Source organism: Dictyobacter alpinus (assembly GCF_003967575.1).
GTDB classification, from domain to species: Bacteria; Chloroflexota; Ktedonobacteria; order Ktedonobacterales; family Ktedonobacteraceae; genus Dictyobacter; species Dictyobacter alpinus.
The window spans coordinates 980,414-1,095,756 of the sequence record NZ_BIFT01000001.1 but is presented as its reverse complement, the minus strand read 5'-3'; the positions used below and the strand labels follow the sequence as shown (position 1 = coordinate 1,095,756).

At 48.0% G+C, this 115,343-nt stretch carries 85 protein-coding genes and 2 tRNA genes (1 of these 87 cut by a window edge); 52 read left to right on the top strand and 35 right to left on the bottom strand.

Translation table 11 applies throughout. The features are described from left to right. The first annotated feature begins 157 nt into the window (after positions 1–157). The 4 genes from EL633_RS04330 (at position 158) to EL633_RS04315 (ending at position 9,553) form a co-directional block, all read left to right on the top strand. Positions 158–1,963, top strand: a complete 1,806-nt coding sequence (locus tag EL633_RS04330; RefSeq protein WP_161981932.1) for an ArnT family glycosyltransferase — start codon at positions 158–160, stop codon at positions 1,961–1,963. Positions 1,964–2,140: 177 nt separating this feature from the next. Continuing rightward, complete coding sequence (locus EL633_RS04325; protein WP_126626015.1) at positions 2,141–4,693, top strand: DUF2298 domain-containing protein; 2,553 nt, start codon at positions 2,141–2,143, stop codon at positions 4,691–4,693. Positions 4,694–4,750: 57 nt separating this feature from the next. Then, entirely contained in the window at positions 4,751–7,045 is a 2,295-nt protein-coding gene (locus EL633_RS04320) for a flippase activity-associated protein Agl23 (protein WP_161981931.1), read from the top strand. Between the two features lie 12 nt (positions 7,046–7,057). Then, on the top strand, positions 7,058–9,553 hold the full coding sequence (locus tag EL633_RS04315; RefSeq protein ID WP_126626013.1) for a flippase activity-associated protein Agl23: 2,496 nt from the start codon (positions 7,058–7,060) through the stop codon (positions 9,551–9,553). 136 nt (positions 9,554–9,689) lie between these two features. Here EL633_RS04315 and EL633_RS04310 read toward each other — a convergent pair whose 3' ends face one another. From EL633_RS04310 to EL633_RS04300, 3 genes are all read right to left on the bottom strand, one after another. Next, positions 9,690–10,808 (bottom strand): aminotransferase-like domain-containing protein, encoded by a 1,119-nt coding sequence (locus EL633_RS04310; RefSeq protein ID WP_126626012.1) that lies wholly within the window; start codon positions 10,806–10,808, stop codon positions 9,690–9,692. Between the two features lie 137 nt (positions 10,809–10,945). Next, positions 10,946–11,893, bottom strand: a complete 948-nt coding sequence (locus EL633_RS04305; protein ID WP_126626011.1) for a quinone oxidoreductase family protein — start codon at positions 11,891–11,893, stop codon at positions 10,946–10,948. Positions 11,894–11,900: 7 nt separating this feature from the next. Beyond that, positions 11,901–12,581 carry an HAD family hydrolase gene (locus tag EL633_RS04300; protein ID WP_126626010.1) on the bottom strand — a complete coding sequence of 227 codons (681 nt, stop codon included), beginning with the start codon at positions 12,579–12,581 and terminating at the stop codon, positions 11,901–11,903. A gap of 449 nt (positions 12,582–13,030) precedes the next feature. On the opposite strand from EL633_RS04300, the gene EL633_RS04295 reads away from it, so the two are divergent. Continuing rightward, positions 13,031–13,486, top strand: coding sequence for a VOC family protein (locus tag EL633_RS04295; protein ID WP_126626009.1), 456 nt, complete (start codon positions 13,031–13,033; stop codon positions 13,484–13,486). A 20-nt stretch (positions 13,487–13,506) separates the two neighbouring features. Here the strand turns inward: EL633_RS04295 and EL633_RS36475 are convergent, their stop codons facing one another. Beyond that, positions 13,507–13,671, bottom strand: coding sequence for a hypothetical protein (locus EL633_RS36475; protein WP_161981930.1), 165 nt, complete (start codon positions 13,669–13,671; stop codon positions 13,507–13,509). A gap of 594 nt (positions 13,672–14,265) precedes the next feature. Here EL633_RS36475 and EL633_RS04290 point away from each other — a divergent pair. Continuing rightward, a complete protein-coding gene (locus EL633_RS04290; protein ID WP_126626008.1) occupies positions 14,266–14,892 on the top strand; it encodes a GtrA family protein in 627 nt (208 codons plus the stop codon). Between the two features lie 90 nt (positions 14,893–14,982). Here EL633_RS04290 and glgP read toward each other — a convergent pair whose 3' ends face one another. The 3 genes from glgP to EL633_RS04275 all read right to left on the bottom strand — a co-directional run bounded on the left by glgP (position 14,983) and on the right by EL633_RS04275 (position 19,736). Next, positions 14,983–17,502 (bottom strand): alpha-glucan family phosphorylase, encoded by a 2,520-nt coding sequence (glgP, locus tag EL633_RS04285; RefSeq protein WP_161982330.1) that lies wholly within the window; start codon positions 17,500–17,502, stop codon positions 14,983–14,985. 547 nt (positions 17,503–18,049) lie between these two features. Further along, the gene (locus EL633_RS04280; RefSeq protein ID WP_126626006.1) at positions 18,050–18,739 is read right to left on the bottom strand and encodes a LuxR C-terminal-related transcriptional regulator; all 690 of its coding nucleotides are present in this window, start codon (positions 18,737–18,739) and stop codon (positions 18,050–18,052) included. A 412-nt stretch (positions 18,740–19,151) separates the two neighbouring features. Beyond that, positions 19,152–19,736 carry a GTP-binding protein gene (locus EL633_RS04275; protein ID WP_126626005.1) on the bottom strand — a complete coding sequence of 195 codons (585 nt, stop codon included), beginning with the start codon at positions 19,734–19,736 and terminating at the stop codon, positions 19,152–19,154. Between the two features lie 395 nt (positions 19,737–20,131). Between EL633_RS04275 and gatB the strand changes: the two genes are divergently transcribed. Both gatB and EL633_RS04265 read left to right on the top strand, forming a co-directional pair. After that, positions 20,132–21,619 (top strand): Asp-tRNA(Asn)/Glu-tRNA(Gln) amidotransferase subunit GatB, encoded by a 1,488-nt coding sequence (gene gatB, locus EL633_RS04270; RefSeq protein ID WP_174845155.1) that lies wholly within the window; start codon positions 20,132–20,134, stop codon positions 21,617–21,619. Between the two features lie 79 nt (positions 21,620–21,698). Further along, positions 21,699–22,946 (top strand): Glu/Leu/Phe/Val family dehydrogenase, encoded by a 1,248-nt coding sequence (locus tag EL633_RS04265; protein ID WP_126626004.1) that lies wholly within the window; start codon positions 21,699–21,701, stop codon positions 22,944–22,946. Between the two features lie 221 nt (positions 22,947–23,167). Here EL633_RS04265 and EL633_RS36470 read toward each other — a convergent pair whose 3' ends face one another. Next, positions 23,168–23,686: a hypothetical protein gene (locus tag EL633_RS36470; RefSeq protein WP_161981929.1), complete on the bottom strand. Its 519-nt coding sequence runs from the start codon at positions 23,684–23,686 to the stop codon at positions 23,168–23,170. 654 nt (positions 23,687–24,340) lie between these two features. On the opposite strand from EL633_RS36470, the gene dxs reads away from it, so the two are divergent. After that, positions 24,341–26,323, top strand: a complete 1,983-nt coding sequence (dxs, locus tag EL633_RS04255; protein WP_371865553.1) for a 1-deoxy-D-xylulose-5-phosphate synthase — start codon at positions 24,341–24,343, stop codon at positions 26,321–26,323. A gap of 31 nt (positions 26,324–26,354) precedes the next feature. Here dxs and EL633_RS04250 read toward each other — a convergent pair whose 3' ends face one another. Beyond that, positions 26,355–27,026, bottom strand: coding sequence for an ABC transporter ATP-binding protein (locus tag EL633_RS04250; protein ID WP_126626001.1), 672 nt, complete (start codon positions 27,024–27,026; stop codon positions 26,355–26,357). Positions 27,027–27,299: 273 nt separating this feature from the next. Then, positions 27,300–28,031 (bottom strand): response regulator, encoded by a 732-nt coding sequence (locus EL633_RS04245; RefSeq protein ID WP_126626000.1) that lies wholly within the window; start codon positions 28,029–28,031, stop codon positions 27,300–27,302. Between the two features lie 643 nt (positions 28,032–28,674). Here EL633_RS04245 and rpsB point away from each other — a divergent pair. The 9 genes from rpsB (at position 28,675) to ispG (ending at position 37,727) form a co-directional block, all read left to right on the top strand. Beyond that, the gene (gene rpsB / locus EL633_RS04240; RefSeq protein ID WP_126629336.1) at positions 28,675–29,589 is read left to right on the top strand and encodes a 30S ribosomal protein S2; all 915 of its coding nucleotides are present in this window, start codon (positions 28,675–28,677) and stop codon (positions 29,587–29,589) included. Between the two features lie 221 nt (positions 29,590–29,810). After that, complete coding sequence (tsf, locus tag EL633_RS04235) at positions 29,811–30,407, top strand: elongation factor Ts (protein ID WP_126625999.1); 597 nt, start codon at positions 29,811–29,813, stop codon at positions 30,405–30,407. Positions 30,408–30,544: 137 nt separating this feature from the next. Further along, on the top strand, positions 30,545–31,279 hold the full coding sequence (gene pyrH / locus EL633_RS04230) for a UMP kinase (RefSeq protein ID WP_126625998.1): 735 nt from the start codon (positions 30,545–30,547) through the stop codon (positions 31,277–31,279). 82 nt (positions 31,280–31,361) lie between these two features. Continuing rightward, on the top strand, positions 31,362–31,919 hold the full coding sequence (frr, locus tag EL633_RS04225; protein WP_126625997.1) for a ribosome recycling factor: 558 nt from the start codon (positions 31,362–31,364) through the stop codon (positions 31,917–31,919). Positions 31,920–31,921: 2 nt separating this feature from the next. After that, on the top strand, positions 31,922–32,704 hold the full coding sequence (gene uppS / locus EL633_RS04220; protein ID WP_218027416.1) for a polyprenyl diphosphate synthase: 783 nt from the start codon (positions 31,922–31,924) through the stop codon (positions 32,702–32,704). A 179-nt stretch (positions 32,705–32,883) separates the two neighbouring features. Beyond that, on the top strand, positions 32,884–33,789 hold the full coding sequence (locus EL633_RS04215) for a phosphatidate cytidylyltransferase (RefSeq protein ID WP_126625996.1): 906 nt from the start codon (positions 32,884–32,886) through the stop codon (positions 33,787–33,789). A gap of 172 nt (positions 33,790–33,961) precedes the next feature. Next, the gene (locus tag EL633_RS04210; protein WP_126625995.1) at positions 33,962–35,137 is read left to right on the top strand and encodes a 1-deoxy-D-xylulose-5-phosphate reductoisomerase; all 1,176 of its coding nucleotides are present in this window, start codon (positions 33,962–33,964) and stop codon (positions 35,135–35,137) included. Positions 35,138–35,266: 129 nt separating this feature from the next. Beyond that, on the top strand, positions 35,267–36,469 hold the full coding sequence (locus EL633_RS04205; RefSeq protein WP_126625994.1) for a M50 family metallopeptidase: 1,203 nt from the start codon (positions 35,267–35,269) through the stop codon (positions 36,467–36,469). 19 nt (positions 36,470–36,488) lie between these two features. Beyond that, the gene (gene ispG, locus EL633_RS04200; protein ID WP_126625993.1) at positions 36,489–37,727 is read left to right on the top strand and encodes a flavodoxin-dependent (E)-4-hydroxy-3-methylbut-2-enyl-diphosphate synthase; all 1,239 of its coding nucleotides are present in this window, start codon (positions 36,489–36,491) and stop codon (positions 37,725–37,727) included. Between the two features lie 14 nt (positions 37,728–37,741). On the opposite strand, the gene EL633_RS04195 is transcribed toward ispG, so the two are convergent. Next, the gene (locus EL633_RS04195; RefSeq protein ID WP_126625992.1) at positions 37,742–37,960 is read right to left on the bottom strand and encodes a hypothetical protein; all 219 of its coding nucleotides are present in this window, start codon (positions 37,958–37,960) and stop codon (positions 37,742–37,744) included. Between the two features lie 420 nt (positions 37,961–38,380). Here EL633_RS04195 and EL633_RS04190 point away from each other — a divergent pair, with 420 nt between their 5' ends. Next, a complete protein-coding gene (locus EL633_RS04190) occupies positions 38,381–39,793 on the top strand; it encodes a S53 family peptidase (protein WP_126625991.1) in 1,413 nt (470 codons plus the stop codon). Between the two features lie 137 nt (positions 39,794–39,930). On the opposite strand, the gene EL633_RS04185 is transcribed toward EL633_RS04190, so the two are convergent. Both EL633_RS04185 and EL633_RS04180 read right to left on the bottom strand, forming a co-directional pair. Then, positions 39,931–40,007 (bottom strand) — tRNA-Val (locus EL633_RS04185). Positions 40,008–40,028: 21 nt separating this feature from the next. Beyond that, a tRNA-Val gene (locus EL633_RS04180) sits at positions 40,029–40,102 on the bottom strand. A gap of 395 nt (positions 40,103–40,497) precedes the next feature. Between EL633_RS04180 and EL633_RS37250 the strand changes: the two genes are divergently transcribed. The 11 genes from EL633_RS37250 (at position 40,498) to EL633_RS38075 (ending at position 51,769) form a co-directional block, all read left to right on the top strand. Next, positions 40,498–43,182 carry a CHAP domain-containing protein gene (locus tag EL633_RS37250; protein WP_126625990.1) on the top strand — a complete coding sequence of 895 codons (2,685 nt, stop codon included), beginning with the start codon at positions 40,498–40,500 and terminating at the stop codon, positions 43,180–43,182. Positions 43,183–43,209: 27 nt separating this feature from the next. Next, a complete protein-coding gene (gene aroB / locus EL633_RS04170; RefSeq protein ID WP_126625989.1) occupies positions 43,210–44,868 on the top strand; it encodes a 3-dehydroquinate synthase in 1,659 nt (552 codons plus the stop codon). Between the two features lie 6 nt (positions 44,869–44,874). After that, positions 44,875–45,312, top strand: coding sequence for a type II 3-dehydroquinate dehydratase (gene aroQ / locus EL633_RS04165; protein WP_126625988.1), 438 nt, complete (start codon positions 44,875–44,877; stop codon positions 45,310–45,312). A 16-nt stretch (positions 45,313–45,328) separates the two neighbouring features. After that, positions 45,329–46,429, top strand: a complete 1,101-nt coding sequence (locus EL633_RS04160) for a M24 family metallopeptidase (RefSeq protein ID WP_126625987.1) — start codon at positions 45,329–45,331, stop codon at positions 46,427–46,429. Between the two features lie 15 nt (positions 46,430–46,444). Beyond that, entirely contained in the window at positions 46,445–47,002 is a 558-nt protein-coding gene (gene efp / locus EL633_RS04155) for an elongation factor P (protein ID WP_126625986.1), read from the top strand. Positions 47,003–47,078: 76 nt separating this feature from the next. Next, positions 47,079–47,600 (top strand): acetyl-CoA carboxylase biotin carboxyl carrier protein, encoded by a 522-nt coding sequence (locus tag EL633_RS04150; RefSeq protein WP_126625985.1) that lies wholly within the window; start codon positions 47,079–47,081, stop codon positions 47,598–47,600. A 5-nt stretch (positions 47,601–47,605) separates the two neighbouring features. After that, positions 47,606–48,826 (top strand): exodeoxyribonuclease VII large subunit, encoded by a 1,221-nt coding sequence (gene xseA / locus EL633_RS04145; protein WP_126625984.1) that lies wholly within the window; start codon positions 47,606–47,608, stop codon positions 48,824–48,826. Between the two features lie 23 nt (positions 48,827–48,849). Next, positions 48,850–49,074 (top strand): exodeoxyribonuclease VII small subunit, encoded by a 225-nt coding sequence (gene xseB / locus EL633_RS04140; protein WP_126625983.1) that lies wholly within the window; start codon positions 48,850–48,852, stop codon positions 49,072–49,074. A gap of 23 nt (positions 49,075–49,097) precedes the next feature. Next, complete coding sequence (locus EL633_RS04135; RefSeq protein ID WP_126625982.1) at positions 49,098–49,544, top strand: divergent PAP2 family protein; 447 nt, start codon at positions 49,098–49,100, stop codon at positions 49,542–49,544. 793 nt (positions 49,545–50,337) lie between these two features. Further along, positions 50,338–51,066, top strand: a complete 729-nt coding sequence (locus tag EL633_RS04130; protein ID WP_126625981.1) for a response regulator transcription factor — start codon at positions 50,338–50,340, stop codon at positions 51,064–51,066. A gap of 262 nt (positions 51,067–51,328) precedes the next feature. Next, a complete protein-coding gene (locus EL633_RS38075) occupies positions 51,329–51,769 on the top strand; it encodes a GspE/PulE/PilB domain-containing protein (protein WP_126625980.1) in 441 nt (146 codons plus the stop codon). Between the two features lie 22 nt (positions 51,770–51,791). On the opposite strand, the gene EL633_RS04120 is transcribed toward EL633_RS38075, so the two are convergent. Beyond that, positions 51,792–52,466 (bottom strand): sugar transferase, encoded by a 675-nt coding sequence (locus EL633_RS04120; protein ID WP_126625979.1) that lies wholly within the window; start codon positions 52,464–52,466, stop codon positions 51,792–51,794. Positions 52,467–52,848: 382 nt separating this feature from the next. Between EL633_RS04120 and EL633_RS04115 the strand changes: the two genes are divergently transcribed. Next, complete coding sequence (locus EL633_RS04115; RefSeq protein WP_246039079.1) at positions 52,849–53,976, top strand: DegT/DnrJ/EryC1/StrS family aminotransferase; 1,128 nt, start codon at positions 52,849–52,851, stop codon at positions 53,974–53,976. Between the two features lie 46 nt (positions 53,977–54,022). Continuing rightward, on the top strand, positions 54,023–55,030 hold the full coding sequence (locus tag EL633_RS04110) for a Gfo/Idh/MocA family protein (RefSeq protein ID WP_126625978.1): 1,008 nt from the start codon (positions 54,023–54,025) through the stop codon (positions 55,028–55,030). A gap of 86 nt (positions 55,031–55,116) precedes the next feature. On the opposite strand, the gene EL633_RS04105 is transcribed toward EL633_RS04110, so the two are convergent. Beyond that, positions 55,117–56,070 carry an SDR family oxidoreductase gene (locus tag EL633_RS04105; protein WP_126625977.1) on the bottom strand — a complete coding sequence of 318 codons (954 nt, stop codon included), beginning with the start codon at positions 56,068–56,070 and terminating at the stop codon, positions 55,117–55,119. Positions 56,071–56,293: 223 nt separating this feature from the next. Here EL633_RS04105 and EL633_RS04100 point away from each other — a divergent pair, with 223 nt between their 5' ends. Continuing rightward, on the top strand, positions 56,294–57,634 hold the full coding sequence (locus EL633_RS04100; protein ID WP_126625976.1) for a putative glycoside hydrolase: 1,341 nt from the start codon (positions 56,294–56,296) through the stop codon (positions 57,632–57,634). 5 nt (positions 57,635–57,639) lie between these two features. Here the strand turns inward: EL633_RS04100 and EL633_RS04095 are convergent, their stop codons facing one another. The 9 genes from EL633_RS04095 to EL633_RS04055 form a co-directional block, all read right to left on the bottom strand. Beyond that, positions 57,640–58,932 (bottom strand): glycosyltransferase family 4 protein, encoded by a 1,293-nt coding sequence (locus EL633_RS04095; protein ID WP_126625975.1) that lies wholly within the window; start codon positions 58,930–58,932, stop codon positions 57,640–57,642. Continuing rightward, the gene (locus EL633_RS04090) at positions 58,919–59,986 is read right to left on the bottom strand and encodes a glycosyltransferase (protein WP_126625974.1); all 1,068 of its coding nucleotides are present in this window, start codon (positions 59,984–59,986) and stop codon (positions 58,919–58,921) included. Before EL633_RS04090 ends, EL633_RS04095 begins: the two co-directional genes overlap by 14 nt. A 68-nt stretch (positions 59,987–60,054) precedes the next feature. Beyond that, positions 60,055–61,992 carry an asparagine synthase (glutamine-hydrolyzing) gene (gene asnB, locus EL633_RS04085; RefSeq protein WP_126625973.1) on the bottom strand — a complete coding sequence of 646 codons (1,938 nt, stop codon included), beginning with the start codon at positions 61,990–61,992 and terminating at the stop codon, positions 60,055–60,057. Between the two features lie 21 nt (positions 61,993–62,013). Continuing rightward, positions 62,014–63,951, bottom strand: a complete 1,938-nt coding sequence (gene asnB / locus EL633_RS04080; protein WP_126625972.1) for an asparagine synthase (glutamine-hydrolyzing) — start codon at positions 63,949–63,951, stop codon at positions 62,014–62,016. A gap of 36 nt (positions 63,952–63,987) precedes the next feature. Continuing rightward, on the bottom strand, positions 63,988–65,301 hold the full coding sequence (locus tag EL633_RS04075) for a glycosyltransferase family 4 protein (protein WP_126625971.1): 1,314 nt from the start codon (positions 65,299–65,301) through the stop codon (positions 63,988–63,990). A gap of 1 nt (position 65,302) precedes the next feature. Continuing rightward, a complete protein-coding gene (locus EL633_RS04070) occupies positions 65,303–66,631 on the bottom strand; it encodes a glycosyltransferase family 4 protein (protein ID WP_126625970.1) in 1,329 nt (442 codons plus the stop codon). Positions 66,632–66,694: 63 nt separating this feature from the next. Next, positions 66,695–69,613, bottom strand: coding sequence for a lipid II flippase MurJ (locus EL633_RS04065; protein WP_126625969.1), 2,919 nt, complete (start codon positions 69,611–69,613; stop codon positions 66,695–66,697). A gap of 33 nt (positions 69,614–69,646) precedes the next feature. Continuing rightward, on the bottom strand, positions 69,647–70,951 hold the full coding sequence (locus EL633_RS04060) for a nucleotide sugar dehydrogenase (protein ID WP_126625968.1): 1,305 nt from the start codon (positions 70,949–70,951) through the stop codon (positions 69,647–69,649). Between the two features lie 195 nt (positions 70,952–71,146). Beyond that, positions 71,147–72,583 (bottom strand): tyrosine-protein kinase domain-containing protein, encoded by a 1,437-nt coding sequence (locus EL633_RS04055; protein ID WP_126625967.1) that lies wholly within the window; start codon positions 72,581–72,583, stop codon positions 71,147–71,149. 765 nt (positions 72,584–73,348) lie between these two features. Here EL633_RS04055 and EL633_RS04050 point away from each other — a divergent pair. The 9 genes from EL633_RS04050 (at position 73,349) to EL633_RS37780 (ending at position 84,047) form a co-directional block, all read left to right on the top strand. After that, entirely contained in the window at positions 73,349–75,013 is a 1,665-nt protein-coding gene (locus EL633_RS04050) for a N,N-dimethylformamidase beta subunit family domain-containing protein (RefSeq protein ID WP_126625966.1), read from the top strand. 102 nt (positions 75,014–75,115) lie between these two features. Further along, positions 75,116–76,162, top strand: coding sequence for a polysaccharide deacetylase family protein (locus EL633_RS04045; protein WP_126625965.1), 1,047 nt, complete (start codon positions 75,116–75,118; stop codon positions 76,160–76,162). A 25-nt stretch (positions 76,163–76,187) separates the two neighbouring features. Beyond that, a complete protein-coding gene (locus EL633_RS04040) occupies positions 76,188–77,504 on the top strand; it encodes a carboxylate--amine ligase (protein ID WP_126625964.1) in 1,317 nt (438 codons plus the stop codon). Further along, complete coding sequence (locus tag EL633_RS04035) at positions 77,501–78,733, top strand: NAD(P)-binding domain-containing protein (RefSeq protein WP_126625963.1); 1,233 nt, start codon at positions 77,501–77,503, stop codon at positions 78,731–78,733. Before EL633_RS04040 ends, EL633_RS04035 begins: the two co-directional genes overlap by 4 nt. Positions 78,734–78,788: 55 nt before the next feature. Next, on the top strand, positions 78,789–79,832 hold the full coding sequence (locus tag EL633_RS04030; RefSeq protein ID WP_126625962.1) for a polysaccharide deacetylase family protein: 1,044 nt from the start codon (positions 78,789–78,791) through the stop codon (positions 79,830–79,832). Next, the gene (locus tag EL633_RS04025) at positions 79,810–81,102 is read left to right on the top strand and encodes a carboxylate--amine ligase (RefSeq protein ID WP_126625961.1); all 1,293 of its coding nucleotides are present in this window, start codon (positions 79,810–79,812) and stop codon (positions 81,100–81,102) included. Before EL633_RS04030 ends, EL633_RS04025 begins: the two co-directional genes overlap by 23 nt. 13 nt (positions 81,103–81,115) lie before the next feature. After that, the gene (locus EL633_RS04020) at positions 81,116–82,345 is read left to right on the top strand and encodes an FAD-dependent oxidoreductase (protein WP_161981928.1); all 1,230 of its coding nucleotides are present in this window, start codon (positions 81,116–81,118) and stop codon (positions 82,343–82,345) included. A gap of 41 nt (positions 82,346–82,386) precedes the next feature. Continuing rightward, entirely contained in the window at positions 82,387–83,454 is a 1,068-nt protein-coding gene (locus EL633_RS04015; RefSeq protein ID WP_126625959.1) for a polysaccharide deacetylase family protein, read from the top strand. Further along, positions 83,454–84,047: an acyltransferase gene (locus EL633_RS37780; protein WP_126625958.1), complete on the top strand. Its 594-nt coding sequence runs from the start codon at positions 83,454–83,456 to the stop codon at positions 84,045–84,047. The genes EL633_RS04015 and EL633_RS37780 overlap by 1 nt, the downstream gene beginning before the upstream one ends. A 116-nt stretch (positions 84,048–84,163) precedes the next feature. On the opposite strand, the gene EL633_RS04005 is transcribed toward EL633_RS37780, so the two are convergent. The 3 genes from EL633_RS04005 to EL633_RS03995 all read right to left on the bottom strand — a co-directional run bounded on the left by EL633_RS04005 (position 84,164) and on the right by EL633_RS03995 (position 88,358). Then, positions 84,164–85,108, bottom strand: coding sequence for an MBL fold metallo-hydrolase (locus EL633_RS04005; RefSeq protein WP_126625957.1), 945 nt, complete (start codon positions 85,106–85,108; stop codon positions 84,164–84,166). Between the two features lie 17 nt (positions 85,109–85,125). Next, positions 85,126–86,703 carry an L-glutamate gamma-semialdehyde dehydrogenase gene (gene pruA / locus EL633_RS04000; RefSeq protein ID WP_126625956.1) on the bottom strand — a complete coding sequence of 526 codons (1,578 nt, stop codon included), beginning with the start codon at positions 86,701–86,703 and terminating at the stop codon, positions 85,126–85,128. Positions 86,704–86,867: 164 nt separating this feature from the next. Next, positions 86,868–88,358, bottom strand: a complete 1,491-nt coding sequence (locus EL633_RS03995; protein WP_126625955.1) for a thioredoxin-like domain-containing protein — start codon at positions 88,356–88,358, stop codon at positions 86,868–86,870. 314 nt (positions 88,359–88,672) lie between these two features. Here EL633_RS03995 and EL633_RS03990 point away from each other — a divergent pair, with 314 nt between their 5' ends. From EL633_RS03990 to EL633_RS03960, 7 genes are all read left to right on the top strand, one after another. Continuing rightward, entirely contained in the window at positions 88,673–90,331 is a 1,659-nt protein-coding gene (locus tag EL633_RS03990) for a sodium:solute symporter family protein (RefSeq protein ID WP_126625954.1), read from the top strand. 22 nt (positions 90,332–90,353) lie between these two features. Continuing rightward, positions 90,354–90,620 (top strand): hypothetical protein, encoded by a 267-nt coding sequence (locus EL633_RS03985; RefSeq protein WP_218027415.1) that lies wholly within the window; start codon positions 90,354–90,356, stop codon positions 90,618–90,620. A 190-nt stretch (positions 90,621–90,810) separates the two neighbouring features. Further along, entirely contained in the window at positions 90,811–91,290 is a 480-nt protein-coding gene (locus EL633_RS03980) for a GatB/YqeY domain-containing protein (RefSeq protein ID WP_126625953.1), read from the top strand. Between the two features lie 521 nt (positions 91,291–91,811). Further along, entirely contained in the window at positions 91,812–92,465 is a 654-nt protein-coding gene (locus tag EL633_RS03975) for an LON peptidase substrate-binding domain-containing protein (RefSeq protein ID WP_126625952.1), read from the top strand. 38 nt (positions 92,466–92,503) lie between these two features. Continuing rightward, complete coding sequence (locus EL633_RS03970) at positions 92,504–92,869, top strand: hypothetical protein (protein WP_126625951.1); 366 nt, start codon at positions 92,504–92,506, stop codon at positions 92,867–92,869. 282 nt (positions 92,870–93,151) lie between these two features. Next, positions 93,152–95,143 (top strand): aldo/keto reductase, encoded by a 1,992-nt coding sequence (locus EL633_RS03965; protein ID WP_126625950.1) that lies wholly within the window; start codon positions 93,152–93,154, stop codon positions 95,141–95,143. A 161-nt stretch (positions 95,144–95,304) separates the two neighbouring features. After that, positions 95,305–96,558 carry an MFS transporter gene (locus tag EL633_RS03960; RefSeq protein WP_246039078.1) on the top strand — a complete coding sequence of 418 codons (1,254 nt, stop codon included), beginning with the start codon at positions 95,305–95,307 and terminating at the stop codon, positions 96,556–96,558. A gap of 71 nt (positions 96,559–96,629) precedes the next feature. On the opposite strand, the gene fusA is transcribed toward EL633_RS03960, so the two are convergent. Continuing rightward, positions 96,630–98,690 carry an elongation factor G gene (fusA, locus tag EL633_RS03955; RefSeq protein WP_126625949.1) on the bottom strand — a complete coding sequence of 687 codons (2,061 nt, stop codon included), beginning with the start codon at positions 98,688–98,690 and terminating at the stop codon, positions 96,630–96,632. Positions 98,691–99,196: 506 nt separating this feature from the next. On the opposite strand from fusA, the gene glyA reads away from it, so the two are divergent. Next, positions 99,197–100,492, top strand: a complete 1,296-nt coding sequence (gene glyA / locus EL633_RS03950; protein ID WP_126625948.1) for a serine hydroxymethyltransferase — start codon at positions 99,197–99,199, stop codon at positions 100,490–100,492. 317 nt (positions 100,493–100,809) lie between these two features. After that, a complete protein-coding gene (locus EL633_RS03945) occupies positions 100,810–102,555 on the top strand; it encodes a serine/threonine protein kinase (protein ID WP_126625947.1) in 1,746 nt (581 codons plus the stop codon). 81 nt (positions 102,556–102,636) lie between these two features. Here the strand turns inward: EL633_RS03945 and ligA are convergent, their stop codons facing one another. The 6 genes from ligA to EL633_RS03915 all read right to left on the bottom strand — a co-directional run bounded on the left by ligA (position 102,637) and on the right by EL633_RS03915 (position 112,663). Beyond that, on the bottom strand, positions 102,637–104,724 hold the full coding sequence (ligA, locus tag EL633_RS03940; RefSeq protein ID WP_126625946.1) for an NAD-dependent DNA ligase LigA: 2,088 nt from the start codon (positions 104,722–104,724) through the stop codon (positions 102,637–102,639). 58 nt (positions 104,725–104,782) lie between these two features. Further along, positions 104,783–105,070: a putative quinol monooxygenase gene (locus EL633_RS36465; RefSeq protein ID WP_161981927.1), complete on the bottom strand. Its 288-nt coding sequence runs from the start codon at positions 105,068–105,070 to the stop codon at positions 104,783–104,785. A 192-nt stretch (positions 105,071–105,262) separates the two neighbouring features. Then, positions 105,263–106,342: a phospholipase D-like domain-containing protein gene (locus EL633_RS03930; protein WP_126625944.1), complete on the bottom strand. Its 1,080-nt coding sequence runs from the start codon at positions 106,340–106,342 to the stop codon at positions 105,263–105,265. A 219-nt stretch (positions 106,343–106,561) separates the two neighbouring features. Further along, the gene (locus EL633_RS03925; RefSeq protein ID WP_126625943.1) at positions 106,562–108,820 is read right to left on the bottom strand and encodes a sodium-translocating pyrophosphatase; all 2,259 of its coding nucleotides are present in this window, start codon (positions 108,818–108,820) and stop codon (positions 106,562–106,564) included. A gap of 258 nt (positions 108,821–109,078) precedes the next feature. Then, positions 109,079–110,731: a putative manganese-dependent inorganic diphosphatase gene (locus EL633_RS03920; protein ID WP_126625942.1), complete on the bottom strand. Its 1,653-nt coding sequence runs from the start codon at positions 110,729–110,731 to the stop codon at positions 109,079–109,081. Positions 110,732–110,830: 99 nt separating this feature from the next. After that, positions 110,831–112,663: a M28 family peptidase gene (locus EL633_RS03915; protein ID WP_126625941.1), complete on the bottom strand. Its 1,833-nt coding sequence runs from the start codon at positions 112,661–112,663 to the stop codon at positions 110,831–110,833. Positions 112,664–112,873: 210 nt separating this feature from the next. Here EL633_RS03915 and EL633_RS03910 point away from each other — a divergent pair, with 210 nt between their 5' ends. Beyond that, on the top strand, positions 112,874–114,418 hold the full coding sequence (locus EL633_RS03910) for a WD40 domain-containing protein (protein WP_161981926.1): 1,545 nt from the start codon (positions 112,874–112,876) through the stop codon (positions 114,416–114,418). A gap of 23 nt (positions 114,419–114,441) precedes the next feature. On the opposite strand, the gene EL633_RS03905 is transcribed toward EL633_RS03910, so the two are convergent. After that, positions 114,442–115,343 carry the 3' portion of a polyprenyl synthetase family protein gene (locus tag EL633_RS03905; RefSeq protein ID WP_126625939.1) on the bottom strand. Its footprint extends 223 nt past the window's final position, so 902 of the gene's 1,125 nt are visible here — the last part of the coding sequence; the start codon falls outside the window, past its right edge; its stop codon occupies positions 114,442–114,444.

Sequence of the window (115,343 nt, the reverse complement as noted above, 5' to 3'; positions counted from 1 at the left end):
TACCTGCAGCCGTCTCACGAGAGGAAAGAATTGCCAACAATTGTAATAGAACCTCTTGACCACCCGCCAGGTAAACCCTATACTGTTGATGCGTTGATGTCCGCTGTTGATCATGGGAATCGTCATCCATGAGAACGCAATGCAAGAGAGGAAGCGTGTGAAGCAACTGTTCGTTCGCTGGCAGTTCTGGGGGATAGTGAGCCTGGTTATTCTGGCCTGCGTGTTACGCCTCTATGGAGTAAATTGGGATGCCGGGAATAGTTTTCATCCCGATGAGAGACAGCTTCTTTTTCATGTCACTGCATTATCCTGGCCGAAAAGCATGGACCAGTTTCTCAATCCAGCCCAATCACCGCTTAATCCACAATTTTTCGCGTATGGATCTTTTCCTATTTATTTGCTGGCAGCGCTTGGTTACCTGCTCAAATATAATCTGCATGATCCTAACAGTTTTCAAGCCCTGACGCTCGTTGGTCGTGTCGTATCTGCCTCATTTGATACAGGCACCGTGCTCCTCACAGGCTGCCTGGCTGGCGTGTTGGCCAGACATACCAAGGAGCTACAAAATCAACGTTGGAATGTGGCCTTAATCGCCACTATCTTGATGGCGTTTATGCCACTCCATCTGCAATTAGCACACTTCTATGCTGTCGATACCTTATTGGCCTTTTTTGTTGTTTCAACACTTCTAGCCTGTGTTTTGTGGATAAATAGCCAGAGATCCTTCTTATGGGCTGCACTGGCTGGCATCTCCTATGGATTGGCCATGGCTACCAAGTTTAGCGCGGCCCCACTTGCGATCCCACTCTTGCTGGCGGCCTGGTTACGCTGGCGTCAGCGGAAAGATTTTTTCGGTATCTCACTGGATCTGCTCTGGGCAGCGATCCTGATCCTTTTTACATTTGTGATTACCCAGCCTTATGCGTTGCTAGATATGCCAAATTTTATCCAACAGGTCTCCGAGCAAGGAAATCTGGCACGAGGCTCGCTAGACCTGCCCTATGTGCGGCAATTCGCGGGCACGTTGCCTTTTCTCTATCAAGGGAAAAACCTTATTCTGTGGGGAATGGGTATCACTGCAGGTTGTAGCGCCCTGGTAGGTTGCCTCTGGCTACTCTATTATTTGTGGCGCCATCCCTTTAGTCCCTGGCTCATAGTCATGGTCTGGATCCTGGTATATGGGGGGATCGTTGGTAGCTTCTATGTAAAATTTATGCGCTATCTGCTGCCTATCTATCCTTTTCTCGCTATAGTCGCGGCTGCTTTCTTGATCATTCTGCTGATGAAGATACGCCGAGGTGAACAAAATTATCTGCTCCGCGTTGATTGGATTAAGCCATGTTTGCAGGTCCTGCTACTAGTGTGCGTGGTTGGTGGCACTCTCTTTCAAGGCCTGGCCTTGCTGAATGTCTACAGTCAGCCAAATACACGCATTCAGGCATCCAATTGGATTTATCAGCATGTGCCAAAGGGGAGTGTCCTTACCTATGAGCAATGGGATGATGCCCTGCCAGTGAAGGTTGGTTCTCACGAACCATCTGACTATGTCCAGGCTACATATACGGATGCCAGTGGCCAGTCAGCTACAGGACTGGATCTGTATGGCGAGGATACGCAAGCCAAGGCTAGTCAACTGGCTAAGCTGTTACCAACTATTAATGCAATTACCATGCCCACTGATCGACTGGACAAATCGATTCCACGTTCACCAGCGCGTTACCCGCTGACCACGCGTTACTACCAGTTATTGTATAGTGGTCAACTCGGATTCCATCTAGCCACTACGATTAAAAATCCACCTCATCTGTTTGGAATTGTGCTTGATGATAGTGATGCTGACGAAAGCTATTCGGTCTTTGATCATCCAACGGCCCATATCTTTGTACGTGATAGCCACTATCCATACACGGTTGAACAATTGCGAAGCAAGCTACTAGATGGTTTGCAACTACCTCTGAAGTAGTACTTTTCTCCTTTGGCTCTTTTCGATCTTTCGCTTGCATATTTATATCTATGTGTGCTCTTTGCTGTGCCAGGCCAAAAATTGGCTATCACCGCAAATAATGGGTTTGTTATGCGGTGTATCATATATCTGAATAAGGTATTTTTGAACTACTAGAGTGATGTTAAGAGAGAAGCTATGAGCGAACTATTGCAGATGTGGATGTTGGTGGAAGTGTTGGGTCTTCTGTGCTTGCCGCTCACTTTTACCGTTTTTCGCAACCTTCCAGATCGAGGCTGGGCTTTTAGCAAGGCCCTGGGTGTTATTATCCTGGCTTTTTGTGTCTGGTTCCCGTTGATATACCTGCCTTCCTTACCCTATAGCCAGCTTTTTGTTATTGGAATTTTCTTGATTCTGGCTGCCTGTAGTGGCTTTGCCTTTATGTTGCTATGGCGAGAAATTTTACAGCAGGCTCGACGCCATTTAGGGTATGTCGTGAGTTGCGAGGTGATTTTTCTGGGCATGATGCTACTTTTAGGAAGTTTACGCGCTTTGCGGCCCGATATTCATAATTTTGAAATGTTTATGGATGAAGGCTTTGTTGCCAGTATTATGCGCAGTCCGCATTTTCCTCCCAATGATATGTGGTTGGCAGGGCATAGTATCAATTATTATTATTATGCCCACTATACACTGGCCACGCTGGCTAAATTGCTCAATCAATCCCCATCGGTTGCTTTTAATACAGGCATCTGTTTTTTCTATGGCCTGACGGCTATTAATTTGTTTGGGGTGACGTGCAATATCGTAGCCAGTAGCTGTCAGCATCGCCAGCGTATTGAAGATCAAACTCCTGATGAGAAAAGTTATCTGGAACTGGCATTCCCCTATGGTCTGCTTAGTATCTTGATTGCTCTGGTGTTGGGGAATCTGGCCGCCACTCAACAATGGTGGACGCATCATGCGGAGCCTGGTTTCATTTTTGACTGGTTTGGGCCTTCACGTGTCATTGACGGAACCATCAATGAGTTTCCGGCCTTCAGCTTTCTCTTATCATGTTTTCACGCCCATGTCCTGACCCTGGCTTTTACTATTTTGTGTATCGGGTTGGCCTTGAACTGTTTCCTGGAGCCATCTGGCAAAGGATTCGCACTCTTTGGTACTGGCTGGCTTAGATATCTCAATCTGTTGGTCACCGCGATTGTGATTGGTGGCTTGTTTATCATGAATGGCTGGGACTATCCGACGTATATGGGATTGACGCTGGTAGCCATTGGCATCCAACAGGGGTTGGCGCATCAGCCCTGGCTGAGATTGTCCACCTTGCTCAATGGCGGCCTGGTCGCTATCAGCCTGGTGGTGCTCTCTTACGTGCTTTACCTGCCCTTCTACCTTAATTTTATCTCCCCCTCGCAGGGTATCGGCATTGCATCATCCAACTATCATTCCTCCATCAGCGGTGAAATGCTGATATATGGACTATTCATATTCATTTTTCTCTCACTCCTGGTGAGCAGTGCCTTGCATCGTCCCTTGCGTCATCCATCTCCAACCGCCTCTACTTCGGATAGCCAGATTCCCTTCATTGTTGACGTTCCTCGGACGCCTTTGTTTGCTGTCGGTCAGCATATTGAACCTGCTTCACCAGTCTATGCTGAGTATCAGGCGGAAGGAGCCTCTGTACGCGTTGCTGTAGCTGAAGTAGAGGATCATGTAGAGGCAGAAAAAATTGTGACCGCCCAGCGCTTGAAATGGAGGCGCTTACGCATTTTCTGGTCGAGTCTGGCTTTATTCCTGGTGGGCTGCCTGGTTGTTTTGTATCTTTTCCCATACTACACGACCTGTGTGGCTGCTCTGGCCCTGGCATTGCTGAGTGTAAGCCTGTTGTTTTATCAGCTAGAAAACCGGGCCTATGCGTATACATTACTGCTTGGAGCCGTTGCTTTTACCATTATTGCTGGTTGTGAAATCTTTTTCTTAAAGGATGTGTTTTCAGATGGAACGGCCCAGCGCATGAATACGGTGTTTAAATTTTACTTTCAAGCGTGGGCGCTGCTCTCGATCTGTTCCGGAGCGGGACTCTACTTTATCCTTGATAACTTGCGCTATCTGCAAGTGAGCACACAGAAGGCGCGCTGGATACGGCGTGGTGTGGTTGGGGTCTGGGGGAGTATACTTGCGCTACTGATACTGGCAAGTATGGTCTATCCATTACTGGCCTCCTTTACGCGTTATCAGCGGGTAGATAGTACCCATCCCAGGCCATTCCTGATGAATACCAGGACCCTGGATGGCATGGCTTATCTGGCTCACTGCCAGGTACCCGAGTGTATTTATGATACCTCAACTGATTATGAGGCAATTCGCTGGTTGAACGCCCACGTCTCGGGCGATCCAGTCATTGTGGAAGCTAGCGGCCAGGATTATGGATATGCTGGACGAGTGTCTGTCTTTACGGGACTGCCCACGCTGATCAATTGGCCAGGACATGAAGTGCAATGGCGCATCAACTGGGCTAATGATCCTGCCAATAGAGCGGATTTCGGTAGACGTAGTGTAGATGTTGATAAAATCTATACTCATCGAGATCCGGGTGAAGTATTGGCGACAATGCAACGCTATAACGCACAGTATATTTATGTGGGCTCTTTCGAACATAAAACGTATCCCGATGCTGATCTGCAGCGCTTTGGAAAATTTATGGCAATAGTATATCAGGCTCACGGAGTTACAATTTATAAGGTGGCATAGGGGAAATCCCCGCAACGCTCTTTGATGGGTGGAAAGATAGGAGGGAAGGGTAGACTGATGGATATGCACAAGAGTACGCAGAATGCGGTAGAGGTTGTGGAGCAGGTGAGTGGCGTAGCTACTATGGACCTGGAGAAGAGACAAAGACGATTGCTCAGTCTGAATTGGCCAACGCGTGATCAGTGGCTACAGTGGCTGCCGTTTCTGGTTATTATATTGCTGGGAGCCCTGTTACGTTTCTGGCGGTTGGATATAAAGCCGCTACACCACGATGAAAGCTTGCATGCTTATTTCTCATTGCAGTTACTGCACAATTTACAGCAGTGGCGTGGATGTTTTGATCCTAAGACGCCCTGCTATCATTACGATCCTCTTTTACACGGTCCTTTTCAATTTCATATTATCGCACTGGTTTATCAGTTGTGTCAGTGGTTTGGTGTGCCTGAGCATGGTGTGAATGCTGTTTCTCTGCGTATTGCTGCCGCCAGTCTGGGTTCGGTTATTGTTGGTTTGCCCTACTTTATCCGTGATTATCTGGGTGGCCGTCGTGTCGCCCTGCTTGCCTGTTTCTTACTAGCTATTTCGCCATGTATGGTTTACTTCTCGCGCTTTGCCCGTGAGGATATCTATATGGCCTGCTTTACCTTACTCCTTGTGGTATCGGCTGGTCGCTATGTGCGCAGCCGTCGGGGGCGCTGGCTCTTGATTGGTACTGCGGCCTTTGTACTCTCATATGCAACTAAGGAGGCAACTTTTTTAAGTATCGCCGTCTTTGGCAGCTTTTTGATTGGTCTGGTCGCCTGGGAGATCGGAGCCAGGATTCCTGTGCGCTCACGCTTTAAGCCTGATACGGCTCTGGGATTATATGCTCCGCGAACGGCAGCCTCTTTGAGTATTGTGAGTTTGCTCCTAATCAGTGCTCCATTGGCCAGATGGTTTTTTAACTGGATGAAAGAACTCTCGACCTATATTAATGCAAACACAGCCACCTCAGGTGTTGTCGTACAGGACTTGAAAGCCCATACCGTTGCCATTTTGCCCTGGATCGGGCTGGTCATAGTCTGTTTTGTGGTAGCGCATTGGGGTTCAAGCCGCTTGAAAAAAACTGACAGGCCCGTCAGGAAGCGCTGGACAAGCCACATTCATCCAGCCACACAACCAGTTTTAAATGCCATAGTGACCATGCGTGTTTCCCATTGGTTTAGTGCTCTGGTGCTTGGCGCGTTTATCTTTGTGCTGTTATTCTCCGTCATCTTTACTAATCTATCTGGAGGGGTTGGCGATGGTATCTGGCAGGGACTTTATTACTGGTTACAACAGCAGCAAGTAGCTCGTGGTAGTCAACCCTGGTATTATTACCTTATACTGATTCCATTGTATGAGCAGATCGGACTTGTCTTTGGGCTTGCGGGTCTGATGCGTTGTTTGCTCTATCCTGATCGTTTCCGTCTCTTCCTGGTCTACTGGTTTGTTGGGACGCTTGGTATTTATACCTGGGCCGGCGAAAAAATGCCCTGGTTGATGATTCATATGGCCATGCCAATGTTACTCCTGGCCGCGATTGGATTAGAACCATTAGTTGCTAGAGTTCACCTATTAATAAATAATGGGTATGAATATGCAAAAAGTGTAGAAAATAGGGTACAATCAAATAGAGGGAAGCGGCCCGTAGTTGGCACCATCCTGGGAGTACTCGTCACTCTAGGGCTACTGTTTTTGACATTACAGAACATGTTTCAGGTCACGTTCGTACATTATGCAGATGGCCCACATGAAATGATGATTTATGTGCAGAGCACAATGGATGTGCATACGGTCATGCGGAAAATCGATCAAGTCGATAAAGAAAAGTATCACGGCCAACATAAAATCAATATTGGTGTGATGTCAGAGGTATCCTGGCCATTTTATTGGTACTTGCGTGATTACCCAAATGTCTGTTATGGTTTCCCTACAAGTTGTGCTAACGCAAATCCTGAAGTAATCCTGACAGGTGGCGATAATCTGGATAAGAATCAGACGCATAATTCGCCTGGTTACAGTAGCAGTAAAACATCTAGCTATTTATTTCACCGCTACCATCTACGTAGCTGGTGGGATGAGGGATATAAACCCAGACCATGTGTCCCCAGCGCTGCGCACTCCTGCCATGGAGAACCAACCTGGGGTGGGGTTGGCCCTCTGCTCTGGTTAAGTTATGGGGATACGCCTCCTGAGAATGCACAATTTGATCCTGTTCTGGCGTCTACACGCATATGGGACTGGTGGTGGACACGCAAGCCCTTTGGTAACGATGCCGGAGCAACTGATATGGGATTTTTTATGCGCAGTGATTTAGGAGTAAGTCCATAGGGGGAGAACGCATTGAAGAGCTATGAAAACAAACCAAAGGAAGAGATTGATGCTCCTGATGGTCTGGTTTCTGAAGAAAATGTAAGCAATGGTGGTGATAATGATATCACCACCATTGACCATGTTCCGGCCGCCGCAGAGGAGCCTGCTGAGCCTACCATGGTACAGGATGAAGAGATTGATCTGGCTGCTCCACAGGAAGAGGATCTACCTGAAGAAGATGGAGAACCAGTGGCGCCCCGCCATTTCTGGCCACCAACGCGGGATCAACTCTGGACCGGTATCGCTTTTTGGGGTGTGGTGATACTGGGAGCGCTTCTGCGCTTCTGGGGTCTTGGTGATAAACCGTTGCATCATGATGAAAGCTTGCATGCTTATTTTTCCCTGGTACTGATGCATAATAACATGGAGAATTGGCTTACCTGTGCGCAAACGGCGGCAACTTCATGTTATCGTTACGATCCATTAACCCATGGACCATTTCAATTTCATATCATCGCATTTATCTATAAGATTTGTCAGCTGCTTCAAGTACCTGATCATGGTATAAATACGACTACCGTGCGTATCGCGGCGGCTACCCTGGGTACAGCCCTGGTTGGCTTACCTTACTTCTTGCGAGACTATATTGGCCGTGTAGGCGCCTGGCTGGGCTGTTTCCTCCTGGCTGTCTCACCAAGCATGGTCTATTACTCACGCTTTGCTCGTGAAGATATCTATATGGCCTTCTTTACCTTACTGATGATTGTGGCGGTTGCCCGCTATATACGAGATCGTCAGGCCTGGTGGCTATTAATTGCTGGTCTGGCCTTCACCCTATCTTATGCCACGAAAGAAGCCACATTCCTGTCTATTGCCATTTTCGGCAGCTTCCTGGGGGCATTGATCATCTGGGAACTGGGAGTACGCATACCCTTCAATCTGGGTAATGGTGTGTCAGAAGGCTGGAAAAAATATATGCCTGCGACCTGGGCACCTGTGCTGACCCTGGTCTATTTTGGCATACTGGGGATTATAGCCAAAATTTTCTTCGGCAAGTTAAAAGAATTATCTATCTTCATCACTAGCTCGACGGCCAACACGCATACAGCGGATATTTTTGTGGGCAACCTGAAAAGGGTGACGATAAGTACCTTGCCATGGCTGGGTATCGCGCTGGCAGTGGTCATTGGCATCTTGTTGTTCCTTGAGTTAAAAGGTTATACGCAGCAAGGACGCCGTGGTCTGGCGCTACGCATAAATCCTCGAAAACAGCCGGTACTCGATACCATCTTGACCATGCCCTGGACCCACTGGTTTTTTGCGCTGGTCTGTAGCTGGTTCCTTTTTGTTGTCCTGTTCACGGTGCTCTTCACGAATTTGCCGGCTGGTATCGGAGATGGTATCTGGCAGGGATTATACTACTGGTTGCAGCAGCAGCAGGTGGCCCGTGGTGGTCAGCCCTGGTACTACTACTTCATGTTGATTCCTCTGTACGAGCAGATCGGGGTCGTTTTCGGACTGGTTGGTATTGTACGTTGTTTGCTGCGTCCGACGCGTTTCCGCCTCTTCCTGGTCTACTGGTTTGTTGGTAATGTCTTTATCTACACCTGGGCCGGTGAAAAGATGCCCTGGTTGATGATCCATATGACCATGCCGCTGATGTTGCTGGCTGCTGTAGCCCTTGAGCCTGCTGTGCTGGTACTGCTGCAAGTGCTTAAAAATCGCTGGCAGGCGCGTGCGAGCCAACCAATCACAGAAGAAAAGAGTATCGAGCCGGATGGTATACCCGGCACAGGTGTAAATCCTGCTCTGGCCGGAGCTGCGCCATCATCTCCACGTCGTCGCAATCAGCTCTATGTCTCGATTGCAACCGTGGCGCTGGCCTTCGTGCTCTTGATTCCAACCCTACAGAATATGTTCCAGGTCACCTTTGTTCACTACGCGGACGCTCCACATGAAATGATGATCTATGTCCAGACCTCTACAGATATCAATACTGTGATGGACAAAGTCGATGCATTGGACAAGAAGCTCTATAAGGGCAGCCATCAGCTCCCCATCGGGTTGGTTGATGATGCCACCTGGCCATTTGCCTGGTATCTACGCGACTATAAAAATGTTTGCTTCAATTTCCCTGATGGTTGTTCATCTACAGCTCAGAATCTCCCTGTGATTATTTCCAGTGGAGATAAAATGGCCAATATGCAATATCAGTACCGTGATGGCTATCAGTTCCATCAGTACCGCTTGCGTACCCAATGGGATCAAGGCTATATGCCTCCTGCCTGTAAACCCTCTGCGGGCAATCCCTGTGAGCCTCAGGCTTATGTTGGAGTTGGTCCCTGGTTGTGGCTAAGCTATGGTGACAATCCGCCGTCAGGAGCAAAGTTTGATCTGGGACGTGCGGTGAATAACGTCTGGAACTGGTGGTGGCAGCGTAAAGCCTTCGGCAGTACCGATGGTAGCTATGATATGGGCATCTTTATCAAAAATGACGTTAGCAGTGAGACTGGTGTGAAGCCGTAAGGGCCATTGTGTTGCGTCATCTGATAATAATCGATGTGGGTCGAGTTCAACTCGACCCACATCGATTATATGCACACCACCTGTCTATTCCCTCTTTTGAGGCTGCTAGAAGCCTGTTGTCTGGCGCTCTATTCTCCTAGGACTGGACAAGTGTTGAGAGGCGTTTAACGCCCTCCTGAATCTGTTCTGGCGTTAATGCACAGAATGGGAGACGCACGAATCTTTCGCCCTGTTGAGGATCTTCATTTGCCGTATATGGATCGGCGAAAAAGTCGCGTCCATCGGTTAAGAGCAGTCCACTTTGTTTGGCACGCGCCAATAGATTGGTCGTATTGAAATCGGTGGGGAGGGTCACACTGACAAAGAAGCCGCCCTCGGGTTCTGCGAATGGCACACCGGGTAGCGAAGTCTTGAGTGCCTGGACAATTGCCTGTAGTCTAGGAGCATAGAGCCGTTTCAAATCTTCTAGATTCGATGCGTAATAGCCACGGCGGTGGAACTCGACTACGGCAGCCTGCGTCGGCAAGACGGGAGCCAGGATGGTTTCTTCGGCCAGTTTGGTCAGTTGTTTGACGAGTGCGGTTGGGCCAATCAAATAACCGACGCGCAAACCTGGACTGATCAATTTACTGTATGAACTTACTGTCACTACGCGCTCTGCATTCAGGTCGCGTAACAATGGCAGCGACTCCCCAGCATAGCGCAGTGTACGATAGGGCACATCCTCAATCAACCAGAAGTCATAGCGCTCCGCCAGATCCACCAGTGCCTGGCGTTTCTCCGCTGAAGTGGTGACTCCGGCTGGATTTTGAAAGTCAGGGATCACATACATAAAGACCGGCTTTTGCTGCGCAATCGCCTGCTCTAATGCCGTCAGGTTTATTCCATCCAGATCCAGGGGAATACCTACGACTTTGGCGCCACGGCGTCGAAATGTTTTAATCGCCCGATCATAGCTGGGCTGCTCAACAAAAACCACATCTCCTGGTTTCAGTAAGAAGCCAGCAAAAATATCTTGCAGGTGTAGCGAACCATTCCCGACCAGCACCTGATCTGGTGAGACTGCATATTGCTCACTAATCAGCGTGCGCAGAGGCAGGTAGCCGCCATTATGTCCATATTGCAGGATAACCTTACCATCAGGACCATCAAGGGCCGCTTGCATACATTCACTGAGAAGTTTGTTGGGTAATGCTTCGGCTGCAGGGACCCCGCGGGTAAAGAGAATTTGCTCACTGCTAACTTGACTTGGCATATAAAATCTCCTTGCGTATCCAATCTTCTGGGACCAGTCTACTCTTAGATGCTAGCGTATGTCTAGTCCAGTTGGCTAAGTCTGTTGATGTTTTTCAATGGGCATCAGGGATAATATATCTAGCAGGCCAGGAGCACTCAAGCGTGGGTCAATACGATCTTTCCCTGTATGTCACCGGAATCTAGCAGACGATGTGCCTCAGCCGCTTGCTCGATCGGCAATGTGCGGGCGATCAGGGGATGGATAGCATGTTCCGCGATAAGCTGCAAGAACTTTTCCTCATTCGTCACTGACGTACGTAGCTGGCCCCCGCCAAGAACATTGACACGTTTTAAGCGCCATGCCTGTGTATCTACCGTTGCCTCTTTGCCACCCAGATTACCAATCAGGATAATTCTTCCATCGGACGCTGCTGCCTGCAAACTGTCTTGTAACGTAGAGCTAACAAGTTCAATCACCAGTTGCGCTCCACCCGCCTCTTGTAATAGCTCTCCCACATTTTGCTGGCGATGGTTAATCACCAGATCAGCTCCAAGTTGTTTGAGTGCCTGTGCACGTTCCTCAGAACTGGCTGTGGTTGCGACCCAGGCCCCTGCATGTTCGGCTAACTGAACAGCGATTGAACCAACGCCGCTAGAGCCAGCCCAGATCAGTACTCGCTCACCAGCTTTCAATTTACCTAGATCAAAGAGGCCACCCCAGGCCGTTGAAGCAGCCAGGCCAGCCGCAACAGCTTGCTCGAAGCTAACGCCAGTGGGAATTCGAGCTAGATCTTTAGCAGGTACTGCCAGTTTACTGGCATAGCCACCGCCGCCACGGGCCAGACTTGCACGTGTTGTCAAGACATGTTCCCCAGTCTTGAAGCCATTGCTATCCTGAAGAATGATACCAGCCGCCTCCAGACCGGGTGTGAAGGGTAGATTGCCAACCGGACGGCTCCCAGCGCGCTGGAAAAGATCCAGGCGATTGACCGTGGTTGCTTTTACCTCTATGAGTACCTCGTCTTGAGCAGGAGTAGGATCAGCTACCTCCTGAATTTGCAATACATCGGGATCGCCATAGTGGGAAAATTGAATAGCTTTCATGCTTGTACTAGCCTTTCCTTTTGTTATTCTGGTCTGTGGTAATAGTCTCAATATTGAGTGTAATCCAGGTCATAAAATCTTCAACCGAAGTAAAGTTGGCATAGGGATGGATATCCTTGAGCAAATGGATCGTTGCCGTTTCCGCCCATTCAGCCGCCAGGGGCAGCACGCCAGCCTCGGCTGATTGCTCGACATCTGAGGCTGCATCTCCAATATACGCGGCTTCCTGTGGATCCATCTTCCAGGCGCGCAGGATCTGGCGCATCGCCGTTGCTTTAATCACAGCATCCTCTTTGCCGGCCGCCACATACTCAAAATACTCAGCGATCCCCAGACGTTTGAGCGTGAAATTGGCAGTATGTTCACCTTTACCAGTAACAACCGCCATGCGCACGCCTTTTGAGCGCAAAAGTTGTAATACTTCAATAATACCAGCAAATGGTTCCGCACATTCATCATGAGCTTGCTCATAGGCCTGATGATAGTATGCCAGTGCCTGCTGCCAATGTTCGGGTATCACACGTTGGCAGATACCGCCCTCAGTCAGTCCAAAGTGGGCGGTGACCTCATCATCAGAATACCTGCGACCAGTAAAATGTTGAAATGTTTGTTGGTAGATTTTGATACAGAGGGGGAGTGTATTAGCTAGAGTTCCATCCAGATCAAATAAAAAGCCTTTAATATGCATTGCGTTTATGTTTCTCCATCCCCATGTGAGGTCGTATCTATGTATGTTTTCAGGTTGGACAAATCTTATCCATATGACTTCTTTGTATCACAAAGAAACACAGACGACAAACACCTATTTGTTGAAATTTTTTGTCAACTGCGCGTATGTAGACTGCAACATGACCGCTTTAAAGACCTACAAAAAGAATAGCAATGGAGATGGGCAAGATTTGCTGACAGTCCTTCAAGTAAACTCACAATCCAGACAAAAAAAGTATTGGTAAGCGTGTTTTTACTTGCAATTAGAACGAATGTTTTATATAATAGAAGGACTCCAGCGCGAGCCACATATGAATTGAAATACCACCATGAACGCCACTATTTGCATAAATAGTATTCTAGTTTGAACACATCGTAGTGAGGGTTTGTAGCTGTTGCATCAATCAAGATAGTGATTACAAGGGAACTATGAGGCTCATTTCACCACACGCACTTATCTCTATCCTGGTGAATGATCAGGAAGAGGCGCTCCAATTTTATACCCGGATACTTGGGCTTGAAAAACGCAGCGATATGACCTTTGGTCCAGGTTTGCGCTTCCTCACAGTTGCGCCCGGCGGACAAAAGAAACCTGAGCTGGCGTTAGCCCAACCAGATGTTCCTCTGTACGGCGAAACATATGTCAATGCCTTAAAACAAAACCAGGGGCAGAAGCTTGCATCCATCTTTGTGACGGACAATTGCCAGGAGACCTATACTCGCCTCTCAGAACGTGGCGTGACTTTTGTAAGTACACCCACCAGATCTCTTTATGGCGTTGAGGCGGTTTTCCTGGACCCCTATGGCAATCTTTTTTCCTTACTTGAAACCACCCTCAGCATCCGTTCACTGTTCAAAAACAGGTTTGTAGGTACCGCTGCCTGATGTTGAAAAAAAACAACCTGCTATAGAAGCCGGGGAGATATAGACAGGCTGGTCAGACCCACCGGATTGTCCACATCATCCCTCCCCATCATTCTGCCGCCTGAATTTGTAAAAGAAAGCAAGGAGAAGCCGGGGAGGTGCAGGAGTTCTGGCAAGATCCACCAGCCAATTTGTGGATTGTCCATAACTTCTCCCCCATCATTCTGCTGCCTGATTTTGTCAAAAGAAAGCAAGGAGAAGTCGGGAGGTGCAGGAGGGCCGGCGAGGCCCTTCTGCCGGAGTGCGGGTGTCCCCGCAAACCTCCCCCCAACTCCCGCTGCCTGAATGTGTAAAAGAAAGCAAGGAGAAGCCGGGAGGTGCAGGAGGGCCGGCGAGGCCCTTCTGCCGGAGTGCGGGTGTCCCCGCAAACCTCCCCCCACTCCCGCTGCACGCGGGAGTGCTGATTAAAAAAGGTAATAACACCACATAGCCATCATCCATAAAAGGGATGATGGCTATGTGGTAATTAGTACTTTCGCTTAATTACTTGCCTGCTCCATCCATTTTCGCGTTTTATTAAATAGAGAGATTTCTTACATTTTCTTTTGATGCTTGAAAGTAATCTCAGCAAAAACAAGGGGCAAATAACCTGAGAAATTGCTTAATGGATTAGAATTTACAATAAATAGTCCCAATCAAAGGATTCTATGTGACAATCTTCAGTTGGCATTCGTCTGGCAAGTAAGCAGGGGTCACTTAATCAAAACTAGTAGTAAAAAAACGGAGATATAGTAAAATACATGGATCAGTCTTTAGTACAAGCAAATTTAGAAGAGGTTCTTGAGCCGTCTAATGATTTAGAGGAACTTGTAGAAGGGATTGTAGAGCAGGTTACTCCCGCGCAACGTGGCCCAAGCTATCACCCCACTCGCTGGGATACCGTGAATCGTGTATTGGATATCGTTGATGATGTATCCGGTGGACGGGCCGATTGGGTTGTACGTTTTGTCAGCTACATTTTTTTCGGTGGAGCGGCCGCACTAGTTAACCTGGCAGTATTCGCCGGTTCACTATACCTGCTTCCAACATCCCTGGGCGATTTCTGGCGTACCCTGATTGCAGGTGCCATCGCATGTGAAATCTCGCTGGTTTCCAACTTTATTCCTAACGATTACTTCACCTTCCGACACATGCCTGGCCGCGAACGTTCCTGGCTGGCACGTTGCGCACGCTTTCATGCCACCTCGCTGGTTGGTAGTCTGTTAACCATCCTGATTCAGCAATTCTTTAGCCACGCCGTACATATTATGCCTATGCTGGCGCAGGCTATTGCCTTAATTCTCGTTCTGTTCTATAACTTCTCATTTCACCACCTCTTCACCTATCGTCATAAAAAAGCAATTGTCGCTACTGAAAATACTCACTAAATATTCCATCTATAAAATACATAAAGAGCCGGGTTTCTCAATATATGAGAAACCCGGATCTTTATATCGCAATGTGCGTGAAATGTTTTTTTACGCCCAGCGGATCAAGCCTAGCTCGTATTTCTCGGTAAGCGAGGGATGCGCGGGAATGACCCGGATATTATAGGCGAGGCTACCGCTATCTTCAGGTTTCAGCTGAATATCATAGCGATACGAGCCGTCATTTTCACGTTTGACATACTCCATCGGTAGGGAATGGCGTAGGAGTGCCTGTTCGTCCTGGGTCTCTCCATACACCAGTTCAACGCGGAGGTCCTCTGGTTTGAGTTCATCGCTACGTACCCAGGCATGGACATCAATACTTTCACCCAGGCTGAGCTGACCATCACGCCGTCCATCAACATACAGTTCCAGTTTCGACCAGGCTGGATACACATGCTCCTTCCAGGCGGACAACTGGCGTTCGTGCTCATAGTGATTTTGCTCCACACGGATACTCTGTCTCATCTCTGGGACATAGTAGACATTCGTATAATCTTTCACCATGCGGCGCATGCTGAATTGTGGGGCACAGGTGCGGATAGCTTCCTTCATATAGTTGATCCAACGATGAGGCACGCCCTCGCTGTCCTGATCGAAGAAGGTCGGAATAATCTCATCTTCAAGGATATGGTAAAGAGAGTTGCTATCATCTTCAGCCTGGATTTCCTGATCGCGATACTCACGCTCCTCGCCGATGGCCCAACCATTCTTCCCATTGAAGCCTTCAGCCCACCAGCCATCGAGGATACTGCAATTCGGTTGTCCATTGAGGGCAGCCTTTTGTCCACTGGTACCGCTGGCCTCATAGGGGCGGATCGGATTATTCAGCCAGACATCGGTGCCTGAAACCAGGTAACGTGCCATATCAATATCGTAGTTCTCCAGGAAAATAATTTTTCCTTTGAACTCTTCGCTGCGCGACATCTTATAGATATACTCGATTAAGGCCTTACCAGGTTCATCGGCGGGATGGGCTTTGCCGGCAAACACAATTTGTACTGGACGCTCAGGATTATTCAAGATGCGGCGTAATTTTTCCAGATTACGGAAAATCAGTGTGGCCCGTTTATAGGTGGCAAAGCGGCGGGCAAAACCAAAGATCAAGGCATTTGGATTAAGCATGCCTTCAAATTCTGCCAGCTGACGATCGCCTTCACCCAGGCGTAAATGCTGCTGTTTCAAGCGCCTGGTAGCATAATCTGCCAGGGCCTCTTTGCGTTGATGGTGCGCTTTCCACAGCTCAATATCAGGAATATTCTGAATATTTTTATCCCAGAAATCCTGTTCATCAACATGCTGCCCCCAATCCTTATCCAGATAGCGACCATAGAGTGCATTGAGTTCAGGCGCGATCCAGGAGAACGTGTGGACGCCATTTGTGATGGAACCTATCGGTACCTCATCCTTGTCCAGGCCGGGCCAGAGGAACTGCCACATTTTGCGTGAAACATCACCATGTAGGGCGCTCACACCATTATGTTGACCAGTTAATTTTAAGGCCAGAATAGTCATGCTATAGCTTGGACCCCAGCTATGATCTTCACGGGCCACCTCTAAGAACTGCTCACGTGTCAGTCCTAGTTTGTCCCAATAGGAGTTAAAGTATTTGTCCATTAGCTCATAACTAAAGGCATCATTGCCGGCAGGCACTGGCGTATGGGTTGTGAAGAGTGAATTGGCTTTGACCACCTCACGTGCCTCGTTAAAGCTTAAGCCGGCTTCTATCAGTTCACGGCAGCGTTCAAGACTCAGGAAGGCCGCGTGTCCTTCGTTGAGATGCCAGGCTGCTGGTGAAATACCCAGGGCACGCAGGGCACGTACGCCACCAATACCCAGCACAATTTCCTGGGAGATGCGCATCTCGTGGTCGCCACCATAGAGCCGGGCGGACAATTCGCGGTCAGCAGGAGCATTGGGTGGAATATCCGTATCCATCAGATACAATGGTACGCGGCCAACCAACAATTTCCATACCTTGGCATAGATACGGCGGCCGGGTAGCTCTACGCTAATGACCACTTCATTGCCATCTGGTCCCACTGCGGGTACAGCCGGAGCTTCAGAGAAATGCAGTTTATCGTATGAAGCCTCCTGCGTTCCTTCTCGATTGACGCGCTGGCTAAAATAACCCTGAGGATACAGAAAGCCGACTCCAACAAATGGCAGACCGAGATCGCTGGCCTCTTTACAATGATCACCAGACAGGATACCCAGGCCACCAGAATAAATAGGTAATGACTCATGTAATCCAAATTCGGCTGAGAAATAGGCGATCGTTTTATCTTGTAATTCGGGATACGTGGTAGCGAACCAGGTTTCCTCGGGTTGAGGATGAATGTAATGGTCAAAATCGCGGATAACACTATCATAAAGAGTTAAATAGTCGTTATTTTCTGCTGCCTGCTCTAATTTTTGAGGCTGAATTTTACTCAGGAAATGGACAGGATTATGGCTTACCTGTTCCCATAATTCAGGGTCAAGCGAGCTATAGAGAGTGCGGGCCTCTGGATGCCAGCTCCACCACACATTGTATGCTAATTCGTACAAGCGGTTTATACGAGCGGGCATAATTGGGAAAACCGTTATGCGACCGTAAACTTTCACGCTTTATAGTTTCCTTTCGTGTCTTATATGCTGTAATCTTATTTAATGCGCTACTATGAGGAATCTGGTTACTTCACGCTATGTTTTACTAGTATCAGTATATCTTTTTTCAGAAACCCGAGCAACGTTGGCTGGTAAGTGTTCATCAAAATTTAACATATACTGAAATACTCAGGAAGCATAGAGTAGAGTGGGGATTCCATGGGGAAGAACTGGTCCGCCCGGACAGAAAAAAGCTGGCACAATATGGACATAGCATCTTTCTTGTACCAGTCTTTTTTTTGAGAGACCGCTGCCAGTATTTTTGAGCAAGCTGTCTGCGTTTTATGGTAGCTACTTTTTCGCGTTACTTTTAGTGCGCAGACAATGGCTGCCCATGATTATGGCTCTCCTGCTTTGCATATATCTCCATGGAGAGGAGAAGGGACACCTGTAACCTGACTTGTCTGGTCATACGCGACAGCCGCACTATGACATCATGAATAGATAGCGTCGAATGAAATACGCTATGTTATTCCTCGTGCATCTTAATCCAGCCATGACGTAAAGCATGAACTACAGCCGCTGTACGATCATTCACCGATAATTTTTTCAGAATAGAAGTGATATGATTTTTTACGGTCTGATCACTAATTTTTAAAGATTTGGCGATCTCTTTATTGCTATTTCCGCGTGCAATATAATCAAGGATTTCTACCTCGCGACTAGAGAGGGGAGAATAGACATCCTTTTGCTCGGTTTCCTCTTCTTCCACGGTTAATTCGCGGAAAGACTTGAGGACGCGGCTCGCGAGTTGAGGTTTAGCAAGGACATCATCGCGAATCAAATACTCGCCATGGCTAACCTTACGGACCGTATCTACTAATTCCTCACTGCTAATATTGCGTGTCGTATAAGCGGCGGCACCGACCTTGATAGACTGAAATAAACGTTCTTCATCCTCAGATGGAGTCAGAATAATGATAGCCAGACGGGGCGCCGAATGTCGCATCTGACGAGCAATTTCTAGTGGATCCGAGGAAGTCAGTCCTGCGTCGATGAGGGCTACATCGGGGTTGCACGTACGAGCAATTTCGAGTACATCAGCTGCATCCGTCGACTCTCCAACAATTTCGCAGTCCCCCATTCGTTCGAGGGTCGCGCGGATACCCTCACGGAAGAGCGGCTGCTCATCAATAATGATGACACGTATCGTTTCCATGTAATCCCTTCATAGAAGAGAAGCGGACAGCGTAGAGGCCCATAGCAACACTGCCTGCACTCTTTTTGATATTCATTGAACTCCCAAGCTAGTGGGTGCCCCGATTACGTTAAGGGGCTTGCAGACCTTATGACTTTGCCCATTATACACATTAATGCTTTAAGCGTCTAGAAGTTGGCAAGCCATTTTATGGACCCTTCTAGGAGTTTCTACCCCATAGACTCGGCCTTTTTTAGTACTTTAGGTATACCACGATTGTATGGGACCTTGTCAAGTACCTGACATAAACTGCGATAGCAACTTGAAATGTGAGTGGCTTATTTGAATTTCGCAACTATAAATGCGATAAAAAAAGCGCCCCAATTCGATGGGCGCTTTTATGTATGGTGCGAAGATAGATAGGAGAAAAAATTTAGATACGTTCGAGTTTGCGTAGCGTTGAGTTGATGCCTACGCGCAGACTTTCGATGACACCTTTTCCGGTTACCGCAACAGCTTCGTAGCTGGGTACACGATAAGGATTCAAGTATTTTTCCAATACTGAAACTGGCAGTGTATCCTGTAGATCACGTTTATTCCATTGCATAACCAGAGGAAAGCTAGAGGCATCTTTATTCATACGGCGTAACTGTTCCTGTAGTTCATTCCAGCACTCAATATTCTCTTGCAATTTGCTGGCCTGTGAGTCAGCCACGAAAATAACGCAATCGGCTCCTTTAAGAACCGAGATACGAGTTTGTTGATACAGGATCTGACCTGGGACCGTATAAAGTTGAAAGCGAATATTAAATCCGTGGACTTTTCCCAGTTCTAGAGGCAGCAGATCGAAGTATAAGGTACGCTCTGTTTCAGTATCGATTGAGACCATTTCCCCTACATCGTGAGGATTCACTGCCTGGTGTATATAGTGTAGATTTGTCGTCTTGCCGCAAAGACCAATTCCATAATAGACGATTTTACAATTAATCTCGCGTTTCGCCATATTAATTAGAGACATACGTAACGCTCTCCTGCCAGCTCTCTTATGCGCGCGTCTACCTGCACGCCTGTAAGTTATAAACTATGCTACTTCGTTCCTGGGACAGTATACATTATTCCATTGTTACCTGCAACAGCGTTTGCTTTGCGTATTCCTGGCTCAGTTTAGCTGAGGCCTTGATTCTCGCAAAAAAAAGAACCTGTACTGAAGAGCTTTTTGGGGGATATCTCTACTATTATGACTCTGTGCTAAAATAAATGGCGATACCGCTAAATTGTGCGTGCACTGCGCGCGGGGAGGGTAACTGTGCCTTCCCATTGACGGATGAAAAAGAAACGGCTAGACTTACGACAAAACAAGGCTGCTCTGCTGTAGACATAGTTAGACGCTAGAAATAAAGTGAGAATACGCACATGACGACAAATGCATATGCTCCGATCGATACCGATTTTGAGATCGTTATCGGACTTGAGGTGCATTCACAATTGCTGACGAAGAGCAAGATGTTCTGCTCTTGTAGCACCAACTATGCTAATGCTGCCCCCAATACCCATGTGTGTCCTATATGTATGGGTATGCCGGGTGTGCTACCGGTCATTAATCAGGAAGCGGTCAATTATACTATCATGACTGCGCTGGCATTGAATTGCTCTATTCCTGAATACTCAAAGTTCGACCGCAAAAGCTATCATTATCCTGATTTGATGAAGGGGTATCAGATTTCACAGTATGATATTCCTTTGAGTAATGATGGCTATTTGATGATTGATTATCAAGGCCAGCAGCGGCGCATTGGCATTACTCGTGTGCATCTAGAAGAAGATACGGCCCGTTCACTGCATCGTCAAGGCTATACTTTGATCGACATTAATCGTGCAGGCACACCTTTAATGGAAATTGTGAGTGAGCCTGATATGCGTTCACCTGAGGAAGCGCGTCTCTATATGCAGAAGCTGCGTGAGATCCTGATCTACCTCGGTGTCTCTTCAGGTCGTATGGAAGAGGGTAGTTTACGTTGTGATGCTAACGTGTCGGTGCGTCCACGTGGACAGAAGACGCTGGGTGTGAAGACCGAAATTAAGAATATGAACAGTTTCCGTTCAGTTGAGCGCGCGTTGGAATATGAAGCACGCCGCCAGATTGAGGTTATCCGTAATGGGGGCACCATTCGGCAGGAGACCCGTGGTTGGATCGAGAATAAAGGTATTACTATAACGCAGCGTGTAAAAGAGAAGGCCGATGATTATCGTTATTTTCCGGAGCCTGATCTACCACCATTGATTATTAGCCGTGCTTCTGTGGAGGCACTACGGGAACAGTTGTCAGAGCTGCCAGATGCTCGTCGCATACGCTATCAGGAAGAATATGGTATCTCTGAACAAGATGCTAATGTGTTGACCGAAGATAAGCCCTTAGGTGACTACTTTGAGCAAGTGGTGGCGGCCTCCTCTGTCAAGGATCGCAAGGCGCGTGCTAAAGCAGCCAGTAACTGGGTCCTCAGTGAGGTTGTGCGCCTGCTGAACGCCAATGCGATCGCGTTACAGGATATAGCATTGACTCCAGGTGCAGTTGCTAATCTGCTCGACCTGCTCGATAAAGAGCGCATTACTGGTAAGCAGGCGAAAGAGATACTTGATGAAGCCTTTGTAAGTGGTGAGTTGCCCGAAGCTATCGTCGAACGTAAAGGTATTGAGCCTCCTATTAGTGATTCGAGTACACTTGAGCGTATAATTGAAGAGGTGATTGCCAACAACGAAAAAGCTGTAACTGATTATCGTAATGGTAAGACCAATGCTATTAAGAGTCTTATGGGCCAGGTAATGAAGCAAAGTCGTGGTCAGGCAAAACCTGACGTTGTTCAACCGTTACTAAAGAAGAAGTTAGAAGAGACGCAGGGATAACTCCCTGCGTCCCGGGGGGAAGCATACAAGGATGTATGTGCAGGGCAAACATAGTACTGTTTGCGCTAGAGGAGCGACCATGCAAGTCTTTAATCCATACGACATGGCTGTCCAGCAATTTGAGCTAGCGGCCGATAAACTGGAGTTGTCTGAGGATATGCGTGAGATCTTACGCAAGCCCAAGCGTGAACTCACCGTCAATTTTCCGGTCCGCTTTGATAGTGGAAGAATTAAGACCATGACCGGTTATCGCGTCCAGCACAATGTGAATCGCGGTCCTGCCAAAGGCGGCATCCGCTATAGTCCTGATGTGACGTTGGATGAGGTGAAGGCCCTGGCCATGTGGATGACCTGGAAGTGTGCCGTGGTGGGTATTCCCTATGGGGGTGCCAAAGGTGGTGTGATCTGTGATCCCAAGGACATGACCGCCAGCGAATTGGAGCGCATGACACGTCGTTTTACTACTGAAATTTCTATCGTTATTGGTCCTCATAGTGATATTCCCGCCCCCGATGTTAATACCAACTCGCAGGTTATGGCCTGGATGATGGATACCTATTCTATGCATGCTGGCTTCTCCGTGCCAGCGGTTGTGACCGGAAAGCCCCTTTCCATTGGGGGAAGCGAAGGCCGCAACGAAGCTACCGCTACTGGTGTATTGTTTACCACCCGCCGAGCCGCGCAACGCATTGGCATGCCCTTAAAAGGTGCGCGTGTAAGTCTGCAGGGCTTTGGTAATGCTGGTAGTGGTGCTGCGCGTTTATTCCATGCTGAAGGCTGTAAGATCGTGGCTGTAAGCGATAGTGCAGGCGGTCTGTATAACGAATCAGGACTGGATCCTGTAGCTGTGCAGCGCCATAAATTAGTACATGGAACCGTAGCAACCTATCCACAGGGCCAACGTGTCAGTATCCCCGATGTCCTGACTGTCCCCTGTGACATTTTAATTCCGGCGGCCACTGAGGGCATGATTACCCAACACAATGCTGAGCAGGTGCAAGCCCGCATTATTGCCGAGGCGGCCAATGGTCCAACCACCCCTGAGGCTGACGTGATCCTTTTCAAGAAAGGCTCCCTGGTTATTCCTGATATTCTGGCCAATGCCGGTGGAGTGACAGTCAGCTACTTTGAGTGGGTACAAGACCTGCAAAGCCTGTTCTGGGATAACACAGAAATTACCTCTCGTCTGGAAGTGATTATGAATAAGGCCTTTGATGCTGTGGCGGATCAGGCGGACCTGTACAACTGTGATATGCGCCTGGGTGCTAATATGCTAGCCATCTCGCGTGTAGCCGAAGCCACACAGATCCGTGGCATCTATCCATAGCTAACTATATAATGCCATGTACAAGTTCTCCACATACCCACTCTTTTGAGGAGGAACATGGCGAGGCGGTCGCGACCGCCTCGCCATGTTCCTCCTCAAAACAAGCGAGAGCCGTAGGCGCGAGGTGTGAGGGATAAAACTTGTACATGGCGTTATATAGATAAAAATAAGCGACCGTAATTACTACGGTCGCTTATTGATTACTTTAGAGTTGAACGATGCTAGTAAGGGCGGCGCGTGTCACGCTTGCCGGGCTTTTTGGCGACAGGTTTGGTGGCACGTGTAGGTTTAGGCTTTTTGCGGCCGCGACCCCAATTCATGTCATCATCCTCCTCTTCCTCATCCTCCTCTACATCCTCCTCAAACACATCCTCTTCTTCCTCTTCGGGAGCGAGGTCTACATCTGGGACATCTGCATCTTCGACCAATTCATTCTGGTAGCTCAGATCTTCATGGTCATTTGCAGGTAGTTCGTAATCCTCGGTATCTGGCTCAATGAAATCCTGTGGCGTGCGTACTGGTTCAGCGACGGGATGAACAATTTTTTCACCCTGTCCATCGCTGCTATCGCTGAAACGACCGCGACGTTGTGGAGCCGCCTCTGGAATTTCGGCCTCTGCTCCCTCGCCGTCTTCCGGTCTTGGGGCACCAATCACGCGGCGACCTGCGGCAACATCCAGCCAGAACTGGGAATAGTAATGTGGTCGCTCTGAATCTTTTTCGCTATCTTTTCGTGTCATAATATACGCAGTTTTTCGTCCTCTCAAGGACGAAGACCGCTCCTACCTTCCTTTGTATTTTTAAAGACGTACTCAATTGTTTCCAACCTGTGCTAAACTAAAGTGCTTACCAGTAAGAGGCACTATAGTATATATACCTGCAGGTTGTCGATTGTCCGGATAATTTCCCCAGATATGGTACTGCTCTTCCAGGCTCGGAGTAGCAAAAAACTACCATCTGGTAATGTACGAATAGATTGATAGTTTTTGTTTAGAGCTCTATCCGCCGCCCGGTGCGAGATAGCGCTTTCTCTATCATTCTACCCGTATCTGACGAAAAAATGTTTGCCTACCTGTTAGCAGACACTATCAATTGTTGAGATATGTCTGCTTCCAAACTACGAGTGGTACCATATGTGGATCATAATAAGAAGAAAGAGGGAAGCTGTCAAGGGACCTTTTTATAGGCATCAAGTGGCTTGAGAGGCTGTTTTAAGCCTTGTCAAGACCCCAGGTGCATGAATTTTTAGGGCCGAAGCGTTTGCCAGTATCTGCGAACATATCTATAATATTGTGGAAGGTACCTTGTGATACACCCTTTATCTGACTTTTATGCATCTTCATTACAGTGGCGTGAGCCGCTTCTTTGAAATATTTACTGGTCGCTTGTTGCCGATGTACACAGAGGGAAGCCAGTGTCTAGTAATTTGGAGGAAACCATTGACAAGCATTCTTGAGACCATTAATGGCCCAGAGCAATTGCGTGCCCTGTCAGTTCCGCAGATGGAACTTTTGGCGAAGGAGATTCGGCGCGAGATCATCGAGAAAGTGTCGGTGAGAGGTGGCCATCTGGCTCCCAATCTTGGTGTTGTCGAACTGACCATGGCACTTCACTATGTTTTTGATACGCCGAAGGATATGCTCGTCTGGGATATCGGACATCAGGCTTATGTGCATAAGTTGCTGACGGGCCGCCGTGAGCGTTTCCATACCATCCGTCAATTTGGAGGTCTCTCAGGCTATCTGCGACGGGATGAAAGTGATTTTGATGTCTTTGGGGCGAGCCATGCGAGTACATCGATCTCTGCTGCTCTGGGCATGGCGGCGGCCAGAGATATTCAAGGTGAAGACCATAAGGTAGTGGCTATTATTGGTGATGGTTCATTAACAGGTGGTATGGCATTAGAAGCTATTAACAATGCTGGTAGCCTGAAGAAAAATCTGATAATTGTTCTCAATGACAATGATAAATCTATCTCTGATAATGTTGGTGCAATTTCACAATATCTAGGTAATGTGCGTCGTATGCAGACTTCTCCAAGTTACCAGCGCCTGCGCGATATGGCTAAAGGTTCGATCGAGCGGCTCCCTGTACTTGGTGATAAAGCACGCGAGGCTGCTGGCCGTGCTGAAACCAGTTTCAAACAATTTATGATGCATAGCAAGAGTGGAGCTATCTTTGAAGAGCTTGGCTTCAAGTTCTTTGGTCCTTTTGATGGTCACGACATAGAGACAATGTTGGATGTATTCGAGAACGTGAAACGTGTCGATGGTCCAATCATTGTGCAGATGGTGACGAAGAAGGGAAAAGGCTGGGAGATCGCTGAAGGTGACTCCACCAAATGGCATGGACCAGGCGCCTATGATTATACTACTGGTGTGATCAAGAAGAACGCAGGCGATCCTCCTTCGTATACTGAGGTCTTTGCCGATGCTCTGGTAGCGATTGCTGAGAATGATCCCAAGGTGGTGGGTGTCACTGCGGCGATGGAAGAGGGCACAGGACTGAAAAAGTTGCATAAGCGTTTTCCTGAGCGCTACTTTGATGTTGGTATCGCGGAGCAGCATGCAGTCACCTTCTCGGGTGGTATGGCCGTTGGTGGTTTGACACCAGTTGTCGCCATCTATTCTACATTTATGCAGCGAGCTATTGATCAGATCATCCATGATATTGCCGTCCAGGATCTGCATGTGGTGTTTGCGATGGATCGAGCTGGTCTGGTGGGTGAGGATGGTCAGACCCAGCATGGTGTCTTCGATATTGCCTTCTCGCGTATGATTCCAGGCATGAAGGTTATGGCTCCTAAGGATGAGGAAGAGTTACGTCAGATGCTCTACACAGCCATCTATCTGGACGGACCTGTGGCCCTGCGTTATCCTCGTGGTAAAGCCCTGGGTGTGCCAATGAGTGACCAGTTTCACATGTTAGAAGTTGGTAAAGCGGAACTGCTCAGTCCTGATACATTAGAGGCGGCTGAACGTCAGCAGGCGGTATTACTGGCCTATGGTGCGACGGTCTCACAGGCTGAACTGGCGGCCAAAGAACTGGCTGACGAAGGTATCCACGTTGCCGTCGTAAACGCACGTTGGGCTAAACCATTGGACGAAGAGATGATCTTGCGCCTGGCCCGAGGAACCGGTCGGCTGATCACGATTGAGGATCATGTCGTTTCGGGTGGCTTTGGTAGTGCTGTACTGGAATTGCTTGAAGAGCATGGACTCAACGATGTGGATGTGCGTGTGATTGGATTGCCTGATAAGTTTGTAGAACATGGTGCCCTGACCATCCTCAAAGAGCTCTATGGACTTTCTTCGGCGCACATTAAAGAAGTTGTACATAGTCAATTGTCAGCTGAAAATCGTAGTATGGCTAAATAATCTGCCGGGGGCAACTGTCCTCCTGTGTTTGTCAGGAGGGCAGAATTTTGCCATCACGCATCTTAATGATGCGGTGAGCTTGTTGTCCAATACTCTCAGCATGCGTCACCAGCACAAAGGTCTGTTGTTGTTCTTTATTGAGTTGTAACAGCAGTTCCATGATCTCTGCTGCTGTTTCGCTATCAAGATTGCCAGTCGGCTCATCCGCCCAGATCAGGGCAGGATTGTTGACCAGGGCACGTGCGATTGTGACGCGCTGCCGTTGGCCGCCAGATAGTTCAGCCGGCCGATGGCTGGCCCGTGTAGATAATCCGACAGTCTCCAACATCTCTAAGGCTCGTCGTCGGGCTTTGCGGCTGGGCACCTTTGTGACCAGTAGTGGTAGCTCGACGTTTTCTACGGCAGTGAGCACCGGCAACAAATTAAAATCCTGAAAAATAAAGCCCATATTCTGTCCACGATAGGCTGTACGTTCCCGCTCACTTAAATCTCGTAAATTTTGCCCACGGATATAAATATCTCCCTCATCAATTGTATCTAAGCCTGATAGACAATTGAGCAAGGTCGTTTTTCCACAGCCGCTAGGCCCCATTATCGCCACCATTTCTCCTTGCTCGATCGCAAGCGAAAGATCATGTAGTGCCTCGACACGTAGTTGACCACTTCGATAAATCTTCGTAATATGTTGTGCTTTGATAACCATCAATACTCTCGTCTATGTAGTCCGTATCAGGAATAACGTCATTTCTTCTGCCGGTAGTTGTGGTATATGCTCTGTTTCTGACTGAGGCTTTCATTGTTCTCGCACGTATAGTGTTCTGTATGGTAATAGTAGCTTAAAAAGCGCCAGTGAACACTTCTTACTTGAGGTTAACGAAGCCGCCATTGTTTGATGGGCGACTTCGTTAATACAATTGCATGCATGCTATCTTCTAAAGTTTCCTGGTATTATTGTACCATACAAGGTGTGTGAATATTAGACTTCAGCGGTTGTAAGATAGATGGCCTCGGTACGATTACGCGCATGAAGCTTTTCGAAGATATTTTGAACATGTTTATGTACGGTTGACTCAGCGATTGCCAGTTCCAGGGCAATCTCACGATTCTTACGGCCTTTGCGCATTAGGTCCAGGATCTGTTTTTCCCGTTCCGTGAGTGGCCGGGGTAAATGCGCATTGGCATCGGTTAAGACTATTTCACCCGCGCTAGCCGCATGCGCCGTGCGGCGTGGTGTACGATAGGAGACCCCAGCAGACATCACCCCCCCGTAGGGGCTATTCATCTTCCAGGAGGAGCGCAAGTGAGCAAGCAACTGAGTAGTGAAAGCTCCTGGAATACAGAGATCATTACGGGCGGCACAATGAATGGCATGAATTAGCGCATCGGGCTCAATGTCCTTTGTGATATACCCCATCGCCCCTTTTTGAATTGCCTGGAAAAGGAACTGCTCCTGGTGAGACGAAGTAAAAATAATCACGCGTGATTTTGGTGAACAAGCTAGTACGCGTTCGGTCGCTTCAAAACCAGTACAATCCGGCATATCTACATCCATCAGCACAACATCTGGCTGCATCTCTGCGGCCTGCAGTTCCGCCTCTTGTCCGTTACTGGCTTCAGCCACCACCTGCATATCTTCTTCTTTTTCAATCACCTCACGTACAGCACGGCGCATTAATGAGTGATCATCAACAATTAAGACATTTACCATCTGTTATCAATCCCTTTCTACTTCCTCAACCCAGAAAATGGTATAAACGTCATTCTGTCCATTAACCAGTGTCATGTGTAATTTGTTATTCCCACCTTTTGTGTGAAGGCATGGCGAGGTGATCATGATCACCTCGCCATGCCTTCACACAAAAGAGAAGCGAGCGCCGTAGACGCGAGGTGTCAGAGAACAAACATGCTTATAACGTTAGCTAAAAATGTGTACACTCACTTTACACTATACGCCTGATTTCAAGAAGCGGACGGTGTTCACCTATTTTTAGGAGCAGCACTTTGTTTTGTAGCCGTTCAGGAGCAATACTGCGGTTAGAAAGGGGGAGAGATTGTAGGTCTTTTTCAAGTATAGATAAATTTTTGTGCGGAAGTGCGTCGATAATCTTGATTTCTAATAAAGATTGCGTCCTCTCAGGCTCTGTGCTATACTTCACTGTCGGAGTAGGCGAGGACTGATCGCCTGCTGAAAAATAACACATAAGTACACACGCTCTCTGGGAAAGCGCTGACCCTGGGGTCCATAACTTCTCTAGATGTTTGGAACACGAGTATACCTTCGGGGACCCTGACGCCGTAGTGATGAGAGCGGAGGATCAAGGGAGGTCCGTTTTTTGGCTAATATCATTTCCATGAAACAGTTGTTGGAAGCTGGTGTGCACTTTGGTCACCAGACGCGCCGTTGGAATCCAAAAATGCAGCAGTTCATTTTCATGGACCGCAACGGTATTCATATCATTGACCTGCAGCAAACCGTGACCCGCCTGAACGAAGCCTACAAGTTTGTTGAGCAGCTGGTTGCTGATGGAGGCACATTGCTCTTCGTCGGTACCAAGAAGCAGGCACAAGAGGCTGTAGCTGAAGAGGCCAAGCGTTGTGGCATGTTCTATGTAAATCAGCGCTGGCTTGGTGGTATGCTGACCAACTTCAAAACCATTCAATCGCGTATTACTTATCTGCGTGACCTGGAAATGCGCCGTGACCGTGGTGACTTTGAGCGCCTGCCCAAAAAAGAGGTCCAGCACATGCAGGACGAGATCCTGCGCCTGGAGCGCATCCTGGGTGGTATCAAAGATATGCGCCGCTTGCCCAGTGCTATCTTCATTATCGATACACGTAAAGAGCGCACCGCTGTTATGGAAGCTCGCCGCCTGGAGATCCCCATCGTTGCTCTGGCCGATACAAACTCTGATCCAGACGAGATGGATTATCCTATCCCTGCTAATGACGATGCCATTCGTGCTGTTCGCCTGCTTTGCGCGAAGATCGCTGATGCCGCCGTTGAGGGTCGCCGTGAGCTAGAGGCCCAGCAGAAAGACTCTGAGCCAGGTGATGTTGAAGCACCAGCCGAGTTCGTTGCTCCATCTGAGGTTGTTGCACCAGCTGCCGAAGCTACGGCTCCAGAAGCCGCAGCCCCTCAGGCCGAGGCAGAGGCACCTAAGGCGGAGACAACAGCAACCGAGGCCCCTCAGGCCGAGGCACCCAAGGCCGAGGCCGAGGCTGCTCCAGCTGTTGAGCCAGAACTGGTTTCTAAAGAGGCTCATTAGTCAAAACTCAACAGAATGCTTTGGTGGGAGAAAAGGGGCATATGCGTCCCCTGACTCCCGCCTTTTTATGTATATACTTTGTCCTTTTACACACGATCTGAGCGTGTAAGTGGTACATTTTTCATTTGTCAAGCACTCGGAGTCAAAAAAAATGGACAGCAGTTGTTGTACTGTCCATGAGATCTGAGTATCATGGATAAAGATTGAGGAGAAACCAACCTATGGATTTCGCAGCTACCGATGTGAAGAAGTTGCGCGAGGAGACTGGTGCTACATTCGCGGATTGTAAAAATGCTTTGTCTGATGCCAAATCATGGGATGATGCAGTCAAATATCTTGAGGCTCGCCGCGATAAGAAAGCGGATAAGATGGTTACCGCCGGTCGTGAGACCAAAGAAGGCGGCGTCTTCTCCTATGTTCACCATAATAACCGCCTTGGTGTGTTGATTGAACTGAACTGTAACACTGATTTCGTCGCCCGTAGCGAAAGTTTCCGCAACCTGGCCGCTGATCTGGCGCTCCAGATCGTGGGTGTTGCTCCTAAATATGTGAATTATGAAGATGTCCCGGCTGAAGTAATTGAGGCTGCCCGCCAAAAATTTGCTGAGGATCCTTCGATGGCTCGTGTTCCAGAAGCACGCCGTGAAGAGGTGTTCAATGGCAAACTGAAAAAAGAGTTCAGCGAGCAGGTGCTCATGATGCAGCCCTGGGTAAAAGATGATTCTGTGACAATTAGCGACCTCGTGCGTAAGGTAATTGCTGAGACTGGTGAGAATATTATCGTTCGCCGCTTCAGCCGCTTTGCTCTGGGAGAATAAGTAGCGCTTACGAGCCTACCATTTTCAGACATGGCAAGAGCGGATATCCCTTTGGGGATATCCTGTGTAGATTGTATCGCAACACAAGAAAACGAAGAGGCGTCCCTCACGGTCGCGCACAAGGGAGAATGGTTAAGATGTCAGTCGAGCCAAAATATCGGCGAATTCTACTCAAATTGAGTGGTGAGGCGCTAGGATCTCAGGGATCTGGTATTGATGCAGAAACCGTACGGCGTATTGCTGAAGAGGTTAAGCGTGTGCACGACCTGGGAGTAGAGGTCGCGATGGTTATTGGGGGCGGAAATATGTGGCGCGGGGCAGATGCTGCCGCGACAGGTATTGATCGGGGTACAGCGGACTATGTGGGTATGCTCGCCACAGTTATGAACTCATTGGTAATGCAGGATGCAATGGAAAAGCTGGGCATTAGCACACGAGTACAAACTGCAATCGAGATGCCCCCGGTCGCTGAACCTTTTATCCGTCGCCGGGCGGTACGCCACCTGGAAAAGAGGCGTGTCGTTATTCTGGCTGCTGGTAGCGGAAATCCATTTTTTACCACTGATACGGCTGCCGCATTACGTGCGATTGAATTAAATGCACAGGTGCTGCTTAAAGCGACCAAAGTGGATGGAATCTATGATGACGACCCTATGCGTAATCCCAATGCCCGGCGTTTCTCAGAATTGAGTTATATGAAGGCATTGAACATGGGTTTGAAAGTCATGGATAGTACCGCACTTTCGCTCTGTAAGGATAACAACATGCCTATCCTGGTTTTCAGCCTACACCAGAGCGGCGCGCTGGAAGCCATTGTACGCGGTGAAAAGTATGGTACACTTGTCTCTACTGACGTGAAAGAACCTGTGTAGTCGTGCGGCATATTGCACGACCGATTTCGTCACGTCCCGTTTTTAAGGTGCATATTGTACCTAGAGAAAAAGGGAGTATGCAATGACAGCAGATTTACTTGGGGATGCCGAGCGACGTATGCAAAAGGCTATTGAAGCCTTGAAGCAAGATCTCAACGCGATCCGTGCCGGGCGAGCAAGCGCGGCTCTGATTGATCGCATTAATGTTGAGTATTATGGAGCCCCCACACCAATTAATCAGGTAGCCTCAGTCACTGTCCCGGAGGCGCGTCTACTGGTAATCCAACCCTGGGACAAAAAATTGTTGGCTGATATCGAGAAGGCGATTCAAAAGTCAGATCTCGGCATCAACCCTAACAATGATGGGCAGGTTATTCGCCTGGTCATCCCACCGATGAGCGAAGAGCGCCGCCGTGATCTGGTGAAAACTCTACATAAGAAATCGGACGAGCATAAGGTCGCTATCCGCAACATCCGTCGCGATGTCCAGGATAAGATGCGCGACCGAGAAAAGAAAAAAGAAGTTTCTGAAGATGAGCTGAAACGCAGCACTGACCGACTGCAGAAGCTCACCGATCGCTACGTCGACGAGATGGAGAAGATCGGAAAAGCGAAGGAACTGGAGATCCTGGAGGTCTAACTTTGACCAAGATGCAGCAACTCTTTTCATCAATCAAGGGGAAAGAGAAGAATTTAGCGCAGACGTCCCTTGTCGCATCTGAGGAGCAGCCCGTGCGTCACATTGCCATCATTATGGATGGCAATGGGCGCTGGGCGACCAAACGGCACTTGCCTCGTCTGGCTGGACATAAAGCAGGCGTGACTGCGCTTCGGCGTGTTGTCGAGTGTGCCGCCGATGAAAATATTCAAATGCTCAGTGTGTATGCTTTTTCAACCGAGAACTGGGGCCGCCCACAGCCTGAAGTTGAAGGTTTGATGCGTCTCTTTTGGGAGACCATTCGCTCGGATTTAGAAAAACTCCACCGCGATGGGGTACGTTTGCGCCATCTTGGTCGTTTGTATGATCTATCTCCCGATATTCAGAAGGCGGTACGTGAGTCGGTTGAATTGACAAAAGACAATACACGTATCGGTCTGAATGTCTGTTTTAACTATGGCGGACGGGCTGAACTGGTGGATGCGGTCCGGCAAATTATTGCCGATGGGCGCGATCCTGAGACAATCAGTGAAGAAATGATTAGCTCATATTTATATACGCGCGATTTGCCAGATCCCGATATGGTCATTCGTACGGCGGGCGAGATGCGCGTTAGCAATTTCTTGCTCTGGCAATCGGCTTATAGTGAATACTATGCAACCTCAACCCTCTGGCCTGACTTTGGGCATGAAGATTTGTTGGCTGCCCTTGAGAGTTTTAATCAACGCCGTAGACGCTTTGGTCGTCTAGACGTTCCCTCCAAGTAAAAAACAGTGATAGAATACGTAGAGACCACCAGCCATAGCTCTGCGTATTCTTTTTTTGTGTGCTGTTGCGCATTTCTCGTCTGTAAAAGATACTCTATGGGATGGGTAGCGCAGGTGGTGGAACAGCATCTCTTTGTGTATGATAAAATAAGCATAGCTCGACTGAGGAAGTGAATTGTTTGCAAGGCACAAGTAAACAGCATAGTAAAGAGGGTTCCATTGAACCCGAGCAAAAAGGGAACGCATCTGTGGGGCAGCGCTGGCTGACCGCAGGAGTTGCGATGCCTATCGTGCTCCTCTTTGTCTGGTTTGGAGGCTGGTGGGCTTTTGTCGCCTGTCTATTGGTAACAGTATTGGGCACGCTTGAACTTCACACCATGTTATTCAAGGCGGGCTATCGTCCACTTGTCTGGATCAGTTATGGCCTGTCGTTACTTTTTTTGGGCTCGGCCATGTTTCCAGCCCAACGTATACTCATTCTTCAAGTAGGTATCGGGGCTTCGCTGGTGATTTCTTTTTGCTGGCTTTTTATGCGTAAGCAATTAGAAGGAACAATGGTGGATTGGGCCCTGACGCTGGCGGTTCCTGTTTACCTGGGCTGGTCGATGAGCTATTTCTTATTGTTGCGTGGCTATGAGGTCAGCAATCTGCATCTGATGACTGGCTATTGGGTGACGCTTCCCCGTGGTGTCTGGTGGCTTCTGGGGACCCTGCTTGGTGTCTGGGGCTTTGATGGCGCGGCCTTTTTTGCTGGTCGCTACTTTGGACGCCATAAACTGGCCCCCCATATCAGTCCTGCTAAAACGTGGGAAGGTGTGGCTGGTGGTCTGCTTCTTTCAGTGATCGCTTGTTTGCTGCTTACGGTGGTGCCATTAGGGGTTCCCTGGTATCTGGCTATTTTACTGGGCCTCTTAGTAGGTATCTCCGCCACGCTAGGCGATCTCGCCGAATCTTTGATCAAGCGCCAGATGCATGTAAAAGATAGTGGACAGATCATGCCAGGACATGGCGGCATGCTGGATCGTATCGATAGCTTGCTTTTTGCTGTGTTTATCGTGTATGTGTTTTCTCTGTTTTTTCACTAATATATGGTGCAGGATTGCTGAAGTTACTAGCGGGGAATGGCAGAAATGTCCTGTTTTTTCATACCTGCTGATGCATTGATCCGTACATGCTATAATCTGGTTGAGAGTTTAAATGACTTCGTAACCCATATCATGTGTGGGTACGTTACAATATTTTCATAGGTTAAATTTCATGACAACGTTCCCTAAACGTATTGCTTTATTAGGAAGTACAGGCTCAATTGGGCGACAAACCCTGGATGTTGTGCGACGCTTTCCTGAGCATTTTCGTGTTGTCGCTATAGCTGCGCGCAGCAATGTGGATCTGCTGGTCCAGCAAGTTCAGGAGTTTCAACCTGATCTGGTGACCTGTTTCGCGGATACTCCTGAGGTTGAGGCCAAGGCACGTGCCTTGTTGCCACAGGCCTTAATTGGAGAGCAAGGTCTACTGGCTGTTGCTACCCATGGAGATGCAGACATCGTCGTGGCGGCTACCTCAGGTTTGGTTGGGCTGATGCCTACGCTGGCGGCGATTGGTGCCGGTAAGACGATTGCGCTGGCCAATAAAGAGACGCTGGTGATGGCCGGTCACCTGGTTACTCAGGCCGCACAACGCGTTGGGGTACCCATTTATCCCATTGATAGTGAGCATAGCGCTATCTGGCAATGCTTGCGGGGTGAAGAAACAAATTCCATTCATCGCCTGCTATTGACCGCATCGGGTGGTCCCTTCCGCTCAACTCCATTAGAGGAGCTAAAGTCTGTCACGGTCAAGCAAGCTCTGGCCCATCCCACCTGGAGTATGGGGCCAAAAATTACCATTGATAGCGCCACATTGATGAATAAAGCCCTTGAAGTGATTGAGTCCCATTGGCTCTTTGGTGTACCATATGAGAAGATGGAAGTGGTTGTACATCCTGAAAGTATTATCCACTCAATGGTCGAGTTCATTGATGGTTCGGTGAAGATGCAGGCCAGCCTACCAAGTATGCACCTCCCCATTATGAATGCTCTGGCTTATCCTGAGCGCCTGGATGCCGCGCAGACGGACTTTATTCGTGAGTTGCGCTGGGCTGATGTCGCGTCTCTTCATTTTGAGAGCCTGGACCTTGAGCGTTTCCCTTGTTTCCATCTGGCCGTAGAGGCTGGCAAACGTGGTGGTACCTATCCATGTGTTCTGGTGGGAGCTGATGAGGAGGCCGTTGAGTTGTTCCTGGCTGGGAAAATTAGCTATCTGGAAATTGCGCAGTTGATTGAGGCGGCTCTGGAGCGGCATCAATCCATTGAGCAGCCAAATGTAGCTGCTACCCTGGATGCTTGTAGCTGGGCGCGCCGCACGGTTCGCGAATTGTGGAAGAAGCGTGCTTAGACGGCAATGGGCTATCATGAAGCAAATAAAAACAATCGTGAATGCTACCCATGCATAATGAGCAATGTTGCTTAACGATTGGATGGCAAGATACTGTAAATGAGCGTATGCTGAGTAAAGGAAAATGGGATGAGCTGGTATATACTCGCGGTTATTCCGGTTTTGGGATTACTTGTGTTTGTTCACGAGCTTGGGCATTTTATGGCGGCGAAGTGGGCTGGCATTCGGGTTGAAGAGTTCGGTATGGGCTTTCCTCCTAATGTGGTGAGTGTACGTAAGCGTGAGCGGGGAGGTTGGGAGGTGCTATGGTTTGGCCGGGGAAGTTCCGTTGTCGATACCAGCAGTATTCAAGATCCCTTTGGTAATGCCAGTGTTGATCAGAGCGCGCCTAAACCTGAGCGCACACTCTATTCGTTTAATCTCTTGCCACTGGGAGGCTTTGTGCGCATGGCTGGTGAGAGTGGCGATACAGTGGATGATCAGGGGCGCTACGATGAAGGTAGCTTTGCGGCCAAGACGGCCAGCAAACGCATTATCGTACTTTGCGCTGGCGTCTTTATGAATTTTTTACTGGGTATAATCCTTTTTACCGTTGCATATGGTCTGGGCGAGCCTGTGGTGTCGCCGACCGCAATGATTGGCTCGGTCCAACCGAATTCACCGGCGGCCGCGGCTGGATTGCGTGCTGATGATACGGTGCTGACGGTAAATGGGAAGGCGGTCAAAGATTTCTCTGAGATGTATACCGCCGTCACAAATGCGATCAAGGCGGATGGTGGTAAAAATGCCAAGGTGCCGATTCATTTAACGGTACGTCATCCAAAAGCATCGGCTCCGGTCGCTATCACCGTTAATGCGCGTGCCCGTCCAGCCCAGGGTGAGGGTGCCATGGGGGTTGGTAGCAAAACCGTGATTATGCACTATCCGTTATGGGAGGCACCATTTAGAGGTATCCAGCATACATTTGACTTTATTCGTCAATACCTGACTATTATTGGAAAAATGATCATTGGGGCTATTCAACCACAATTTTCTGGACCTGTCGGCATTGCTCAAGTTACACAGACCGTCGCAGAGCAGACCCCTGTTGTCGGTTGGTGGCCCATTTTAAGTCTGACGGCCGCTTTAAGTTTGAATTTAGCAATTTTTAACATTTTACCCTTCCCCGCTTTGGATGGCGGACGCGTCTTTCTTATATTAATTGAGATTTTACGTGGTGGTAAACGCTTGAAACCCGAGCGCGAGGGGCTTATTAATCTTGTTGGCTTTGCATTACTATTAGTTCTCATGGTTGTGGTCACGGTGAGTGATCTCATGCATTGGAACGGCTAAACGGAGTTTACTTTCAATTATGCGAAAAAAAACACGACAAATACATGTAGGTAATGTTGCAATCGGTGGCGATGCACCAATTTCCGTTCAATCTATGACCACCACCTATACACGTGATGTTGAATCTACTGTTGCGCAGATTGAACGTTTGCAGGATGTTGGTTGTGAACTGATACGTGTGGCTGTGCCTGAGATGGAAGACGCAGTTGTTTTAAGTGAGATTAAGAAACGTATCAAGATTCCACTGATTGCGGATGTTCATTATAATCCTGAATTAGCATTAGAGGCGATTCGTCAGGGAATCGATAAAGTACGTATCAATCCTGGTAATCTTTTGCAGGGCCGTAAGTCATTGGAGAAGATTGTGCTGGCGGCCAAAGAGCGCGATATTGCGATGCGTATTGGTGTTAACTCGGGTTCGATCGATGCTTTGGACAAGGCTGCTCAGATGCAACGTGTACAGGTGCGCCTGCGCGATGATGGTACCCTTGAGCGTTCGGATCCAGCTGAGGCTCGCCGTCTTGAGCGTGAGCATCTAGCCGAGCGCATGGTTACGCGTGCTTTAGAATATATTAGCTGGTGTGAGGAACTGGATTACCATAATATCGATGTCTCTCTGAAATCCTCAACAGTCTTGACGGCAGTAGAAGCCTACCGCCGTTTCTCAGAGCGTTCCGACTATCCCCTTCACCTGGGCATTACTGAGGCCGGTACCCTGGTAACTGGCGCGGTCAAGTCATCTGTCGGACTGAGCATGCTGCTGGCTGATGGTATTGGTGACACACTGCGCGTTAGCTTGAGTGCTGAACCTGAGGAAGAGATTCCTGTTGCCTTTGAGATTCTGCGTTCGCTAGAGTTGCGTAACCGTGGTGTCACCTTCGTCTCTTGCCCCTCTTGTGGTCGTGTTGAGATTGATGTGATCAGTGTCGCCAACGAAGTTGAAAAGCGACTCTCAAAAGTCCAGACACCCATCCAGGTGGCGGTTATGGGTTGTGTCGTCAACGGCCCTGGCGAGTCCCGCGATGCTGATGTTGGTCTTGCTGGCGGAAAAGGGAAAGGCGTTATCTTCCGTAAAGGACAGGTAGTCAGGACTGTTCCTGAAAATCAGTTCCTGGATGCTGTTCTGAAAGAGGTTGCTAGCCTGTTGCCTGAGGCCGAAGCCAAAGTGGTATATCCTGAGGGTGGTATTAAAGACACTGCCGGTACGCATCGTACCCGCGATGAAGGTATGAACATCCCCATGTTACCACGTGCATAAACAATAGATTTAAACTATAAAAAGTCGCTGCTGGCGCTTGAAAAAAAGACGCCAGCAGCGACTTTTTTTCCACCTCGCGCCTGCGGCACGCACTTACCATTTTTCGCCTCAAAAAGAGGTAATGTTTTAAAATTTGCAGAGAGCGTTATGAAAGATGACATAGTATAGTAGTTAACGCCGTATGTAATTTTTATTATTGTTTTTGTGTATATTAAAATAATCAAGCTGCTCATGAGCGTTTTCACATTTCACTCTACACGAAAAGGTAGTAGAGCCGCAATACATGAGGTTTCAAGGTAGCTTCTTTTGCCCCATTGAATTTGTTCCACTCCACTATTCTTTATGCAGCCATGCTAAAGTTACATAAAATTGTAGAATAGTACCTTCTTCTTACTTGTCTTTCTATTGCCCGCTAAATTCTATCTATAGTCCTGACTTTAAGCATCATTTCAGCTTGTATCAATACGTTTTTTTACGTATATATATCTTCCATTTATTTACTGCATAGTAATCATATATGTCCAATAATTCCTATTTGTAAATATTTCTATGCTTTTTAGCTAGCAAATTTAGATAATATCTTCTATACTTAAGAAGTAGCTCTTCCCTATAGACACTTTTAACTATATTATTTAAAGTATGGAGGATATCTTATGACGCAAAGACGTATGGTAGCTCCTGAGATGCTGTATGGCCTTTTTGCCTGCGCACTTCTCTTAGCGTTGTTGGCATCTGGCGCCGCAGCACAAACCGTGGATGCTCATACATCGAGTCATGCCAATCCACATTCGGTAGTGAATCCCCATCATATTTATGCGGGAACAGTACAAGATACAACTTTCAGGTGCCAATCGAATACTGCCCCCGTACGTTGTTATGGACCCAAGCAGATCCGTAATGCATATAGCATTCAGCCACTGTTGGATAAGGGTATCACCGGCAAAGGTCGCTCCATTGTGATCCTGGATGCTTACAGTGCCCCCCACATTCAGGATGATCTACATGCATTTGATCAGGCTTTTGGCTTGAATGATACCACCCTCAATATCATCCCTGGGCAGGGCACAATCACTCCATTTGATGGTAGCGAGTTACAGTCCGGGTGGGCTGGTGAGATTGCTCTGGACGTTGAGTGGTCGCATGCTGTTGCTCCAGATGCCACAATCAATCTGGTGCTGGCCAAGAGTAGCGATGACAATGATCTGGTCGCTTCATTCCAATATGCGGTTGATCACAATCTGGGTGATACCATTTCGATGAGCTTTGGTGAAGCTGAGAGTTGTCTGGATGCCGCAACCACACAGAAATGGCATAAAGCATTCGAGGCTGCTACCCGCAAAAACATCACACTGTTCGCTTCTGCCGGTGACCAGGGTGCTGCTCAGCCTTCCTGTGATAATAGCTCATATATCCTTTCTGCTTCTTCACCAGCTAACGATCCATTCGTAACTGGTGTTGGTGGTACGCAGCTGGTAGCCGACGCGGTTACAGGCGCTTATCAGAGTGAGACCACCTGGAACGAGCCACAATACGGTGCCGGTACAGGCGGTGGTTTCAGCACAGTTTATCGCAAACCATTCTATCAGTATGGTCTGGCCAACATTCCTGGCAAGGGCCGAGGTGTACCCGATGTAGCTTACAACGCCGCCATTAACGGTGGTGTCCTGACCGTCACATCAGATAGCGGTTATGGTCCTGGCGTTGTCCTCATCTTTGGTGGCACCAGCGCGGGTTCCCCACAGTGGGCTGGTATCGCAGCTCTGGCCAGCCAGCTTGGTAACAAGCGCGTTGGTTTCATCAATCCTGTTGTTTACCTGCTCTTCGGTCGTATTCCGAGCATCTATTCCGCCACATTCCATGACATCACAACCGGCAACAATACCTACACCTTTACGGACGATGCTGGTAATACAGTAACGATTCCAGGGTATGACGCCAAAAAGGGTTGGGATGCTACAACTGGCTGGGGCACACCAATCGTTTCCAAGTTTGTACCTCTGCTGGTTCTCTTAACCGGTGGAGCGCACGCTCACGAATTTGATGCCCAGACAGCAACCTTGAAATAGCTTACGGTTCTGATGTCCCTGGCTCGATTCCAGGGGCATCAATCTCAGGGAAGAGACCTTTTTCTATTCAAGTAACATGGGAGCATACAAAAAGAGCGCTCCTACTTTTCATGAAAAGTAGGAGCGCTCTTTTTGTATGGTGGTCGATACAGAACTCGAATCTGTGACCTCTACGATGTCAACGTAGCGCTCTAACCAACTGAGCTAATCGACCAGGAAATACATAAGTTTTTAGTGGGCGATACAGAACTCGAATCTGTGACCTCTACGATGTCAACGTAGCGCTCTAACCAACTGAGCTAATCGCCCTCAACGCAGACAATAATAGCATTGATCGCACTTATTGTCAAGCACTTTTGGGTAAAAAAATGCTTGATATGGATGATGGAGCGAGGTATTTTGATGAGCACGAATTGGTGGCGCTTTGAGCGCACGTAAGTACTAACGGCGGCGAGGGGTGTCTTGATTCCCTACAATTACAATGTTATAATTTTTCTATGTGCCGGGAACGTCTATTTATCCCATTCCCGATGCCACTATCCGCTACCTTTGCTGTGAATATATCAATCTGTGTGTCTTATGGCACACCTTTTATTGTGTGCCGAAAATACTATACATTGATATATTTTGCCTTTATGATATGTCAGGGAAATGATCAACTATCTTTTTACCATCCCTGTATTTCTTAGGAAGGTGTGATCTGTATGCTTGTTTCAGCCCAGGGAAGGATGCTGAAGGCAAAACGTGTGTTGGGCGGCCACTTTTGTAGCCGTTTGTGGGTAAAAAGTGTAGGCATAATTCTTCTTGGTTTGCTCATCTTTGTACAATTCTCGCCTTTTGTTGTTACACCAACAAGTGCACAGGCTCGTGTCCAGAACGTGCCCACCTGGTGTGGCGGCTCCTTTTTTTCGCCGGATGGTAATCCTTATATGCTCTGTCCAGGCCCTTATCCACTGGGTGGAAACTGCGTCTGGTGGGCCTGGGAGCAATGGCATTTGCTCGGGTATAATCTACCGGTTAATTGGGGAAATGCAGCTGATTGGGCCATTGATGCATCGAGCTCTGGCTTGAGTGTGGGTACAACGCCACGTGTGGCTTCGATTGCAGTCTTTCCTATTGGTGATGGTGCCTGGGCATCTGGACCCGCCGGACATGTGGCTTTTGTGACCTCTGTCAGTGACGATGGTTCTAGTTTTGATGTGACGTACCAGAACTTTAATGACCCCAAATATATGTATGCTGACAAAAATTATCGTGTCTCACTCATTAATCAGCCTCAATACCAGAATGGTCAGTTGCGTTTTATTTACTTCCCACATAAAGTTGATGTGAACCTGTTTGCTAAGCTTCCAGGTATGGGCAACTTTGGTGATCCTGTCGCTGCGGTGAATCAGGCTAATACTGCTGCTGATAATCCATCAACTACGACAACCACCAATGATCCTACTACGACAGGTACAACAAACACAACAAACACAACAACCCCGACTATTGCTCAGCAGCAGCCAGCTACTTATACCAGTGACCGGATTGCTTTAGGATTATCTCCGGCTTCATCTGATCAAGAGTTTAATGCGGACTTTAGCGGCAATGGTTCCAGCAATTTGTTGCTATACAACCGCGAGCGTGGTGCTATTCAGATTTATAAATTGGATCAGCAAAGGGTGCCGTCGCAAAAAGAGCGGCCCCACCTGGTTGATGGTCAGCCATCCGATGATTTGTTGCATGTGCCTGATGCTGCGTCCCCATTAGTTGAACTGGGTGATACTATCGCACCTGCGGGCAGTTGGGGCTCGACCCTGGATATTCATATCGGAAATTTCTCTGGTGGCAAAGCCTCGGAAATTTTATTGTATGATCGTGTCGCTGGTACCCTACAACTCCTAAGTCTGGATGCTAATCTTCACATTAAAAAGCATGTCTCTCTATCAGATATTGGGGCTGGTTGGGAGATCTCTGTCGGTCGCTTTAATGGTAAAAGTAGTGGGATCTTCATGTATAAGCGCTTCTCTCAGGTGCTCTCTGATCCGACAACTCCAACAAATTCTGATCCTGGTGTTGTAGATCCACCAACAACCGCACCAGGTAGCTCTGTCCCGACCGCTACAGCAACGCCTAATGTAACATCGACCTCAAAGGCCGCTTCAACGCCAACACCAAAGGTAACACCGACGCCAAAAGTGACGCCGACCCCAAAGCCGACTGTCACACCGACCCCAAAACCAACCGTTACACCAACGCCAAAGCCAACTGTGACGCCCACGCCGATCGTTACTGCGACCCCAACGCCTACCGCAGTTCCAACCCCAACGGTCACCGCGACGCCACAACCTACGCCTGTCCCGACCGCAGTACCAACGACAGCTCCCACCGCGGCGCCTACTCCTGCTGCGACCCCAACTCAGGCAGCACCAGCGGCAACGCCTTCTGGTACTGTACCAGCGACGGTGCAGCCTACGCCAACAACAGCTGTTCAGAAGACAGCCCAGTTTAGTTATGTTGTGCCAACGGATGAGCATGCGAATACTCCTCCAACGACAGGTAGAGAATTGAGTGGTAGTCCGCTGAGTGATTGGGAGAAGCAAGGGCGTACAGCCAATGTTCAAGTACTGGACTTTAAACAGGATTTGACGATTAACCATCAGCAGAGCTATACTCTCTGGCATTCTAACTGGGAAGTGTATGTTGGTCGTTTTGTGAATGGACAACAAGATGGGGTCTTCCTCTATGATCGTGTCATGGGTGAGGGCCGTATTATGGATTTCAATCAGCAACTAGGTGTGCATGACTATCAGGAGCAGCATAAGCTGGATGGTAACTGGGTTATCTACAGTGGCGATTTTCTTAATGCTGGCCGTGCCCAACTACTCATGTATGATCCTGTTCAGGGCGATATTCAGCTCTTGAAATTTGATCAGCATCTGGCACTGGAACAGCAGAAGCTGCAATCGCATGTAGGAACACATAAAGTTTTATATGTTGGTCATTTTGGCTTGCCAACCCTAAGCGTTATGCTGTATGACAGTCAGGCGGCACAAAGTACTTTTGTCGCGTTTAATAAGAATCTAGAGATTGACCATCAATATCTGGTGAAAACCTGGGATCAGCGCTGGCAGATCCTGGTTGGTGCCTTTACGAATCGGGCCAATTGCGCACCGAGTACTGATTGCGCCAAAGATGATACAATCCTGGTCCTTAATCGTCAGACTGGCCAGCTTGAGCGTTATATCTTCTCCTTTGGACGTGAGTTTTCTGTGTATGATAATCGTATTCAATCATTCTTACGTGCAGGAGAACCTGTACAGGAGCATGTGAAGTCAGTGGATACCACAGTGTTTAGTGTTGTTAATTCATTGAGCACCAGTATCCGTAATGAAGAACTCTATTAGGGGCGAAATCGTGATACAATAGCCACTATGCGACATGTGTTTTTGATTGGGCTGTCTGGGAGTGGAAAAAGTACTGTCGGGCGTATTTTAGCGCAGCGACTGGAACGACCCTTACTGGATGTCGACGCGCTCATTGAACAGGAGTATGGAGAGCGCATTCCAGCAATTTTTGCACGACATGGTGAGGCTCATTTCCGCTCTTTAGAGGCCCGCATCCTGGCTCAAGCTATTCAGCAACCAGTTGATGCCATCATCGTTACCGGTGGTGGCATCGTTGTCCGGCCCGAGAATCGCTCGTTAATGGCGCAATCTGGTGTACGTGTGTTCCTGCATGTTGACCCTCAGGTCTCGCTGACGCGTCTGCAAGCCCAACATGCACGTGAGCAGCAACAAGGTCAAGTCCTGGAAATACGTCCTCTCCTGTCAGGTGTTGATCCTCTCGCTAATTTACAACAGATGTTAATGGCCCGTGATGCATGGTATCGAGAAGCTGAATATATCTGCTTTACGCAGGAAAAACCGGCTGAGCAGGTAGCTTTGGAGATTATGACAATGCTTGGTGAATCCCCTTCTTTTGCACACGTGCCCCCGATTACACGGCCGGTCCATGTGGGAACTGGATATGATGCGGTAGTTGACTGGGGAGGACTGGTACGTTTGGCTGATTATCTTAAGCAGCTTCAACTGCCTCCACGTGTATTTATTGTGACGGATAGCAATATACACAATTTGTATATCCCCACGCTCCTCCCACAATTGACCGCTGCCGGTTTTGAGCCTCAAGTCTATACCATCCCTGCTGGCGAGGGTAGCAAGTCCCAGCAACAGTTGTTTGCTCTCTATGACTGGCTCCTGGAGCAACATGCTGAGCGCCGAGAGGCCCTGGTCGCGCTTGGTGGTGGAGTTGTTGGAGATCTGGTTGGTTTTGTGGCTGCAACCTATTTACGTGGCGTACCGTTAATCCAGATACCAACTTCATTGCTGGCTCAGGTCGATTCTGCTATTGGTGGCAAAACTGGTATTAATCATCCTCGTGGTAAGAACTTGATAGGCGCTTTCTACCACCCGCGCCTGGTGCTGGCTGATCCTTCTACGCTTCTCTCTCTACCAGCCCGTTCGCGTATTGAGGGATGGGCAGAAATTGTAAAGTATGGTATCATACTTGACGCTGAGTTGTTCGACCTCTTAGAGGCGCATGCAAACGCATTGCGAGATTTCTCCCAGCCTCCTGTTGCGCTACTCTGTCGTATCATTGCTCGCTGTATAGATATCAAAGTCAAGGTGATAGAGGAGGATGAGCGGGAGCAGGGACAGCGTGCTATCTTGAATTATGGCCACACCTTTGCACATGCTCTGGAAAATGCTTCCGGTTATGGTGAATGGCTGCATGGCGAGGCGGTTTCACTTGGAATGGTTGTCGCGGCTGAACTGGCCTGGGAGGCTGGATTATTTGAGCAGCAGGACCTTATGCGCCAGAATAGGTTGTTAGCCGCGCTAGGATTACCGATTGCCTATACAGGTACTGTGCATGCACAAGATATTCTGGCAGCTATGCAATTAGATAAAAAGGTGGTTGGCAAGCGTGTACGTTGGATTATGCCCAGGCAGATTGGCAAGGTAGAGATTACCACCATGCCCGATGAACTGGTTGAGCGTGTCATTACAACGTTTATGGGGGAGAAGTAGGATGAAATGCGCAAATTCCTCATTTTAAGTGGCCCAAATCTCAATATGCTCGGTACGCGTGAACCTGGAATTTATGGTACGATGACTCTGGAGCAGATCCATAATGAAGTCCGCCAGCGTGCTGCAACTTTGGGCGTAGGCGTTGAATGTTTCCAGTCTAATTATGAGGGAGCCCTGATCGATTATATGCAGCAGCATCGCGAGAGTGCCGCTGGCATTATAATTAATCCTGGGGCATTCACCCACTATTCGATTGCGTTGCGCGATGCTGTGGCCGATGCCGCCTTGCCAACAATTGAAGTGCATTTAAGTAATGTGTATGCACGTGAGGAATTTCGACATCATTCAGTGATCGCTCCAGTTTGCCGAGGGCAGATAGCCGGCCTGGGGTGGCGTGGCTATGTACTGGCCCTGGAGGCCTTAACAACATTAGTAAGCGAGTAAGGAGAAAGTAATAGCTATGAGCCAGGAGAGCATACAACAATTTCGGGCATGGATTACCGAACAGGGACTGGATGCTTTTTATGTGACACAGCCGCAAAGTGCTTCCTACTTGAGTGGCTGGCTCAATGATGAAGAAGGCGCTGGTTCGGTTGTCGTGAGTGCGCAGCAACAGGTCCTTTTGACCAATCCTCTTTATAGTGAGGTGGCTGCCCGCGAGGCTCCTGGCTGGAATGTAGTTATTCCCACCGGGCGTAATTATGCCAACGCGATCGCCTCTCTGGCTCAGGAGCATGGTTGGAAGAAGATCGGTTTTGAATCAGTTGCGCTTAGCTATGCCAGCTATGAGCAGTTGCAGCAGGCGGGTGAGGGCATCTTTACGTTGCATCCGTTTGAAGAGACGATCGTTAACACCCTGCGCTACGTGAAACAACCATACGAACTGGAGTTGTTGAAGCATGCCATTGCGATTACTGATGCTACATTTGCTCATCTCTGCCAGTGGATTCAGCCTGGCATGACTGAGAAAGATGTGGAATGGGAAATCTCACGCAAAATGGTTGAGCTTGGAGCCGATGGAACCTCGTTTAGTTCAATTGTTGCCTCTGGCCCGAATGGATCTATGCCTCATGCGATTCCTGGTCAGCGTCAGATTCAACGTGGTGAGCTGATTACTATTGATATGGGAGCACGCTATAAAGGCTATTGTGCCGATATGACGCGTACAATCTGTCTGGGTGAGCCGGCTGAGCCACGTATGAAAGAGGTCTATGAGACAGTGTTGCGTGCCATGAAGACCTGTGAGCAGGGCTTGCATGCCGGCCTATCCGGTCGGGAAGCTGATGCCCTTGCCCGCAATGTCCTGGCTGAAGCTGGTCTGGCAGAGTACTATATCCATAGCACCGGCCACGGTGTCGGACTAGAGATACATGAAAACCCTGCGCTTTCACAACGCGCCCCTGAAGATGTCAAATTGCCAGTGGGCTCAGTCGTGACAGTCGAGCCGGGGGTCTACATTCCCGGATGGACTGGTACACGTGTAGAAGATTGCGTACTTGTTAAAGAAGATGGTGTTGAAGTATTAACGCAATCACCAACTGAACTGGTGATTCAGCGTTAAAGGAGATTTTCGTTCATGATTTCAACTGGTGATTTGAAAAAAGGTGTCACAATCGAGTTTGAAGGACAGCTGTGTTCGATTCTTGAGTGGCAGCATGTGAAGATTGGACGCGGTGGCGCGATTGTACGTTTAAAATTGCGCAACTTGCGTACAGGCTCGACCGTCGATCGTACCTGCGATGCCGGTGATAAGTTTAAGCGTGTTTACCTGGATCGCTCAAGTGTGACGTTCCAGTATCAAGAAGGTGATCAGTATCACTTTATGGATACCAGTACGTATGAAGATATTGTTTTGACCGAGGCCCAACTGGGCGATGCGAAAAATTATCTTATTGATAACCTTGAGCTGGATATTATTCGCTATAACGAAGAGCCAATATCTGTTGATCTGCCTGAGAAACTCGTTTTGCGTGTGACATACACCGAGCCTGGCTACAAAGGTGACACCGCTACTGGTGGCAACAAACCCGCAACCACCGAGACCGGTCTGGTTGTTCAGGTTCCATTGTTCATCTCTACCGATGATCTGATTCGTGTCAACACAACCACAAACACATACGTAGAGCGAGCTTAAATGTTCATCCCGGCCGTCTCAACTCTTGTGTTGGGACGGCTAGCTTTAGAGCCTATCTTACTTACGGAGTTGTCTTATGAATCGTAATAGAGAGTATCCTTATGAAGTCGAAACACCTATGGGTGAGGATGGCGTTTCTGCCGAGCAGGTAAGTGTCGAGCAGTTGCAACGTCTGGTTCGGCTACTGGATGAGAGCGATATCTCTGAAATTGAGATTAAGCGTGCTGAAGCTGGCATGCAGCTTGTGCTACGCAAAGCAAAATTGTCGGATGGTGGGCAGGTTGCGTCCTATCCAGTAGCTGTTACTGAAGAAGATACTCAGGCGCCGGCTGCCAGTAGCAGTGATACCAGGCATACTATTACCGCACCACTGGTTGGTATTTTTCATACCTGGGGTAAACCCAAAGGCAACCCATTGGTGGCTGTAGGTGATCGCATCAAGGTAGGACAGCTAGTGGGTACGATTCAATCGTTAAATGTCATTAACGAGGTTGAAAGCACTATTGCTGGACGCATCGTCGAGATCCTGAGCCAGGATAATCAGGCGGTTGAATATGGCCAGCAATTGATGGTGATTGATAGCTCAGAGGAGGCATAACTCTTATGCTCTTTCCAGACTCGCTCGGAGCCCCGTCTGCGATTAGTGTCTCGGCGCTTGCTCTTTATTTAAAAGAGGTGCTGGAGACGAATGATATCTTGCAAAATATTTGGGTGCACGGTGAAGTCTCGAATTGTAAAAACTATCCCTCTGGCCATTGTTATTTTACCTTGAAAGAGGGTGACGCTCAGCTACCCTGTGTGTTTTTTAAGCACGCCCGGTTACGTGCGGCGGCCCCCTCTTTACGTGATGGAATGGCGCTGGCTGTGAATGGTCGTGTCTCATTTTATGAGCGCGATGGCAAACTTCAATTTTATGTAGATGCGGTTATGTCTCTGGGTGAGGGGGCCCTCTTCCGCAAATTTGAGCAGTTGAAAGCACGCTTAGAGGCTGAGGGGCTGTTCGATAGTGCACGTAAACGTCCTCTGCCGATGCAGCCAACCATTATTGGTATTGTGAGTTCCCCCCAGGCGGCGGCTTTACGCGACATGATACGTACATTGCGCAATCGCTACCCGCTGGCACAGGTTGTGTTTGCGCCGGCTTTGGTGCAAGGTGCTGAGGCCCCGGCGTCCATTGCTGCCGCACTGGATTTGCTCAATGAGCATGGTGAGGCGGATGTAATTATCGTTGGACGTGGTGGTGGATCTATTGAGGAATTGTGGGCTTTTAACGAAGAGGTGGTGGCACGTGCCATTGCTCGTTCGCGCATTCCTGTTATTAGCGGCGTTGGACATGAGACTGATTTTACCATCGCTGATTTTGTCTCTGATCACCGGGCCTCAACCCCCACCGGGGCCGCTACTGCTGCTGTTCCTGATATCACTGATTGGCAAAAAGATCTGGCAGATAAACAACAGGTGTTGACTGCCTTAATACTTGATCAACTTGCTGACCTTAAAGATCAGATGACCTATATCACACGCGATTTACAACGAGCGAGCCCACAAAATACTATTATTCAACGCCGACAGCAGTTGGATGAATATACCGATCGACTCCAGACACACATGCAACATATCATCTCGCTGCAAGCCGAACGGCTACGCGGTGTAAGCCTACAATTACACTCATTGAGTCCATTATTGACGATAGCTCGTGGTTATGCTGTAGTGCGGCAGCAGGACCAGACAGTGGTTACCAGTGTACAGCAGGTTCAACCAGGTGATGTTTTAACTATTCAAGTTAAGGATGGACAGCTATCCGCCGAGGTCCGACCTTCATGAGTATAGCTTTACGAGAGGACAAGATGGAATCACTGTCATTTGAAGAAGCTTTTGAACAACTCGAAGCCGCTATTACTGCATTGCAAGAGGGAAAGCTACCCCTGGATCAAGCGTTAAAGCAGTATCAAGATGGCATGCATCTGGCGCAATATTGTAACGAACTCCTGCAACAAGCAGAGCTCTCGGTGCAACAACTTAGTGTTGAAGAGAGTACTGATACACTCTCTCTTTCACCCCTGGATTTATAAAAAGGGGAGAGATACGGGAACGTATGTTTAATAGCAATTCGATTTTTGATAATCGCGTCTTAGTCGCGGCTTTCCTGGCCTGGGCTATTGCACAGGTAAGCAAAACTATCCTTGAGTTATTCAAGCAGCGTAGACTTGCTCTGAGCCGTCTAGTTTCCTCTGGTGGCATGCCCAGCTCTCATTCAGCCCTTGTTACAGGGTTGGCTACTGCCGCTGGTCGCACGGTGGGTGTGGCGTCAACAGAATTTGCCATTGCAGTCGTGTTAGCTAGTATTGTTATGTATGATGCGGCTGGTGTCCGTCGTGCCGTTAGCATTCAGGCGCGTCTCCTCAACCAGATGATCGAAGAAGCCTTCCAGGGTAGTCCGATGGCAGAGAAGCGACTCCGTGAGCTTATTGGCCATACGCCAATTCAGGTTTTTGTTGGTGCGCTTCTGGGGATCTGCGTGGGATTTCTGTGTACAGCATAGCCTGTTGTATAGAGGATAATGCATGTTTGCCCTCGTTCCCTGACGAGAACCTACTTATATAAGATATGGTGAGATAAATATGCACCGCGGTGCATATTTATCTCACCATATCTTATATAGCATTCAATAGCTATTTATAGCCGCTCAAAATGGGTTTATACATAGAAACCTCCCGTAAAATAAGTATCGCAAAACACTCCTGAAGGTGTATCAACTCTACAAATTGTGACCTATTACCAATGAGATACATTGCAATTTAAAAGTGTATAAGGTATAGTCTTTATCAGGTGATAAGCAAAGACTACAGCAAGGTTATTGCCAGTTGTTTCCGTTATTTCCAATAACTTCATAATTGGTGACGGCAATTTTTAGCGAAAGACAGCTCCAGGATTTTATATATCCCCGAGGGCTTTCCCATTGATTTTTCATCATCAAAAATAGAAATATATTGACCCTTCATTGTTAGCCATTATCATGAAGTGTGGCCGACAATAGACACATTATAAATATCCACTTGAGCAGCGTTTATTGAAGGACATGAAGAAAACTTATGTGTCTTTCACTTCCTTCATGCGCACAAAATTTTCTCATGGTTGCAGTGAGTTAATTTGTAGATTGAAATGTGTACTTTTGGCATTAAGAACCAGGTACTGATGTGGTAAAAAGCCTGGCTGGTGACAGGAATGGTTTGACAGGTGTAATGGACAGTAGCCACTTGCAATGCCATTTCTCGTTACCTTTATCCTGCAGATATTTGGTAACAAATGAACGATAATAAAGTTGGGAGGCGACAATGAAATTATTGGTCATTGATAGTGACCGTGATTTGGTCGAAATGCTCACGAGTTGGTTAAAGACGCTGGGCTATGAAGTCCATCGTGCGTATACAGCAGAAAGAGCCGAAATCGAGTGGCTAGAACAAAAACCCGATCTTGTCATTATGGATACGGCATTAAAAAATGTTGATATGCTGGCTCTATGCCGCGAATTGCGTATGAAACATGATGCTTTGACCCTTGTGGTAACTGATGGTAAAGATGTGCAGGATGAAGTACGTTGTCTGGAATCGGGCGCGGATGATTACTTACGCAAACCTTTCTTTCCCTCTCAATTATTAGCACGTATTCGGGCCGTTAGTCGTCGCTCACGAGGAACATTAGAGCGTCGACCCTCTTCGCTTATTCATGTTGGACCTATCTGTGTAGATTCCCTCCATAATGAAGTGACCGTGAATGGCAAGGTCTCACGTCTGACACCAACTGAAAGTAAAATGTTGCATTTACTGGCTATCAATGCGAATGATGTATGCACGGCAAATCAGATTGTGACGCATGTCTGGGGCTATGATGGGGATGGAGATGCCTGTCTGATCAAGGCTCATATCCGTCACTTGCGCCAGAAAATCGAGCCAGATCCAGGTAATCCATATTATATTCTGACTGTTCCTGGTGTGGGCTACACGTTGTTGCGGCGTTCAACGGATGATGAATCTGTTCGCCCGTTGCGTGTGGTTTCGGTATAACTATCATTCTCGTTTGTGTGAGTAGCTTACCGGTCTTTCACTGACATTTGCCAGAAATTTTCTCCTCACCTGTAGCTAATCTTTATCAGGTCAGTAGAAAAGAAGGTGAGCTTACTCACATAAGATAAAAGCACAAAAGTAGTGCCAGAACCTCCACCTCTCTTTGAGATTATCACCTCATTTTTCGTCTCCGCAGCATCTCTTTTACACGGAAATCATCTATTCTTAACGATATAAATTATGCTATATTTAGAGAGATGCTATGTATCGCAGAAGAGGAAGAAAAGAAAACAGACCTGCTGCCTATGCCGCTGACATAATGTGCCTGGCGCCCAGATTAGCTCCACCGCGTCGCGTTCCTGCCAGGTATCGTTCTCTCTTACCCTTGAACCTGATGTTACGCTATCAGTGTATCGTGGTTGGTAGGTCTCGTGGCGTGTTGACTGTTGCCATAGTGAATAGTGGTGGTCTGCATATTTTTCCCTATATTGGTCATTTGACTGGCTGTCGGGTTTTCCCTGTGATCATTGATGCAAGTAGCATGCGTACACTTTTGCGACGCGTGGAGCAAGCTGAGTGTGAGCAACAACCAAGGCATAAATATCGCCGGCGCGTTCTCTCCCAAGATACAATACCGTCTGTAAACACAATAATACAGTTTCTTACTTCTCCAAGTAAGAAACTGTATTATTGTGTAGAATAAATTATGTATATTTATAGATATATTAAGCGCCGCCGCGAGAAAAGACCATTACAGGAACCGTGAGGATGATGAGTTTTAAATCGTTCCATATCGATTGATGTTCAAGATATTCAATATCCATCTCAACCATATTCTGAAACGTTACGCGTGAACGGCCATAAACCTGCCAGGTACCAGTTAAGCCAGGCTTTCCTACCATTCGCAGCCATTCATGAGAGGTGTATAGCTCTACCTCATAAGGTAGAGGGGGTCTTGGACCAACTAAAGACATCTGGCCTTTTAACACATTCCAAAATTGTGGGAGCTCATCCAGGCTGGTCTTGCGGATGAATCGTCCCACTTTTGTAATGCGAGGATCTTGCACATTTTTGTATGATAAGTTGCCAGTGCTGTCTTCATTAAGTTTTTGACCATTCATATATTGGAGAATTTTTTCGCGATGGGCCATTTGATCACTATTAACATACATAGATCGAAATTTCAGCATGTCGAATTCGACCCCATTTTGACCGATTCGCTTCTGACGGAAAAAAATAGGGCCTTCAGAGTTCATTTTAATGCAGATTGTAACAACAATACCGACCAGAATCACAAAGGGTGCAATGAGAAGCGTAAATGTAATATCCAACGCACGCTTTGCTCTCAGGTAGCCCGTATTGATACTGATCGTTCGGACGGGCGCCGACTGAACAACCATTGTGTCCTCCCCCAAAGTGCAACATGAAAAAGACTTTTATATTTCGCGGTCCCTGTTCATTCTAATTTCAATAGTATATGACTCAGGTGTATAATCGGTGAGTATTTTTATGGAGATATGGTAAAGAGTTGGAAAATAGGTGATAAAAACGTAAGCCCCCCTTAAATCGTTATGTACCCATGGTTGTGTATTCTTTACTGATTAGCCATAGTTTAACCTATCTTACACCTTTATAGTCATCTAATCATCACCTCTATTTGTTACTATTGGGATCATGAGTCTATGCTTAATAAATATATAAAGCAAGTTGAATTGGTGATTTCTGTTTAAGAAAAACGCTGTGAATAGACATTCTGGTTATTGTAAGGAGTGATAAAAAATAGTGGCATCTGAAAATGTACCTCTTGTTGATTTACGTGCTCAATATCTGGCTTTAAAACCCGAAATTATGGCAGCTTTTGAAGAAGTTTTGGAAGGTATGCAATTGTTCATTGGACCTCGCCAGAAGGCATTTGAACAAGAATTTGCGACCTATTGTGGTTGTCAGTACAGTGTCGGAAATGCTTCAGGGACGAATGCACTTGAGCTGGCCTTACGTGCCTGTGATATTGGTCCTGGTGATGAAGTAATTACCGTGTCAAATACCTTCATCGCAACGGTTGAGGCAATCGCCCTGGTTGGTGCAATTCCGGTGTTCGTCGATATTGATCCAGAGACCTATTTGATGGATTGGCGACAGCTGGAAAGTGTCTTGACCCCCCGCACTCGAGCCATCGTGCCTGTGCATCTTTATGGCCATCCCGTCGAAATGCAGCCGGTGATGGATTTTGCTCGCGCCCATGGATTACGCGTGATTGAGGATGCTTCTCAGGCCCATGGTGCCACCTATCAAGGACAACGTGTTGGTTCCTTTGGGGATGTTGGCTGTTTTAGCCTTTATTTCAGTAAAAATCTGGGCGCTTTTGGTGAAGCAGGCATTTGTACAACGAATAATGCTGATCTGGCAGAAAAAATGCGCATGTATCGTGATCATGGATCACGGGTTCGTTATCTGCATGAAGTGATCGGCTCCAATGCTCGCATGGATGAGCTACAGGCAGCTGTGTTGTTAATCAAGATGCCGCACTTGGAGCGCTGGAATGCAGCTCGTCAGGCGCATGCTCAGACCTACACCGAGCAGTTGCGTGATGTCGTTGATGCCGTTCCTGTCGTGCGCGACTGGGGGAGCCACGTCTATTGCTATTATGTGATTCAGATTCCCCAGCGTGATCAATTCCGAGCCGCCCTGCAAGAAGAAGGTATTGGTACCAACATCCATTATCCGACACCACTGCATTTACAGCCAGCCTGTGCCCAATATGGATATAAAGCGGGAATGCTACCAGTTACAGAAGCGCTGGCCTCGCAGATTGTTTCTTTGCCCATGTATCCAGAGTTGACAGAGAAGCAGCTTCAACATGTCATTAATACGGTTAAGAAATATGCCAGCTCCCTTGCCTCAAATCGTTAATGATCATTGTAAAACTCTTATGGATAAAGCTCTAAAGGACATATAGATGAGAAAAGATTTACGTTTTGGTCTTGTTGGTTGGGGATATTGGGGACCGAAGATTGCGCGTAACCTGGATGGACTTTCCCAGGCCTCGGTGGCTATGGTAGCCGATCTGGATCAGAGCCGCCTGGCTTCTATTGCCGTGAATCAGCCCTGGATTAAGACTACTACCGATTTTCGTGACATTCTCAATTCGGACGTAGATGGAGTGGTGATTGCGGCACCTGTACGTGCCCATTATAAGCTGGCAAAAGAGGCACTGCTGCATGGAAAGCATGTGCTTGTCGAGAAACCTCTTACAGCCAGTGTGGCTGAAGCTGAGGAACTGGTCGAACTTGCCCGAGAACGCAATCTTATTTTGATGGTGGGACATACGTTTGAGTATAGTCCGGCTGTTAATGAGCTACGTAAGCTCGTGCAAAATGGCGACCTGGGTAAAATCTATTGTGTAGAAGCTGAACGTGTTAATCTGGGTCTATTCCGTAGTGATATCAATGTTATCTGGGATCTCGCGCCACATGATATATCGATATTGCTTTATTTATTCGGTAAGGCACCTGAACGGGTAAAAGTACAGGCTAATGCTCACTTGCAGTCGCATATTTGTGATGTGGCGCATTTGGATCTGGAATTCCCTGATCAGATGACGGCACATATCCATGTGAGCTGGCTGCATCCCTGCAAGATACGTCGGGTTACCGTTATCGGAGATGCCAGAATGGTGGTCTACGATGATACCAATCCATCCGAAATGATTAAAGTGTACAACAAAGGCGCTGATGTCCATGCTGATCCTGTGGTTTCGTATCGTCATGGTGCGATTACTATTCCTCATATCGATTGGGTAGAGCCCTTGCGCCTGGAGTGTGAAGATTTTGTCAATTCAATTCTGACGGGAAAACAGCCCCGTGCTAATGGTGAAGTTGGCCTGGCAGTTGTGCGCGTCCTGGAGGCAGCTCAGGCGGCCCTGGAGAAGCAAGAGAAGGTAAGTACTGCGGTGAGCGTACAATAAAGTATATGGCGGCTCTCAACGTCAAAGAAATGGATCCTGCAACTCTTACGCTGTTGCAGGATCCATTTCTTTATTCAAGATCAGGTTTAAGAGATGCTTATGCGTAAAGCTTCTAATGTTTGCGCTAAACCTTCTGCAAACTTGATGGTAGGATCATAGCCGATTAAGCGTTGTGCTTTGCTGATGTCGGCCAGACTATCGCGTACGTCGCCAGGACGTGGGTCACGATAATCGATATTTGTACTGGTCTCTAGCAGCTCACCTGCGATCTGTAATACTTCGTTGAGCGAGATACGTTCTCCGCATCCTACATTCATGGCTTGACCTACCGCATCAGGTGCTGTTGCGGCTTTAAGATTGGCCTGTACTACATTCGCGACAAAGGTAAAGTCCCGCGTTTGCTCCCCATCTCCAAATACGATCGGCTGCTCTTTCGTCAACAGGGCAGTAAGGAAACGTGGAATAACGGCAGCATACTCGGATTTAGGATCCTGGCGCGGACCAAAGACGTTGAAATAGCGGAGTGCGACCGTCTCCAGGCCGTAGATGCTGTTGAAGACAGAGCAGAGAAGCTCTCCAGTCAGTTTATGTACTGCATAGGGAGACATGGGGGAGGTGGGCATCTCTTCATGCTTTGGTAGTGTTGGTGTATTACCATATACTGATGATGAGCTGGCAAAAACAACACGGCGTGCTTTTGCATCCCGGGCCGCCACCAGGACATTCTGGGTGCCATTGACATTCACTTCCAATGAGGTGACAGGATCGGCAATTGAACGTGGTACCGAAGCCAGGGCTGCCTGGTGAAATACTACTTCAACGCCCTCCGCGGCCTTTTTAACGATAGCCAGATCGCGAATATCTCCACGAATAATCTCAACAGTACCAGGAAGGCCTTCAAATGCTTGTAAGTTGCTTTCACGGCCTGTCGAAAGATTATCTAAGACGCGTACATTTTCACCTTGCTTTAGCAGGGTGGCGGCAATATGTGAACCGATAAATCCTGCTCCACCAGTAACTAGATAGCGTGCTGAACTCATACAATGTGTCTGTGCACTAGTACTTTCTTCTATAACAAAAAAGCTGGTGCACATCCCCTTTCTAATAGTGAATTGAGCCTACAACAATTTCCACTTTACCAGATATCCGCCCAAATCAGGTAGTATTACCTGTTAATTGCTATGCTATACTTTTAATTTGTAACCTGGACGCTTGGTATTGTATGAATATTGTTAATATAGATAGTATAAAAGGAACGTCTTTATGGTAAGACATCCACGTATTAAACGATCGGTATCCCTATTTCTAGTACTACTTTTAACCTTTTTGCTAAGTGGATGTACTTTTTCATCAGCCTCACCCGGAAAACCTTCAACGCAAGGTGGCAAGATTGCGCCAGAGCCTGTTGGACTACAGACACCAGTATGTCGATTAGCCCAATGTACCAACTTTAATCCTGTCAAAGGAACACGGCCTTTTGTCGATACCAGCGAAAACATCCACTCTGCCCTGATCTTTGATTATCGCGTCCCTGATCCAGCGGCGGTCGCCAATAATTATGATTTCGTCTGGGGTGCACGGCAAGAGAATATGGAAATTTATCGTACACTTAATCCCAAAATAATATTAAGCTATTATATGACTATTCATCGGGATGATGGTACTTTTACAGAAACTGAACTCGGTGGTCAGGGACGATTGGCCTACTGGAAACAGTTGCACCCCGATTGGATTCTCTATAAATGCGATCAGAAGACACCAGCTTTACAATATACGGATAAAAACATTCCATTCGATATTACCAATCCAGAGGTGGTAAAGTGGCAAATGGACAGCTATGTTCGTCCTGCCAGCGAGGCTGGTTATGATGCCCTGGCGGTAGATAATATTGATATGGAAAATATCTTTGGTGCCTGTGGTCACTTTGATAAGAATGGCGAATGGGTGCAGCTCTATACAGGACAAAATACAGATATTCGCTGGCAGACAGATCAGATGAACTGGGTTGTATATATGCAGAAACAATTGCATGCCTTGCCTCACCCCCTGTTATTGATTGGGAATTTTAGCACTGGCGCGGTAACCATTAAGGCGCCAACCTCGCAGACCGTAATAGACCATGTGGATGGAATTCTGGATGAAAGTAGCTTTACCCACTTTGGTAATCGCAATCTTGGCGGTAGTGATTGGCTCCATCTGGTGCAGTATATTAGTTCTGTTCAGGAAAAGAGTAAGCCGTTCTTTATCGTCAACCAGGTCCAAAAAAAGTTGGAGCCAGCGGATACAGAGTGGATTTACGCCTCATATTTAATGGCAAATCAACGTCTCGCCATGGTGAATATTTCTGGTTTTAAAGCATATGGCCACTCCAATGAATTCCCTGAGTTGAAGGCCCATATTGGGAGTCCTAAAGGAGACATGTATTCATCCCAGTATGTCTATTGGCGTGATTTTACTGGTGGAGAGGTAGTGGTGAATCCGAGCAGTTCTAATGCCCAGATCACCACCCCTGGTACAACCTCTTATGTGGATCCTTATGGTAAGAAGATTGAACATAGCTTTACTTTGCCCGCCATGTCAGCCCTGATCTTGCTCAATGCCTAGCTGGCTTATTCGGTTGCCGATACCGAGACGCTATCGGCAACCGCGCCAGGCTGTCCCACCTCAATGCCTGGAACTGCTTCTCTACTGCTGCTCATCGCCTCATTTTTTGAGAAGAGTTGCTCGTAAGCGTATAAAAGATGTTTGTGCGTTTGATTCCAGCTCAGTTCATCCTCAACGCGTTTACGTCCATAGGCCCCCATGGTCTGTCGGAGTTGTTCATCCTCTAAAAGCATTTCAATTTTATCTGCAAAATCCTCAACGCGATTGGGGGTAGCATATAGGGCCGCGTCCTGAGCGGAGTAACGTGTCTCTAGCAGATCAAAGGCCACTATAGGCCGGCCCATCGCCATATATTCCATGGTTTTGAGCATGGTGCTATGGTCGTTAAGTTGATTACTGGGATCAGGGCAAAGACCAATATCGGTGACGCTCAGATAGCGCAGCAGATCCTGTTTCTCTACCCAGCCGGTGAATTTCACATAGTCGTCAAGCTGTAGATCCTGCGTGAGATTTTTTAGGATTGTGAGTTGATCACCATCACCCATGAGTACCAATCCAATGTCCTGCCGTCCACGTTTATTGATGAGCTCATTGAGTGCGTATAACACATAATCTACGCCATCTTGTGAGCCCATGACTCCAATATAGGCCAGCAGATATTTGTGACCGTTTTTTAACTCTGGTTCAGGTGGCAGCACATGGAAGCGTGTGTCATCTGGACCGTTGCGTACCACTACCACTTTTTCTGGCGCGCAGCCACCACGTTTAAGGGCGTTACGCTTTTGGGATTCGTTGGTGGTGATCACGAGATTGGCGGTCTTGTATGAGAGTGTCTCGCACCATTGCAGGCAACGCTGGATGAGCTTCATGCGTCCCTCAAACTTGATGGCAAACATCTCAGGAGCCAGATCATGTTGATCAAACACAAACTTTTTTCCTAGACAGCGATAGAGCATGCCAATGACGAAAAAGGTATCCGGTGGATTCGCGGCATGGATGACATCGAAACCATGGCGCAACCAGACTTGGATGCTTAAGCGTAAGGTATTAAGCATTGCGACCAGATATTCTTTGATATAGTCAGTGGATTTTACAATTGTGGTGTTCAAGCGGTAGCGATAAATATGGATGCCATTCAGGTGGACATATGCTTCAGTGTCGCGCGTCTCACCCCGTGGGCAGATGACGCTTACCTGATAGCCGTGCTGGCGCAAGGTTTGAGCCTCGCGCCAGACACGTGGATCAGCAGGAACAGAGAGATTTTCTACCAGGAGAAGCACCTTCTTATTCCTGGGCATACGCTGTCTCCTTTTCAGGCGTGGTTGCCACAGGTTGGCGTGGAATTTTCATTTTGGTGGCTTTTTCATATACATCGATAATACGCTGGGCAATCACGCTACCATCCAAATGCTGGGTATCCGCGCGTCCAGTGGTTCTTTCGGTATGTGCCAGGGCCACCTCGATGCCGGACGCCATCTCCTCGACATTATTGGGGGTACAGACAGTACAACCGGCTGTGTGCTCGATGACATCCCGTACATCGCCAACATCAGTACCCACGACCGGTACATTGCAGGCCATGGCTTCTTTGACCACATTAGGTGAGCCTTCGGCATGTGAAGAAAGAATGAGAGCATTACTGGCATTCATATACTTTACAACCGTCTCATGCGGGAGTCCTGTGGCGACTACCAGTTCGATATCGACACCTTTTTCGCGCACGCGTTCGACAGCCGCTTTCGCCAGGGCAAAGTTTTTGACTGGGATGCGTGGATTGTTACTGAAGAGTACATAGTACTTATCTTGATCCCACCCTAGCTCCGCACGGATCTCAGAACGTGGGACCGGATGAAACTGCGCGAAGTTGACACCATCAGGAATCACATAGATTTTTTGCTGTGGGCCGCGGGCCGCTCTTTTCATTTGCTCGGATTTGACCGTGACGGCCTCTACCCAGTAGCAAAGTTGACGGCTGAGCATAGCTACAAAATTGCCTTTAAAGCTATGACCGCCCTTAGCGGTAACTGTACCCAGAATATCATCCCCCAGATAAGCCGCCACGACTGGCGTAGTCCACTGGAGCCGACAGATTACACACCAGAGTCCATATTGTCCATTGATGACGTTATAGCGGCGGCTGAGCGAGGCACGCCAGATCTGCCAGATTGCGGAGGCATAGCGTAGCGGTGATGGCATGCCAACTTTAGGATGAAGTACATCAACCTCTAGACCGGCTTCTCTTAGAGAGTCGACCTGGCTTCTTACAAAGGTACCAGCATGTGGTTTCTCGGCTGTTGGGTAGATGCCAGTGACCATAAGCACGCGGAATGGGCTGGCGGTTTGCTTGGACATTCTATCTTCTATCCTTTCGAAAATGGGCGATTTTTAGACTATTGGCATAGAAATCTCTGGATGGTACTTTAAACGCCGGCCGGCAACTGCTCTTGCATGAGTAGCTCTTCAACCGATCCCTCTGGCTTTTCCAGATCTGGTGTATCAATGAAGACGCGGAACCAGAGTTCCAGACTGGCCAGGGTAAAGATCTGGGCTTGATAGTTTGTTTTGCCATCCAGATGGTCCTGGACCATTTGGGCAATGTAGGCATCATTAAAGTAGCCACGGCTCCGGATGCGGTCCGAGAGGAGTAGCTTACTGATCAGATCACGTTGACCATGGCGGAACCATTCACCAGTTGGGACGTTAAAGCCCATTTTCTTGCGGGTCAGGATCGTTTCAGGCAAGAAGTCAGCAAAGGCCTGCTTTAAGAGATACTTTGTTTTCAGATTTTTGATTTTGGCGTTGGATGGAATACTGGCTGCATACTCGATTAACTTGTAGTCAAGCATAGGAATGCGTGATTCAAGCGAGGCCGCCATGGTCATTTTGTCGCCCTTCATCAACAGATTATCAGGGAGCCAGATTTTGGTGTCCAGATAGAGCATTGATGATAGATTATCCGGCTGGGGATTGTTGTCTAGCCAGTGTTGAAACTCGCGGCTAGCGTCCAGATTGATGGTGGCCTTGGTCTCGCTGGTTAGCAACTGTTCTTTGAGCGCACCGTTAAAGATGCCGAACCAGTTCATCCAACGCTGTGGGGCTGGTTGCGAGATATTGCGGGCCGCCGTTTTCAATTTGCGCATACTATATGGCAGGCGCTCCAACATTGGCTGGATGGCTTGATTGCGTACCACTGGAGGCAATATATGGTAATAGCGGGCCAACCAATCCACCACATATTTAGGATAGCCAGCAAACAACTCATCCGCGCCCTCGCCTGAGAGCACTACCTTGACATGCTGACGTGCCAGCTTTGATACCAGGTATACCCCTAGATCAGATGGTTCGCTGACCGGCTCATCGCGATGCCAGGTCAGCAGTGGCCAATACTGCGTCAGATCTGAGGAACTGACCACTAATTCATGATGGTCGGTACCAAAATGATCCGCAACCATCCGTGCATATGGGAGTTCACTATACTCGGGATGATCAAAGCCCACTGAAAAGGTCTTTACCTTATGTGAGGTCAGGGTACTCATAATGCCGGAAATAATGCTGGAGTCTACGCCGCCACTGAGCATGGCCCCTACCGGTACATCCGCCATCATGCGCTCTTCGACGGCGCGATGGACATGCTGTTTAATACCCTGAATATATTCAGGAATGGAATGCTTTTCTGTCTGCTTGAAGTTGAAGTCCCAGTAGCACTCTTCACGCATCGAACCATTTTCAAACAACAGCCAATGTCCTGGCTTAACTTTGGAAATGTTTTTGAACAGCGTTGCGGGTGCCGGCACATAGCGTACACTCAGGAAGTCGGCCATTGCCTGGACATCGACCTCGCGCTTAACCTGAGGGTGGCCCAGGATCGCTTTGATTTCAGAGCCAAAGATAACCGAACCATTGAGTTGTGTATAGTAAAGTGGCTTCTTGCCGGCTTTATCACGAGCTAGCAAGAGACGTTGTCGTGGTCCATCCCAGATTGCAAACCCGAACATACCATGCAGGCGAGCGACGCAATCAACGCCATATTCTTCGTAGGCATGGACAATGGTTTCCGTATCACTATTGGTTTCGAAGATATGCCCTTTTTCTTGTAAATCTTTACGTAATTCTTTATAGTTCCAGATCTCGCCATTAAAGACAATCCAGATGTCGCCGGTTTCATTGCACATTGGTTGGTGGCCGCCGCTCAGATCAATGATGCTCAAGCGAGCAAAGCCCAGGCCTAGCGGACCATCGAGATGGGCTCCGCTATCATCGGGTCCACGATGTGCAATCAAGCGTGTCATCGTATCTATTAATTGCGGGGAAACTGGTTCGCCGCTGCGTGCATTATAAACTCCACAGATGCCGCACATAAACGTTCCCTTTCCTCACTCTTATTTTTTAGTAGTAGAAGATGATATTGATTTTTTTGAAGGATCATGTATTGGTTCATCCATATATGTCTGGAACCATAATTCCAGACAGAGTAAGCTCCAAAGTACTTCACTATGGTTCGTTAGTGTGCTGGCACCATCGGTTCTCAGCACGTTTTCCATCAGCTGGTCGCTAAAGATACCCCGACTCCTGGCTTTAGAGGAACTGAGAACATCGTGTGCGTAACTACTCATATCCTTACGAAACCAGGTATTGATGGGGACTGCAAAGCCACGTTTGGGACGCTCCAGAATTTCTGTAGGCAACAATTCTGCGGCGACTTTCTTTAATAGGTGTTTGCCATGACCATCATGGATGCGTCCGTTATTGACCCGTAACAATGGATTCAATGAGGCAACATATTCAGCCAGATGATGATCCAACAAAGGAGCGCGTGTCTCAAGGGAATTAATCATACTAGCTTTGTCGACCTTGACCAGGATGTCGTCGGTCAGATACGTCTTGGTATCTACATATTGCATACGTGCGGTAGGATTCAAGTCCTGGACGGCATGATAAAGGCCCAGATGGCGCTCAAACGGCATGTGTTGTTTGACCTGCTGATAAAAATTCTGGGTATAGAGGGCTTCGCGTGTATAATCCGGAAAGAGCATCATGGCTTCAATGCTGCGGGTGCCATAGTCGCGTAACCAGGTCTGCAAACGTTTTTTGCCACGCACATTATTGGGTAATAAGTAAGATGCCCGTGCCATCGTACCACGCAGCAGGCGGGGGATCCGGTAAAGTTGATACTCACGACGGTATTGCTCATAGCCACCAAAAACCTCGTCGCCACCATCCCCACTCAAGGCTACCGTGACATGTTCACGAGCCAGCTTGGAAACATAGTAGGTCGGTAACATCGATGAATCTGCAAATGGCTCATCATAGGTCCATACCAGATGTGGCAATACCGTCATGAGATCATACTTGACAAAGAACTCATGATGATCTGTACCAAAATGCTGCGCTACTTTGCGTGCATAGGGCAGTTCATTGTAAGAATCTTCCTCAAAGCCAATCGAGAATGTTTTGACCGGCTGGGACATCAACTTACTCATCATTCCCACCACAATACTGGAGTCCAGGCCACCGCTTAAGAAGGCACCAAGAGGAACTTCACTCATCAGGCGCTTTCGCGTTGCATCTTCTAACAAGCTCCTGGTGCGCTCAATCGCGGTTGCTTCATCGTCATAGCAGGTATGTGCAAAAGAAAGATCCCAATAGCTTCTGGTTTTGACTGCACCATTCTCATAAATAAGCACATGGGCAGCCGGAACCTTATGGACATTTTTGAATATTGTGAGCGGTGTGGGCACATAGCGATAGACCAGAAATTCATCGATGGCCAGCGGATTGACCTCGCGTGGAATGCCCGCTTCCAGGATCGATTTGATTTCCGAACCAAAGATCAGGCGTGTGCCATCCCAATAATAGTTGAGTGGTTTCTTGCCGAAGCGGTCGCGAGCGGCAAAAAGGCGCTTGCGTTTGATATCCCAGATGGCAAAGGTAAACATGCCACTGAGAAAATTCACACATTCGTCGCCATATTCTTCATAAGCATGGAGAATGGTCTCCGTATCACCGCTGGTCTTAAACTGGTGACCACGAGCCCGCAAATCCTGTTGTAGCTCGCGATAGTTGTAGATTTCTCCATTGAATACGATCAACATACTTCGATCTTCATTGAAAATTGGCTGATGGCTGCCTTCCAGATCAATAATAGAGAGGCGGCGCATTCCTAGCGCCGCTGAAGTGCCTGCCTGCTCTCCCTCGCCAATCCATGTGCCTTGATCATCAGGACCACGATGCCTGATGACCTGGCACATTGCATCGATAAGATGTTCCGCTTCAGCTGATCCACACTGCACATTAACAAATCCCGCAATTCCACACATGGGATGTTTATCCTTTCAAATGCCTGGCTCAAGGCATTACTGAGCGGCTTCCTGAAGGGCAAGATCGCCGGCCCTCTGTTCAATGCCTGTTGTGAGGCGTTGGTAGATTGTTGTATAGAGGTTCAAAACATGTTCAAGTGTATACTCTCGTTGGATCAGAGCACTGGCCAGTGCTCCGTATTGTTGTGCCAATTGAGGATCCTTTAAGAGTGTGAGCAAGGCTTTCGACATGTCTTCATAATCGTCAACCTCTACAAGTAGACCATTAATACCATGCTCAATGACATCCTCACTGCCGCTCACACGTGTCGCAATACAAGCCAGTCCGCTGCCCATTGCCTCCAATAGAGCATTGGGCATGCCTTCCCAGCGGGATGGTAAGATACCGATCAGGCCTCGATGCAATTGTCCTGGTACATCGCTTTGTAATCCAGCGAACTCGACACTCTGCGTGATGCCTAAGGCGGCAGCCAGTTGCTCTAATTGAGGCTGGACAGGGCCGCTGCCAACGATAACCAGACGAGCCTCAGGTGTTTGTTCCTGCACCAGACGCCAGGCCTGAAGGAGTACATCCAGTCCCTTCTCATAGCGCGCTTTGGATACACAAACCACTGTTCTCGCTCTTTGTTCCATATTGTTGGTCGTCGAAGCTGGATGGAAACGGTTGGTATCAACGCCATTTGGAATAAGTTGTATATCTAAATCACCAAAGCCGTTAGCATTGACATAGCGCTGTGTGCGTGTGCTGAGGACAATAATCACAGCCTTGATCTGTTTGAGTAATGCACGTGTAATACGCGTAACGCCCGGTCCGGCAGCTTTCAGACCGTACAGATCGCCATCGATCCAGGTTTTACCATCCACTTGTAGCCAGGGTGTTTGAGGGTCCAGCGGACCGGCCAGTAAACGGGCCGCCTCGTTGGTCTTAGTGGGTTTCTCGCCTCCGGCGCTAATGACGATGATCGTCATCGGTTTTTTGGCGAAATAGCAGACAACGGCCAGCGGCAAGGTAAGCAAACTGAACTGACAGACCTGCAAGACATCAAAAGTTTTGCGCTCACGCCAGATCGTAGCAGCCATGACAAACATAGCTATGAAATAAAGAATGCGTTGGATTATGCGTGGCAGCTTTTCCCGCTTTCCCAGCAATGAACCAGCAATTCTCTTGACGGGAACGCCCCTGATGACATCGTTAAGTGGCCAGGTATGTTTATGGCGGAAAGTTACCACCTGAGTTTGATAGCCAGATTCAATAAGACGCTGACATTGTGCCAGGGTTTGAGTTTCAGCGCCACCGACATAGGGATAAAAAGTGGTAATAGCAATACAGATACGTGGCTTTTGTTCCATATTATTTTTCTCCCACGCCCTCGAGCACCTTAGAAAGGGTCTGGGACTCCTGATGAAGTGTTTGACGATAGAAGTTTATAAATTGATCAGCAATATTTATAAGTTGATAATCTCGAACCACAGTTTCACGTCCTGCCCTGGCTAAGCGTGTGGCCAGTTCAGTATCAGAGATCAGGCGCTGCAATGCTACGGCCAATCCCTGGGGGTCCTCAGGCTCGACCAGCAAAGCATTTACACCATCAACCACGATATCTTCACTGCCACTGACATTCGTGGCAATGCAAGGAACTTCACAGCTCATCGCTTCCAGCAAAGCATTAGGCATACCTTCCCAGCGTGAGGGTAGTACGAATCCCCAGCATTTATGCAGCAGATCGATTACATCTTTGCGTGCTCCCAGAAACACGACGCTCTCCTCGATATCGAGCTCATGGGCCATGCGTTTGAGTTGTTCCTCAGATTGCCCATTACCAGCAATCAATAAGCGCGGCTTCAAATCAGAGCGCCAGCTATCTGGAGCATTCAGCATACGTTTCCAGGCATGGAGCAGTACATCCACTCCCTTGGGATATTGTAGACGTGCCACACATAAAATATCTCGCTCAGGTCGGGTTGGATCGGGACGTAACTCTGGGGCAGGAGCAAACTTTGCAATTTCGATACCATTAGGAATATGCACAAGTTTTTCAGCACGGAAACCATTGGACGTCATATAGCCGTAGCTACGGCTGCTCAAAATTTGATAAAATGCATCCGATTTTTTGAGAAAATCTAGAATGAGTCCTCCGCCAAAAGCTGTTTTCCTCATATGCTGCATATCGCCCACCACCACATCCGCGTAATCAACCTTAAAAAAACTGGTATCAGACAACTTGTCAGCCAGTGTATCCAGCATAAGTATGGCTTCATCTGGTTTGGGTTTGCGGCCAGGACCAGTGCTGGGAATACTGACGATAACAGGTTTTTTGGTTAATTTTCCAATCAAGGCCGCCACCCCTGAGAGGGGAGAGAGTTGGATGGTATGCAGGATATCGTAGCTATCTCGCATCCTCCATAACTGCAAGAACATTAATAGATCTATTGGCATATGCCCAACGCGGCCCACACGCAGTCTTCCACGACGATTAAAAGAACCACCAATACGTATGACTGGTACACCGTCTATTAGTTCTGTCTTTTTCCAGGTTTTTTCATGTTGTAAAGTAACAATCACCACCTGATGACCCATTTCCAGGAGTCGATGTGCCTGTTTGGCTGCGCGAGTTTCAGCCCCACCAATAATTGGCGCATATAAAAAAGCGACCATACAGATACGCAATTGTTTATCCACGAAACTTCTCCTTCGTCGACCTGCCCCTGGTGGTCCAGGGAAGAAGCTAGTGATGCTTCTTCTCTAGATCACTGCAAGTTCTTTTTGTTCAGTTGGATGGTCTGTTTCTCCATCCCGCTCATTTTGTGCCTCATCCTCAAGCCTGGTCTGAGCCTGTTGTTTCTGGCTGTCCCAATAGCGTGTAAAGGGCAGGGCCATCAGGACGAAAAAGTAAATGCCGACACCCTGGTTCCAGATGTCATTGGACTCATAGCCCTGAATAACAATACTGACCAGCGTACCAAAAGCGATTGCCAGCAATAATTTATGCTCATAGGTGCTATTGGCATACTTGCGTATCAATATCCAGCCGAAGGAGATAAACCCTAATGACATGAGTACGAGGCCAATAATGCCATGCTCAAACAAGGATTCCAGGTAAATGTTGTGTGCTGCCGTTGCAATGACACCGCCACCAAAGCCTACTTGTAGTTGTGTCAGCAGCACATCAGACGACTTCATACCATAGCCAAGGATCTGCGCAGGATCAAAGTGATTGATGAGCGCTGCCCAGAGGTAAGTACGGCCATTGAGTGAAGTGATATCGCTGTTGGCAAAGCGACTCAGGATAGGAATATTGGCAAGTGTTGTTGCCAGTAAGATCAGACCAACGATACTTGTGCCTGCCCCAAAGGCGATGCCTCGTAACTTATTCGAAGGCAGGAAGAGCACAGTGACAACCAGGCCTATTCCAACTGCGAGTAAGGTACCGCGGTTGAATGTCAGACCGAGTGCCAGCATCAAGAGTAGTAAGATGGCAACCGCTAAACAGATCTGCAAGAATTTGCGCAGGGTAAAAATGCGATAAATGGTAATTGGGATCAACACTGACAGGTACAGGCCCAGGGTTGGTGGCGTATCATAGAAGATCGAACTGATCCGGAAGTAACCAGTACTGGGATCGATAACGCCGTGCTGCTGTATTGTAAAGCCCCATAAGCCATAGAGTGCGATAAAGATAGCTGGCGCAATCATCGCGTCTATGAAGAGCATCAATCTTTGCCGTGTGTCAATGATTAATACTACCAGTACACTCAATGCAAAGAAGTCCAACTGCGTGGTCCAGATTGTGAAGAATTCTTGTAAAGTGACGGGAGAAATGCCCATACTCAGCAAGATCCAGATAAAGTAGAAGAGCCAGAATGCCAGCGCAGGCATACGTTGAAGGGCCTCTTTTGTCGGAACATAAAAGAGTAGCAGCAACGTTGGCAATGTCAATCCGGACAACAGATTGTTACCATTAAAGAGTGGCAATGCTGATCCAATAAACACATTAATGCAGGCCCATGCCAGCACAAGTAGATACTGATAGCGTAACAATGCCAGAATGGCCAGTGAACCAAACGCGATACGTACCGTAAACATCGCATTCTGTGCCGAGCCTGCAGCCCCTGCCGCAAAGATTGCCAGGGCTAAGCCGACGCGCGTTAAGCCTTTGCGCACCTTATAGGTTAGTCCCAGATCGTACAGAGTAATATCTTTAGGCGCGAATAATTTGCCTATGCCGAATTTGAACAGCATATCTTTTAGTTCTTTGGGAAAAGTTAAAAGATTGAGTTTACCGATCATCATGCGTAGTGTTACCAGCAAAATGATCATCGTGCAGAAGTAGTAGAGGGAGGTCGCAAAGGCGATACCGAAGCCGCCCCAGAGGTGGCCAAAGAATGCATCAAAGCCAGCATTAGCGAAAACACTAAAAATGCTGACTCCCATCAAGACCCGCGTCTTACCTAAGGCGCTGAACGCTCGCGACACAATAAAGCCGACCGCAGTTGGAAACATTCCAATCGAAAGGCCTGCCAGAATCCATGCTGTCTGATTGGTATCCTGGGCACTAAATTTGCCATGTTGAAAGATTATTCCAACGATGATCCAGGCCCCAAAGGTCATAACGACCGTCAATGCTAGTGTGGCGATACCAACTACCCAGAGATATAAGCGCAAGGTGCCTTTGAAGGCCCGCATATCCTTAATTGCGGCCTGACTTGCCAGGTAGGGTAAGGCGGCACGTCCCACGGCCGCGAATATTACACCGGTTGGCACACCATTCAATTTGAGTGCATTGTTGAGTGCCGCAACCGTACCTTCACTTTGAAAGGCCCCGAAAATAGTGTCAACCGCCGGACTGGCCATACTGATTAATCCAGCAAAGAGTGCTGGCCAGGCCGCCGTCATAATCGGCTTCAATTCTGGCAATTTTAAATCTAATACAGGTCGGTAGACGATATGGGATTTATGTGCTCGATAGATAATCACCGCCAGTTGTAGCACCTGACCGATGAGTGTACCAACACAAAGCATTAAAACGCCAGCGCTATTACCACCAACTAACACACACGTTGCCGTCGTCATTGGAACCAGAATACCTGCATAGGCTGGCCAACCGAATTTTCCTTCAGCATTGAGCAGGCATTCCATAAAACTATTCAGAGTCATCAATCCCACTACGGGGAAGATAAATGGCGCTAAGTCCTGTGCTAGAAGTCGTGTTTCGAGCTTCGATTTTGATGCCAGCCCATAGATCAATGGTGCTTTAAAGACGAGCAGAACAATGGTTAAGATGATACACGAAAGTACCAGCAGATTGAGTAGGGTGCTAAATAGTTTGGATGCCTGTTCCCGTGAGCCTCTTGAACGTAACCTGGAATAAACAGGGATGACCGATGCTTCTAGTGCACTGGCAAGCATTGGCGCAAACGTTGTCGGGATCAAGGATGCTACATAGTAGGCATCCATATTATAAGCCTGTCCAAATTTTGCGGTTACCACCACCTGATTCAGAAGACCTACTACGCGGATCAGCAAGTTTGCTGAGGCCAGACTAAGTAGAGCCCGGAAGATATTTTTATTTGCAGACTTAAGCCGGACAGCAACCAGCCGAGCACTGGTTGTGCTCAGCAGCGGTTGACTATCAGTGCGGCCATTGCTCAATGGTTGAGACATGTTTCTTTACCGTTCTATAGTTTTTAACATGGTCTAGAGTCTGAAAATCTTGGTATCTTGAAATCCTCTGGTCATATTGCGGGTATCGACAATAGAACGTGCCTCTTCGACAATGGAAGGGATGTCATAATAATCATGATCAGTAACGAGAGCCACACAGTCCGCAGCCTGGAGCAGGCCGCTACTCACTGGTTGTGAATGCAGTGTTCGACCACCCTGCAAGGTCAGGGAAGGGACATGGTCGTCATTATAGAGCACAACTGCTTTATGATCGAGCAAACTCTGGATGATATCCAGTGCAGGTGACTCACGAACGTCGCTCACATTGCGTTTATAGGCCACACCCATCACAAGGACTGTTGCGCCGTTCAAACTACGGCGCTGTTCATTGAGGGCTGCCATAATTTTATTCACCACATAATGGGGCATGCTGCTATTGATTTCTGACGCCAGTTCAATAAAGCGAGCATTGTAGTCAAGCGTTTTAAGCTTCCAGGAAAGATAGTGTGGGTCAACAGGAATGCAGTGCCCACCCAGTCCAGGACCAGGCTGAAAGCGCATAAAACCAAATGGCTTGGTCGCGGCAGCATCAATAACTTCCCATGCGCTGATATTTAATTTTTCGCAAATGATGGCAATCTCATTGACCAGTCCAATGTTTACCGCTCGGAAGGTATTTTCCAGCAGCTTGGTCATTTCCGCGACCCGAGCCGAGCTAACCGGAACAATTTGCGCGATGGCGGCTCCATAATAGGCCTGCGCCAATTCGGTGCAACTGGCAGTAATGCCACCAACCACCTTCGGTGTATTTTTTGTGCCAAAAGTGGGATTACCTGGATCGATACGTTCAGGTGAGAAGGCCAGGAAGAAATCTTCCCCGACTTTGAGGCCGGTCTCCTCCAATTCAGGCAACAACACCTCATCAGTGGTGCCTGGATATGTTGTGCTTTCCAGAATAATCAGTTGGCCTGGATGGAGATGCTTGCGGACTTCACGGGCTGCCGAAATAATATAAGAGATATCTGGTTCACGTGTTTTACGTAGTGGAGTAGGAACACAAATGCTAATCGCGTCAACAGTATCAAGAGCTGAAAAATCAGTGGTAAATGTTAACTTATCAGCTGCAATCAGTTTTTGCAGATCTTCACTCTCGACATCGGAGATATAACTCTGTCCCTCATTTGCCTGATCGACTTTTTTTTGATCTACATCAATACCTGTAACGTGAAAACCTGCCTCTGCAAAAGTAGTTGCCAGAGGAAGCCCTACATAGCCTAGACCAATAATTCCCACATGTAATGAGTGCGAGGAGATCTTCTCCATGAGCTGGTTTTTCATTAATCTTTTGTTTCCTTAATATATTTTATACAGCATTTCTAAAAGGCACAGGAACTCACAAAGACAGATAAAAATAGATTGATGTTTGTATTGCCATCTCTTTGCCCCGACATGTTTACTTTGACCTGGTCTCAGGTTAGAAGCCATGTTCAGGGCAAAGAGCTCTCACCACAACTACCACTATCCAACGTGCGCTTAGCGTTTGTTATTCGCCGAGGGGAGAATAGCAGTATTGGTTGCATCAATCGCATGATTGATTTGTGGTGTATTAGGAGGCATAGACATTGTGATATCTGCACGTGGGCGTGATTGAATGTTGCTCAGATAATCCTGTACTTCGCCAAACTCCGGCCAATTACTTTTATTGAGTGCCACACCCAGGACACGTGTACCTGTTCGATTCAGTGCCTGTTTAGCCCGTACCATTGCTTTACGCGGTGTGCGCGATGCATCGACAACCAGAATGGTTACCTGCATATATGCGGCCATGATCTGTGCATCAGCAATAGGCAACAGGGGTGGAGTATCAAAGATAACATAATCAAATTTTTGAGTATTGCGGAAATGGTTGAAGAGCTGGCTGGCCAATTGAGACTGTAAGAGTTCTGACGGATTCGATGGCAACACCCCTGCGGTTAGCACGCGGAGCGAAGGAATCTCGGTAGGCTGGCCATCCAACTCGCCCTCAACCTGTGACCACATCTCTAAGAAGGCATTGGATAAGCCTTTATGATTATTTACCTGGAAGTGCTGATCCAGCACAGGATGACGGAGATCGGCATCCACCAGGAGCACTCGTTTACCAGACATAGCCAGGAATGAAGCCATGTTAGCGGCAATTGTACTCTTACCCTCGCCTGCCATTGAGCTTGTAACCATTACCAGTTTAAAAGGGCGCAACATTTGAGCCATGTTCAGGTTGGCACAAAGAATGCGACAGCCTTCAGCCAGTTCAGGAGTTTCCTCTGCATTTTTTGAGCGCTGCTTACGGGAGAGTTCTGGAATAATCGTCAATGCATCGATGCCCAGCAGCTTATTTACCTCTTCAGGTGAAGTCAGGCGGTCATCAATCCACTCGAATATAACAATGATCGCTAGCGCTAACCCTAGTCCTACCAGAGCACCGATCAAGGAGTCCTGCGATGGACGAGGTCTGATTGGATCAGTGGGGACAACAGGATTAAGAATATTAAAGTTTGCCTGGCTACCAAGCCTTGTATTGGCGTATGAGGTAAAGCTTTGTGCCACCTCTAGAGACAACTGGGCTGCTAGTTGTGGATCGCTACTATCGACCAGCACATCAATAATCAGTGTGTTTGTTGCAGGTTGTGTCTTAACCATACTACTCAGTTGTTTCACTGTCATGCCATGCTTGGCTGCGACAGGACTGAGTACATTGGGATTCGTCACCAGCTGGTTATACGTTGGTTGCTGAGCCATCGCCGCTACTGTACTATCGTTCTGTGAAGAGCCCGGTAGAGTGATCAGTAAACGGGTTTGTGCTTCGTAAACGGGTTGCATCAGCAATTTAGTGACGAGATAGGTCGTACCGCCACAAATAACCATACCAAGTATTATGACCCAGGCCCAACGTTTTGCGAGTAGTATATAGCGACTTAACGTACTCCGCATTGAAATACCATCCTTACCAGGTTTTTATCCGTATTAAAATGACAATGTCAGACTTCATAAGAATCTTTATATGTAGTAATGGAAAATAAATTTGCCTATCGGGAAGCAACAATATATGAGTTTGCCTTATACCCTATCTTAGAAGATACCTTCTGTAGATTAGGAATCAGGTTGTTGCTGGCGTTGAGAAGGCGTTGAAAATACTACTCCTTTGTTGAGATAGTAACTCCAAGTCTTTAATTTTTATTTCCTCCTATTTTTATTGCCAAACACTCTGTTCCAGTCGTACAAGTCAGGTGCAATCTCTCCATATATCTTACTAACTTCACAGGAGGCATGACTTTAATTATGCTGTATGAGCACACCGTCAATATATATTAACGATACACAGTGGTATTTATGATGCTGCATATTACCTTCTGCTTAAATTTCATACATTGCACAGTATAGTAGATCACAGTCGGATAATGTAGGTATGGGGAAAATATTCCTACTGTTTGGGTTATTTCTTATAGCTATTATATGATCTTTCCGGTTTGATTCCATAAATTTCTCCACACTTTTACAGAATGATTCACTGATTCTCTACCAAAATCAACATGCCTTCATCACAACATGTATGGTATTTTTGTAAGGGGTAACATCTTATTCATTGTCCTATCATTCTAAGATGCTATATTCTTATAGGGTATATTGTCCTACTTGTATTGCGATATTTTGAAGAAACAAATATATGATTAAGAAAATAAGTGCGGAGGGCTCTGCATGAAATTTAAGTCTGTCGCTACAATTATTACTATTTTCATTCTAGCAGCGGCTCTGCTCGGTTTTTATTTCTTATCACCATCCTTACTTGCGGGCTCAAATGATCACAAGTATCTTGTTAATGATGGTAGCCAACCTATCGCAGGTTCCGGCCCTACAAATGCCATAACACGCGAAAACGCACTCATTGGTACCTCATCCTGGAAGATTCCGCAAGGTAGCGAGTCAACCACGCAGATTCAAGCCTTTGCAGGAGCTACTTCAGTGAAGCCAGGTAAGTCGCTGGCATTTTATGTGAGCACTCAGGTAGCACAAACGACGTACAGTATTGATGTCTTTCGTTTGGGTTGGTATAGTGGAGCTGGAGGACGCTTAATGACATCAGTGCGAGATCTGTCAGGTCAGGCGCAAGGGTATTTTGATGAGGCTGCCAACCGCCTGGTAAATTGCACGACATGCACTTTAGATAAAAATACGGGATTGATTGAAACCCACTGGCAAAAATCGTATACATTGAAAATTCCTGCTGATTGGACTACTGGAATTTATCTGACTAAATTTACTGATGCGAATAACAAGCAATTCTATGTTCCATTTGATGTACTGGGGTCAAAGAAGGCACCTTATATAGCGGTAACGCCCGATACAACCTATGCAGCCTATAATATTTGGGGAGGTTCCAGCCTGTATGATGCTGATGGTGATTTCACTGGCACTAGTGTAGCCAAGCGAGCTACCAAGGTTTCTCTGAATAAACCGAATAATGTAGAGACAGGCTCGAGTCAGGTTTTAACCTTCATTGTCCAGAACGTTCGTTGGATGGAGCAGAATGGTTATGATGTCTCTTATGCCAGCGATATTGATCTACAGACAGATTCGCATTTGTTAGATACGCATAAGGCTTATATTTCCCTGGGCCACGATGAATATTGGACAAAAAGTATGCGCACAACGGTTGAGAAGGCACGGGACAGAGGGATGGGACTGGCTTTTATGGGAGCAAACGCGGTCTACTGGCAGATGCGTTTTGAGCCAGACTCTGCTGGCGTTCCTAACCGAACTATTGTTTCTTATAAAGTACAGACCGTCAACAATGATCTTGCACGTGATCCAATGTATGGCAAGGATAACTCCGTGGTCACCAGTAACTGGCGAGATCCGGTGGTGGGTCGACCAGAAAATGCATTGGTTGGGGTCCTTTATTCAAACCTTACCCATGATCAGCATGGTTTTCCCTGGCGTGTTGCACCGCAGGCGGCGAATCTACCTCTGCTTAAGGGGACTGATCTGCAACCAAATCAAGAATATGGGTGTGGTGTAGTTGGTTATGAATGGGATCGGGTCAATATAGATCCTCGTAGCACGCCGGATAGCCCAACTTTTAGTTCTACTACACCTAAAAATTTACACGTCATAAGTTCTTCGGCGACTATTAGTAGTGAAACGAAGCTGGCTGATGTGAGTAATTCTACCTACTATGTAGCCTCTTCCGGGGCATTGGTGTTTGCGACTGGTTCTATTTATTGGGAGACGGCATTGGACAGCTATCGTTTGCATGAAGATCCAAAGTGCGGCGCTAAAAGTGTGGCTGTTCCTGGCATGCAGGCTTTAATGAAAAATGTTATGGATGCACTGGTGGTGAAGCATAATCCCAGTAGTTTTTAACTGAAAGGTTTGATTCGTGTGATATGAACATCTGAAACTACTGTTTGAGGTATTCATATCACGCAGGTATTATGTTTCTTATGATCGTAGGGGAAAGATTTTATGCGTAAAATGATACGGCTGCTGTTGGCTGCAATTTTGTATTATTGTGGTCTGGTCAGGATCGCTCGTTGGCATATGCGCCATCAGGGGCCGCGTTTATTGATTCTTAACTATCACCGAGCGAGCCTTGGGGATATCCGTCAACATATGCGCTACTTGAAGCGACATTATCGTGTTCTCCACCTGGAGGATGCATTAGATGAGTTGTATGCTCCTGCCACGGCCGCAGGGAAGATGGCGGGCAAACGTACTCCTGTCGTGATAACCTTCGATGATGGCTATTATGATAACTATACCCATGCATTTAAAGCTGCCGTTGAGTTGCAAGTTCCTATCACCATTTTCTTAATTCCTGGCTACCTGGATAGTGGCAAGCACTTCTGGTGGGGGGAGGGAGAGCGCCTGGTCAAACAGACGTCGAAAGAGGAGATAACCCTTGATGACAGAACCTATCATTTGCATCTGCCAGTGGAGCGTCAGGCGCTTGCTACTCTCATTGATACACGTTTGCGTATGGCGGATAGCGTAGCTGTTCGCGAACAATTTCTGACTCAGATACAACAAGATCTTACCATAGAGGTACCGGATTCTTGCAGAAGAGATGTAGGAGATGTTAATATTCCGCTATCATGGGAAGAAGTATTAGAGATGCAGAATAGTGGTTTCGTTTCTTTCGGTGCCCATACCATAAATCATCCTGTACTTTCCTGTTTGTCTGATGCAGCGGAAGTACATTATGAGATAACTGCATCTCGTCAAGTATTGGAAGAACGTTTGCAAAAGCCTGTACATTGTTTTGCTTATCCCATTGGACGCACCGAGCATATCGGGACAACAGCACTCGAGGCAGTACGTGAGGCCGGGTATACGTGGGCAGTGACAACCACAAAAGGTATTGCCACACCGCAGAGCGATCCTTATCGTCTTGAGCGGGTTCTGGTGGATGTACGGCGACACTGGCTTTTAATTGCCGCTGAAACCTCGGGCATCTGGAGTATGTTTGCTCCACTATGGAAACCATTTATCAATGAAAAAGCTGATATATAAGTTCTCTTAATTATTGAGGTGCTACGTGGTATATCGTTCATCGAATGTAGAGAACATCGCTGATGCTAAATATGGACTTGCAGAGCAACATAAAAGTAGTGCAGGTATCACAACAAAGAAATATGATGTTCTGGTGCTTGATGCTGCTCTACGTCAATCTCTGGTTGCCATCCGTTCATTGGGCCAGCGCGGCTTGAAAGTAGCAGCGTTGGAGGCTGAAACTGCTGTACCTGCATTCTCTTCACGCTGGTGTCAGCAAGGCGTCATTTGTCCTGCCAACGCGGGGAGCGAAGCTTATCTGAACTTTTTGGAGCGCTGGCTAGAGCAAAATGGAGCCAATGTGATCATTGCTTCTTCAGATAGTACTGTAGCTTTACTCAGACAATATCGCGAGCGACTGGAAAAGTATGCGCAGATTGCTCTGGCCAGAGATCCTGCTATGGGATTGGCAATTAATAAAGAACTAACCCTGGAGGTGGCCGGCACATTAGGTTTAGGCATTCCTCGTGGCTTAGCGGTGCACTCTATACAAGATGTTTCTGCGGCATTAAAAGAGATAGGTCTACCGGCAGTTATCAAACCGGTTGAGTCCTGGCTTTGGAGTGAAAATCAGGAATATGGAGCTCGTTTCGCGTCGCGCCTGGTAACCACGGTGGATGAAGCAAAGCAAGCAGTCGAAGAATTGACGCAACTGGGTGGAGTAACCCTGTTCCAGCAATTTTTAACTGGCCGACGAGAAGCAATCAGTGTGATGTATGCCAACAATGAGGTTCATGCTAGCTTTGCCCAGTGGGCCAAGCGCACAGAGCCACCGCTCGGCGGCACATCAGTCTTGCGTCAAAGTATTCCCTTGCCGCCCGATACAGGAACTCAGGCGGAGCGGCTGATACGCGAAATGGATCTCGAAGGCTATGCAGAAATCGAGTTTCGTCGTGATCGTGCTGGTATTCCTTATCTCATGGAGATTAATCCTCGTCTGTCTGCTTCTGTAGAGATCGCGGTACGTTCGGGAGTAGATTTTCCTAAGCTGTTATATCAATGGGCCAGTGGTGAAACAATTGATACAGTCTCTTCTTATCGCGTTGGAAATTGGATGCGCTATCTGAAAGGGGACATCATGACTACTATCGAAGCGATACAGCAACGTGGTCGTCCTGGGGTTACCCCACCAGCTCAAGCAGTACTGAGTTTCGCAGCCTCTTTCTTGAAGCCTATGGATTACGACTATGTTGATTGGCATGATCTTAATCCGGCTATAAAAGCTTCAATGGAGTTTACGTCAAGTTGGGTGGGGGGAGCTATTGTTAAGAGGTTCTCTCGTTTAAAAAGGAGTTTTAGGTGAGCGTTGTATCTGATCAAAAGGAAGCGCAACAATCAACCCCGGTAACACAGTATGATGTTATTGTTGTTGGCGCTGGCCCATATGGTTTAACTACTGCGGCACATTTGATTGGTAAAGGTTTAAATGTCGCGATCTTTGGCAAACCCATGGAACTGTGGGCCAAACATATGCCCCAGGGTATGTATCTGCGCTCCCATTGGTGGGCGACCAGCCTCTCTGATCCACAAAAAAAATATAGTTTTGCACGTTACCTGAAAATGAAGCATATTCACAATCCCTATCCTGTTCCTATAAAACTCTTTTTAGATTATGCCTTCTGGTTCCAGAAAAATGCCGTGCCCAATGTCGATGAAACGTATGTAACTTCGGTGCAACGAGAAAATGGACGTTTCATTGTGACGTTGGAAGACGGTCGCGTGGCGCAGGCAAAATCGGTGATTATGGCTGTCGGGGTCTATTACTTTTCTCGTCGTCCTGCCGAGTTTAATGGTTTTCCGCAAGAACTGGTATCGCATTCTTTTGATCACGGTGATTACAGTCAGTTTAAAGACAAAAAAATGATGATTGTCGGCTGTGGACAGTGCGCGGTTGAGTATGCAGCTTTGCTGTTAGAAGATGGTCAGGCAGCGGAAGTGCATCTGGTGGCGCGACGCAAGATTAACTGGTTAGGGCGGGATCGACACGATGAACGCTCACTCTGGGAAAAGATTCAGGCTCCGAGCGCGGGTATCGCTCCTGGATGGGAAAACTGGGTGTTGGAATATATGCCTTACTTGTTCTATCGCTTCGCACAGCCGAAAAAGGATCGCTTCATCAATTCGAATTATCAGGCTGCCGCTTCAGATTGGCTCCGAGATCGTGTGTTGGGCAAAGTAAACATACATGAGCATACTACGATCAAGGAAATGAAGGAGCAGGATAACAAGCTGACTGTGCGTCTTTCAGATGATCAGCAACTGCAGATCGATCATGTGTTACTGGGCACCGGCTATGAAGTCAAAGCTCAGAACTTGACCATGATTGATCCTACACTGTTAGAGCAGATTCAGACAGATAACAATATCCCTGTGCTTAATCATTGGTTTGAAAGCAGTGTTCCAGGACTCTACTTTATTGGATTGAGTTCTGTACGTGCCTTTGGACCATTATACCGCTTTGTGGTAGGTGCTAAAGCTGCGGGAAAACGTGTCGCCGCAGGTGCAGCACGCTATGTGGCTCACCAGAAATAAAGGATCATGCGAACAATAAATTCGCGGCCGAGTGGAATGAGGATGTTGGAGGTCTATGATGTATGAACGCTTACGTGTAGTACTGGCTATGGTTTTTTTCTATACTGGAATTACTAAACTAGCTCTACGCGTTAAAGAGCGTTCGGACCGCCGGCTACTCATTCTGAATTATCATAATGCGGACGGACAGTTGGAGAAGCAATTGCGCTATCTACAACGGCATTACCGCATTATGCATCTGGATGAAGCTCTTGAAGAACTTTTTGTACCGTTGTCTCAGGCTGGTACTGGTGGACGAGATCAACGTTTGCCAGTAGTATTGACGTTTGATGATGGCTATCTTGATAACTATACCGAAGGTTTTCGCCTGGCAAAGCTCTATCATGTGCCGATGACGATTTTCGTTATCCCCGGCTATATAGAGAATGGTTGCTACTTCTGGTGGCTGGCTGCTCAAAAATTGGTAAGTCAGCTCCATTCAGAGGTAATCACCTTTGCCGGAAGTACCTATAATATGCAATCGTTGCAAGATAGACAGGCACTGACCATTGCTATTGATGCGCAGGCACGGAACGCAACCTCGGTTGCAGAGCGGGAAGCGTTTCTCGCAGACATTCAGTTAATCCTGGGTGTGGCTCTACCCTGTAGAGACACGGATGCTCTGGATGGCAATATGCCGCTAACATGGGAGCAAATAAAAGAAATGGAAGCAAGCGGGCTGATTTCCTTTGGAGCCCATACCGTTAATCATCCTATACTGGCTAATATAGCCGATCCCACGGAGCTATTGTTTGAAATCAAAGAATCACGTCGTATTCTTGAAGAAAAACTTGGCTCCCCAATCCGCACATTTGCTTACCCTGTTGGCAAATTTCAACATATCAGGGAAAGAGGTGTTGAAGCAGTCAGGGCCGCAGGTTATACATGGGCAGTGACCACACTTGAAGAGCTAGATACTAGCGAGTCCAATCCTTTGTTCTTGGGGCGTATGCCAGGAGATACGGAAGTACATTGGATGGTCATGGCTGCGGAACTTGTTGGATTACTAGGTGTCGTATCACGAATCAGGAAAAAGTATGCAAAACTCTTTACAAAGTAGTACTATTCCTGGACATGACTCAGTGGGAGCGATCCATGCTGAGTCACGTCCTCCAACCTATGATGCTCTGGTGCTGGATGCAAATTTGCGCCAGTCGCTTGTTGCTGTGCGTACGCTGGGAAAACGTGGCATGCATGTAGCGGCGCTAGAGACGGCTCAACACGGCCATCGAAACAGGTCGATCCCGACATTTGCTTCTCGCTGGTGTGAGCATGCCTACGTAGCACCTGGATATGAGCAACAGACAGAACCCTTTTTGACCTACCTGTACCAGGTTTTGGAATATACAGGGGCTCGTGTTCTGCTGACATCTTCAGATGGCACGCTGGCAGTTGTTCGCGAACATCGGGCAGAGATTGAAAAATATACCCATGTGGCGCTGGCGAAAGACTCTGCCCTTGAAGCTGCTATCAATAAGGACCTTACACTGGAGGTTGCAGAGCGCCTTGGATTGGGTGTTCCCAGAGGCGTAACGGTTTCTTCTGTGAGCGAGGTGAAAGAAGCTATTCGCGAGATTGGTTTGCCTGCTGTTGTCAAGCCGATTGAAACCTGGCTCTGGGGGGAACAACAAGGTGTACGCTTGCTTTGTGAGTTGGTTACAACTCCTGAGGAAGCCTATGCGGCGGTTGAAAAGTTAACTCAGGGAGGTGGCACCACCCTGTTTCAACAATTCTTAACCGGGCGGCGTGAAGCGGTAAGTCTGCTTTATGCTCGGGGAACGATGTACGCCCGTTTTGCTCAATGGGCCAAACGTACCCAACCCCCATTGGGTGGCACCTCTGTTTTGCGCCAGAGTATCGCCGTTCCCGATGATATTGGTGCTCAATCTGAACGTCTGGTGCGAGAAATCGAGCTGGAAGGCTACTCTGAAGTGGAATTCCGGCGTGATGGGGCCGGTAAGCCCTATCTCATGGAGATTAATCCACGTTTATCGGCCTCGGTCGAAATTGCCGTGCGCTCAGGTATTGATTTTCCTTATCTCCTCTATCAATGGGCAGCCGGCGAGCATATGGACCCTGTAGTAAATTATCGTACTGGTGGATGGATGCGGTTTCTCGAAGGTGACATCGTCACAACTGCTGAAGCTCTGGCCCAGCGGGGTCGACCCGGAGTCACACCACCAGCTCAAACTATTTTTGATTTTTGTACAAGTTTTTTTAAACCTACTGGTTATGATTATGTTGATCTGAATGATCCCAGGCCTGTGTGGGCCGCGGCGAAAGATTTTACTTCTCGCTCGGTGCGTAAACTCAGCAAGCGATCATCTTAGGAGGAATTTATTAATGAGCGTATCTTTAAATCTTAAAAAGAATCAAGAATCTACCCCTTCTGCACAATATGATGTCGTGGTCCTTGGTGCGGGCCCTTATGGTCTCTCTGTGTCTGCACATTTATTGGGTCAGGGCTTGAAAGTGGCTACCTTTGGTAAAGTAAATCATTTCTGGCGCAATCATATGCCTGAAGGTATGCTTTTGCGTTCTTACTGGTGGGCCTCCAGCCTCTCTGATCCACAGGGAAAATATGTCGTTGCTCGCTTTTATGAAGATAAAGGCATCGAGCCTACTGATCCAATGCCAAAAGAGCTTTTCCTGGAATATGTGAGCTGGTTCCAGCAGCATGCGGTGCCTGATGTAGATGAAACCTATATCAGTAAAATTATACATCTTGATGATGGAAATTATCGTGTCATGTTGGAGGATGGACGCGAGCTCATCAGTAAGACGGTAGTCCTGGCCCCTGGCCTGCACTACTATAAAAATATTCCTGAAGAATATTCTCACCTGCCTTCCTCGCTGGTCTCACATTCATCTGATCACTCTAATTTAGAGCATATGAAAGATCAGAAAGTTGCGATTATTGGTGCGGGTCAGGCTGCCTTAGAGACGGCCGCATTATTATATGAGCAGGGAACCGACGTGGAAGTTATTTGCCGCCGACCCCTGCACTGGGTGCCAATGGGCAATGCTAAGGTCCCCTCCTGGATTCGTCGTATCCGTGCTCCAAAAGCAGGCATGGGAGATGGCTGGAAGAACTTTTTCCAGGATAAATACCCTTACTTCTTGCATAGTATATCCCGTGAACGTCGTGATGCTATGGTGGATACCACACATGGACCGGCTGGCTCACACTGGCTTAAGCCACGTATCCTGGGGAAGGTGAAAATCAAAGAAAGCATGCAGGTGGTCAAGGTTGAAGAGATTGACGGCAAAGCCAAACTGACCTTTTCAACTGGGGAAGAGGCTGTCTTTGATCATATCATTGTTTGCACTGGCTATCTCCCAGATGTGAAATCCCTGCCTATGTTGGATCAGGATATCAAGGATGCCTTGCAGTCTCACCGGGGCTCTCCAGTTTTGAATAGCTGGTTTGAAACCAGTATTCCTAAACTCTACTTTGTTGGCTTCTCCGCTGCACGTAGCTTTGGGCCTTACTATCGTTTTGTATTAGGTTCTGAAGCCGCTGCTCGCCGGGCTACCGCATCCATTGTCAGACAACTTGTGGGTGCGCGTTAAACGTGTGCTTGTCGTAGAGAGGTTTGCTGAAGGAAGGTAGAATGAGTAAGAGAATATTGGTTATGCTAGCCAGCCTCTTTTATTATACAGGCCTGGTTGCTCTGGCACGCTGGTGGACCCGGCGTGCCGGGCAACGGGTCGTGATTTTAAACTATCACACCGCTGTTGGTGGCAATTTATTGCAGCATATGCTCTATTTGCGGCGTCATTATCGCATAATGTCGCTAGATGCTGCCATGGAAGAGCTCTACTCTGGCCGCAAGGATCCTGAGTATAAGAATGATCGACGCGTGCCGCTGGTAATTACGTTTGATGATGGTTATGTTGATAATTTCACGTATGCTGCTCAGGTAGCGCGTGATTATTGCATCCCTTTCACTATTTATTTGATTCCTGGCTATATTGAATCTGGCAAGCGTTTCTGGTGGCTCGAGGGGGCGAGTATGTCTCGACGTGCACGTGCGAGCGAGGTTACTCTGGACAAGCACACCTTTCAATTGGATCAGGCTGGAGCACGAGGTGAGCTGGCCCAGTTTATTGATGATCGTGCTCGCTTTGCAACTTCAGTTGTTGAGCGCGAAACCTTCCTGACCACCGCCAGTGAGCAGCTTGATCTCTCGCCGGTACCCGATGAACATGATCGTGATTGGGATCTTTTATCCCTTAATTGGGAGCAGGCGCAAGAGATGGATAAAGGTGGCTGGATCTGTTTTGGGGCACACACCATGCATCATCCCATCCTCTCTTATATTACAGATCCAACAGAGATGCGTTATGAGATAGCCGAGTGTCGAAAGGTGCTTGAGCGCAAACTTGGACATCCTATTCGTAGCTTTGCTTATCCGGTTGGGCAGGCCCAGCACATTGGGGATCCCGTAGTGCAGGCAGTCAAGGAGGCCGGTTATGATTGGGCGGTCACTACAACCTATGGTTTCAACACTCCTAAGAGTGATCCATATCGTTTGTCCCGGATTGAAGCTGACATTGATCAACATTGGTTAGTGGTCGCCGCCGAAGCTGCCGGACTATGGGGATTTATTGCTCGTTTGCGCTGGATGCCTTTTATCCGCAATAATTTCACCAATGCTCGACGTAAAAAAGGAAAATAATGCAAGATAGACCGTATTATGTTCATCCACAGGCCGAAGTAGAAGATGGTGCAGAAGTTGGTAGTGGCACACGTATCTGGCGCCAGGCCCATGTGCGCCAGGCTGCTCGCATTGGTGAGCAATGCAACATTGGTAAGGGCGTCTATGTGGAATCCCATGTCTCAATTGGATCGCGGGTAAAGATCCAGAATCATGTCTCGCTGTTTGAGGGGGTCACGGTTGAGGACGGTGTCTTTATTGGTCCCCACGTCTGTTTCACCAATGATATGTATCCACGTGCGATTACTCCCGAAGGACAACTGAAGAGTGCCGATGACTGGGAAGTGACAGAGACCCTGGTCAAGTACGGTGCCTCAATTGGCGCGGGGGCAGTAATTGTATGTGGGATCACGATTGGTCAGTTTGCTCTGATTGGTGCTGGAGCAGTTGTGACTAAAGATGTTCCTCCCCACAGCCTGGTATTGGGCAATCCTGCACGTTTTCATGCTTACGTATGCCGATGTGCTCACCGGCTGAGCTCTATACAGGAGCGAGATAACCAGCTGTCAGGTTGGTGTGAACAGTGTGGCACACTTTGTGTCTTTGATAAGTAGTTACCGTTGATCCGCATACAAAGCAGTAAAGAGAGATCGCCGCTGGCAATGACTATGCGCTTGCCAGCGGCGATCTCTCTTTTTTATCATTTCCCGAAGCTCAGGTCTGCTGTTGACTACTTCGATGAAAGTCTTTCAGGATGCTGCTTTTTCCAGTAGCGTATATAACCCTGGACAGTCATTTCGTAGTTTGTAGCCAGATCATAGCGTTTCATGATTTCTGCGTTTGCCCCTTTGCGCTGTAGTTCTGGTTGGGTTCGTGCAATCAGCAACTCAACAATCTCTGCTTCGCTTTTCCCCTCTTGTAAGCCTCCCAGAACAATATCACCCCAGGCAAATAACTGCGCGCGGAAGCGTTCAAGATAAGGAATTGTATTGCGAATTGGTCCAAAATGGGCAAGATACAGCACATCAGGATGCAATCTTTTTAGCAAGTCTACAGTTGCGGACCAGGCTTCAATATCAACGTCAGGTGGTGGTGTTGGTGGGCGAACATAGTCCACCCCAGGGAGATGGACTCCGGCGGCATCGCCCGCGAAAAGTTCACCTGTATGCACATCATAGAAAACAACATGATGGCTGGCATGTCCGGGTGAGTAGTGAACCTCTAAGCGCCGTCCCGCGATATTGAGGACATCTCCACCTTCAATAACCTGAATATTCTCTTCCGGGACCGCTTCAACCTTCCCCCATAGCTCCTGCATGCGATCTTTATACACGCGTTTGGCGCTGGTCAGCAATTTGGCAGGATCCTTCAGATGGGGTGCCCCTTTGCTATGAACCAGTACTCGTGCATTGGGCATCGTATGAAGCAGTGTGCCTACGCCTCCTGCATGATCCAGGTGAATATGGGTCAGCAGAATATGCGTAACCTTTTCAGGAACAATTTCAGTTTCCTGTAATAAGGCCAGCAAAGACTCAAGCGTTGTTTCTGGACCGGGATCGATGAGTGCGACCTCATCTTTTCCGGACAGGACATACGCTCCAATGACTTCCTGTTCTCCCTGAAATGGCAAGGAGATATGCCAGAGCCCTGGATTAAGTTTATTAACGCTTGCCAAGAGCTGCTCCTTCGTTTTTACTTTTTCACTGAGATGGCTTTGGCCTGTGTGAAAAGAAGCAGGTAGTCCCGACCACCAGCTTTCGAGTCAGTACCTGACATATTGAAGCCGCCAAATGGGTGAACACCTACTAAGGCACCTGTGCTCTTGCGGTTAAAGTAAAGGTTGCCAACGTGGTATTCTTCTCTGGCGCGTGCGATATGCTCTGCACTTTTTGAATAGAGCGAACCGGTCAGGCCATATTCTGTGTCATTCGCAATGTCCAGGGCGTTTTCAAAATCTTTGGCTTTAATCACTGTAAGTACTGGTCCAAAGATTTCCTCTTGCGCGATTCTGGCATGAGGATCAACCTCGGCAAAGATGGTTGGCTCAATAAAATAGCCTGGACCCTGTTCGCCTCCACCCAGGAGAAGTTTGCCTTCACCTTTTCCAATCTCAATGTATTCCAGGATCTTTTTCTTTGCATTCGCATCGACGACTGCCCCCATGTAGGTTTCTGGTCGGGTTACATCGCCAAAGGATAATTTTTTGGCTTTTTCAACAACTTTTTGTAGGACCTCGTCATACACCGCTTCAACGATAATGGCGCGGGAGCCTGCTGAACATTTCTGTCCCTGGAAGCCAAAGGCAGATGAGACAATATTGGTTGCGGCATCTTCCAGATCGGCGGTTTCATCTACCACCACAGCATCTTTTCCGCCCATTTCCAGAATTGAGCGTTTGAGCCAGCGCTGTCCAGCTTGTACTTTAGCGGCTCGTTCGTAGATGCGTAATCCTACTTCGCGTGAACCGGTGAAAGAGATAAAACGGACATCGGAGCTATCAACCAGGGTATCTCCGATCATTGAACCCGAGCCGGTCAAGAAATTGACGACTCCAGCCGGTACTCCGACCTCTTTCAGAATCTGGATAAACTGATATGCGATGGCTGGGGCTGTGCTGGCAGGTTTTAGCACCACGGTATTACCCGTTACAAAGGCAGCGCTGGTCATACCGGCCATGATGGCGCAAGGGAAATTCCAGGGCGGGATTACTGCGGCCACGCCGAGTGGAATATAGACCAGTTCATTATCTTCTTCTGGAATGCGTGTAATCGGCTGCTCTTCGGCCAGACGCAGAGCTTCGCGTGCATAGAACTCCAGGAAGTCGATAGCTTCGGCCAATTCTACATCGGCCTCAACCCAACTTTTGCCGACTTCATAGATCATCCAGGCATTAAGTTGGAAACGGCGCTGGCGTACAAGTTTGGCGGCTGCGAAAAGATAGCCGGCTCGCTCTTTTGCTGGAACACGTTTCCAGGTTTCAAATGCCTTTGCCGCTGCCTGGATCGCCTCATTTGTTTGTTCGCGGGTAGCAGACACGAATGTGCCGATAATTTGATCGGGCTGACCAGGATTGACAGAGGTAAAGGTATTTTCGCCCTTTACCTCTTGTCCTCCAATGATCAGGGGATAGCTGCGTCCCAATTCATTTTTTACCTGCTCAAGGGCAGCCGCCTGGGCCCGTTTATTTTCTTCCTGAGAAAAATCAGTGAAGGGTTCATTCACAAATGGCTTCTGGGCGTGGGTGAGAACATCTTCAAATACGGTTGTCATATAAAACTCCTTCGAAACGCTTCACTGGTCTGAGTGAATAATTATATCTTCCATTGTATCTCATAAGGGGATAAAGATGAAAGCGTTTGGTTTGCTATAGCTGAGATATTTCTTCCCTGAAGGCTTCGGTGTGTAGATGAAGGTATCACTAACACGTGTTGCAGCTACATATGGATAGGCAGCGTCCTGACTGTTTTGTGTTCAAGATCGAGGATGCGAATGGCAGAATTGTTGGTATCGGCAATATAAAGCATACCATACTCGGTTGCAGCAATTCCCGCGGGCTCATTAAACTGGGCCTCTGCGAATGTACCATCTTTAAAGCCTGCTTCGCCAGTACCAGCCAGAGTCTTTACGGTCAGGGTCTCTGGATTAAGTACTTTGATGCGATTATTATAGGTATCGGTTAGATAGAGTTGACCCTGAAAAAAGCAGAGGGCCTGAACATGTTGCAGGCGTACTTGAGGGCCACTCCCATCTTGATCTCCAAAGACAAAGAGACCTTCTCCGACTAGCGTGCGAACCTGCCGCTCAGCAGTGAGTTCGATAGCCCGGATGGCACTGGTCTCGCTATCGGCCACATAGAGCGTGTGTTCCGCTAATGCCAGTCCGTTTGGTTGCGCAAAAAAGGAGTCATTATACACGCCATCGCCAATTCCCTCCGCGCCCTGACCAGCGAACGGCGCAATCTCTCCACTCTCCAGATCCAGTATTGTGATCTGATGGAGGCCAGCCATGGCAATATATACTTTTTGCTCGTGATATTGCAGATCCCAGGGTGAACTCAGGGCGACAGTATGGGCAGGACCACTGGTTGGAGTGCGCACCATGCCATATTGGCTTCCCGTACCAGCCAGTGTGCTGACCTGCTGCGTGTTTAAATCCACCGCTCTAATCAAATGATTGTCGCTATCTGCTACATAGATATACGACCCTGCCAGGTAAACACCTTGAGGGCGGTTGAATTGTGCCTGTTGGACGGTGCCATCTACCTGGCCAGGAGCGCCGGTACCGATCATCTGGCGTACCTGGCCCTGTAAGTCTGTTTCAAGCAGGCGATGATGGCCTGAATCACTGATTATGAGACGATCGGACCGTGTATCGACCGCGATTTTGCCTGGAAAGGCCAGTAAGGATTGCGTGGCGAGCGTACGTACAAACTGAAGTGGTTGGTGGCTCAGTAACCCTCGTGCCTCGAACTCTTCCAGCATCGGGCGTAGCAGCTTGATGGCCTGGGCCGGTATAATCTCGCCTTCATGCCGTTGGATAACACGTCCTTCCGGGTCGATAAATATCAATGTTGGCCAGGCACGCACAGCATATTGTTGCCAGAGATACATACTACGATCATTCACCACCGGATGCTCTATATCGTAGCGTAGTACGGCATCACGCACACTATTCGTGAATTGCTCACGTGGAAATTTGGGTGAGTGTACACTGACAATCGTGACTGTATCGGGAAATGCCGCTGCTATTTCGCGTAGTTGGGCCAGGGCATGCATACAATTAACACAACAAAATGTCCAGAAATGTAGAATCACCAGGTGACCACGGAGATCCTCCAGATGTAGTGGATGATCACTATTAATCCAATCTAATCCGGCTGGAAAATCTGGCGCTCTTACCTCACCTCGAAATTGTGGTTTTGTCATCTGACCCCGATCCTTTCCGCGCTCAATATACTCCTTTGATGATATCACATGCGTTGAAATGAGTCGCTGGATAAGAGGTTTTTGAAAAAAATAACCTCTGATATTTGAAGCTAATTATTGCTTTGCTTCGTGATTACGAGTAAATGTTCCAGTAGAGGTAGCCATATTTAGCTTACCTCTACCTCTTTTTGTCGAGTTTTTTAGCCCTGTAATTTCTAATATAAGTAGTTTTTGTTTCTTTTTCAGATATCAGTATTCTTCTCTAGAGGAATGATTTCTACTTATAGCGTTATGACATTAAGGAAGAACTTAATATGTTTACTTTGAATGTGATAACAGCAGCTGTTATCGCCAATGCTAATGCCACATGGGTAGACTATTTAATTATTGCGGTTTACTTTCTTGTGACATTGGGAATTGGTTTTGCGCTACGTAGGCGCATGAAATCTTCGGAAGATTTTCTCCTTTCCGGTCGGTCGCTTCCCAGTTGGGTCACTGGACTCGCCTTTGTAGGTGCGAATCTGGGTGCGCTAGAGATCCTGGGCATGGGTGCTAATGCCGCTCAATATGGTTTTATGCAGGCCCATTTCTACTGGATTGGCGCTATTCCCGCCATGCTCTTCGTCGCTATCTTCATGATGCCTTTCTACTATGGAAGTAAGGCACACTCGGTGCCGGGCTTCTTGAAGTTGCGCTACAACGAGGCCACACGCGGCTTTAATGCTATCTCTTTTGCTGTCTTAACCTTGCTGACCAGCGGTATCAATATGTATGCAGCCGCACTGGTATTTAACGTCTTACTTGGCAGGTCGCTAAACACCTGTATCTGGGTTGCTGCCATATTCATCATGGTCTATATTCTGCTTGGTGGATTGACCTCATCTATCTATAATGAGACCTTGCAGTTCTTTTTGATTGTAGCAGGTCTCTTGCCTTTAACGATTATCGGACTGATCAGTGTCGGTGGCTGGGCTGGATTGCAGGCTAAAGTTAATAATCCTGCCTTCTTCCATCTATGGGCTAATACAGCCACCAACAATAATCCATTTGGGGTGAACTTTATTGGTATTGTGTTAGGTCTAGGTTTTGTCTTGAGCTTTGGTTATTGGTGTACCGACTTCCTGGTTGTACAGCGCGCCCTTGCCGCTGAGGATGAGGCTGCTGCTGAGCGCACACCACTGATTGCAGCTTTCCCCAAGTTGTTCTTCCCATTCCTGGCCATCATCCCTGGTCTGATCATTATCTCGGTCTTACCTGATCTGGGACATAGCGCAGGCTTTAGAAATTCCTACAACATGGCCATTCCTTATGCGATGGCTCACTACTTCCCAACCGGTATCCTGGGTCTGGGTCTGACCGCCTTGCTGGCATCCTTTATGTCTGGTATGGCTGGAAATGTGACCGCTTTTAATACCGTCTGGACCTATGACATCTATCGTGCATACTTTAAGAAGGACGCTTCTGATAACCACTACCTGCAAATGGGACGTGTCGTGACCGTAGTAGGTATCCTGCTTAGTGTTGGTACCGCGTATATCGCGGCCAGCTTCACCAGTATTATGGATTATGTGCAGGCGTTGTTCTCAATCTTTAATGCACCCTTGCTGGCAACTTTCCTGCTAGGTATGTTCTGGAAGAGGAGCACACCATGGGGTGGTTTCGTCGGTTTGCTGCTAGGAACAATTTGTTCTATCTCGCTCTGGATCATGGAACAGTACATGCATCTTTTCTCTCTGGGAAGCTCTGAAGGCTCCAGTATGTGGCGTTCACTGATTGCCTGGGGTGTGTGTTTTGTCTTCACCATCATCGTTTCGCTATTCACAAAGCCAAAGCCGGATGCGGAACTCAAAGGACTTGTCTACAGCATGACGCCAAAACCAGCTGTGGTTGAGACGGTCTGGTATAAGCGGCCATTGGTGCTGGCAGGCGTTGCGCTGGGCATCTTTGTGGTCCTTAATATCATCTTCTTCTAGTGGATAAGAAAGCGAGTGTGTTATGAGTCAACAAGATGTTCAGCAAGAAGTGCAGAGTGCTGAAAACTCAGGCCAGCCGCATCGATTATCGATTGCGATGACGATTGGTGGCACGATGGGTGCCATCGGGCTCATTCTTTTTCTCTATGGTTTGTTTGGGCATGCCGATTATCGGCAAAGCGCTAACATCAACATCAATCTCTGGTGGGGATTATTGATGATCGCCTTTGGCCTTATTATGGGAATCGGAGGCTACCTCTCCGCCAAAAGGCATCCTAATCGTCCCTAGTCTAAGTGCGAAAACGTTTGTGGATCGTGGTGGCCCATCCCGGTTACCACGATCCTTTTTTTGTCATCCACTTGCCGTAAAGCGGGAGTAGCTTTGTGACCACAATTCACAGGTGCTTTTTTGGGCACTTCGTAGTATACTAAAAGGCGCGTTTTTGAATAACATATTAGCAATGTAGGAGTCATGAAAGATGGCGGAAGCACGGCAGGAATTTCCCATTGAGCAACAACTTAAAAAAGATATTCAGGAAGCTCAACGGAATCGCGATCAATCGCGTCTAGATACGTTACGTATGGCTTTAGGCGCGATCCACAATTTAGAAGTCGCACGTACTGATCGCAAAAATGCAGAATATGGACAGCCCCTGACCGAGGCCGACTGCTTAAAGGTACTTGAGCAAGAAGTGAAGAAACGGAGTCAGGCCATACCCCTGTATAAGCAAGGTGGCCGTTTAGACCTGGCCGAAAAAGAGCAACACGAAATGGATATCTTACAGTCCTATCTGCAGTCCTCACAATTGAGCGATGATGATTTGCGCACCATTGTTACCCGCTTAATTGAGGCCAATGGCAAAGAATTCCGCCGCGTTATGCCGCTAGCGGCTAAAGAAACCAAGGGCCGTGCGGATGGTGGACGCGTGCAGCGCATGGTTCGAGAATTAACGCAGTAATTATTGCTACGCAACAGGCAGGGACTCTGGCCATACATTGTTGGAGTCCTTTGTGCGTTTCTAGCAGTCCGCTGGCCACTGTTTTTTTCGTAGATAGGCCATAAAAAAGTCGCCCCCCAATTCTTCCGTCCACGCATTTTCTGCCGTCTACACGCAGGAATTTTTAAGGGTCGCTCAGAGGCCGCTGATAGACAGTATTTCGGAGGTGGAGTGTGGTTGGTGCGCGAGATCGCGCACCAACCACACTCCACCTCCCTAATCTGGTGCCGCAGGCGCCATGAAATATACTTGCATAAGCACCAAAACATAAGGTACAGTGTAAGGGTTGTCTTGATTATAGTGGATGGGGTTGTGAGTCCTTCGGGGTGCAGTATGCATGTTTGCCCAATTTGCCCCATAAGTGATACCAGCGGCGTCTCAAGGTACAATAGATATGGTGTACATGGGATTGCATAATCCTGATGTACCATCTTTGCAGCGCCGAGAAGGTAACGGTCTCTTAAAAATGGAGGATTCCTGATATGTCTGCAGCCGCAATTGAATTGCCGTTATTTCCGTTGAACGTGGTCCTTTTTCCAGGAACGGTCTTGCCATTACATATCTTTGAGCCACGCTATCGCCAGATGGTGCTGGATTGCCAGCAAGAAGATAAGCCATTTGGGGTGGTATTGGTCAAGGGCGGTAGCAAGTTTATGCATGAAGAAGCGTATGAGGTTGGCACGCTGGCCGAAATTCATAACTTACGTGAGCTTGAGGATGGTGGTTATGATTTGATGGCGGTTGGCATCAGGCGTTTTCATATTATCAGCCAGCATCGCGAGAAAGCTTATTTATCGGGCCTGGTAGAGCCGTATGAGGACGAACATGAGCCAGAAGAACAACTGGTCGGATCGGTGCAGCAGGTACGCCATTTATTTGAGACCTATCTGAATATGCTCCTCAATTCTCCTGATGAGAGCGATATTCATGCCAACTTACCCGAAGCTCCTGAGGATCTATCACATTTTATTGCTTATTTTCTAGAGATAGAAGATAGCAAAAAACAGCATTATCTAGAATTGACGTCCACCCATCAACGTCTGGCAGAAGAGATTACCATCTTGCGTCGTGAGGTACCATTTATGCGCCAGTTACTCTCCAAAAAGCCCAATGACGACCTTACTATGTTAAACTAACAGTAGTTATTCAACTGAAAGTGAGAACAAATAGTAGCATGACCGATTACCATACATTTCGACAGCAACTGGATGTTGTTCTACGTACATTAGATGTCGAAAAGGTGCGTCAGTTTCTGGTGGATCAAGGCCATTGGGACGAGGGAACGCCGGCCGATCCAGAATTCGCGATGTGGATGATGATTGCCGGAAGCCAGACTGTTAAAGATCTCCATCCTCAGGCTAAAGACTGGCTACTTACGCATGGGCATAGCAGTGAAGCAGCAGCCGTCTTTGGCACAGGGCCCTCATCTGCTCGTAAAGGATCCCAGGGAAATGGCGGGAAAAAAGGTGGCAGGGGTGCACCACGTCCAGTCCAAAATAAGCGTTCTGGTCCACCTCCACGCTCACAACGACAAAAATAACACCTTCTTCTGGGCATGTGTTATTTGACGCACATGCTGATTTCGTGATATAACCTCCAAAATAAGCTAGAAGCCGAAAACTTTGTTTGCTCTAGACAGATGAAGTGGAATGTACGGATCAAGGTTGATTCCGCATTTTGTCTATCTGGCTCACTATTTCCTACTACGTGGTACCCAAAGCAGTGTTGCTTGTGAGATTCTTGTTGATCGGGTCTGCCGTAGTTGGGATGACGTTGAGAGACACATCGATCATCGGGTTTCACACTGGTTTGGAGGATTATTATGAGTCAAACGCTAACCTGGGGTATCCTTGGCGCAGGGAACATTGCAGGCGTTTTTGCACGTGGCCTGACAAACTCAAAAACGGGGAAACTGCTGGCCGTTGGAAGTCGGACGCAGGAGTCTGCCGATCGCTTTGGCGATACCTGGAATGTACCACGACGCTATAATAGCTATGAAGCCTTACTCGCAGACAGCGATGTGCAGGCTGTATATATTTCAACTCCTCACCCGATGCATGCCGAGTGGGCAATTAAAGCCGCAGAAGCAGGCAAACATATTTTATGTGAGAAACCAATTGCCCTCAATCATGCAGATGCTATGGCAATCATTGAAGCCGCACAACGCCACGATGTCTTTTTGATGGAAGCATTTATGTATCGTGGTCATCCGCAGATGCAGAAGCTCGTTGAACTGATTCACACAGGCGCGATTGGCGATGTCCGTATCATTCAAGCCACCTTTGCCTTCCGTGCTGGCTTCAATGCCGAGGGTCGTCTGTTCAAAAATGAGTTAGGTGGTGGCGGTATCCTGGATGTTGGTTGCTACTGTACCTCGCTGGCTCGTCTGGTCGCGGGTGCGGCCACAGGCAAATCCTTTGCGGATCCGACCCAGGTGAAGGCTACAGGTCATATTGGCGATGTTAGCCATGTTGATGAATATACCGTTGCCTCGTTAGCCTTTCCAGGCGGTATTGTGGCACAATTGTTGACCGGTGTACAGGTTAATGCAGAGAACGAAGTACGTATTTACGGAACCGAAGGCTCAATTACTATCCCTGCCCCCTGGAATCCTGGTGCCGGTCAGACCACGAAGGTTATTGTTAAACGTCACGGAGAAGTGAGCGAATATACGTTTGAGACCGAGGATCTCTACGGTGTAGAGGCTGATACCGTGGCCGCTCATATTGAGGAGCGACAATCACCAACCATGAGTTGGGAAGATACGCTGGGCAATATGCGTACCCTGGATCAGTGGCGGGCTGCCCTTGGCTTGACCTATGCAACCGAGCAGCCGGACGGTCCTGGTCAACAATTACCTGTGCATAAGCGTCCGTTAGCCGTACGCGCACAAACGATCATGAAATATGGCTCTATTGCCGGGGTCGAAAAACCTGTCTCACGTCTGGTCATGGGTGTTGATAACCAGACTAACTGGCCGCATGCCTCTGTTATGTTCGATGATTTCTTTGAGCAGGGTGGAAACTGTTTCGATAGTGCTTATATCTATGGTGGTGGACTCTGTGAAAAGATGTTGGGACAATGGATTAAGCAGCGTGGTATTCGTGAACAGGTTGTCATTCTGGACAAAGGTGCGCATACGCCACACTGCAATCCCCAGGCCCTGACCTCCCAGTTTATGCAGAGTCTGGATCGTTTGCAGACCGACTATGTGGATGTCTACATGATGCATCGCGATAACACCGCTATTCCGGTTGGTGAGTTTATCACGGTCCTTAATGAGCATAAAAACGCTGGACGCATGCGTGCATTTGGCGCTTCTAACTGGTCAATGGAGCGTTTACAAGAGGCCAATGATTGGGCCGCCGCGCACAATATGTCCGGCTTCTCTGCCATGAGTAACAACTTCAGTCTGGCGCGCATGATCGATCCGGTCTGGGACGGCTGTATTGCCGCCTCTGATCCTGAGTTCCGTGCCTGGTTAGAGAAGACTCAACTTCCAATTATGCCCTGGTCAAGTCAGGCGCGTGGCTTCTTCACTGGTCGTGCCCGTCCCGATGATCATTCGGATGCCGAACTGGTACGTTGCTGGTATAGCGATGATAACTTCCAGCGACTGGATCGTGTGAATCAAATGGCGCAGCAGCGGGGTGTTCTACCAATTACCATTGCCCTGGCTTATGTCTTAAATCAGCCATTTCCGACCTTTCCTTTGATTGGTCCACGGTTACTTTCGGAGACCAGAACCTCTCTGCCCGGTTTGAGCGTGGAGCTTTCTCCTGAAGATGTACGCTGGCTCAATCTCGAAGCGTAGTATCCTGTATTCAGTTATCGACCTGATCACCAGTCGCTTTAGCAGGCGGCTGGTGATATTTTTATGCCGCCTCCCTCTGGTTGGATGCAATAAAACAACGGTCCTTATTTGTTTAGACAAATTGATGGATATGGTGTGGATTATTTGGAAGGACTGACTCATTGAATAGTGAACGAATACAAACGCTAGAGCAGATGCGCGCTGTTGAAGAGCGGCATGATGAAGCGCCTGCCAGGCTGGATAAACGCCTGGTTTTGATTATGGCGATCGCCTGTGCTCTTTCAGTAGCTAATCTATATTATATACAACCGTTGTTAGCAGTTATGGGACAAGAGTTTTCGGTCTCAGCCAATCAAATGGGTTTTATTGCGACGATGGGACAGGTTGGGTATGCATGTGGATTATTGTTTATCATTCCGCTGGGTGATAAATATAACCAGCGCACATTGATCGTAGGAATGTTGGCCGCGGTGACACTGGCATTAGTTTTTATGGCCGCAGCCCCATCAATTATGCTGGTGACCGTCGCAAGTTTCCTGGTGGGTGTGACTACCGTGGTGCCGCAATTAATTATTCCTTACGCCGCCAGTCTGGCATCGGCTAAGGAGCGTGGGCGGGTAGTTGGAACGGTGATGAGTGGTTTGCTGATTGGTATTTTACTGGCACGCACAATCAGTGGTCTGATCGCGGCCCAATTAGGCTGGCGCGCGATGTATTGGATTGCAGCCGCCATAATGGTATTGCTGGCAATCTTGATGCGCTTTTTATTGCCACAAGATCATGAGCAGAAGGGCGATATGAGCTATCCGCGCTTAATGCAATCGTTGTGGGGATTGGTACGGGAAGAACCGGTGTTGCGAGAGGTTATGCTCTTTGGAGCCATGGCCTTTGCTGCCTTCAGTGCATTCTGGGTCTCACTCTCATTTTTTCTGGCAACGCCTCCCTATCATTTTGGGAGTGAAGTCGCGGGTTTATTCGGTCTGGTAGGCGTAGCGGGAGCACTGGCAGCATCCTTTGTGGGAAGATTCGCTGATCGACGTGATCCACGGGTAGCCAATGGCCTGGCCTTACTTATCGTGCTGCTCTCTTTTGTCTTTATGTGGTTTACTGGTCAATGGCTATTTGGTTTGATCATCGGCACAATATTGCTGGATCTAGGTACCCAGGCCAATCAGATTTCAAGCCAGACACGCATCTATAGTATGCGACCCGAGGCACGTAATCGCCTGAATACGGTGTATATGTTTGTGTACTTTGTGGGTGGCTCGCTAGGATCATTGCTTGGCACCTTGGGGTGGAGCCTCGCTGGTTGGAATGGTGTCTGTGCCGTTGCATCCTTGATGCTCGTGATTGCCCTGGGCTTTTATGCCTTGAATACCCATAAGTTGAACCAGCAGCTACAGGCAAGAAATTAAAATCAAAACATATAGAAATACACAGAGCGCCATCCAGCAGTTGAATGGCGCTCTGTTTTGTGGTCACAAACCTACTTGTGGGCGGCCTCTTCCTGTTTTTTACGCACGCTAATAATGTCCTGTTGGACGTTAGCTGGTACTTCAGAATACTGTGAGAACTCCATGCTAAACGTGCCACGCCCCTGGGTGATTGAGCGTAGATCGGTCGCATAATGGAGCATTTCCGCTTGTGGGACAGCGGCCGTGATCCGCTGGCGTCCATCTTCCAGTGACTCCATACCCATTACATGTCCACGCTTGGTATTGATATCACTCATGACATCACCCATGTTCTGCTCCGGTACTTCAATTGTCACATTCATGATTGGCTCTAGCAGAACTGGATTGGCCTGTGGTACCGCCTCCTGCATGCCCATCGAAGCCGCAACCTCAAAAGATTGTGCTGAGGAGTCCACTGGATGATATTTGCCATCCACAAGGGCCACCTTCACATAGACCATTGGATGTCCAGAAATGAAACCGCGTTTCAATGATTCACGGATACCTTTCTCGACACCGGGAATAAACTGTCCAGGTACAACGCCACCAACAATTTTATCTTCAAAGACAAAGGTTTTATCGCTATCTCGTGGCAGCGGCTCCACCTCCAGCCAGACATCTCCAAACTGTCCATGTCCTCCGCTCTGCCGTTTATGGCGACCATTGGCGCGTACTTTTTTACGAATCGTCTCGCGATACGAGATCCGCTGGTCCTGTGTCAAGAGATCTACTGCGTACTTGCGTTTAATGCCTTCAACCACTATCTGGATATGTGTTTCGCCCATACCGGAAAGCAGCATCTCAGCGGTTTCAGGATCGCGTGAGACGCGGATCGTGCGATCTTCTTCCACAATGCGGGCCAGCGCATTGCTCATCTTATCTAGATCTGCCTGGTTACGTGCCAGAATCGCGACCGTATAGCAAGGCTCTGGTAACTTGATTGGATCCAGTGGGGTTGATGCCTCTTTACTATTGGTCAGTGTATCGCCAGTGTGGCTTGCTGAAAGCTTGGCAACTGCGCCAAAATCGCCGGCGGGAATCTCTGTTGCCGGTTCCTGCGTTTTACCATGTTGGATTACCAACTGGCTCATGCGTTCATCGGAGCCTGATTGCATATTCTGGAGATGCATATCTGACTTAAGCGTTCCACTAAAAACGCGGAAGGAAGAAATGGTTCCTACCTGTGCCCCCGCGGTTTTAAAGATAAATGCAGAGACTGAATCATTAAAGGACTTTGCATCCTCAGCCATGGCATCCAGCGGACTGGGCATATAATCGACAAGAGTATCAAGAAGTGTCTGTATACCAATATTTTTGTTGGCAGAACTGCAGAGGACAGGCACGATAGCGCCCGTGCAAGTGGCTTTTTTAATTACTGACAGCACCTCTTCATTGCTGAGAGTCTCGCCATCCAAAAAACGTTCCATGATGGCATCATCACTCTCAACCGCCGCCTCAACTAATTGTTCGCGATAGCGTGTGATATCAGCATGTAATTCCGGGGGAATGGGTATTTCCTGTACATTGTTGCCGCCCTCAAAGGTATAACCCTTACACGTCGCCAGATCGATTACGCCTCTAAAATTGGCCTGTTCTCCAATGGGGATCTGGAGTGCCACCACTTTTGGACCGAACTGAGAACGCAAAGATTCCAGGGCTTGCTCAAATGAAGTGTTTTCACGGTCCAGTTTATTGACCACGACAATACGGGGGAGATTACGTTCATCCGCAAAGTGCCAGGTAAGTTCGGTGCCTACTTCAACCCCTTTTTCCGCGGTCACCACAACCAGAGCCGCGTCAGCGACTCGCAGGCCAGCTTTTACCTCTCCAACAAAATCGGGGTAGCCAGGGGTATCAATAAAATTGATTTTATGGTCTCTCCACTCAACTGGCAAGACTTTGACCTGCAATGACATCCGTCGTTTGAGTTCTTCAGGATCATAATCGACAACAGAGGTACCCTCATCCACTCTACCCTGACGTGTTACTGCACCAGTATCAAACAGGGCAGCATCAACAAGTGAAGTTTTGCCTGCTCCAACATGAGAAATGAGCGCTACGTTGCGAATATGTTCCGCTTGATAAACCTTCATAAAACCCAATCCTCCTGAGTTTCTACGCAGCAGTGGCCTGAATCAGACGTAATGCGGGGGGTCTATCATAGACCACCGATGCGGCCACGCGAATGGCTGTTGCGGTCCAGAGAAAAACTATATGCTTCTCTCTTCTCATTTCGTAGGTGTAGACCTAGTATATCAAAATTATGCAACATGTTCAACTGCATATCAAAGTACCATATTCTGGTTTAATGGACACCCTGATAGTGTTCCTGGCAACTTTATTCTTTGCTTCTTTCTAAATATAATCGACCAGGTGGCACTGAGATGTATCCCATAACAGTACACTGGCAGCGGAGCATAGATAGCATGCTATTTCTTATAGCAATACACGAATACGAAAAAGATGTGCTGTACACATGTCTGGATAAATCAAGGACACGGCTAATGAGAAGGGGGAGTTTTGGCCGCATTTTTTAGAAATAGCGTGTGCTATACTGAATGCATATTTGTTCTATGTGGTTAGCTGAAGGGAGTCCACGATGACAATTAACATACATGATATCGAAGCGCTGATTGAGCAGCAGGAGACATGGCGTCAGAAACAAACAATTAACTTGATTGCCAGTGAAAATACACCAAGCGAGGCCGTACGGCGCGTACAAACTTCTGATTTCATGGGACGTTACGCTGAAGGACATCCTAATGAAGGGGAGCAGGTAAACCGTTACTATCAAGGCACGCGTTACATCGATCAGATCGAGCGTATGGCGGAGCAAGAATTGCTGACACTATTTGGTGCCAAACAGGTAGATGTGCGTCCGATTAGTGGTAATGCCTCTAATACTGCTCTGGCCTTGAGTATCTTACGTGGTGGGGATACGGTGATCGCTAACTCAACTGATGCGGGTGGGCATATCAGCCATGGAGCGGTTGGAGTATTTGGACGGCGCATTCAGAGCCGTGGTCAATCCCTCAAAATCGGCAGTGAGCATGCTATTCATCTGCATTATCTGCCACTGACCGAGGATCGCTACCATGTGGATCCACAGAAAACCATTGAACTGGTTGATCAGCTCAATCCTCAACTGGTAATTCTTGGCAAGAGCCTGTTCCTATTTCCTGAACCAGTTACTGAGATAGCGGCCTTCTGTAAGACGAAGGATATTCCTGTGCTCTACGATGGTGCCCATGTGTTGGGCTTGATCGCTGGTGGACAGTTTCAATCGCCATTACAAGAGGGTGCAACCTGGTTGACGGGAAGCACACATAAAACTTTTCCAGGACCACAGCGTGGCGTTATTCTTGCCAACCTGACAGATCCTGCCGCAATTAAGAAATGCTGGCAACCAGCCGATCGTGGTGTCTTTCCTGGTTCGTCAAGTAACCATCATCTGCATACATTGCCCGCTTTGTTGGTAGCTACACGTGAGATGCAGCGTTATGGACATGAATATGCGGCCCAGATTGTGCGTAATGCTCAGGCGTTAGGCCGTAGTCTTGATGAGTTAGGAACCCCTGTTGAGGCACGCGAATTTGGTTATACACGCAGTCATATGATCGCAGTCAATGTGGCGCAGTGGGGTGGTGGGGTAGACGTGGCCAAACGCCTTGAGGAGAGCGATATTATCGTCAATTATAATATGCTGCCAGGCGATGTGGATCCACGTAATCCCTCAGGTCTGCGTATCGGCGTATCAGAGATGACGCGTTTCGGCATGGATGAGCAGGCAATGGGTGAACTGGCCCAACTGATCCATGAAGCGGTGCGTGGCAAAGCTGTCAAAGAACAGGTAAACGCGCTACGTGGGCGCTATGTAGAGATGCAGTACGTCTAAATCTATATGGTATGGGCCGGTGGTATAAATATAGCACTGGCCCATACCACACAGGACTAACTATGTCCTGACGTCGATACATTTCCATGCGTTCCTTCGTTAATAGAAGAGACACTGTAATTTACCTGTCCATGCTCATAAAATACGCTCGTAACCATCGGGCATGCCTTCTTTGATGTATGCAGATAACGCAGTTGGTTATATAAAGATAAGCGAATAGCAGTCCTATAGAACGTATATGTTTAAGAATTACTATAGATCGAAAATCACTCAATGTTTGCTTTAGACAACATAAGAACGGAAGTGAATATCTTTTCATGGAAAGTAATGATCTCCTCATCGGAAAACAGCTTGGTACCTGTGTGCTTGATCGCCTGGTTGGTTCAGGCGGGATGGGGATGGTCTATCTTGCTCATCAGACGCGTCCGGTACGCGATGTGGCCGTAAAGGTTTTAAGGTCGGGTGCAGGCATATATACTGAAGCGCATCAAGAATTTCTTGAGCGTTTTCGCCGTGAGGCTAATGTGATTGCTCGGCTTGATCATGTGAATATTTTGCCTATTTATGAATATGCTGAGCAAGACGGATTGGCCTATCTCGTAATGCCTTATCTGCAAGGTGGCAGTTTACGTAGTTTGTTGGAAGATAAAGGACGGCTCTCACCGCTAGAGGCATTTAAATATATTGAGCAAGCTGGCTCGGCCCTACAGTATGCGCATGAGCATAAGATCGTGCATCGTGATATCAAGCCTGGCAACATGCTTTTCCATGCAGATGGCCGTCTGGTCCTGGTTGATTTTGGCATTGCCCGTATCACACGGGACCAAAAGGTTAGCGATCTTTCTGATCCGTCATTGACGGCGGTTGGACAATTTCTGGGTTCGGCGGATTATATGGCGCCAGAGATGGTGCAAGGAGGAAAGGTTGATTACCGTGCTGATATCTATGAGCTCGGTGTCGTACTTTTTCAGATGCTGATTGGCCGCGTCCCTTTCCAGGGTGGTTCACCGCTTTTCATTGCTGCCATGCATCTTAATGAGCAACCTCCCTCCCTGACCCAATTAGACCCCAATATCCCTTACTCAGTCGATGCTGTGGTGCAGAAAGCCCTGGCCAAGGATCCTGCCGCCCGTTATCAATCTGCCCGTGAGATGGTTGACGCATTGCGGCTGGCCCTGGGTATATCAACTTCTCTTACCCAGGCCTCTTTTCCTGGTGCCAACGCCTATACTTTGAATCCTGCTTCCGTCCCAGGTAATTCCTATCCACAAAACATGGGCTATCCAGTTTCCAACTCTCTACCTCCGCCACCAATTGAGGTTAGTCAGAGATTGATACAGGCCCAGTATATACAGCCTGGCAGTATGTCTGGTCCTCACACATCATCCCCGTCAAACATGGCGCAGGGATACCCTGCTCCACAAGCATATCCATCGTCCTGGCCGCAACATATGGCGCCAGAAGTAGATACTGCCTTTGTGCCCTATCCACATCAAGTTCAGCAGAGCAAGAGACGTTCGTCGGCCTGGGTAGGATGGCTTCTGACTATATTTGTAGTCCTGGCTCTGGTGGTGGTAGGACTTATCTTTGGTCCACATCTGGTTGAAAGTGCCTTTGTCCATCCCGCTACGCCTACTGCTGTCGTCGAACAACCCACAGCGACTACGCCTCCCGCGCCGACCGCAACTCCTGTGTCAACCGCGACCACGACTCCGGCAGTCCTGGATGTTAATGGTGCCAAAGCCTTTGTACAGAGTTATTATGATGATATCAATCAGTCCAATTACCAGGGAGCTTATACCCACTGGAACAAAGAATACCAAAACGCAAATTCCCCGGACACCTTCGCGGCTGGATTTAAGCAGACCAAACAAGATGATGTTACTTTCAATAGTATTTCAAAAGGGGATGATCAGAGCTACAATGTGAATGTCTCTGTGGTCGCCACCGAAGTGGATGATAATGGCAACACCATCTATAAACACTATAAGGGCACTTATGTGGTTGGGAAAGATGCCGATGGCTTACATTTTCTCCCTGCTTCCCGTATGCTGCCAGTTTAAGCCACTATCTGATGTGATGCAATTAGCAGAAAGAAAAACCAGTTCATACTGCGGCGTGAACTGGTTTTTCTTTCTGCTAAATTAGTCTTCACGGTGTTGCTTGAGTAGATCGATCAGCCACTCTTCGTCGTGTGTGGGTACACCCGCTTTCTGGGCTTTGGCTAATTTAGAGCCGGGATCCTCGCCGACAATCAGGTGATTGAGCGCTTTGCTCACACCTGTCGCGATCTTTCCACCCAGAAGGGTAATCTCTTCTTCAGCAGCAGCGCGTGTCATCGCTTGCAAACGGCCAGTTATTAAGAACGATTGTCCTGTAAGTGGTCCGTTTATCTCTACCCTGTCTTCTTTGAGCGTCAGACCAGCCGCACGTAGCCTGTCAATCAGTGCAAGGTTATCAGTATCCTGCAACCAATTATAAACGCTTTGACCGATCTCAGGGCCAACACCGGGCACTTTAATGATCTCTTCGGCACTCGCGTGTGCCAGAGAGTCTATATCGCCAAAGGCCGTAGCTAACAACTGGGCGGACTTCTCGCCGATATAGCGAATATTAAGTCCAAACAAAATGTGCCAGAATGGTCGTTTTTTACTGGCCTCGATCGCGGCCAGCATATTATCCGCACTCTTCTTTTTGACGCCTTCCAGCGCCAGAAGCTGTTCTTCAGTCAAGTGATAGAAGTCCGAGAGACTTTTAATATAGCCAGCGTCGACAAGCTGCTTAGACATCTTTTCTCCAATAGTTTCGATATCCATAGCGCCTTTAGACACAAAGTGAATCACACTTTGCAGAATACGCTCTGGACACTCCTTATTGGGACAATAAGCCATGGCTTGATCGGGAATGCGAATGATTGGTGTCTGGCAGAATGGACACTGGTCCGGTAAGCGATAGACCTCTTCTTTACCGCTTCTTCGTTCCAGGACAGGTTTTACGACCTGGGGAATTACCTCGCCAGCCCGTTGGACTAATACCCAGTCGCCGATGCGCAGATCTTTGCGCTGAATATCACCCTCATTGTGCAATGAGGCACGTGACACCGTAACGCCGCGAATGTTGATAGGCTCGAGGACCGCCCAGGGATTAATTGAACCGGTGCGACCAACGTTCACCCGGATATCCAGTAGTTGGGTGGCAACCTGAATAGGGGGATATTTAAAGGCGATGGCCCAACGTGGATCCCGTGCCACCGTTCCCAATTCTTCTTGATGAGCCAGATCATTGATTTTTATGACTACTCCATCAATTTCATAGGGTAGGTTAAAGCGTTCTTTTTCCCATTTCTTACAGTAGTCCATCACCTCTTCCAGCGTACTGGCCTGCTGTACATGAGGATTGACAGGAAAGCCCCATTGCCGCAAAAGCTCAAGTGTTTCCCAATGGCTATTGATACGCATACCATCAACATAGCCAATTTGATAGCCAAAGAAACTTAAGTTGCGGGTAGAGGTAATACGCGGATCTTTCTGGCGTAGTGAACCTGCCGCGGCATTGCGTGGATTGGCAAATAAGCGATCGTCGCTCATTTCTTCGTTGAGTTTCTCAAAGCTCTGGATTGGCATATAAATTTCGCCGCGTACCTCCACCTTTGATGGAATGTTGTCTCCCCGAAGTTTCTGGGGAATTGTGCGCACTGTACGCACATTTGGTGTCCAATCTTCACCGACCAGGCCGTCACCACGGGAGGCCCCAATCTGCAGGCGCCCTTTCCCGTAGGTCAGCGCCATGGCCAGACCATCGATTTTCAACTCACAGACATAACTAAAGGTCGCGTCAGGTAAAATATTTTGTGCTCGCTTATGCCAATCTCTTAGCTCTTGTTCGCTACGCGCATTTGCCAGGCTTAGCATGGGTAAAGGATGCCGATGTTGAGGGACATCCTGAACAGGGCCAGTACCGACTCTTTGGGTTGGCGAATCAGGCGTTTGTAGTTCAGGGTGTTCATGCTCAATTGTTTGCAGCTCGATCATTAACTGATCGTACTCTGCATCAGTCAAAGTTGGATTATCTTTAATATAATATTGATAATTTGCTTCTTCGATCTGATGCCGTAGTTGGGCTACATGGGTTTCCAGGCGTTCTTCCTCACTACCCTCTTCCTGACGTAATGCCGAAGGTGTCGTACTGTTCTTTAACTCAGGTTCTTCTTGCCCCTCATAGACATCTGACATACAGAATACTCCTACTAAAAAGTGTTATGGTGTTTTATCAGCTCTTTATCTATTCTTTTTAGTACACCTGATAATGGTAAACTTCCGGATTGCTCTCAAACAAGCCGGCAACAGGACCTCGCCATTGGGCGAAGAGGGGGCCATTGCGGAAATCATCAACATGCGCCTCAAGCGATGACCAGACCACTGATAACATATAGCGCCCGGGTTTCTCAACGCAGCGTGTCGCGTTGGCTGAAATGCATTCTGGATGCTGGCGGATGAATTCGATACCTTGAATAATGCCCTGTCCGAGCTCTTCTTCTTTGCCTGGAAGGGCGGTAAAAATGGCGACTTCAGTAACCATGCTAGAACTCCTTATTTTTTTACGTAGGAAAATCGATAGTGTCCTACTGATGGGAGGCACTTCTCTTTGCAATACTGTATTAAACTGGTTGTGGCAAGCATCTGGTTGCTGGATGTATCCTATCATGATTGATAAGAGCGTGTCCATTCTAACCACGGCGTTGGGTCGTAGGCACTGATCTGGATTGCTCAATCAGGCTGCCTGGGAATCAGACCAGTCCTGTTGAAATGTCTTAGTTAAGGTTGTCAGGATAGATGTATCCGCGACCAGAATGCCCAGTTCACGGTTTTTATCAAGTGAGGCCGTTGAGATGTTTTCAGAGCCGACAAAAGCTTTTTGTTGATCAACCACGATGATTTTGGCATGCATATATAACTTTTTGTCCTCTCGAACCTGGACGCCATGTTTCTTGATAGCTGTAATGCCTGGAAGATTATAATCCTGCCCCCCCATACTGGTTGGTAAGACGACACGTACCTGGACCCCTTTAGCGCTTGCGTCTGATAGTGCCTGCTGGACCTGATCATCTTGCATCTCTTCAGCTTCAACGTAGAGCGATGTTTTAGCGCTATGGATTAACGAAAGAAAGGTGCTATGAGAATTGAGTGGACTGACCACCAGACGTGGGCTTTCAACTTTGACCTGGACACGTTGCCAATCGGCAGTGAATATATCCTGCACTGCTTTGACGTCCTGTGCATTGGTATCAATAATGCCATACTCTCGATTGAGCGTATACTTGCTATTGCCAAGGGCAGAAGCGGTAAAGTTGCAGGTCATAATATAAGCAGTCTGACCATCGATAAGCATGCCTTTTTCATGGGTTAAGGCAAACTGCGGATTACTGGTCCGTGTTTGAATACCGGCCGCCCGTAAGCGATCCAGCGTCTGCTGCGGTGAAACTGAGCCGCCCCCATAAGGATGGTCCTCAAGGATTACGCGCACATCTATATGGCGATGGGCGGCATCTTCTAATACAGTGATGACCTTTTTGTTGGTTAGCAGATACATCTCAACCCAGACCGATTTTTTGGCATTGTTGATGGCGCTGGTAATCACCTGTTCTCCTGCATCAGGTTCAACAAACATTTTAGCGCCTTGTATGCCAGTGCTAGCTTGCGCCAGGGTCGTGTCGTTTGCTGCTGCTACATGCTTATCGCCGACACCCAGCGTAATCTTTTCACATCCTCCTAGAGGAAAACAGAGAAAGACGCAGAGCAGAATTAACCATAGTTTGCCCGAAACAGGGTAAGGTAGCGTTGGATGGTGCATATTTCCTCCTTGATAATTGTTATCCCTGTTATTTATATGCGCCAGGCATATTGAAAAAGCGGAAATACTATTTAAATCAGTACCACTACATGAGGTAACGAAGAAGGAGGCCGTCTGGCAGCACCTGCAAAGGAGAAAAAAAAGTGACGTTCCCGTTTCCCCAAAAAGGGAATCGAGAACGTCGGTAGGTGTGGTTAATAAAAAGGGTGTGTGATTTACCTAGGGGTGGAGCGCGATAAACAAGGGAGCAAGCACTAAAGTGATCGTACTTAAAAGTTTGATCAACACGTGTAGTGAGGGACCGGCCGTATCTTTGAATGGATCGCCAACGGTATCACCCACGACACTGGCCATATGAGCCTCGCTTTTCTTTCCCAATACGGTTCCATTAGGATCGTTGCGATCAACCATCTCGCCGTTGGCATTTACACGCAGGTAACCGGCTTCGATGTATTTCTTCGCATTATCCCAGGCACCGCCGCCATTGTTAAGAACCAGGGCCAGTACAACGCCACCCATCGTTCCCACCATCAGTAGGCCAGCCTCAGCCTGTGGTCCCAAAATGACACCAATCACAACTGGAGTAAAGACCGCCACAACACCCGGAAGTATCATGGCACGCAATGCACCACGCGTGCTAATATCCACACAACGAGCATAATCGGGATCTACACGATCCTCTACCCGTTCGGCCATGATTTTTGGATTTTCGCGGAACTGCCGACGAACCTCCTCAATCATACGTTTGGCGGCATCACCCACCGCACGAATAGCTAACGAGCTAAAGAAGAAGATCAGTGTTAAACCGATCAGGGCTGCAATGAAGACCTCGATATTAGCCAGGTCCACACGATAGACTGCTGGATTATGTTTATACGAATAGAGCACATCCAGGTAGGCGCTAAAAAGGAGGAAGGCAGCCAATGCGGCCGAGCCAATACCGTAGCCTTTGGTTAATGCTTTGGTTGTATTGCCGACACCATCCAGTGCGTCAGTGATATCGCGCACAGACTCGGCTTCACCACCCATCTCGGTAATACCACCGGCATTATCGGTAATGGGTCCAAAGGTATCCATCGCTAGAATATAGGCGCAACTCATCAACATACCCATCGTCGCCACCGCTGTTCCAAAGATGCCACCTACATTAATGACACCAGGATTGATCGCGGCACTGATAGGAATAGTGACCTGGCTACCAAAGAAGAATGAGAGTCCTAACGCCGATACAATGGCCAGTACGGGCAATGCGGTACACTCGAAGGCGACCGCCATACCGGTGATAATTGTGGTGGCTGGACCAGTTAAGGTTGAGTTCGCGATTTCACGAACAGGACGCCATGTGCCGGCAGTATAATATTGGGTAATAAAGACGAAGGCAATACTTAGCAGGATACCAACTGTGCCAGCCAGACCGAACCAGACCCAGGCGGGCACGGTATTACTGCTAACACTCTGACCGCCAAGCATCAAGTAACTGCCCAAAAAGACTCCAATCACCGAAATTGCGCAGGTGATATAGTAGCCCATATTGAGTTGTTTCATTGCGATTTCGCCAGGATCACGGCCCGCAGCTTTATCCGGTTCGACAACGACCGAAGGACGGATGTAGAGCAGACCAGCGGCCGAAGCAATCAGACCAAAGGCACGCACAACCAGTGGAAACAGAATCCAGCCAGGATTCTTTGTTGCCAGGTAGAGAGCGACACCTAGAATCATTGCTCCAATATTCTCGGCGGCTGTGGATTCAAAGAGGTCAGCACCACGGCCAGCACAGTCACCAACATTATCACCAACCAGGTCAGCAATTACAGCTGGATTACGTGGATCATCCTCAGGGATGCCAGCCTCGATTTTACCCACCAGGTCTGCTCCCACGTCGGCAGCTTTTGTAAAGATACCACCGCCAAGCTGCGCGAAGAGCGCCACAAAGCTAGCACCAAAACCAAAGCCCACGATGAGCGAAGGAACTTTGTCGATGTTGTTACCGATACTATAGAGCAAGAAAATGAGAGATACACCCAGCAGTGAGAGGGCCACTACCAGGAAACCAGAAACAGCCCCACCTCGCAGTGAGACCATCAGTGCTTCACCCAGGCTGCGGGTAGCGGCACTGGCTGTACGGCTATTTGATTTGACCGCCACATACATGCCAATGTAGCCTGAAACCCCTGAACAGAAGGCACCGATAAGGAACGCGATTGCTGTACGCCATGCTAGATCGAACTTTGTGGCTCCATCTCCATTGCTCAAGAGATAGAGCACCGCTGCAACGACAACAGCCGCGACTAAAGAGAGGATAGTAATGGTGCGGTACTGACGATTAAGAAACGCCATTGCACCCTTAAAGATGGCATCTGCAACTTTTTGCATGGCAGGAGTGCCCGTATCTTTGCGCAACACGTAGCTGGCGAGGTAGCCAGCAAACGCGACGGCAAGAACTCCCACTATGATTGGAACCCAGATATAGTTGCTCACGATAAAGTGTCCTCCTTATAACAAAGTAAGAAGAAGTGCGGTGCTTATCAACTTTGATAGCAGCTGAGACATCGTGATCGAACCATGGTAGAAGTAAACTACTGAATTCTAACTACAGAACCTGAACATATTGAGCACTGCGGTTTGTTTGTTAAATTTTAAGTAATAGCTACTTCTACCTAACGAGGTGTATCCAAGTCGTATCATAGTGTAACATAGTGAATGTCACATGACAAGGGCACAAGCTTTATAAACTAATTACCGTACCTTCGTGCTTTCGGCAAGTATGGCTTCAATGCGTGTGAGCTGCGGTACTACCTGTTTTTTTCTGGATACCAGTCCCTCAACTATAATGGAGCTTCCATCCGCTTCCAGAGGGCGATTAAACGCTTCAGCTACCGCCTGCTCGCCGCCACAAATGAGGAGATTGCAGCGCATATTGATGATATCAACAATCATAAACAAGAATGAAAGATAGCCTTGATCCTGGGTGATATCCCTCATTGTCTCCAGTAACTCATCTCTACGAGCCTCAATACTGGCCGGACTGGCCGTCTCGACGGTGCCGACCGCGAATTTCTGATCACGGACCGTAAACTCTTTGAAGTCCGACGTAATCAATGCCTCGGCAGGCTTCTCTGCCAGATCTTTGGCTGCGGCCGAAAAAATGGCCTGTCCATATTCTTCGATATCTTCACCAGCGATCGCAGCCAGTTCAGCGGCGACGCGCTCATCGCGTACAGTGCATGTTGGTGAGCGTAGGATCAGCGTGTCATACAACAGACCAGCCAGCAATAAACCAGCTACTTCCTTGGTGATCTCAACATCTGCCTCATGATACAGTCCAGTAATAATCGTACCGGTGCAGCCGACAGGTTCTGCTCGGAAGAGAATAGGCTTACTGGTATGGACATCGGCGATGCGGTGGTGATCGATAATGCCGAGTAGCTCAGCCTCTTCGATGCCATCTACCGCCTGGGACTGCTCATTGTGATCTACCAGATAGACACGTTTAGGACGAGCTTTAATCAGGTCGGTACGCGAAATATAGCCGACCAGTTTGCCATCATTATCCACAACCGGCATTGAACGCAGTCGAGCCAGCGTCGTCTGTACATCACTCATATGATCGTCTGGATGGCAGAAGGTGAATTCCTGCGTCATAATCTCTTGCGTATTGATACTCAAGTTGATCAAGCGAATCGCGGTAAACGTATGGTGGGCAGTACTGATCACCATCACGCCATGCTGGCGTGCCGCGAACAACGTCCGCTCGGAGACCAATAGATCTCCAGTAATTACCAGAGCCGCCGCTCCAGATTCAATCGCCATTATTTGAGCATCTTCACGGTCTCCAATAATCACCAGGCAGCCTGGTTCAATATAATCGACCATGGTTTCAGCTTCCATCGCGCCAACCAGTACGCGATTACCGAGCTTGCGACGACCTTCTACCAGGACACGGCCCTTAAGGACACGCACCAGATTATCACGGCGTAGGGGAATACGATTAAGAGAAGAAGGATCCAAATCATTAAAGAAAAGTTTAGCGAGATCATCATGGGCAATCATGCCTTTAACATAATTGTCTTTATCGATAACGGGCATAGAGCCACGATTATGTTCTTGTAATAACTGGCCAGCTTCAAAAACTGGTTGATCGACATACACAGAAATGATGCCGCGGCGCATAACGTCACGTACCTGCAGATACACGTCTTCCAGGGCTTCCGGCGCTTCCACCTGGAAGCGGTCGAGAACAAAACGGATCTCAGGCTTCAGGTCTCCGTGACGGACAGGAATGGCCTGGTCTTCACCCTGTGCGCGCAACAAATTCGCATACGCATAGGCAGAAGCCACGGAATCCATATCAGAATTTTTATGTCCCATAACATAAATTGGCTTTGTCATATAGTAGATCTCCGGCTTTAAGGTCAAGTTGCTCTTGGCTCTTTTTTAGATGTGTGGGGTGACCATTTAGTCAACCTACGTCTATTATGAATAAGGTCGTCAAGCTTTTCTGGATACTTTATCCATACCACTCAAACTTTTGTGTCTGTGCCTGACAACAAGAACGCTGCCAATGATTCCTGCAATCAGTAGGAGTCCTGCCAGGATTGCCAGGAAAAGAAAAGGTTCAGGTATCATAGACTCTTTTTTGTTGGATGGCAAGGGCGCAGTAGTCCCAGCCTGATTTTGTGTTCCCCCCGCGCTTGTTTGTCCAATGATCTGGTTTGTCGTCCAGGTGGCATTGGGTGTGAGCAATATCCTATCTGATAACGTCGCATCAGGCTTTGGAAGTTTCACAAATGGGTTGGTTGGTGGCCTACCGGTAGAATAATAGCGCTCATACATGTTTTTATAGAGAGGATTATTTTTGGACGCGGTAAGTTTTTTGCTGATACGTTGAACACCTGTTGCTGATGTAATAGTCAGCGTCAGTTGATAGTTTCCATCGCTCTGGTAAGTATGTTGGACTACCCTACCAGTCGCATTCTGACCATCGCCAAAGTTCCAATTATAGCTAGTGGTATCTGGCTGAGCAGGTGGAGCGTTTTCTACTGAGACCAGGAAATCTTTTCCGGTCTGTATTCTCCCAATATCACTGATGGTTGTCAAGTCCTTGTTAGGACTGGTCGTTTCACCCAGGATAGCTGGTTGATGGAGCATCCAGGTTGTGAGCAGCGTTGGTAGCGTCAGAGCCATGGTCAATGCGGCTGATTGTGCTGTATTTCCCGAGGCGAATGTGTTCATGAGTTGAATCGTATCCGTTGGTTGATCATAAGGATAACTTGCCTGGACGTTTCCCTGATAATAAGTAGAGTTACCTACAAAGGTCGCGCAAGGAATACCCGCTTGCGTAAAGGGCACCTGATCGCTGGATCCCAATGTATCGTCTTCTTGCTTCACATAAGAAAGCTGATCAGCGGTAAAGACGGGTTGGGTGACATCCTGTTTATTGGCACCATGATAGGTAAGACTCTGTACGCCAAGCTCACGTATCTGTTGAAACACGGCTGGTACGGCCTGCGCCATAAGCTTTCTGAACTGTATAATCTTCTCTTTTTGCGGACCATCCACCACGGGTGAGAGATCTACATAGAATGGCATCAATGTATTGTTCATCTGGCCAAGGTAGCGGAGAGGATAGGCGATACCATTTTGCTCTTCATTAAACATGGCCACGATATTGTTGAGATCCCCATTTACAGTAGCATTCACATAATTATATGAGCCGTAAAGCCCTTGTTCCTCGGCATCAAAGAGTACAAAGCGTAATGTACGCTGAGGAGCAAGATGATGTTGTTTCCAATAATTCCCCATTGCTCTGGCTACACCCAGTTCAATAGCACAGCCACTGGCATCATCATTCGCGGACTGTGTGGAAGTGGCCATACCATCATAGTGGCAACCAATAACCACCACCTGTTCAGGATGAACTGCGCCTGGAACCGTGACCTCAACATTGGAGGCTGGTATTGTGTCTGGCCTGTTTACCCAGCCACGAATAGGAAAAGGAATAGTAGACGGTACTGCACTAAATTCTTGCAAATTACCAAGCATTTCCTCTTTCCAGTAGTTAGCGAATTCATCATGTCCATTTTTATCTACGGGTATCTGGGCATCATAACCAGCTTCTCGATGCTGAAAGCGTGTTGCCAGCAAAAAAAGTTGTTTATAAATATAATCAGGTTCGACCACTGGTAATTCATCTTTAGCCGCGCCAGGATATTGTATCGCCTGCTTATGTGTCGTACTGGCTAGAGCGGTTAAGGGTAACGTTACTATGCTACATAAAAGTAGGAGCACGAAAAAAGACGCCCGTAGAATCCGGTGACTCATGCATTCTCTCCTGAACAAATGTTATTAGAAGTTTACGCTAATCATATCACAGAAGCTACCTACTAACTTCGGGCCCCTGGATCATCTTTACAATGGTTCACATATTTCGTGTTTTCTTCCCTATTTGTAGCCTTTTTTACTCATAAGGGTGAAAAAAGAAGAGCCAACATGATACACTAGAGAAATAGAAAGATGAATAGGAAGATATCTATGCACAAATCTGAGATTTTAATAGAGCAAGATACTTTTGGAGAAGCTCGTCCTGTCGTCGTAGCCATGGAGGTTCCGATATCTGTAGTGCTCCCAAAGTTAGTAGACATATTGCAGCTACCAAAACATGATTTGTTTGGCAACCCATTGGTGTATACATTACGCCATGCGGCCAGTGGCCGTATTCTCCTGACGGATCAGACCCTGACAGCTGCTGGTATTCTTCCTGGTATGCGTTTGATGCTGGATTCTTCCAGTACAGAGAGTCTTTCTGTTCCTATTGCGCCTATCGCTTCTGAAACTGTGATACCAGGACCAGGACCAGGACCGCTGCCGCTGATGGATTCAGCCTTGCACAGTTCTGAGACCATTGCTGATCAGTCACTCTTTGCCACCATTCCCTCTCAGTCGTCTCAAGCACCAATCGATGATAGTGGCACAAAGAAACGCGGTGGTATCTCTCGACGAGCGTTGCTGGCTACTTTGGGGACCCTTGTTGGTGTTGGTGCGGCTGGAGGAGTAGGCTATGCCGCATATCATAATTGGTTTCAAGCCGCGCAGACCCAGCAAAATGCTGGCGTCATGCCCGTAAAGATGCCAGCCCAAAAACCTGCTATGCAAGGAGCCAATCCAACGCTTAAGGTAAATTTGACCTTTACCAAGCATAAACAGCTTGTGCGTAGTATTGCCTGGTCGCCTACGGGAAATACGCTGGCTAGCGGCTCGGATGATACCCAGGTTTTGTTGTGGGATACCATGGGCAACATCCAGCGTATTATTGAGCATCCAGCTGCGATACGTGGTCTGGCCTGGTCACCAGATGGTGCCCAACTAGCAACTGGTGCTAACAACCAGGTAGCATTTTGGGATAGTGCTACTGGTAGACGGCTGGCGTTTTCAACGCAACTCCACAATCAGATGGTGACTGGTCTGGCCTGGGCCACACACAATATGAAGCAACTTGTCTCAGTTGGATCCGACAAGCGGGCTGTTGTCTGGAACACGCAAAATTTTCGCCCGGTACGTACCTATCGAGCACATACAAATCCAATTACAGCTGTTTCGTGGAGCACAGACGGCCAAACCGTGGCAACCGTTTCGGATGCCGGAGCAGTCAGGATCTGGAATGCGGCCACTGGTAAAGACATCCATGGATACTATCAGGATGCGCAAATTCCGATGCGTACACTGGCTTTTGCTGTTGATGGGGCGACCCTGGCGGTAGGCGGAGATGATGGAGTCTTACGTATCTGGAATGCTCTGACATGTGCCAGACACACGGCCTTCTCATGTGTGGATGCCCCCCAACGCCTACAGCTTGTTAAATCTTCTCTACGCGCTGTTGCCTGGTCATCTGACGGCCGCTTCCTTGCGGTTGGCGCCCAGGATGGAACATTTATCGTCTTGCAGGCAAATAAAGGCATGAAACAGATCTTCTCGCAAAAACTCAATGGAGCTATACATGGAATCACCTGGTCCCCCAATGGCAAGCAAGTTGCTACAGCCTTAGGAAACCAGGCGATAATCTGGGATGTTATTGCATAACCAACTTTTAATGCTTAACGCGTTTAAAATGAGTGGGCTGCTGCCTCGATAAACTGAACCATGGTGCGCATGTCGTTGATGGCGCGTGTAGATACAGGGCTATTAACGTAGGGAACGTTGTTCAGTGCTTCGTACGCTGCATCACAATGTTGTTGTAGGAAGGTGCGGCAATATGCTTGTGTCTGGGTGCGTGCGAAAATCGCCAGCACCTGTTCGACTTGCGCACTGGTTACAGGAGCTTCCTGCTGATAAATCGTTTGCAACGTCTGTAAATCCTCGGCATTGGCATTTTCTAATGCATGTAGGATAGGCAGACTTTTTTTGCGTCGATATACATCGCCAGCCTGGGTTTTGCCCAGTTCAGCGGAAGTCGCCCAGACGCCCAGCAGATCATCACGTACCTGGAACGCAATACCGATGGCCTGACCAAAGCTGGCCAGGCGCTGGATCGTGCTTGCATCGCGAGTGCCAATCATCGCACCCATTTCAGCCGAGCAACGCATCAAGGCAGCAGTCTTGCGGCCAATCATATCGATATACATCGAGACAGAAATATCCTGGCGTTGTTCAAAGCTAATATCCAGATATTGCCCTTCCGCGATCTCCAGGACCGTGCGATCGAGGGTCGCGCCCAGGCGGGCTGCGATATCACCTTCCACGCCATGCTCCAAGACTCCCCATAAGGCGTAGCGAGCCAGACCAAACATCCCATCACCCGTATTAATGGCCTGTGGCACGCCCCAGATCTTCCACATGGTGGAGCGATGACGGCGCTCGGTATCTCCATCTTCGATATCATCGTGAATGAGTGTAAAATTATGGGTAAGTTCGACCGAGACCGCTGCCGCGAGGGCGCGTTGCAAGTAGCTATTGTTCTCTATCCCTGTTGTCTCAGTCAGGCCCCAGGCTCCCACCGCCTCATAGG

Bases quoted from the DNA above. Each gene is read 5' to 3' on its own strand.
- EL633_RS36475 (WP_161981930.1), bottom strand. From the start codon at position 13,671: ATGGACAATCCACAAATTGGCTGGTGGATCTTGCCAGAACTCCTGCAC.
- EL633_RS37250 (WP_126625990.1), top strand. From the start codon at position 40,498: ATGCTTGTTTCAGCCCAGGGAAGGATGCTGAAGGCAAAACGTGTGTTG.
- EL633_RS04275 (WP_126626005.1), bottom strand. From the start codon at position 19,736: ATGTCTCTAATTAATATGGCGAAACGCGAGATTAATTGTAAAATCGTC.
- EL633_RS04135 (WP_126625982.1), top strand. From the start codon at position 49,098: ATGTTTAATAGCAATTCGATTTTTGATAATCGCGTCTTAGTCGCGGCT.
- EL633_RS04150 (WP_126625985.1), top strand. From the start codon at position 47,079: ATGAATCGTAATAGAGAGTATCCTTATGAAGTCGAAACACCTATGGGT.
- EL633_RS04325 (WP_126626015.1), top strand. From the start codon at position 2,141: ATGAGCGAACTATTGCAGATGTGGATGTTGGTGGAAGTGTTGGGTCTT.
- EL633_RS04310 (WP_126626012.1), bottom strand. From the start codon at position 10,808: ATGCCAAGTCAAGTTAGCAGTGAGCAAATTCTCTTTACCCGCGGGGTC.
- asnB (WP_126625973.1), bottom strand. From the start codon at position 61,992: ATGTGCGGCATCTGTGGAGTTTATAATGCACGCAGCGGCGAACCAGTT.
- EL633_RS04090 (WP_126625974.1), bottom strand. From the start codon at position 59,986: ATGTCCAAGCAAACCGCCAGCCCATTCCGCGTGCTTATGGTCACTGGC.
- EL633_RS04045 (WP_126625965.1), top strand. From the start codon at position 75,116: ATGCGTAAAATGATACGGCTGCTGTTGGCTGCAATTTTGTATTATTGT.
- EL633_RS04280 (WP_126626006.1), bottom strand. From the start codon at position 18,739: ATGGAAACGATACGTGTCATCATTATTGATGAGCAGCCGCTCTTCCGT.
- aroB (WP_126625989.1), top strand. From the start codon at position 43,210: ATGCGACATGTGTTTTTGATTGGGCTGTCTGGGAGTGGAAAAAGTACT.
- xseA (WP_126625984.1), top strand. From the start codon at position 47,606: ATGCTCTTTCCAGACTCGCTCGGAGCCCCGTCTGCGATTAGTGTCTCG.
- pruA (WP_126625956.1), bottom strand. From the start codon at position 86,703: ATGACAACCGTATTTGAAGATGTTCTCACCCACGCCCAGAAGCCATTT.
- EL633_RS03990 (WP_126625954.1), top strand. From the start codon at position 88,673: ATGTTTACTTTGAATGTGATAACAGCAGCTGTTATCGCCAATGCTAAT.
- EL633_RS04205 (WP_126625994.1), top strand. From the start codon at position 35,267: ATGAGCTGGTATATACTCGCGGTTATTCCGGTTTTGGGATTACTTGTG.
- EL633_RS04020 (WP_161981928.1), top strand. From the start codon at position 81,116: ATGAGCGTATCTTTAAATCTTAAAAAGAATCAAGAATCTACCCCTTCT.
- EL633_RS04190 (WP_126625991.1), top strand. From the start codon at position 38,381: ATGACGCAAAGACGTATGGTAGCTCCTGAGATGCTGTATGGCCTTTTT.
- EL633_RS03945 (WP_126625947.1), top strand. From the start codon at position 100,810: ATGGAAAGTAATGATCTCCTCATCGGAAAACAGCTTGGTACCTGTGTG.
- EL633_RS03985 (WP_218027415.1), top strand. From the start codon at position 90,354: ATGAGTCAACAAGATGTTCAGCAAGAAGTGCAGAGTGCTGAAAACTCA.
- EL633_RS38075 (WP_126625980.1), top strand. From the start codon at position 51,329: ATGTATCGCAGAAGAGGAAGAAAAGAAAACAGACCTGCTGCCTATGCC.
- EL633_RS04105 (WP_126625977.1), bottom strand. From the start codon at position 56,070: ATGAGTTCAGCACGCTATCTAGTTACTGGTGGAGCAGGATTTATCGGT.
- EL633_RS04265 (WP_126626004.1), top strand. From the start codon at position 21,699: ATGCAAGTCTTTAATCCATACGACATGGCTGTCCAGCAATTTGAGCTA.
- EL633_RS03980 (WP_126625953.1), top strand. From the start codon at position 90,811: ATGGCGGAAGCACGGCAGGAATTTCCCATTGAGCAACAACTTAAAAAA.
- EL633_RS03975 (WP_126625952.1), top strand. From the start codon at position 91,812: ATGTCTGCAGCCGCAATTGAATTGCCGTTATTTCCGTTGAACGTGGTC.
- EL633_RS03910 (WP_161981926.1), top strand. From the start codon at position 112,874: ATGCACAAATCTGAGATTTTAATAGAGCAAGATACTTTTGGAGAAGCT.
- asnB (WP_126625972.1), bottom strand. From the start codon at position 63,951: ATGTGTGGAATTGCGGGATTTGTTAATGTGCAGTGTGGATCAGCTGAA.
- EL633_RS04095 (WP_126625975.1), bottom strand. From the start codon at position 58,932: ATGCCCAGGAATAAGAAGGTGCTTCTCCTGGTAGAAAATCTCTCTGTT.
- aroQ (WP_126625988.1), top strand. From the start codon at position 44,875: ATGCGCAAATTCCTCATTTTAAGTGGCCCAAATCTCAATATGCTCGGT.
- EL633_RS03920 (WP_126625942.1), bottom strand. From the start codon at position 110,731: ATGACAAAGCCAATTTATGTTATGGGACATAAAAATTCTGATATGGAT.
- EL633_RS03965 (WP_126625950.1), top strand. From the start codon at position 93,152: ATGAGTCAAACGCTAACCTGGGGTATCCTTGGCGCAGGGAACATTGCA.
- EL633_RS37780 (WP_126625958.1), top strand. From the start codon at position 83,454: ATGCAAGATAGACCGTATTATGTTCATCCACAGGCCGAAGTAGAAGAT.
- EL633_RS36465 (WP_161981927.1), bottom strand. From the start codon at position 105,070: ATGGTTACTGAAGTCGCCATTTTTACCGCCCTTCCAGGCAAAGAAGAA.
- EL633_RS04195 (WP_126625992.1), bottom strand. From the start codon at position 37,960: ATGAGCAGCTTGATTATTTTAATATACACAAAAACAATAATAAAAATT.
- frr (WP_126625997.1), top strand. From the start codon at position 31,362: ATGACAGCAGATTTACTTGGGGATGCCGAGCGACGTATGCAAAAGGCT.
- EL633_RS04025 (WP_126625961.1), top strand. From the start codon at position 79,810: ATGCAAAACTCTTTACAAAGTAGTACTATTCCTGGACATGACTCAGTG.
- EL633_RS04245 (WP_126626000.1), bottom strand. From the start codon at position 28,031: ATGGTAAATGTCTTAATTGTTGATGATCACTCATTAATGCGCCGTGCT.
- EL633_RS03970 (WP_126625951.1), top strand. From the start codon at position 92,504: ATGACCGATTACCATACATTTCGACAGCAACTGGATGTTGTTCTACGT.
- ligA (WP_126625946.1), bottom strand. From the start codon at position 104,724: ATGTCAGATGTCTATGAGGGGCAAGAAGAACCTGAGTTAAAGAACAGT.
- EL633_RS04300 (WP_126626010.1), bottom strand. From the start codon at position 12,581: ATGCATATTAAAGGCTTTTTATTTGATCTGGATGGAACTCTAGCTAAT.
- gatB (WP_174845155.1), top strand. From the start codon at position 20,132: ATGACGACAAATGCATATGCTCCGATCGATACCGATTTTGAGATCGTT.
- xseB (WP_126625983.1), top strand. From the start codon at position 48,850: ATGGAATCACTGTCATTTGAAGAAGCTTTTGAACAACTCGAAGCCGCT.
- EL633_RS04015 (WP_126625959.1), top strand. From the start codon at position 82,387: ATGAGTAAGAGAATATTGGTTATGCTAGCCAGCCTCTTTTATTATACA.
- EL633_RS04320 (WP_161981931.1), top strand. From the start codon at position 4,751: ATGGATATGCACAAGAGTACGCAGAATGCGGTAGAGGTTGTGGAGCAG.
- rpsB (WP_126629336.1), top strand. From the start codon at position 28,675: ATGAAACAGTTGTTGGAAGCTGGTGTGCACTTTGGTCACCAGACGCGC.
- EL633_RS04160 (WP_126625987.1), top strand. From the start codon at position 45,329: ATGAGCCAGGAGAGCATACAACAATTTCGGGCATGGATTACCGAACAG.
- EL633_RS04075 (WP_126625971.1), bottom strand. From the start codon at position 65,301: ATGGAACAAAAGCCACGTATCTGTATTGCTATTACCACTTTTTATCCC.
- EL633_RS03995 (WP_126625955.1), bottom strand. From the start codon at position 88,358: ATGACAAAACCACAATTTCGAGGTGAGGTAAGAGCGCCAGATTTTCCA.
- EL633_RS03930 (WP_126625944.1), bottom strand. From the start codon at position 106,342: ATGCACCATCCAACGCTACCTTACCCTGTTTCGGGCAAACTATGGTTA.
- glgP (WP_161982330.1), bottom strand. From the start codon at position 17,502: ATGCCCGCTCGTATAAACCGCTTGTACGAATTAGCATACAATGTGTGG.
- tsf (WP_126625999.1), top strand. From the start codon at position 29,811: ATGGATTTCGCAGCTACCGATGTGAAGAAGTTGCGCGAGGAGACTGGT.
- EL633_RS04290 (WP_126626008.1), top strand. From the start codon at position 14,266: ATGGATCAGTCTTTAGTACAAGCAAATTTAGAAGAGGTTCTTGAGCCG.
- pyrH (WP_126625998.1), top strand. From the start codon at position 30,545: ATGTCAGTCGAGCCAAAATATCGGCGAATTCTACTCAAATTGAGTGGT.
- EL633_RS04060 (WP_126625968.1), bottom strand. From the start codon at position 70,951: ATGAAAAACCAGCTCATGGAGAAGATCTCCTCGCACTCATTACATGTG.
- ispG (WP_126625993.1), top strand. From the start codon at position 36,489: ATGCGAAAAAAAACACGACAAATACATGTAGGTAATGTTGCAATCGGT.
- dxs (WP_371865553.1), top strand. From the start codon at position 24,341: ATGTACACAGAGGGAAGCCAGTGTCTAGTAATTTGGAGGAAACCATTG.
- EL633_RS04055 (WP_126625967.1), bottom strand. From the start codon at position 72,583: ATGCGGAGTACGTTAAGTCGCTATATACTACTCGCAAAACGTTGGGCC.
- EL633_RS04110 (WP_126625978.1), top strand. From the start codon at position 54,023: ATGAGAAAAGATTTACGTTTTGGTCTTGTTGGTTGGGGATATTGGGGA.
- EL633_RS04030 (WP_126625962.1), top strand. From the start codon at position 78,789: ATGATGTATGAACGCTTACGTGTAGTACTGGCTATGGTTTTTTTCTAT.
- EL633_RS36470 (WP_161981929.1), bottom strand. From the start codon at position 23,686: ATGACACGAAAAGATAGCGAAAAAGATTCAGAGCGACCACATTACTAT.
- EL633_RS03915 (WP_126625941.1), bottom strand. From the start codon at position 112,663: ATGAGTCACCGGATTCTACGGGCGTCTTTTTTCGTGCTCCTACTTTTA.
- EL633_RS04065 (WP_126625969.1), bottom strand. From the start codon at position 69,613: ATGTCTCAACCATTGAGCAATGGCCGCACTGATAGTCAACCGCTGCTG.
- EL633_RS04250 (WP_126626001.1), bottom strand. From the start codon at position 27,026: ATGGTTATCAAAGCACAACATATTACGAAGATTTATCGAAGTGGTCAA.
- EL633_RS04210 (WP_126625995.1), top strand. From the start codon at position 33,962: ATGACAACGTTCCCTAAACGTATTGCTTTATTAGGAAGTACAGGCTCA.
- EL633_RS04100 (WP_126625976.1), top strand. From the start codon at position 56,294: ATGGTAAGACATCCACGTATTAAACGATCGGTATCCCTATTTCTAGTA.
- glyA (WP_126625948.1), top strand. From the start codon at position 99,197: ATGACAATTAACATACATGATATCGAAGCGCTGATTGAGCAGCAGGAG.
- EL633_RS04130 (WP_126625981.1), top strand. From the start codon at position 50,338: ATGAAATTATTGGTCATTGATAGTGACCGTGATTTGGTCGAAATGCTC.
- efp (WP_126625986.1), top strand. From the start codon at position 46,445: ATGATTTCAACTGGTGATTTGAAAAAAGGTGTCACAATCGAGTTTGAA.
- EL633_RS04050 (WP_126625966.1), top strand. From the start codon at position 73,349: ATGAAATTTAAGTCTGTCGCTACAATTATTACTATTTTCATTCTAGCA.
- EL633_RS04120 (WP_126625979.1), bottom strand. From the start codon at position 52,466: ATGGTTGTTCAGTCGGCGCCCGTCCGAACGATCAGTATCAATACGGGC.
- EL633_RS04305 (WP_126626011.1), bottom strand. From the start codon at position 11,893: ATGAAAGCTATTCAATTTTCCCACTATGGCGATCCCGATGTATTGCAA.
- EL633_RS04295 (WP_126626009.1), top strand. From the start codon at position 13,031: ATGAGGCTCATTTCACCACACGCACTTATCTCTATCCTGGTGAATGAT.
- fusA (WP_126625949.1), bottom strand. From the start codon at position 98,690: ATGAAGGTTTATCAAGCGGAACATATTCGCAACGTAGCGCTCATTTCT.